Raw genomic sequence first — 115,343 nt, 5'->3', positions numbered from 1 at the left:
CCTCCCTGCCAAAGGAGAATCTGGCCGGTTGGTCATCGAGATGACCTTGATTCCTTTTTCCTTGGCCAAATCAGCCAGTTTTAACAAACCAGATGATTCACCAGAATTGGAAATCAGCCAAAGGCAGTCGCTGCTGTCCATATTCATGGTCTGGCCAATCACAGTTTCCATGGTCGGACTGGAAATCGCCAATATGCCTAATTGGTTCAGCTTGTAAACCGCGTCTTCAGCGACTGGATAGGTATCCCCTTCAGCCGCGACTTGGATCAGACGGCTTTTTTCCAAGAGATCCAAGACTTGCTTGAGGGTATCAACTGGCAGACGGCGGAGAGTCCGGTCAATTTCGTCTTCCTTGCTGGCCGCGATCTGGTCCAGGGCCTGAGAGACATTATCCTGGTTCAAGGATGCCAAGCTTGAGACGGGGGACTTGACCCGGGCCAGACTGACTTTCAACTGGTGGAAACCAGATAATTTTAGATTGTGGCAGAAGCGGGTCACTGAAGCCCCGCTGACACCCGCTGCTTGGGCTAGCTGGGAAATCGTGTAGTTAACCACTTCCTCTGGCTTGCTGATGACAATCTGGGCCACCTTTTGGTCGCTTGGGGACATATCATTTTTCTGGCGGAGGATCTGCTCGATGATGCTCTCTTCGTTTTCCATATTTACCAGTCTTTCTCCTGTTTCTTTATTTCTTCTAGTGCTATTATAGCATCTCTTGTAAATTAATTTCAGCAATATAAAAATACTGTAAATTAATTTATTGACTTTTTACCTGTTTTTACTTACTATAATCTTGTAAATAAATTACAGTTAAGCAAGCGGTATAGAAAATAATTTACAGTTTTTTTTTACAAGGAGAATGTGATGACTTTAATTTCAGATTTCGCGCTGAAGAAGATTCAGCCAGGGCAGAGGGTTTCCCTTGGCGGCGGAAGTAACGTGGCCGACCTGACCAGGGCAATCGCCGAGGACGACTTGTCCCTTGACCTCTACTCCCCTGCCCCGGCTACCCGGCAGTTAGGTGCCAGTTTGGGACTTTCAATCAAACCCGCTGAAGAAGCTGATCAGCTTGACCTGGCCTTTGATGGAGCAGACAGCGTTGATTATTCCTTACGGGCACTCAAGAGCAAGGGCGGCATCCACCTTTTTGAAAAAATCGCCGCGCAAGCGTCTCGCGAATACATTCTGCTTTTGCCAGCAGGCCGGCTGAGAGAAAAGCTCGACCCAGATATCCAGCTCTGCCTTGAAGTAGCTGCTCCAGCTGTTAAGTCCCTGCTTCGATTCGCTAAGAAATTTGGCTTAAAGGCCAGTGTCCGGGAAAATGAGTCACTTTTAGGCAACAAGCTAGTTGATCTATACGCGGAAAATTGGGACAGGATCGAAGATGTAAACCAAGAACTGGTCGCCTTTAATGGCGTTGTTGCATCTTCGCTTTTTGATAAAGAAGTTACTTCAGTCATCACTGTTCAAGATGGACAAGCCATTGAAATCAGTAAAGGAGAAAATCATGACTAAATACAATTGGGGAATTATCGGGACTGGCTGGATTGCCGGAGAAATGGCTGACGCATTAAAGCGGGTCAACGGCGAAGTCTACGCAGCTGCCAACCCGCATATGGAAGCTTTGGAAGCTTTTGGTCAGAAAAAAGGAATTGAACATCTCTATACTGACCCAGATGAAATGATCAAGGATCCTAAGGTAGATATCATTTATATCGCCACCCCACACAACTTCCACTACCAATATGCCAAGCAGGCACTTTTGGCTGGCAAGCATGTTTTTTGCGAAAAAGCGATTACGATTAATGAAAAGCAGCTGGAAGAACTGGTTAGCCTGGCTAAAGAAAAGAATTCGATTTTAACTGAAGGCTTTACTCTCTACCACATGCCGATTTACCGCAAGGTCAAGGAATTGATCGCATCTGGCAAGTTGGGCCAAATCCAGCTGGTCCAAGTCAACTTCGGGAGTTTGAAGGATTATGATCCGGCCAACCGTTTCTTCTCAAAGGACCTGGCTGGCGGCGGGCTCTTAGATATCGGCGGCTACGCTACGGCTTTTGCCCGGACCTTCCTAGATGAGATGCCCAACAATATTTTGACGACGGTGAAGTTTTTTGAAACAGGCGTTGACGAACAGTCCGGCATTATTTTGAAAAACGACCGCCAACAATTGGCCGTGATGGCACTGTCCATGCGGGCCAAGCAGCCAAAGCGGGGCGTTATTTCCGGTACTAAAGGCTATGTCGAGATCAGCAACTACCCGCGGGCCATGCAGGCAGATGTTACCTACACCGCGTCAGCCCATGAAGAAAGTAAAGAGACGATCACGGCTGGGGAAAGCGACCTGGCACTGGACTATGAAGTAGCTGACATGCAGCGGTACGTGGAGCAAGGGCATGATGACGGTGAACTGCAGACTTCCCGGGAAGTGATGCACATTTTGACGGCGGTTAGAGGTCAATGGGGGATGCGCTTTCCGGATGACCAGGACTAGTTTTATCTGATAAGTATCTCTATTCTCAAAAACTTGGATACAAGAAAAGAGTGAGTTCAGTGAACCCACTCTTTTTTGCTGCTTATTCAACGATGCCGAAGCCGCCAGTCCAGCCGATTTGTTCGCTGGCTGCCAGGGTCATTTGCAGGAAGCCAGTTGCTTCCAGTTCTCTAGCCCGCTTCAAGGCGCCTGCGTCAAAGACCCGCAAGGGACTGCCAGCTAGAGCTTCCTTGATGGCTGCCTTTGCTTCTTGGTCATCGCTGGCCAGGAGAACCGTGGTTGGCAGGTCGCCAATTTTTCCGCTTTGCAGAGTTGCGGCAAAAGTCGTGTTGAAGCCCTTGACTACCTTTGATTCCGGCAGCCAGGACTGAAGCAATTGCGCCGCGGATGAGTCAGCTGGCACGACCAACTCGTCCCAAGTATCGAAGTTGAGAGGGTTGCTGATGTCGATGACGATCTTGCCCTTCAGCTCGTCCTTATATTGACTGGCAATACTTTCCAAAGCGCCGAATGGGACGGCCATGATCACCAGGTCGCCAAGATTTTCTGCCTTGTCGCCATTGCCAAAGTATTCAACTTGATTGCCGGCCAGTTCAAAGTTCTTGCCGATTGCCTGCCCCATGTTGCCCTTGCCAAAAATTGTTACCTTCATTGTTTTTACCTCGCTTACTTTCTTTTTGCAAGTTGTTAATCATAAGAATACACGTTTAGCAAAAATAAGTCAAGACTTTTCTTACAAAAAGTTAGGAAATAAAAATCCAGTCCGAAAGTGGACTGGATTAGGTTATTCTGGATCTTTGTTCTTCTTCAATTTATTCAAGACCATGTCAAGCATTTCTTCCTTGTATGCCTGATAACCCATAGCATTAGGGTTCGCTTTCCATTCGTCACTTGTCCATCCCTTGAGCGTATAATAGTGCCGGTTTTGGTCATAGTTGCTAATCAAATCAACTATCTTATCTTCAACATCTGGGCTAACCTCCTTACCACCATTAGTCAGTAGTTGACTCCACTCTTCACTTGGAATCGGATCAACCGTTTGTAAGCCGCACTTGCAAGTCCAAATAATATTGTTAACGATCTTTTTGGCAAGTTCCTTGCTTTCGAGACTAACAATCTTTTCGTCCTTGCTGCCTAATTGAGTAAAGTAAGCCAGCAAATCTAATTCTTCTTGTACTTGCTGCTGGTCTGTAAAAGTCAAGATATCCTTTGGCAACCAGTAATATTTTGCATATTCACTATAGTAGATATTGTAGATTCCTTCTAGTGAATGCAAGCCTTTCGGGCCTAATACGTCGGCGTTGACGAGTACTCGGTCCAACGGCGAATTTTCCCTGTTGCGGAAAAGGTCGTGCTGTTCAAAAACGTAGTAAGGCACGTCCTCTCTCCGAACAAGTTCAGCAAACTTAGTAAGTTCTTCCTTTCTGATAGTTGGGTAAGAGTTTTTATCCTTTAGTTCTTGATAAATCTGCTTGATGCTGTCGATCGTAATTACACCATATAAATTGGCGGCTGACTGGAATAATTTATGTAGAAAATCCAGCTTTTCGCTATCAAAGCCAGCATCAGCATAGCGCTTCTTCATGGTTTTATCGAGCAAGCGCTTAGGATAGCTGACTTTTTTAACGGTCTTATCTACCGGCTGATCATTGCTAATTAGGTCCATTAGCAAATTGCTGAGTATGTATTCCTTATTATCAAGATCATGCACTTGATCTAAGAAGCTGAATGAATCGTCATCCAAATCATCCAAATCATCATCGTCTACGGAGAAATCAATTTTACTGATCTCTTCCTTTGGGATCCCCATCATCTGTCCATAAGTGTAACCGCCCATCCCCCAACAAGGAAGGTCATATAGTGCCCGATCCATCAAGGTGCAGATTTCTGCAAAAGTGTGCTTGCCATAGTCGAAATGATAAGTATTGGAGAGTTCATCTAATTCTTCAGCAGCAGCATTCAAATCTCCTTGACTTGTTTGGTAGGCGTATTGTATAAAGGCAATTATCTCATATAAAGCAGTGTCACCAAAACGAATTTGGCTAGGCGCCTTATTAAGGGTCATTCCTGAAGACTTCAATTCTGACAAAGCCTTTTTTAAAGCTTTCTCATCTTCAGTTTCTTCATGTTTGGCAAAGTCGCGGAGGTCGTTAGGAGTTAGGTAGAACTTGCTACTGAATTCGCAGAGATTCATGTAGACGTACCAGATACCCTGAAGGCTATTTTCTTTCCAAGCAATTTGTTCATGAACCAAAAGCGGGCTGGTTAAGGGGATGCCGGAATCATTGCAATACTTGTTAATAGCTTCTGCACTAAAAAGATAGAAATCAACATCCATGTTAGTTTCTGTGATTTCGCCGAAGCTGACGAATTGGTCAAATGTGATTTCTGGGTAGGCCTGGTTCTGCTTTTTGATGTCTTTGTACAAGCCGTACAAATCCTCAAGGGAGATGATCCCGTATGCATTAATTGCGCCAGCATAGAACTGGAGAAGGAAATCCATCAACTCCTCTGACAGGCCGGTTTTCTTGAGTTTATTGATTACTGATTTTCGCATGGTCAATCTTCCCCTTTTTGTAAAAAATCGTTGCTAGGTCTAAAGATATTCTACACGATTTGGCGTGGGAATGTGGCACGTTGGGATTTGTGGGACAAAAATAATCCAGTCCGGGAATGGACTGGATTAGGTTTATTCGTGATCTTTGTGCTTTTTGATCATGTCCAGAAGAATCTGCATGGCCTTAATTTTTTGGATTTGATCACCTTGGATGTCTGGATTGGAATTCCACTCATCAGTTGTCCAACCCTTGAGGACATAAAGATGCCGGTTCTTGTCATAGTTATGGATCAGGTCGAGGATCTTATTTTCAACCTCTTTGTTAAGTGGCTCGCCGCCATTAGCTAGCAGCTGGCGGAACTCCTCTTTAGGAATTGGGTCAGCATCTTCAAGTCCGCCCTTGCTCGTCCAGAGGAAGTGGTCAACGATCTTTCTGGCCAAATTTTTGCTTTCCAGGCTGACAATCTTGGCATCCCTACTCCCTAATTGGGTAAAGTAAGCCAGCATGTCCAGCTCTTCTTTCTCCTGCTGGTGACCGGAATAAGCCAACATATCTTCCGGTTCCCAGTATACATTCGCGTACTCGCTGAAGTAGACATTGTAGACGCCTTCTAGTGATTTTAGGCCATCTGGACCCAGCAGGTCTTCATTCACAAGTATCCGTTCAAATTCGGAGTCGATCCCGTTTTTAAAAAGCTCATGCTGTTCAAAAACATAGTAAGGCACTTTTTCCCGGCGAACCAGTTCAGCAAATGCGATAAATTCATCGTCGCTGATGTCAGGGTAATGATTTTTACCCTTAATATCTTCGTAGATTTGAGCAAGGTCAACGAGTTCGATTACACCGTAGAGGTTGACAGCAGCTTGGAAGAATTTGTGCAAGAAGTCCAGCTTTTCTTCGTCAAAGCCAGCATCCGCATACCGCTTCTTCATAGTCTTATCGAGCAGACGCTTAGGGTAGCTGGCTTTTTTGCGCATTTTGGCGTGTGGGTGGGTATCACTGGCTAGGTCCAACAGCAACTGGCCAAGTTGCTGACCGGAATCAGCTGAGTCGTCGTCTTCATCAAATTCAAAAAGGTTGTCATCATCTTTATAGAAAGAATCGTCGAAAAAATCATTCTCTGTGATGTCTTCCTTAGGGATCCCCATCATCTCCCCATAATTGTAACCGCCAAGTCCCCAGCAAGGGAGGTCATAAAGTGCCCTCTTCATCAGCGTGCAGATTTCCTGGAAAGTGTGCTTGCCATAGTCAAGCCGGTAGAATAAGGAGAGATTTTCAAATTCTTCAGAAGCTGCCTCCAAATTACCTGGGCTGGTTTGGTAGGCATAGGTTACTAACTTAGTGATTTCGTTTAGGCCAGTGTCGTTTGGATAGATCTGGCTTTCCACTTCATCAAGCGGTTTGCCAAAAGCCTTCAGCTCTGCCAGAACTTTTTGAAATGCCCGGTCGTCGGCTGTTTCCTTGTGCTCGGCAAAGTCGCGGAGGTCGTTAGGAGTCAAGTAGAACTTGCTGCTGAATTCGCAAAGGTTCATGTAGAGGTACCAGATTTCATGAATACTGTCTTCTTTCCAGGCGACATTTTCATGAACCAATAGTGGGCTGGTTAAAGGGATGCCAGAATCATTGCAGTACTTGTTTATGATTTCTGGACTAAAAATAGCGTAATGTTCAAGCAATTTACTGCCTGTGACTTCGCCGAAAGTGAGGAATTGGTCAAATGTGATTTCCGGGTAGTCATGGTTCTGCCTTTTGATGTCTTTGTACAAGCCGTACAGGTCTTCAAGGGAGATGATCCCGTATGCATTAACCGCGCCGGTATAGAACTGGAGAAGGAAATCTATCGACTCCTCTGACAGGCCGATTTTCTTGAGTTTAGTGATTGCTGATTTTTGCATGGTCAAGCTCCCCTTTTTGTAAAAAACGAAATTGTATCTAAGGCTATTTTACCCGATTTGGAGTAGGAATGTAGCACGCTGGGATTTGTGAGACAAAAATAATCCAGTCCGAAAGTGGACTGAATTATTGGGATTATTTCACGTTAACGATGAAGTTGTCGGTGTCGTAGCGACTACCGTCTGGGAAGTTGACAGTCAAAGAGGTTTCATACTTCCCTGGATCGAATGTATCTGTAGTTCCCAAAGAACCATGGAAGTATATACAGTACCCTTAGGTAATGCAGAAGCATTAGTTAAAAAGAAACTTGAAAACTGTATAATTTTGTTCTCTCACATATTATTAGATCATTACACACCTCACTTTTTGTCCTAAATGCTGTATTTGTCAAATTAGTTTTTTACAAAAAATCATCTATTGTATGCAGAGTGATTTTATTAGTCTTAATGCTTGTCCCAGCGCCAATTATAGCCAAATTAGCAAATATCTAGAAAAAGAAAAAAGTATGATCCCGAATAGATATCGGATCATACTTTAACAAGCTTAACTAATTTGCCAAACTCATTACACCACTATTATTTCTTCTTGTGTGCGGCTTTCAAAGACTTCTGGTAAGCCGTATAAGTCTTTTCCAATTGCTGATTGACTTTCTTGATTTCTTTCACCTTAGCGTTAGCTTCGTCATATGCTGCTTTACTGCTGTTCGCATTTTCTTGCGCAGCATTGATCTCAGACTTATCAGCTTGGGTTTGTTCATAAGATGCCTTTGCCGTATTCATAGGCGGCTCGTAAGACGCAACATAACCGTTAAGCGCAGTTTCAAACTCATCAACGCTCACTTGCGTCCCCGATTCGCTAGTTAAAATCTTTTCTCTGCCAAAATCTGCCGCGCTTGTCTCCGTACTTTGATCAAGAACCAAACCAACATACTCATAATCGCCCATGCAGTTCGTATAGTGGCCAGTCACACCACTGCCGTGAGCATCATAAATCGCCTTTTCTTCAGTATACCAGCCAGTTAATGGATCACTGTAGCCCCAAGCCAAATTCTCAGCACGGGAAGCATATACTTTCGTAGGAGCATTCCTAAAATATGTATGATTCTTCGTGCTATCTGAGATAAAACCAGAGATGCTTGCGTAGATCATGAGGTCATAGTCGATCCCTAAGGCATTATGATTAGAAAAATTATTATCTGATGCGCGGAGACTGTTAAGCTCCTTGATCAAAGTAACATCTTTCTTCAAATTGCTCGTGGACAGGAAGCTCTTGACTGAATCATCCAGTCCATTAACGTAGCCTGACAATGCAGCAACATTTGCCATGCCAGTTTTAGAATCTTGGTAAAAGTTAGGCGTTGCCTTGCTCATGACAAAGTCATAGCCGGCTGCTTCATAAACCCGTGAAGCTTCATCATAGCTGGCTTTAGCGGCTGCAACCTTGTAATTGTATCTATCTACAGCATCTGTGTAGGCCTGGTTTGCATTATCTAAACGCGCCTTCTTTTGGCTCAGATCGTTTTGCGCGGCTTCTAATGAACCCAGCTCTGCAGCTTGCTTCTTGTACTTTTCATAAGTAGCCTTAGCTGGATTATATGCCGCCTTCTTCGCGGTTATCTTAATCTTGACATTCTTGACCTTGTCTTTAGACTTGTCAGGATAAGTCACGATCACGCTAACCGTGTAAGTACCAGCCTTCTTCAAGTTAGGTGCTGGTGAAAAAGTATACTTGCTCTTAGCCGGCAGCTTGCTGGCATTAGTGATGACGCTCTTGGCTGACAGCTTGCTGCCTGCCTTGACAGTTACGCTCTTAGCCTTTGGCGCGTATTTTTGCGCGTTTGTCTTCTTTACTGCCTTCTTCTTAACTTTTTTTGCCTTTTTCTTTGTACTCTTCTTAGCCGCCTTCTTGGCCGCCAGAGCGGTTGGAGCGGTTCCAATAGCTGGTGCCGCGGCGCCTAAAAGAGCCAATGCAACTGAAACCTCGCTGATGGCTTTCAGCTTCTTGTCCATGGTTTTATCCTCCCACGTGTTATTAGATAATCAAACACTTTAATTTTTAACTTGAAAGCCCTTTTTGTCAAATAGCTTTTCCCTCACGATTACTAAAAGCAGGCCAGCAGCTTCTTAATCAATGAAAGCTTGTCACTATGCCGATTATAGATGACCTTGATCTTGTACCGGCTCCTCTCCTGCATCCCCGCCAATGGTAAATAACTTATATGCTCCCGATCCGTCAGCACATACTCAAACAATCCCTTAGGATAAAAAGCCACCGCCTTGTTCAAAGACACCAGCATCTGCATCTGTTCAATATTGGAAATGTGCGCGCAGCTGGCCTGATACTCCTCTGGCAGAGTCGACAAAAAAGCCTGCCGCAGATAATGCGAGTTCTCCTCCGGCATGTAGTACAGAACCGGCAGGCTGCCAATCTCCGTAAGGGGAAATTCCTCTAACTTGCTTAACGGGTTCAAATCGCTGACGCCCATGATCATCTCATTTTCATACACGTCCGCGCTGGCTAAATCTGGCTCAGTAATCACCAGGCCCGGATCCCCGTAATCAAGCACCGTCGCCAGATCCACCAGGCCATTGGCAATATCGCTCAGCAAGTGGTCGATACTTTCATGCACTATGCTCAGCTGCACTTTTTCATCTAAAAAGTCATATAGCTTTTCTCTCAGCAAAGCTCCGTCAAATGGCGAAAAATACCCGCAGATCAGCCGCTGCTTGGTCGTTGACTCATAGCGCAAAGCATTAACGTTCACGCTAAACTTCTGCAGCATGTTTCTGACATATATGTAAAAGTCCCTACCAACCGGAGTGACAAAAATCTTGTTCTTCTCCCGGTCAAAAAGCTTCAACCCCAGTTCATCTTCCAGCTTCTTCATCATCTGCGACACCGCTCTTTGCGAGACGAACTCGCTCTCCGCCGCCTTCTGGAAGCTGCCCGCTTCAACTACCTTGCAGAACATCTTCAGCTTTTCAAAATCCATCGTTTCACCCTTTAAAAAAATCCACCCGAACTATCCGCTTCGCCTGTGCAAGCGTTTGCTCTCTATTAATCTACCCCAAAAGCCTATATAGTTTCAAGTGTAAGCAATAGCAAGCAAGTTTTGTAAGGAGAAAATCATGACGATTGCAGCTAAAGACAAGTATGATGTAGTAGTAGTTGGTTCGGGCGCGGCAGGCCAAGCCGCTGCCTTGACTGCCCAGGAAAACGGCGCCAGCGTCCTCTTATTGGAAAAGGGCCGCACTACTGGTGGCAGCGCCAACTACAGCGAAGGGATCTTCGCCGTTGGCTCCTACCTGCAAAAGGAAAAAGGGATCGAAGTCTCTGGTACTGACGTTTTGAAGGAAGAAGTCGAATATTCCAAGTACAAGGCTGACTCCAGAATCTGGCGCAAGTACGTTGACGCTAGCGCGGAAAACGTCCAATGGCTGGCCAACGAAGGTGTTGTTTTTGAACGGGTTCAAGCCATGGGTGCCGGTGAAGCAACTTGGCACATCTACGAAGGCTTCGGCTACGGCGCCATCCACAAAGCCCTGGAACCGAAATTCCTCAAGCTGGGCGGGGAACTTTTAACCTCCACCGCGGCTGTTGCCTTGAAGCTGAACGAAGACGGCAGCAAGACCATCACCTTAAGAAACGAAGCTGATGGCACTACTGAAGACGTTACAGCCAAGGTTGTCGTTTTGGCAGCTGGCGGCTACCTCAACAACAAGGAAATGATGGCTGAGGAAACCGACTATGACTTGAGCCGGATGATCCCTGTTTCAAGCGGCAAGGGTACTGGTGACGGCCTTCGCCTGGGCTGGAGCGTTGGTGGCCGCAAGTACGGCACTGGCATGGCCATGCTTTTCGGCGGCTACCTGGACGACCCAGACCAGCCTTACTTCAAGATGATGTCCAGCCAGATGAACGTCGCTGCCGGCCAGCAGCCTCTTCTCTGGGTCAACGAAGATGGTGAACGTTTCGTCGACGAATCCGTCATCTACAACTTCAGTTACGCCGGCAATGCTCTCTACACCCAAAATGAAGTCTACAGCATTTTGGACACCGGCGTGATTGAAAAGCTGGCTAAGGACGGCAACTACATGGGTCTGGGCGTTTACGTTGAACGCGGACAAAAGATGGACAAGCTGGCTGACGAAATTGACCAAGCTGTAGCTGACAAGAAGCCATTCATCTTCAAGGCTGACACGATTGAAGAACTGGCTGAAAAGACCGGCCTGCCAAAGGGACAATTGACTGAAACTATCGCCCGCTACAACGGCTTTGCCGCTAAGGGTGAAGACGAGGACTTCGGCAAGGATGCTGACTACCTGGTTGCTGTCGAAAAAGGCCCATTCTACGCCTTCAAGCTGAACATCGGCGCCTTCTGCACCATGGGCGGTTTAAAGGTCAACGTCAACAACGAAGTTGAAGACGAAAAGGGCAAGATTATCCCTGGTCTTTACGCGGCCGGCAACGACGCCAGCGGTTTGACTGGTGACACTTACGGCCCGAACATGCCTGGTACCTGCGCCGGCTACGCCTTCTACTCCGGCAGAAACGCTGCCCTTGACGCACAAAAATATCTGTAAGCAAATAAAAAGACTGCCTTTGGCAGTCTTTTTTCGTGCAGTAATACTTGCATCCCTTCCCCTAAAAATCTGCAGAAGGGATGCTTTTATCTTGCTTAATGCAAATCCTCGTATCCTGGCTTGGTCAAGACCTTAGCCGCGTATGAGCAGGTTGCCCGCAGTCTGACGCCTTTTTCCCGGGCGGCAGCAACAACGGTATCAACCAGCTTCCGACCAAGGCCCTGTCCGCCATATGCCGGGTCAACCTTGGTGGTTGTGATGATCCAGTGATCACCCTTGTCTTCATAAACACATTGACCGATCAGCTTGCAGTCATCATATACCGCGGCCCGCTTTTGGTCTCTCTCAAACTTGATTTCCATTTTACTCACCTAAAATTGCTTCTTCCAGCTCTTCAGCAGTGTCGACGATCACAGTTGCCCCGTGTTTTTGCAAAAATGGCACGCTTCTAAAGCCCCAATTTACCGCGATTTCATCCATTTCAGAATTCTGTGCAGTCTGGATATCGATTTCAGAGTCGCCGATGTAGACGCACTTGTCTCTTAGCACGCCTAAGACCTTGACGCATTCCGCAGTCATGTCCGGAGCTGGTTTGCGGCGGATCCCGCTTCTTTCCCCCAAGGCAAAGTCAAAGCTGCCAGGGAAAAGTTCTTCGACCAGGACCTGAACGGCTTCATTTGGCTTGTTGGAAACGACAGCCAGCTTGACGCCTTTTTGGTGGAGATTTTTCATCAAATCCAAAATGCCTGGGAAGGGACCAGTCTTAATCTGGCAGTGGTCAGCGTAATATGGCTTGAAAACTTCCAAGACCCGGTCAACTTCTGCTTGGGTAACAACTTCCGGGATCTGTTCATCCTTGGTGCCAAAGGCCACCAGGCTTTCCCGGCTGCTGCCAGCTTCATAGGCCAGGGCCCGGGTGACCGCCACCACAACCCCGCTGCCAAAGAAGTTCTTGATGTCCTCAACCGTAAAGTCATGCCGGTGACCTGTCTTTTCAAACGCGTAATTCAATGAGGCTGTTAAGTCAGCGCTCGTGTCTAAGATAGTGCCGTCCATGTCAAAAATCGCGGCTTCATATTTCATCAGTTTCACCTCGCTTTCATTATACCATCTTGGCAAAAAAATAGGCCTGCTCAGATAGAGCAGACCTACTCCCTGTTATCGAGGGAAAAATCGCTTATTCGTCATCGCGCTTCTTGCGCCAAATTCCGCTTATGGCAGTGCCAACCGCGGTCAAGAGCAATCCGAGCCAGGAGAGCTGCTTGCCGCTGGCTTCGCCAGTTTGCGGCAACTCAGCTGACTGAGTCTTCGCCGTGTGCCCTGCTGGGTTTGCGGCTTGCAGACCCTTACCTGCAGTTTGGCCGGTTAAGCCAGTCTTTTGGCCTGCTTGACCAGTTGCAGGAACAGATGGCTTTGGGCCAGCTTTCTTGCTCTTTCCGCTTGTCTTTGGCTTAGTTGACTGTTTGCCAGGGGCAACGGAAGGATGCATGTCAAGCGATGGCACCAGGCGGATGACGAAGTTGTTTTCGCCATTGGTACTTGCAAAGACTGCCTTCCAGATGCTTTCAAGGTTGCCAGTTTCCTTGTACCCTTCCTTCAAAAGCGTTGCCAGCTGAGCTTTAGCTTGGGTAAAGTTGATGGCCTCATTTGGCTTGCCGCTGTCGAAGTCAGCCATAAGCTTGATCGTCTTGCCAGTCTTTGCGTCGACAAAGGAGATCGTGGCTTTTTGCTTGTTCGGGTAGTAGTAGACGTTTTCTTGGCTGTCAGCATCCCCGTGGGTAACCTCACGGCTTGTGATCAAGCTGGTGCTTGGCGTGTAGTTGCTAAGCTCTGGCGTCTTCTTACTGGTAAATTCGCTGCTGGTCCAGTCGCCATAGCTAGTCGCGCCGGTGACCAGGTCGGTCGTGACAGGCCGGGTCAGTTCAGCAGTTTGTTCAACCGCTTCAACGCCGGTTGGCATGTGGTAGTTGATCGTCCGGGTGATGGTCTTCTTTTCGTCTCTCTTAGCGTATGAGTGCACCAAGTGTGCTTCGAAGAGCTGGGTAGGTACATCAAGGAAGAGGGCGTAGGCAAACTTTTTGCCAGAGAGATCTCTATTGCCGCTTGCCGCGAAGAGATAGCCCATGCGCACGTAGTTCAATAAGGACGCGTTAGCAAAGTTGAAGTCGATTGCTTCACCGGTCTTGCCTGCAAGGGATGCAGTAGTGAGCAGCCGGCCAGTCGTGTCATCGTAGATCTCTACAAGAGCCTTTTGGCTTTCACCCGTGTAGTAGATATTAACTACTTGGTCTCGAGTTGAGCCATCTACAGAAATCTCAGCTACAGAACTTTGGCTTGCAGTGTAACCGGCGACTTCTGGAGTTGCATTTTCGCTCCACTCACCGCTAGTCCATGGGGCAAAAGTCTTGCTCTGGTCTACGTTGTCGGTCGTAACTACTCTAGTCAGCTGAACTGGTTGAGTTACAGTCTCAACACCATCCGGCTTGTGATAGTTGATCGTACGAGTAACCGTCTTGGTCTCGTTTGACTTAGCGTAAGTGTGAACCAGGTGAGCCACGAATTCTTGAGTAACTTCGTCCGTGTTATCAAAGTTGGCTGAAGTGAATTGGCCGTTGGTCAGATCACCATTACCAACTTCTGCCAATGCGTAGCCCTTGTTTAAAAGGCTCTTCAGCGATGCATTAGGCTGACTGAAGTCGATCGTTTCGCCCGTCTTGCCCGCAAGGGATGCGGTAGAGATAGGTTTCCCGGTCGTATCATCGTAGATATTCACAATTGCAGATTGGCCATTTGCACTGTAGAAGACGTCAACCACTTGGTCTTGAGTTGAACCATCTACAGGAGTCTCAGCTACAGAACTTTGACTTGCAGTGTAACCTGCAACTTCTGGAGTTGTCTGTTCACTCCATTGACCACTAGTCCACGGATCAAAAGTCTTGCTCTGTTCAACATTGTCAGTCGTTACAACTCTAGTCAGCTGAACTGGTTGAGATACTGTCTCAACGCCATATGGCTTGTGGTAGTTGATCGTACGAGTGACGGTCTTTGATTCAGAGCTCTTAGCGTAGGTGTGAACCAGGTGAGCGACGAATTCTTGAGTGGCTTCATCTGCATTGTCAAAGTTAGCTGAAGTAAATTGACCGTTGGTCAGATTACCGTTACCAACTTCTGCTAAGGCGTAACCACCATTCAAGTAACCAGTCAATTGCTGGTTAGCTTCGTTAAAGTCAATTGCTTGGCCAGTATTCCCAGTCAAACCAGTCTGACGAAGCAATTTCCCAGTCGTGTCGTCGTAGATCTTTACAACTGCGGATTGACCATTCGCACTGTAGAAGACATCAACCACTTGGTTTTGGGTTGCACCATCTACAGTAACTTCTGCTACGGAGCTTTGACTTGGAGTGTAGCCGGCAACTTCTGGAGTTGCCTTTTTACTCCATTGACCATTAGTCCATGGGTCAAATGCCTTGCTCTGGTCAACATTGTCGATCGTTACCACTCTAGTCAGTTCGACCGGTTGAGTTACAGTTTTACTTGATCATTTGGCTTGTGGTAGTTAATTGTCCGAATGATTACCTTCTTCTCACTGCCCTTGCTGTAGGTGTGAACCAGGTGAGCCACGAATTCTTGAGTGGCTTCATCTGCATTGTCAAAGTTAGCTGAAGTAAATTGACCGTTGGTCAGATTACCGTTACCAACTTCTGCCAATGCGTAGCCGCCTGCCAGATACCTAGTCAGTTGCTGGTTGGTTTCGGTAAAGTCGATTGCTTGACCCGTCTTACCAGTCAATCCAGCTTGACAAAGTAATTTGCCATTAGTGTCATCGTAGATCTTCACAACCGCTACTTGACCATTCGCACTGTAAAAGACGTCAACCACTTGGTTTTGGGTTGAGCCATCTACAGTAGTTTGACCAACTAAGTCTTGACTTGCAGTGTAACCGGCAATCTCTGGGGTTGTCTGTTCACTCCATTGACCGCTAATCCATGGGTCAAATGCCTTGCTCTGGTCAACGTTGTCAATCGTACCACTCTAGTCAGTTCGACCGGTTGAGTTACAGTTTCAACTTGATCATTTGGCTTGTGGTAGTTAATTGTCCGAATGATTACCTTCTTCTCACTGCCCTTGCTGTAGGTGTGAACCAGGTGAGCCACGAATTCTTGAGTGGCTTCATCTGCATTGTCAAAGTTAGCTGAAGTAAATTGACCGTTGGTCAGATTACCGTTACCAACTTCTGCCAATGCGTAGCCGCCTGCCAGATAACTAGTCAGTTGCTGGTTGGTTTCGGTAAAGTCAATCGCTTGGCCAGTCTTACCAATCAATCCAGCTTGGCGAAGCAACTTCCCAGTTGTGTCATCGTAGATCTTCACAACTGCGGATTGACCATTTGCACTGTAGAAGATGTCAACCACTTGGTTTTGAGTTGAGCCATCTACAAAAGTTTGACCAACTAAGTCTTGACTTGCAGTGTAACCGGCAATCTCTGGGGTTGTCTGTTCACTCCATTGACCGCTCGTCCACGGATCAAAAGTTTTGCTCTGGTCAACATTGTCGATCGTTACCTCTCTAGTCAGTTCAACAAACTGAGTGACCGTGTCAATCTTGCCGTCTGGCTTGTGGTAATTGATCGTACGTGGTGATCTTCTTCTCACTGTCCTTGCGTACGTGTGAACCAGGTGAGCCACGAAGTCTTGAGTAGCTTCATCCGCGTTGTCAAAGTTGGCTGAAGTGAATTGACCGTTGGTCAGATCACCATTACCAACTTCTGCCAATGCGTAGCCCTTGTTTAAAAGGCTCTTCAGCGATGCATTAGGCTGACTGAAGTCGACGTTTCGCCCGTCTTGCCCGCAAGGGTTTCTTGCGGTAGAGATAGGTTTCCCGGTCGTATCATCGTAGATATTCACAATTGCAGATTGGCCATTTGCACTGTAGAAGACGTCAACCACTTGGTTTTGAGTTGAACCATCTACAGGAGTCTCAGCTACAGAACTTTGACTTGCAGTGTAACCTGCAACTTCTGGTTGTCTGTTCACTCCATTGACCACTAGTCCACGGATCAAAAGTCTTGCTCTGTTCAACATTGTCAGTCGTTACAACTCTAGTCAGCTGAACTGGTTGAGATACTGTCTCAACGCCATATGGCTTGTGGTAGTTGATTGTGCGAGTGACGGTCTTTGATTCAGAGCTCTTAGCGTAGGTGTGAACCAGGTGAGCACGAATTCTTGAGTGGCTTCATCTGCATTGTCAAAGTTAGCTGAAGTAAATTGACCGTTGGTCAGATTACCGTTACCAACTTCTGCTAAGGCGTAACCACCATTCAAGTAACCAGTCAATTGCTGGTTAGCTTCGTTAAAGTCAATTGCTTGGCCAGTATTCCCAGTCAAACCAGTCTGACGAAGCAATTTCCCAGTCGTGTCGTCGTAGATCTTTACAACTGCGGATTGACCATTCGCACTGTAGAAGACATCAACCACTTGGTTTTGGGTTGCACCATCTACAGTAACTTCTGCTACGGAGCTTTGACTTGGAGTGTAGCCGGCAACTTCTGGAGTTGCCTTTTTACTCCATTGACCATTAGTCCATGGGTCAAATGCCTTGCTCTGGTCAACATTGTCGATCGTTACCACTCTAGTCAGTTCGACCGGTTGAGTTACAGTTTCAACTTGATCATTTGGCTTGTGGTAGTTAATTGTCCGAATGATTACCTTCTTCTCACTGCCCTTGCTGTAGGTGTGAACCAGGTGAGCCACGAATTCTTGAGTGGCTTCATCTGCATTGTCAAAGTTAGCTGAAGTAAATTGACCGTTGGTCAGATTACCGTTACCAACTTCTGCCAATGCGTAGCCGCCTGCCAGATACCTAGTCAGTTGCTGGTTGGTTTCGGTAAAGTCGATTGCTTGACCCGTCTTACCAGTCAATCCAGCTTGACAAAGTAATTTGCCATTAGTGTCATCGTAGATCTTCACAACCGCTACTTGACCATTCGCACTGTAAAAGACGTCAACCACTTGGTTTTGGGTTGAGCCATCTACAGTAGTTTGACCAACTAAGTCTTGACTTGCAGTGTAACCGGCAATCTCTGGGGTTGTCTGTTCACTCCATTGACCGCTAATCCATGGGTCAAATGCCTTGCTCTGGTCAACGTTGTCAATCGTTACCACTCTAGTCAGTTCGACCGGTTGAGTTACAGTTTCAACTTGATCATTTGGCTTGTGGTAGTTAATTGTCCGAATGATTACCTTCTTCTCACTGCCCTTGCTGTAGGTGTGAACCAGGTGAGCCACGAATTCTTGAGTGGCTTCATCTGCATTGTCAAAGTTAGCTGAAGTAAATTGACCGTTGGTCAGATTACCGTTACCAACTTCTGCCAATGCGTAGCCGCCTGCCAGATAACTAGTCAGTTGCTGGTTGGTTTCGGTAAAGTCAATCGCTTGGCCAGTCTTACCAATCAATCCAGCTTGGCGAAGCAACTTCCCAGTTGTGTCATCGTAGATCTTCACAACTGCGGATTGACCATTTGCACTGTAGAAGATGTCAACCACTTGGTTTTGAGTTGAGCCATCTACAAAAGTTTGACCAACTAAGTCTTGACTTGCAGTGTAACCGGCAATCTCTGGGGTTGTCTGTTCACTCCATTGACCGCTCGTCCACGGATCAAAAGTTTTGCTCTGGTCAACATTGTCGATCGTTACCTCTCTAGTCAGTTCAACAAACTGAGTGACCGTGTCAATCTTGCCGTCTGGCTTGTGGTAATTGATCGTACGAGTGGTGATCTTCTTCTCACTGTCCTTGCTGTACGTGTGAACCAGGTGAGCCACGAAGTCTTGAGTAGCTTCATCCGCGTTGTCGAAGTTGGCTGAAGTGAATCGACCGTTGGTCAGATCACTGTTGCCTACTTCAGCTAAGGCGTAGCCCTTAAGCAAGTAGTTTTGCAGGGACGCATCGGCTTGCTTGAAGTCGACGGCTTCGTCAGTCTTACCCGTTAAAGTTTCTTGACGAAGCAACTTCCCAGTTGTGTCATCGTAGATCTTCACAACTGCGGATTGACCATTTGCACTGTAGAAGATGTCAACCACTTGGTTTTGAGTTGAGCCATCTACAAAAGTTTGACCAACTAAGTCTTGACTTGCAGTGTAACCGGCAATCTCTGGGGTTGTCTGTTCACTCCATTGACCGCTCGTCCACGGATCAAAAGTTTTGTTCTGGTCAACATTGTCGGTCGAAACTACTCTTGTCAGCTGAACTGGTTGAGATACTGTCTCAACGCCATCTGGCTTGTGGTAGTTGATTGTGCGAGTGACCGTCTTTGATTCAGAGCTCTTAGCGTAAGTGTGGACCAGGTGAGCCACGAACTCTTGAGTAGCTTCATCCGCGTTGTCGAAGTTGGCTGAAGTGAATCGACCGTTGGTCAGATCACTGTTGCCTACTTCAGCTAAGGCGTAGCCCTTAAGCAAGTAGTTTTGCAGGGACGCATCGGCTTGCTTGAAGTCGACGGCTTCGTCAGTCTTACCCGTTAAAGTTTCTTGACGAAGCAACTTCCCAGTTGTGTCATCGTAGATCTTCACAACTGCGGATTGACCATTTGCACTGTAGAAGATGTCAACCACTTGGTTTTGGGTTGAGCCATCTACAAAAGTTTGACCAACTAAGTCTTGACTTGCAGTGTAACCGGCAGTCTCTGGAGTTGTCTGTTCACTCCATTGCCCGCTCGTCCACGGATCAAACTCCTCGCTCTGATCAACATTGTCGATCTTAACCACTCTAGTCAGTTCAACCGGTTGCGTTACCGTATCGATCTTGCCGTCTGGCTTGTGGTAATTGATCGTCCGGATGACCGTCTTGTTTTCACTTTCCTTACCGTAAGTGTGAACAAGAATTGCAGCAAATACTTGGTCGACATTGTCAACATTATCGAACTTGCTTGGCGTAAATTGCCCATCAGTCAGATCGCTATTGCCGTCTGCCAGAGCGTAGCCCTTAGTCAAGAAGACTGCCAGTTGGTCGTCGGCATTCTTGAAGTTGATCTTCCCATCAGTATTACCTAACAAGTTCTCCAGGTAAATGTCTTTGCCAGTCGTCTTGTCAAAAATCTTCACGACAGCCTTCTGACCATTAGCCGTGTAACTAATGTTAATCGTCGTGTCTTGGCTGTCTCCATTGACTAAGACTTGGCCAACAGAACTCTCACTTGGCGTGTAGCCAGCGATCTCAGGAGTGACCTTTGCATCCCATTGACCGTTAGTCCATTCACCATAGCTTGGCAGCTTGGTAACCTTGTCCGTCGTCACGTTTCTAGTCAGTTTAACCGGTTGAATTACCGTCACCACGCTGCCATCTGGCTGCTGGTAATTGATCGTCCGGGTAACCGTCTTTGCTTCGGTGCTCTTTGCGTAGGTATGTACCAAGTGAGCTACGAATTCCTGGGTAGCCGCATCATCATTGTCAAACTTGACTGGAATGAAGCTGCCGTTTGACAGATCGTCATTGCCGGTTTCCGCTAGAGCATAGCCTTGGCCAAGGTAAGCTGCCAGCTGGTCGTTGGCCGGCTTAAAGTTAATCATTTGATCCGACTTGCCGGTCAAATCCATTTGCCGGATCATCTCACCAGAATTATCGTCGAATATCTTAACCTTAGCAGTTTGACCATTAGCACTGTAGGTGATATCAATCGTTTGATCCTGGCTGTGTTCATCAACCGCAGCTTGACCAACACTAGTCTGGCTAGCCTTATAGCCTGGCACAAGTGGACTGATTGCTTCATTCCATTGCCCAGTCGTCCAAGTGCCAAAGGTCTTCGTCTGATCAACATTATCAGTCGTTACAACTCTGGTCAGTTCAACCGGCTGCTTTACAGTCTCAATACTGCCGTCTGGCTTATGGTAGTTGATCGTCCGGGTGATGGTCTTTGACTCAGTCTGTTCAGAATAAGTGTGAACAAGGTGAGCTTCAAAAGTCCGCTTGTCATCTGGCAAGTATTTAGTTGCCTTGCACTCGCTGTTTTCAAGAGCTTGGTTCTTGTCCTTAGCCAGCGCGTAGCCATTAGCCAGCTTGCCTGCCAATTCCTTGTTGACTAAGGCAAAGTCGACTGCTTGGTCAGTCTTGCCAGACAGACTGGTAGTGAACAAAGTATTCCCAGTCTTGTCATCGATGATATTAACCGTTACTTGTTGCGTATCAGCAAAGTAGTATACATCGACGGTTTGATCTGGAGTATTTACAGTAACCGCCACTTTATCAACCTTTGGTTGAACCGCCTTGTAGCCAGCGATTGCTGGTGTTATCTTTTCATCCCAATTTCCAGTTGTCCAAGAACCATAGTCCTTGGTTTGATCAACGTTATCAGTTGTAACCTTTCTGCACAATTTTACAGATTGAGTTATTGTGTCAACCTTGCCATCTGGCTGGTGGTAGTTGATCGTTCGTGTAATTTGAATATCTTCACTTGACTTAGTATAAGTATGCTGCAGGTAAACCGTGAAGACTTCATCTACTGTATCATCACTATCCATTTTGGCTGGAACAAAAGTAGTTCCTCTTACAATGGTCTGCCCATCTACTAAGGCATAACCAGCTTTAAGCAAACTTGCCAGTTCCTGGTTAGCCAAAGTGAAGTCGACATCCGAGCCTTGCTTCTTGGCCTCGTTGCTCTTTGCATCTACAAAAAGCAACTTATCCTTGGTCTGGTCAAAGACCTGAACGATTGCCTTCTGGTACTTCTTGTAAGCTAAAACGCCGGTCTGATCAATTGCCTGTCCTTGGTCATCCAGAAGCAGACTTGTCTGATCAATGTTCTGGTCATCTGTTTCATACCGGTACCAGCCAGTGAAGTTGCCGGCAGAAACAGCAGGGACCTGTTCATCTGGTACCCCACCAGTTTCGGTGCTGTTTTCCTTAACCGTCCAAACACCAAGATTAGTCGTGTATTCACCCGTCACAAGGTCAATTGTGTAGGTGATTCCGCGCTGATAGAGCACAGCTTGCACAATATCGCTAGCTACTGGAACTTGTTCATCAAGATTAGTAGTTTCAAACTTATGACTAATTGTCCGCTTGACGGTGACTTCATTTGTAAATACATCTGGGATCTTCACAGCCGTCGTAGTTGGATAGTCATACTTCGTGCCATTGATATCATTAAAGGACTTGCCGACTTCTGGCAGGCTGTTGACCGTCACCTTCTGGTGGATCAAGTGAGCTTGGAAGACTTGGTCCGTTGTGTCATCTTTATCAAATGTGCTCGAACCAAAATCAGTCTTTAAGAAGTAGCCGTGCTTAAGGTATGTCGCCATCTTTTGCTCAGCTTCGGTGAAATCGATTGGGTAATCTTGCTTGCCAGTGATTGAGTTTTCACTCAAGATCTTTCCAGTTGTGTCATCAATTATCTGAATCTTTGCATTCTGATAGTGCTTGTAGGTAAGATCAACCGTCAAATCGTCACTGGCTGCCAATGTCTTAGCATCAACGTTAGCAGAAGTCTGGTACCAACCAGCAAAACGGCCAGTTACGGCTGGAACTTCATCTGAATTGAGGTTGCCAGACCCACTACCATTTACCGGCTCCCCATCCTTTGAGCTGATAGCCGACGTGTTGCCAGTAGATCCAGATACAAAGGTCCATGCTCCATAGATTGTGTCATCTTTAATCTCGCCAGTTACCATGTCAACCTTGTAGCTCTTACTTCTATTGAAGTTGACTGTTTGGATGACGTCGTCTACCACCGGCTTAACTGTGCTGTTGCCTTCAAAGACATAGCACACTTTCCGTGTAGCAGTTGCGTTCTCACTGAAGTTAGAACTGTTTTGCAGTTCGCTGACAATCTGTTTTGGCGTGTAGATGACAGGCTGATTGTTTTCATCATGAACATTGTCGCTCTCGCCTGTAGTTGGCACACCAGAAACAATCACGATCCGGTGAATTAAGTGGGCAACAAAGCTTTGGTTGCTGTTATCCAACTTATCAAAGGTGGCAGGGGTGAAGGCGCCATCCGTAATATCGGACTTACCACTGACTAAAACATACCCACTAGCCAAGTAGCCTTTAAGCCAACCGTTCGCTTCGTCAAAGTCAATTGCCTTTCCTTGTTTACCGGTCAAGTCTTTACTGTTCAAAACAGTGTTAGTTGTATCGTCAATTACTTGAACAACTGCCTTCTGAATCTTTGAATAGTGCAGACTGCCAACGACATTTTGCCCCGGCACCAGAGTCATATCTCCGGCATCAGTTGAACTTGTCAGATACCATCCAGCAACATCAGTTGAAGCTGCTGAAATTTTGTCATCCTTTGAAGTCCATTGACCATAAGTCGGTCCAGCCAGAATATCACCAGTTGCCAAATCAACCTTGTAAGATACTGGTCTTTCAAAGTTGGAAGTTTGCACTAGGTCTGCCTTTTGCGGCTTATCTTTACTGTCACCATCAAAGACGTAGCTGACCTTTCGACTTGCAGTAGTCGTATCCGTAAAGGACTTGTCTGTCAAATTGTCAGTCTTTGGATTGTAGTAGACTTGCTTGCCATCTTCGTCAGTGACCTTTTCGCCAACCGTTGGCTGACTGGTAATCACTGCTATGTCGTGCTTCAAGTAGATCGTGAAGGTCTGGTCGCTGTCATCCTTGGAATCCATGGTTGCTTTAGTGAATCCGGACTGATCACCATCTGAAGTCTTATTAGTTGCAAAGATATAACCATGACTCAACAGATCTTGAAGTTTAGCATTAGCAGCATCAAAGTCAACGTTACTCCCCTGCTCTTTCTGAGCATTGGTCTGATCATCGTAGTAGATTGACTTGTTTGTATCCTTACTGTCTTCATCAATGATCTGAACGATTGCCTTCTGGTACTTCTTGTAAGCCAAAACGCCGGTCTGATCAATTGCCTGTCCTTGATTGTCCAAAAGCAGACTTGTCTGATCAATGTTCTGGTCATCTGTTTCATACCGGTACCAGCCAGTGAAGTTGCCGGCAGAAACAGCAGGGACCTGTTCATCTGGTACCCCACCAGTTTCGGTGCTGTTTTCCTTAACAGTCCATGCACCAAGATTGGTCGTGTAGTCACCTGTCACAAGGTCAATCGTGTAAGTGATTCCGCGCTGGTAGATAACAGTTTGCACAATATCGCTAGCTACTGGAACTTGTTCATCAAGATTAGTAGTTTCAAACTTATGACTAATTGTCCGCTTGACGGTGACTTCATTTGTAAATACATCTGGGATCTTCACAGCCGTCGTAGTTGGGTAGTTGTAGTCCGTACCATTTACATCCTTAAAGGATTTGCCGGCTTCCGGCAGGCTGTTTACCGTCACCTTCTGATGAATCAAGTGAGCAACAAAGCTTTGGTCACTGTCGTCCATCTCATCAAAATCAGCTGATGTAAAGGCATTGCCCGTAACTGTTGATTTGGCATTATCCAAGACATACCCACTTGCCAAGTATGATTTAAGCACCTTATTTGCGTTCTCAAAGTCAACTGAAGTATCTTGCTTGCCAGTTGCCGTGGTATTAAACAGCATCTTCTTGTCTGGATCAGATTCATCGTCGTCGATTATCTGAATCTTTGCATTCTGATAGTGCTTGTAGGTAAGATCAACCGTCAAATCGTCACCGGCTACCAATGCCTTAGCATCAACGTTATCAGAAGTCTGGTACCAACCAGCAAAACGACCAGTTACGGCTGGAACCTCAGCTGAGGTAAGACTATTTGTTGCCCCATTGACAATTACTGGGCCACTTTCTTTCAAAGTTTCGGCTGAAGTATTGCCAGTAGATCCAGATACAAAGGTCCATGCTCCGTAGATTGGATCGTCTTTAATCTCGCCAGTTACCATGTCAACCTTGTAGCTCTTACTTCTATTGAAGTTGACTGTTTGGGTGACGTCATCTACCACCGGCTTTGCCGTGCTGTTGCCTTCAAAGACATAGCGCACTTTTCGTGTAGCAGTTGCGTTCTCACTAAAGTTAGAACTGTTTTGCAGTTCGCTGACAATCTGTTTTGGCGTGTAGATGACAGGCTGATTGTTTTCATCATGAACATTGTCGCTCTCGCCTGTAGTTGGCACACCAGAAACAATCGCGATCCGGTGAATTAAGTGGGCAACAAAGCTTTGGTTGCTGTTATCCAACTTATCAAAGGTGGCAGGGGTGAAGGCGCCATCCGTAATATCGGACTTACCACTGACTAAAACATACCCACTAGCCAAGTAGCCTTTAAGCCAACCGTTAGCTTCGTCAAAGTCAATTGCCTTGCCTTGTTCACCGGTCAAGTCTTTACTGTTCAAAACAGTGTTAGTTGTATCGTCAATTACTTGAACAACTGCCTTTTGAATCTTTGAATAGTGCAGACTGCCAATGACATTTTGCCCCGGCACCAGAGTCATCTCTCCGGCATCAGTTGAACTTGTCAGATACCATCCAGCAACATCAGTTGAAGCTGCTAAAATTTTGTCATCCTTTGAAGTCCATTGACCATAAGTCGGTCCAGCCAGAATATCACCAGTTGCCAGATCAACCTTGTAAGATACTGGTCTTTCAAAGTTGGAAGTTTGCACTAGATCTGCCTTTTGCGGCTTATCTTTACTGTCACCATCAAAGACGTAGCTGACCTTTCGACTTGCAGTAGTCGTATCCGTAAAGGACTTGTCTGTCAAATTGTCAGTCTTTGGATTGTAGTAGACTTGCTTGCCATCTTCGTCAGTGACCTTTCCGCCAACCGTTGGCTGACTGGTAATCACTGCTATGTCGTGCTTCAAGTAGATCGTGAAGGTCTGGTCGCTGTCATCCTTGGAATCCATGGTTGCTTTAGTGAATCCGGACTGATCACCATCTGAAGTCTTATCAGTTGCAAGAATGTAACCATGACTCAACAGATATTGAAGTTTAGCATTAGCAGCATCAAAATCAACGTTACTCCCCTGCTCTTTCTGAGCATTGATCTGATCATCGTAGTAGATTGCTTTGTTTGTATCCTTGCTGTCTTCATCAATGATCTGGATAATTGCCTTCTGATATTTCAGATAGGTCAAGTTCACTTCTTGATCGTTGCTGCCTTGTTTCAATTCTGTAGCATTGGCTGTTGCAGATTTTGGATCAAGATACCAACCTATTGCAGTAAAGTCACCGCTAACAACTGGTACAATTGCATCCTTACCCAAGCCCTCTGGCTCAGAAACTATCGTCCCATCTGCTTGTGCAGTTCGCTTAGTCGTTGTTGATACATTGCTTGAGAAACTGTAGTCCCCATAGCTAACATTCGAAATTGTCCCCGTTACCAAGTCAATTGTATAAGTGACTGGCCGAGTGTAAGTGACTGTTTGCACAACGCCAGCGATGCTTGGCTTATTAGTGCTATCACCAGCAAAGACATAGTTGACTGTCCGCTTTACTGTGCTTGTATCAGTATAACTTGCTTCATTCTTAAGCATGTCAACGATCGGCGTTGTTGCTGGCACAAACTTATCTGCATTGGTATTGCTACCAGTAACTGGCACACCTGTCAATTTGGCGGTGTCATGCTTTAAATGAGCTTGGAAGTACTGAATTACCGCATCAGACTTTTGCGCGTTGTTAGTTACATCGAATTTCTGTTCAGCAAAGCTTTGCAAGTCGGTAGCCAGATCGGTGTTACCACTAGAAGACAGAATGTATCCTTGGCCAAGCATCTTCTTCAACTCAGCATTAGCATCTGTAAAGTTGATAGCTTTGCCTGTGTCGCCATCAATCGTGAAGGTAACTGTCTTGGTGTTGTCATCATCATCAATCAATTTGACGACTGCTTGCTGGAAGTCAGCTGTGTAAGTCACGGTCGTGTCCTTGCCAGCATCTTCAGGAGTGATGGTTTCTGTCGTCTTTTGATCTACTGGATCAAAAGTCATAGTTCCGGACTTCGTTTTGATCGTCGCCGTATAACCTGGATACAAGTTGACTTGGCCAGTCACCGTCTTGGCGTCAGTATTGGTCGTGTACTTAACCGAAGTATTGCCACCCGGTTCATTTTCACCAATTACAGAGCCATTTGGTTCGTAATGAACCGTGTAGACGATAGTCGGATCGGTTTCTGTTGGCGTGTAGCCTCCGGCAGTGGAAACCGTTTGACTGCTTTGGTCCGTCGTCTTCTTTACATCAACGTTCGTTACATGATAACCCGCTAAGACTGGGTAAGAGGACAGAGCAGTAAATGACTTGATTCTCCAAGCACCAGTTGACTTCAGCTTGCCAGTTACCTTGTCAAAAGCAGCAGTTCTGGTCAAAGTCTGAGTTTGTACGTCATCTGCTGGAGCTGTGCCACCAGGTACGTCAAACTTAATCGTTTGACTTGCTGCCTTGGTCAAGTAGTACGCCGTAGCTTCACTTGGATACGTTGCAGTAGCCGCATTACCAGTATTAATCGAACTGCCAGCAGTTTGCGGGCCATTTGCCCCAGTTGCTTGACCATCTAAAGTGATGGTGTCATGAACAAGGTAAATCGCGAATTCTTGAGTCGTATCATCATCACTGTCATATGAAGCTTTATTGAAGCCACTGGCAGTCCCGACGTCCGACTTTTCGAACTTAAAGCCGCTCTTCAGCAAGTCTGCCAAAAGTGTGTTAGCACTGCTGAAGTTGACAACATCCCCTTGCTTTTTCTGGTCAGCCAAGCCGATGTTTTGAACAAAAAGTTCTCCTTGCTTGCTGCTATCGCTAGTTAAGACGCCATTTTGCAACGTCATCTTATCACTTGGGTTGTCATCAACAATCTTGATAACTGCAGTCTGGTACTTCAGATAGTGAATTTCACCGGTTTGTGATTGATCAGTCAACTTACTGTTTTCATCTACTACAGCCGTAATTGTTGCAGAGTCTGCATTCCTACTGCTGCTCTGGTACCAGCCGGCTTTGATGAAGTCCCCGCTGGCTGCTGGCAAATTGGCATCCCTCAAACTGCTATTGCTCCCGCTGTAGCTGATTTGACTGCCATCGCTTACCGCGCTGGTGTCTGTCGACTCCGCAGACACAAAGCTTGGGGTTTGGTAAATGGTCTTCAGAACCTTCCCAGTAACCAGGTCAGTCTGGTAGTTGACCGCTTGCGTAAAGTTAACCTTCTGTACTACTGAGTTTACCTGCGGCTTGCTTTGGCTTGACTTGCTGTCAAAGACATAGCTGATCGTCCGCGTGACTGTAGCGTTTTGAACGTAGCTGTCGCTAGTAGTCAGAGTTGTATTCTTCTTGACTTCGTCAGGAAGATCTACTTCCTTGCCAGAATCATCCGTAACCTTGGTTAGGTCCGTAACTGATCCGGTCAAGGTAGCAGTGTTGTGAGCCAGAGTGATGACCACATTCTGAGTAGAAACACCATCGCTTGAGTCGTCTTGGTCGTCAAAAGCAGTTGGTAAACCGGAATTCTTGACGAACTTGTAGCCCAGCTTCTCATACTTATCCAGAATTGCCTGGTAAGCTGAAGTCAAATCGACCTTCTGGTTAGTTTTCCCAGTTGCCAAGGTTGCATAAGTCTTGTCACCATCTACGGCAAGGTTCTTTTTATCAGTCTCATCGTAGACTTGGTAGCTAATCGTCTGTGCCTTGGCTGAATAAGTTACCGTCCGGTCGCTGTCACCCGCGTAAGTAGTGTAGGTGAAGGTATTGTTGCGTGCATCAATTGCCGTTGATGTACTGCCATCAGTCAAGACTGCAGTATAACCTTGGATGATTGGCACCGTTACGGTTACCGTATCAGCCTTGGTAGTTGTGTAAGCAATGTCCTTCTTATCATCTTCTAGCAAAGTGCCATCTTCATCAACGATCTTGAGTGAGCCATTTGGATGGTAGGTCACAGTAAAGACTGTCTTCAGCTTGTCTTGATCGCTGCTAGTAGCCGCAACATTATTGACAACTGGGACAAATGCGGCGATTGATTCCGTATTCGTCAAAGCTGTTCCATCTTGATCAGCGCTGACCACATGGTAGCCAGCAACAACCGGATCATTGGTATCCGTAAAGGTCACGCTAGTAAAGTCTGTCAACGTATCGCTAACTGCTTGCCCCGTTACCTTGTCAATCGTAACTTGTCTGGTCAAAGTAGCACTTTGAGTTGCAGATGAACTTATCTCATTACCATTAGCATCAACGTATTTGATCGTCTGGCCAACCTGCCGCTGCAGGTAAGTAGCCGTAGCTTCGACTGGCCAAATGGCATCTGACAGACTGTCGGTGCTGCTGTTGATCTTATCCCCTTGCGTCTGCGGTCCAGTAGCAGCTTTGGTATCACCATCTACAGTAACCGTATCGTGCACAAGATAGAAGGCAAAGAGTTGGTCACTTTGACCATCATTGTCAAAAGTTGCTGCCGCAAAGTCAGTAGCACTATTGTCGCTGCTGGTCTCAGTAGTAGTCTTGCCATCAGTCTTGGAAACCGTGTATTTTTCGATCTTGTAGCCACTAGCCAGCAGTTTCTTCAGCAATGCACTGGCATTCTTAAAGTCAAGGTTTGCCCCCTGTTCTTTGCCAGCAATTGTTTCTGAGTAGAGGTTGCCTGTCCCAGAGACCAATTTACCGTCTTTCAGATCCTGCTTGTTAGTGCCATTGTCATCGATGATCTTGACAAAAGCATTCTGCTTCTTCAAGTAGTAGAGCGTAACTTCCGTACTTTGATTTGCAGCACTGCCTTCCTTAGCAGCGTCCGGCATAAGCAGACTGTTATCAGCACTAATCGTGCCAGCTACATTATTAGCTTTGGTTGGATCCAAGTACCAGCCATCAAAGTCACCGGTAACCGCTGGCATCTCTTCTATTGTCGAAACAGAGCTGTTGCTATAAGTAACTGTACTAGTCCCGTCGGTCTTGCTGATCGTGGTCGTCGTATTAGTATTGCCAGAACTACTCTCCTTGAACTGCCAGTCTTGGTGGTCCCGGGTAATTTTCCCAGTAACCAGGTCAATCGTCCATTCGACGGCCCGCGTGTAAGTTACAGTTTGCTCGATTGATTTATCATGAATTCCTTGTAACTGACTATCTAATTGTTCACCAGTTGGCACTTCAAATTGATAAGTAACCGTCCGTTTTGCAGTCGTTGAGTCGCTGTAATCATGTGCTGAGGCTAACTTGCCGTCACTTGGTTTGTTGCTCTCGCTCGTCCACTTGTAAGTGATGGTTTGCCCATTGTCCGTGACCTGACCAGCCTTTTCCATATTTGCTGCTGCTTCGGAAGAGGCAAAAGTCTGCTTCTCATGAGTCAGCTTGATCGTCACGACTTGGTCGGCAGTATCATCATGGTCAAAAACAGTTGGAGTCGTATCAACGCTGTCAATCCGGTAGCCTTGGCTCTGGTAGTAAGCCTTCAAAGCATCCAATTCATCGGCCACGCTAGTGTAGCTGCCGATGAATGTCCCAGCGCTAATTGCCTGGTCGCTGACACCGATAGCCAGAATATTGCCGTTGTTTTCTTTAAGTACGGAGCTTGATGCTGCTGTAACATCCTTGCTGCTTTCATCTAAGTCAAGAACCTTGTAGCGCAAAGTCTGAGCATCTGGAGAGTAAGTAACAGTTGAGTTTTCGCTAGCCCGGCTGGTATCAAATTGGTAAACCACACTTGCTGGCGTCTTTTCGGCACTGCCGTTCCAATCCCTGGTTTGGTCGATAGTGCCATCATTACCAATGTCTAGCTTGGCCGTGTAACCCTGGTGGGCAGGAATAGTAATTGTAACCTTACTTGGGTCTTCACTATCAGTTACGTAGGAAACTTCAGCACTAGTTCCTGTGTTGCTAGTTAAGCTGCCATCACTCCCATAAACTGGTTCATTAACTTTCTTCCATTGACCATCAGTTTCATAGTAAACCGTGTAAACCGGGGTCAACGTTGCCTGTAAGTCACCATCTTTATTGCTTGCGGTATAGCTATCAGCGCCATTAGCTACCGTATCACTAACCGTGTAGCCGGCAACTACGGCATCCTTGCTCATGACATAGTGGTAGTTGTTAACGACCGGCGACTTGACATCATCAAATTTAACTGAAGCAAAGTCACTGATTGCCAAAATCTTTCCAGTAACCCGGTCGACCGTAACCGTTCTAGTCAAAGTCTTTTGGCTGATACTGCTGTCGTATGCTTTTTGATTAGTATCTTTGTAAAGATAATTGATTGTTTGAACTGCTTGCCGGGTCAGACTTTGGTAAGCCGACTCATCACTTGCCATATCAATCAAATCCGAATTAGACTTCACTCCAGTCCACAGCAATTTGTTGCTTGTTGAATCTGGGTTAATCTGGCTGGTCATCGTCACCGTCTTGCCATCACTGGTAGCTACTGTGTTGCTGGTATTTCCAGCCTGCAAGGTTGCTGATGCGTGCTTGAGGTAAACCATGATAGTCTGATCACTAGTGTCATCAGAGTCAAACGTTGCATCCATGAACGTACTGCCAGTCAATGACTTCGTCTTTTCTGTATCAACGACATAACCGCTCTTTAGCAGTTCATCCAGTTTAGCTTGCGCGCTTGTAAAGTTGATCGCTAAGCCTTGCTTTTGGGCAACATTATTCTTGTTGGCGTCACTGCCACTTTCGTCATACAGGGTGCCTTGGTTGTCAGTAGCGTTGTTGTCAACAATCTTGATGTAGGCATTCTGCAGCTTCTTGAAGGTTAAAGTGACGCTTGTTTCAACGTTGTTCTCGGCAGCTGCCTTGTCAGTAGATGGAGTCTGTGCGGCTTTGCTTGATGCATCCCCGCTATCCAGATACCATCCGCTCACAGTCCCGGTTACCGCCGGGAAGACAGCATCAGTAAAGCTGCTTTCAGCACTTTGGCTGACATTGCCATCTTTATCAATCGTAGTCGTCGTGCCCGCGCCGCTAGTCCCATCGGTTGCAGAGTTCCATGCTTCGTAGTCTCTGCTTGCTTTACCAGTTACCAAGTCGACCGTGTAAACGATTGGCCGGGTGTAAGTAACGGTCTGGGTCACGGTCGTTCCATTGACATCTTTTACACCTGCTGGCAATGCCGCATTACTGCTAAAGGCAAAAGTTACCTTCCGGGTAGACGTTGCCTGCTCGCTGTATGAAGCATCGCTCGTCAGAGTTGTATTAGTCAAAGCGCTTCCTAAGTATGCCGTCCGGCCTGACTTAGCCGTGATTTGGCTGTCACTCGTCAGCTTTTTAGATACAGTCGCCGTGTCGTGAATCAAGTGAGCCACGAAGGTCTGCGTATCATTGTCCTTGCTGTCAAAAGCAGTAGCAGTAAAGACGTTACCGGTCAATTGACTATTGCCATCAGTTGCCAAAGCATAACCATGAGCTAAGTAGTCAGCCAGGTCTGTGTTGGCAGTACTAAAGTCAATCTGTTCTCCCTGCTTGCCATTTGGGCTGTAGCCAGTAACCTTATCATCCTTAAGCACGGTACCAGTCGTATCGTCAATGATCTGGATCGTCGCATTAGCATACTTGCGGTATTCCAAAACTACATTTTCATTGATGGCCGACCCGTTGCCCAAAGCCTTAAGCAGCTGCTGGCCAGCATTATCAGCAGAGCTGACCAAGTACCAGCCGGAGAATTCACCACTGACAGCACCAATGTAGCCCTGCTTTACTTCATCGTCAGTCAAAGCAAGCGACGTCAAAGTTACCTGGTTATCACTTGTGCTGGTAGCTTTCTGCCCAGCCTGGGCGTTTGAACCACTAGCAACATAAGTCCAATCAGTGTAAATCGGCGTTTCTTTCCCAGTTACCAAGTCGATATTGAAGCTGACATCTCTGGTCCAGGTAACTTTTTGCACAAAGTCTGCCACTTTCGGCTTGCTGGATGAGTCGCCGCTGAAGACGTACTTGACTGTCCGGACGGAAGTTACCGTCTGCTTGTAGCTGGCTGGGTTAGTAACCTTAGAGTTGTCAACGACTTGATCGACATAGGTAATCGTATTGCCGTTCTTGTCTGTAATAGTCGTTGCGTTCTTGTCAATTGCTTTATCAGTGGTAGCTGTATCGTGAACCAGGTGGACAACAAAGCTTTGATCCGTGTCATCTTCATTGTCAAAGTTGGCGGCGATAAAGCTAGTTACCCCATCAGTCGTAGCAACATCGCTGTTGTCAATGCCGTCTCCGGTTGCCAGCAAGTAGCCATGCTGTAAGTAATAGTTAAGACTGCTGTTGGCGGCAGTAAAGTCAATCTTGCCCGCGGTAACCCCACTTGGATTGAATTCACTTAAAACAGTCTTGGTTGTATCGTCAATGATCTGGATATCAGCTGCCTGGTGGTCTGCCTTGTAGCTGATGTCAACCACTGAATTTGGCGTGCTGGAAGTTACAGTTTGCGCGTCAACGCTAGCCCGCGTTGCCGTGTAGCCCTTAACCACGCTGCCGACAGTCGTATCAGCACTAATGACTTGGGTATTGCTCTCATCTGGACTTGCCTGCTGGCTCCAGTCTGATGAGCGAACCGTTTTTTCCTGGCTAGTGGACAAAAGCTTGCCATCCTTGTCAGTAAGGCTTTGAACGATCCATGAGTAATTGTTTTCACCAGTGGTCCAAGGAGTGTAGATGACACCGCCAGTTACCCGGTCAATGTCAGTCGTCCGGGTCATCCGCACGGTCTGCAGGAGGGTCAAAGTGCTGCCGTCTGGCAGGTGGTAATTGATCGTCCGGGTGGTGTCCTTGTAGGTTGAAGCGTTATTGCTACTCTTGTCAGGATCATAGCTGTAGTGAATCCGCCCATGCTTCAAGAAGAAGAGTAAGGTCTTGTCAGTCGCGGCAAAAGTAGCATCAGAAAGGCTGTAAACGGTCGTGCTAGTGCTATCAACAGTTGTGGTCGTCGCGGTGATTTCGCCAGACTTATCCCCTTGGACAAAAGCATACTTAACTACTTGCTTGGTCTGCCCGTTTTCCGTCGTGCTTGGGGAAGTCGTGATAATTTCCGTGATTGCTCCAGCGCTTGTTGCTTTCGGCGTGTAAATCCGGATTTCTTTCACCGTTCCATCATCTGCCGTAACAGTGCTTGATGAAGTCAACTGAGCCATGTAAGAGCCAGTATTTGGATTGACAAAGTCATCAACCCCAATCTCATAGCCCTGCTTCAAAAGGTCTTTAAGATACAGGTTGGCATTGCTGAAGTCGATGGCCTTCTTGTAGACTCCGGCAGTTTGACCATCATATGAGCTGGCGTAAGTAAATTCCGGCGTGATAGTCTGCCCATTTGCATCTTTGGTAGGTGCACTCGAGTTGCTGTCGAGGAAGACTATCCGGGCTTTTTGCACAATAGCTGGGAAGGAAACATTGATTACCTGACTGGTCGCGTCAGTTCTGATATCGCTGACTGCTTCGACACTGTCAAGACTTGCCTTGTAGCCAGTCGTGTCAATACCGGCATCCTTGGCCACAGTAGCCGTATCTAAGGCTGCCCAAATAGCAGTCACGTCACCTTCAGTTGTGGTAGCAGCAGCCCCGTTGACTGATACCGAAGTGGTGCTCTTAGCTAATATCCATTCCCCATAACTGGTCTTGTCAGTTACCTTGTCCAGGCTGACCGTCCGCGTGTAGTTGACCGCTTGGACAAAAGTCTTGGTCGTCCCGTCTGGAAAACTGTAGTTGACCGTCCGGGTAATTGACTTGGTCTGCGGATTTTGTTCATCAATTCCGTGCGTCAAGTAAACGATGAAGTTTTGACCATCAGTCGCAAATTTTTTCTCAGCAAAAGCCGTACCGGCTTCATTGATGGCTTGGTCAGCCAAAGTGCCGGTCGTATCAGCGACATAGCCCTTTGCCAAGTAGTCAGTCAAACGGCTGTTAGCAGCTGAGAAGTCAATATAGTTGCCAGACTTGCCGTTGATTTGGACTGAATACAAGTTGGTCTTTGTAGTTTCATCGTAAATTTGCACCGTGCCGCTGATCCCATCGCCTGGCTTGTTGTAGAGCACCAGGACTACCTGGTCACCAGTATTTTTAGAGATCCCGGTCTGCTCTGCTACAGTTGCCTTGTCTGGGTAGTAGCCATCTGGGACATCGGTCGAATCGGTCTCATGAGTTGGTGAAACTGCTTTTTCCCAAGTGCCAGTGGTCCAGTCAGTGTATGTTGTTTCGCCAGTTACCAGGTTGACCGTCTTGGTCCGAGTAACTGTTACTGGCTGAGTCAAAGTCTTAAATGGTGCACTTGACCCGCTGATAATGTATTGAATAGTTCTGGTGGGCGTTGCGGTTTCAGTAGTTTCCTTAGTGCCTTGCACCAGGTGGGCTTCCAGAGTCACGCTTTGAGTGCCGTACTTAACTGCATTAAAGACTACTGGAGAAGCTGTAATGTCTACAGCAGAATTTTTGTCAGCGGCCAAAACATAACCGTTAGCCAGGTAGGACTGCAGCTTGCCGTTAGGACTGACATTGCCCATGGACTTGGCCGGCTTGTCAAAGTCAACGCTGCTGTCGTAGTCCCCGGTCAAGTCAGCTTCTGCCAGAATCTTACCAGTCGTGTCATCGATAATGTTGACTTGCACGTGTTCAACATCTGGCGTGTAGACAACCGTAATTGCCTTGTCTGGCGTTTCAACATTGACGCTCTCAGCTTCAATACTCGTTTCACTTGGCGTGTAGCCTGTTACTTCTGGAACAGTTTCCGCGCTCCATGAGCCGGTCGCCTTCCAGGCACCATCGCTACGGTTGCCGGTTACTAAGTCAGTTACCGTGCTGGAAGTAAGGACTACTTTTTGGACCAAGGTCTGCGTCCCCGTCGGCAGTTGGTAGCTGATCGTCCGGTTGACAGAAGAGTAGATCGTCCCGGTCTTAGTCTTGTGCTTTAAATGAATCTCGTAGTTCTGACTGGCGTCACTGCCCTCGTAGATGTCTTCTGCCGTGATGCTGGACAAGTCGCCGTCCTTGTTGTAGGCGATGACGATCTTTGAGTTGTTGCTGGAGGCAAAAACGTAATTGCCATCCAAGTAGCTGGTCAGCTGCTTGATCGCGTTAGAGAAGTTGATCTGGCCGGCAGTAGTTCCGGAAACCAGGTATTCGTCTAATTCAGCCTTGTTTTCATCGTCATCGATGATCTTGATGGTGGCGCTGGCTGCCTTTGGCAGGTAGTTGACCACGATATCAGCGTCTGACGTGGTGTTTGAGACCGTCACTTCAGGGATGCTGGTGACACTGGCGTCATAACCAGTTTCGATTGGAACATCATATTTATCCCAGGTCCCAGTCGTCCAGGTATCGCTAGTTATCTTACCAGTAACGTTATCCGTAACGATCGTTTCGGTCAATTTTACAGATTGTGTAGTCGTGTAGCTGTTGCCCTTAACTGGATTTATGGTAATCTTCCGGGTAACCGTCTTATTTTTGGTCTGGGTAGTCGTGCCATGTAAAAGCTTAAGCTTGATAGTCTGGTCAGCCGTATCATTGCTATCAAAGCTGTTAGCCCATGAGTAAGTCTTATTGCCTTGATCATCGCTAACGACATCAATAATAGCTCCATCTGCCAGCTGGTAGCGGACAGTTTGGGCATCTACTTGACTCGTAGTTGCACCAGTCGTGTCCAAAACGTAACCAGCCTTGATGTAGGCGTTCAGCTGAGCATTAGCATCACTGACAGAATCAATCGTAACCGTGCTTTCATTACCGGAAGCATCTTTAGTAGTTAAAGTGGTTTGCTCATCGATCTGCTTAAAGTTGATGGCCGCCCCTTGCTGGCCAGTTTGGCTGTAATTGTCCAGGACCTTGTCATTGTCACTGCCATCGATAACTTGAATAGCAGCTTTTTGCAGGCACTTGTAGGTCAGAGTAACGGTCTGGCTGTCCCCAGGCATTAAAGTTTCTGCTGCCAGATATTCACCATTAGCCGTATCAGCCAGATACCAGCCGCTGATGGTCTGCGGGGTAACGGCAGAAATATCTGCCTGGCCATCAGTAACCGTCCAAGCACCTTCTGACTTAGTCACCGCGCCCGTTACTTGGTCAACGGTATACGTGATTGGACGTGAAAAAGTTGCACTGTCAGTTTGGTCAGCTACACTTGGCAGGTCAGTTGAATCAGTTGATGAGAAGACATACGTTACCGTCCGGCTGGCAGACTTGCTTTCTTTGTAAGAGTCTGATTTCTGCAGAGTCGTCAAGTTTTCGGTAGAAATCTTGGCCTTAGTTGCATCGCTAAGACTGCTGAGGTCGCTATTGCTGGTCAAGACAGTTTTGCCGTGCTTCAAGTGAACGGTATATGCTTGAGTAGCTTCAGTATCGTCATCGTAAACCGCGTCAGTTGGCAAAGCACTGCCATTAGCTACGTAGCCAGCTGCTTTATAGCTCGCAAGCTGAGTTTTGGCATCAGTAAAGTCGATCTCGGCATCGGTTTTACCATTTAATTCAACAGTAGTCAGAGTCTGCTTCGTTGAGTCACTTTCATCGTCATCGACAAAAGTTACTGTTGCTTTTTGCTCAAGTGGCGTGTAAGTAACTTTGATATCTGAGACAGAGTCTGTATCTGGCGTAACTGTAGCAGCTTTACCAGTTACACTCTTGCTGTAGCCAGTAATATCTGGGAAGATGAAACTGAATGTGCCGTTAGCTGGGCCAGAAGTTTGCGTCCAGCTGTCCCCATTTTTGACAAAAATAATGGTCTCGCTCTGCTCAGCTGGCGTCTTAGCCCCCGCACCAGTGAAGGTCACCTTCTGGGTGAAGACCTTAGTCTGAGTGCTTGGCACGTAGAGGAGGCTAGTATCCTTCGTTGGATCAGCAACCGTCACGCTAGTCTGCGTTGCTGTGTAGTCTGCGACAGTTGGCAGATTGACGATTACCTGGCTGGCATCAGCTGGGTTGTTAGCGTATGACAAAGAAGCAAGAACCTTGCCGTTCTTGTCAACTGCCTTTAGTTTTCCGACCGCTTGGTATACAACCGTCTGGCTGATATTGCCAGTAGCGTTTGAACTGATAGTTACCTTTGCAGCTGGGCTGACATAACCGGTAATGACTGGGTTTGCCAGTTCTGCATCCCCATCTTTTGCCGTCCAAGTAATTGTTACCGCATCACTGTCTTTGTCGTACTTGCCCAGGCCAGTAAAAGTAACCGACTTAGTCTGGTCATCAGCTAATTTATTGCCACTTGCGTCCTGGTAGCTGGCAGTTAAGCTGACAGTCTTTTCCGGGTGCGTCAAATAAGCGGTGAAGCTTTGCCCGCCGTTAGCCGCGTATGTTGCGGCAGTGAATTCGCTTTCCGTCAAGTTTGGGTTATTGCTGGAGACCTGGTAACCGGCAGCGATGAATTTTGCCAAAATATCATTAGCGCTGGTAAAGTCAACATTCCCGTCGGTTTGCCCAGTCAAGCTGCTAGTGTACAGAGTCTGCCCTTGGTCATCGACAAAAGCAACAGTAGCGCTTTGCTCGTTTGCTGTGTAGACCAGAGCTTGATCAACTGCAGCATCTGCCCCTATCAAAGTGATCGTGCTGCCTTGGCTGACAGCCTTCCCGTTTAAAGTAGCGGTATAGCCTGCTTCTACTGGAAGCTCAAAGCTGACAGAAGTAGCATCTTGGCTGTATGTCAGATCGTTTTGGCTAGTCCCCTTCTGGCTGGTGATTCGGCCAATCTTGACGTAGTTAACAGTAGCCGTGGCATCTTCGCTGTCTTTAGTCACGTCTTTTTCGCTGACGCTGGCTTGGTCAGCCACGTAGCCGGCAACTTCTGGAGTCGCCACTTCAGCCCAAGCAGCAGTGTCTGGCGTCCAGCTATCTGACAAGGTCTTGCCGGTAACGTCATCAGTAACTTTTTCTTCAGTAAAGGTCGCCATCTGAGTTTGGCTGCTTGGCGCCGTAAAATCACTGTCAGTAGACTGGTAGTTGATCATTCTGGTGACGTTCTTGCTCGTCGCCTTTGTCGTAATCTTGTGCTTAAGGTGGATGGTGAAGACCTGGCTGACCGAGCTCGCGTCATCGCTAGTATCGTAGCTGGTTACCTTGAACTTGCCAGTTGCCGGATCGATCACAGCGTCATTGGCTTGACTTAGTTCGTAGCCGGCAGCCAGCAGATTTTTAACCTGGTCTTCGGCCGTAGTAAAGTCGATGCTTTCGTCGGTCTTACCGGTCAAGCTGATGCTGTTGGCAGAAAGATCCTGGGGATCGTTGGTATCATCGTCCTTGAAGTTGACGGTCGCCTTGGCGTCATTAGCCGTGTAAGTTACCGGAACGTTGATGTCAGCAGAATCAGCCGTTACCGTCTGGCCTTTTACAGTAGTGACATCGGCAGTATAGCCTTCGATCGTTGGCACGGTTACATCCTCAAAAGTTGCGCTGCTCTTGTCCCAGTCACTGGTCGTTGTCTTGCCGTCGCTAGACCGGCTGGTAGTTTTTGAAAAAGTGACGGTCTGGCTATTCTCAGCTGGAGTCTTAATACCAGCACCGGTATAGGTTACGACTTGCTTGACGCCCTTAGTTGTCGTTACCAAAAGGTAGATAAGCTTGGTATCTTCCGTCGCGCTGGATGGAGTGACAGTTTCATTTGCGCTGTCGGCCAAGATGTAGCCGTCGATGGTTGGCGCGGCAGTTGCAACGACCTGGTCAGCTCTGGTAGTGCTGTTGCTATAAGCTACTGGAGCCACGTAGTTGCCCTTGATATCGGCCGTGATTTCATTGCCGTTTTCGTCAACCGGCACAATACGGCCTACGGCCTTGTAAATTACTTGGCTAGTGTAGGTATCATTGGAGACGGTACTGCTTTTTCCAGTAATATTGTCACTGCCAGTAAAGCTGCCGTCACTGTTTGCAGAAACAGTCTGCGTTACTTGATTGGTATTGGCAACGTAACCCGAAACAACTGGCACAGTGGTGGTCACGGTCGCCGACTTGTTAGTCCAGTCGTAGCTGTCTTCCGTCTTTTTGCCAGAAAAAATTGTCTTGGTCTCCTGGGTTGCCGGATTCTGGTCGGAACCGGTATAAGAGACCTGACTCTTGACTTCAGTTGAAACTGTTTCAGTCTGGCTGCTGGTGTCATTAGTAGTTGCTGCAGTATTTGTACTGGTATCGTTAGTAGTGGTAATAGCATTTGTGCTTGTACTTGCTTGACTGCCAGTAGGCGTACCTGTACTGTCAGTACTGCTTTGGCTGCTAGTTGCAGCGGTTGAATCAGAAGTTGAACTCGTGTTTTTCGTTTGTTCAGTAGTTGAACTCGTTGTAGTGCTTGTACTGCTCGTTTGCTGAGTTGCCGTCACTTCAGCAGTATTATCAGCCGCAGCTACTTTGCCAGGCGTAAATGTAATTGCCATCCCGCCTAATGAAAAGCCGAGCAAAACAGAGGCCAAACCTGTGTTGACCTTTCTGAAACTGTAGTGTTGTTCCTTTCGCTCCATCTTCTGAAGCTTGTTTCTCGCAGATTTTTTCGCTTCGATCATGTCAAACTTCTCCCCTTTTATTTACACGCAAAGATTTAGAACATTGTTCGCAAAAAATATTAATGATTACTAAATAGAAATAGTTACGTAAAATTAAAATTATTGCCATCTTCTCATTAAAACTATATGCGGTCAATTTTCTACCTCTAGAATAACGGTTACATACCTTATTTTCAATTTATTCAAGATGTATTTCTGAGAGTTTTTTAATTATTTTCTGATAAGTGTTTTTACATTTCGCAACTACTAGGCACAAATATAATAACTAATTCATTATATTGATAAAAAGCTGCATCCATCAAAATGATAGATACAGCTTGGGTAGCATTTATAGAACTGTTTGAATTAACTTATTAGATGTGGCTTGTTAGATGTGGCTTGCCCCACTAGCCGCGTCAACGTGGGTCTCTTGAACGACTGCCTTCTTTGCTTCATCTGACGTCAATCTAGCGGCATATTGACCAGCCAGGCGGCCAAAGGTGTGCGCGTGACTGGCAGCCAGGCCTGGAACCCGGTCATTGTAGCTGCCCCAGAAGAAGCCACCGGCATCGTTACCTGCCGCGTACAGGCCAGGAATCGGGTCATGGTTTTCATCCAAGACTTCCATCTTGGTATTGATTCTGAGCCCGTCAAAAGTACAGAGGATGCGGCCACCCAGGATGCAGCCGTAGTAAGGCTTCTTCTTGATTGGCGTAATCCGGTAAGCCTCCTTGCCAAATTCCTTGTCTTGGTGGTCAATCACGGCTTGGTTGTTGTTAGCAACAGCTTCTTTCAGCTTGTCAGCTGGCAGATTTAATTTCTCAGCTAATTCTTCCAAAGTATCAGCCTTTACGACCAGACCATCCTTGACATGTTGTTCAGTGTCAGCGATAAAAGCTTCCTTATCCTTCATATAGCCTGGGAAACCGTAGCGGGCGCAGCCTAGCATGTGGACTTTTTCCAGAGTTTCAGCGTAATCATCGTCCCAAATCATGGCGTACAGGTAACCAGGTTCCTTAGCGGCGGCGTTGACGATGAATTGATAAGGAACAGATTCGTTAGCGAAGCGTTCACCGCGCAGGTTAACCTTAAGGAATGGGTATGAACCGATCCAGAGCCAGTGGTCGTAAGTGGCGGTTTGGTAGTACATGTCTTCAGTCTTTTTGCCAACTGGAACCAGGCCGCGGTCAAAAATCGTTTCAGCTGGTTCTTCATCGCGGATGGCACCGACATTCAAGGCAGTCGTGATCCCGGCCCCGTTGGAGCGCGGTGAGTCGTTGTAGACGTTCTTCTTCAAGGCCAGAGGATTCCATGCTTTAAGCAGGTCGGTGTTAGCGGAATATCCGCCAGTAGTTAAAATTACCCCTTTTTCAGCCAGAATCTGGTAGTACTCATTTTTGACAAGATCCTTGACCAAAGCCCCGGTTACGCGACCGTCTTCCTTGAGCAGCTTGACCAGGCTGGTTTCAAAGCGCAGGTCGACTCCGTGCTCTTTTTGGTACTGCAGGAACCAGTCACCATATGAGGTAAAGGTTTGGTCGTCAAAAGTCGGATCGTTTTCTGTCGGGAAAGCTTGGTAGGCCTTATTGGTCACCATCGCGTCGGCTTCAGCTCTGAGGTGGGCACCGTGTGGCTTCAAGATCTTATCTTCCAGCCAGTCCAGGGTTGCCCCGCTGTTGTCTGCCCAAGTTTCCAAGAGGCGCTGGTCCACGTTGTGCTGGGCAAAAGCTGCCAGGCTTTCTACCAGTTCCTGCTTGTCGATCGTCACGCCGGCGGCTTTTTGCGCCCGGGAGCCGATGCTGGCCAAACCGACCCGCATGAGGTTGATGGTCTTTTCTTTTTCAATCAGGATGGGTTGTGCTCCAGCTTCTCTGGCAGCCGCAGCAGCTTCCATGCCCGCGTTGCCTGCGCCCACAACCAGGACGTCAGTTTTGACCGTATATGCAACAGATGCATTAACGTCTAATTGATCAACATTGTCATAGATCTTAGTCATTATTTTTCTCCTTTTTATCAAGTGTACCGCTTTCAACTATTAATTTATCATGCAATAATTGAGTTGAGAAATATCGAGTTGGTATCAGTTATACCGGAAATGCATAAGGAGACAAAGATGGACTTAAGGCAGCTGGAAGTTTTTATCAATTTGGCGGAGAGCTTGAACTACTCAAAGACCGCAGAAAACCTACACCTCTCTCAACCGGCTGTTAGCCGGATCATTCAGCGGATAGAAAACGAAGTTGGCGTCACGCTTTTTTACCGCAACCACCGGGAAGTCCAGCTGACCAAAAACGGAAAATTGTTTTATGAGGACAGTAAGAGCCTGGTCAACAGCTACAACAAGGCCCTGCAGCGGACGAGAAATTCTTTTAACCGCGAGCAGAGCAACTTGACTATCGGGATCACGGATACCCCGCTGGAACAGGCAATTCTGCCGGGGATGATCAAGGCTTTTCACCGGGAATGCCCAGACTGCAAGATCTTTCTGGAAGGATTTGATCATAACCTGCTAAAGCACCACTTGCTCAACCACGACAGTGATGTGATTTTTACGACTCACGACGATATCGCTGATCAGGTTGAGGTGAACTACTACCAGCTTTTTAGTGGACACTTTGTGGCACTCGTACCTGCAGACCATCATTTAAGTGACAGAGAGGAACTTAACCTTGATGATTTGTCAGGAGAAAAGATATTACTGATGGACAACAACTGGTGTCCGCCAGAGCAGCTCAAGCTGCAAGAGACGATTCGGAAAAATGTTGATGACCTGGACATAAGCTACGTTAACGACGTTGAGATCGTCAGCCTGATGGTCAAGGCTGGCTTAGGGATCACCGTGATGCCAAGTTTTGTGGCGATTGAAAAAGCCGATGAGATCAAGGCGGTAAAGTTGAACTTCCCTGCCCCGTTGGACTATGGCCTGGTTTGCCGGAAAGATGAAGCAGATCCCCTAGTCCTCGCCTTCTGCCAAGTGATGCAGGAGCAGGCGGAAGGGATGTAATTTTGCTTGGGAGCAGTGTAAGTTGGGGGATGTAGCAAAGATAAATTCCGGAAAGGATTATAAAGGGCTACAACCAGGCAAAATACCAGTTTATGGCACAGGTGGTTATATGTTGAGTGTTAATGACAAATTATCTGATGTTGATGCAATTGGTATAGGCCGCAAAGGGACGATTGACAAGCCGTATTATTTAAATGCGCCTTTTTGGACTGTTGATACACTGTTTTATGTAACATCTCGTGGAACCGTTGATATTAGCTTTATGTTTCCTCTATTCAAAAATATTAATTGGAAAAGATATGACGAATCAACCGGGGTACCAAGCCTTTCAAAAAATACCATTGAAAAGATAAGAGTTAGCTTCCCTCAAAATAATGAGCAAGTTAAGATTGGTGATCTCTTTCAAAAGATAACTCTAACCATCACTTTACATGAGGAAAAGAAACGCCAACTTGAGCGTCTTAAAAGCGTTTTATTACAGAAGATGTTCGCTGATAAGAGTGGGTATCCCGCTGTTCGGTTTAGAAGATATAATACTGCTTGGAAACAAACAGAGTTGGGTAATCTAATGGATGTTGGCTCAGTAAAAAGAATACATCAATCGGATTGGCAAAACTCGGGAGTTAGATTCTTAAGAGCACGCGATATTGTTGCAGAGTTTAAACACGAAAAAATTGATAAGAGACTTTATATAGATAAAAAAACCTATATTAAATATTCTATGCTCTCCGGAAAGGTTCATAGGGGAGACCTTCTTGTTACTGGAGTTGGAACTATTGGTATCCCAATGCTAATAAAAAATGAAATCCCTATATATTTTAAAGATGGTAATATAATTTGGTTTAAGAATAACAATACAATAAATGGCTATTTCTTATATTATTCTTTTTCCTCGAAAAATATACGAAACTTTATCAAAGCATCTGCGGGTACGGGGACTGTCGTGACATACACTATTGAAAGCGGAAAGAAAACCCCTATAATACTGCCATCTAATCAAGTGGAACAAAGAGAAATTGGATTGTGCATTCATCAGCTAGATTACTTGATTAGTCTCTATCAGAAAAAATAAACAGATTGAATTCAATCAAGCAATCTCTACTGCAAAACATGTTCATCTAATCTAAAATCTCCCTAGCAAGATATTTGCTAAGGAGTTTTTTATGCGTAGGAAACAAATTTTACTACATGATTATTTTGCCCAATGGATTGAGGTATACAAGGATGGAGCAGTTCGAGAAAGGACTCTAGATAAGTACTGGCTATCTCATCGCCATTTACAAGAAATTGCGCCTAATCTAAAATTAATCGATACTACAAGACTTGAATATCAGCAAATCTTAAATACTTTTGCTCAAACTCATGAGAAAGCAACAGTAATGGATTTTCACCATCAACTGAAGGCTATGTTGCTGGATGCGTATGACGAAGGCTATATTCAGAGAGATCCAACAAGAAAAATCGTGGTTAAAGGAAAGGAGCCTTCCGAAAAGAAGGCAAAGTATTTGAATGAATTCGAATTGAAGTTGTTACTTCGTCACTTAGATCTGTCAACTTTTCCAAATTTTGATTGGATGATCCTTTTGATTGCTAAAACAGGCTTGCGATTTAGCGAAGCTTTAGGGCTCACTAAAGAAGACATAGATTTAGAGCAGCAAACGATCAACGTAGATAAGACATGGGATTACAAGAGCTATACGGGGAGTTTCAAGCCGACGAAGAATTCGTCATCCGTTAGAAAAGTTCCCATCGATTGGAAGCTTGCTATGCAGCTGAACCAAGTTATTCAAGATTTTCCTAATGGTGAGCCAATATTTGCCCAAAAACGTGTCTTTAATTCAACTGTTAACAATTTACTGAAGAAGCACTGTGAGGAGTTAAATATCCCCGTTATCTCTGTACACGGGCTGCGCCACACCCATGCTTCCTTACTATTGTTTGCTGGGGTTTCCATTGCAAGTGTTGCAAAGCGTTTAGGGCATGCAGATATGACGACAACACAGCAAACTTACCTGCACATTATTCAAGAACTTGAGAACAAAGATAATACCAAAATTATGCAGCACTTGGCTGCGCTGTAAGGAAAAGGATAGCGGCTTGGTGTCGCTATCCTTTTAAATTATATGAACATTTTTTGGAGAAGTGAATTTTTAAGTGTTTTTAGATTATTTAACTTATTCTGATGCATAGTGATCAGTTTATTAAGACATTCAAGTAAGCGCCCAATGTGTTCTTGCTCTGAAATAGAAGGAATGCGCATAGATTCATTTAGAAAATCCTTTGCTACAAGGTTTGTCATCATTGTAGAAGCTTTTGTTACTCGTACCATAATTGGCCCCATGACATATTCACAATTTATATAATATTTCATGAATTGCAAGTCGTGTTTATCGATTGGCCTAAAGACATCAAAAACATGTGATACAATCCCATCTCCTATTGTATTTTCAACAAATCTTCCATGTGAAAATCTACTACTTTTATTTCCTTCAAATGCAATATCTCCAATTTTAAAAACGTTATATGTTTTTAAGTATTCTATACTCCTTATTGATGCATTTTTGTTGTAGTGCATATTTGCAACGGAAATAATGTCTTGTACACCATATTTAGTGTTCTTTTCATTTGACTTCGCATATACTTCTTTAAATTTTTTCAGTTGCCACTCACCACTAAATTCTCTAAACCTAACAGACGGATATCCATTCTCATCAGCGAATATCTTCTGCAGTAAAGCGCTTTTAAGACGCTCAAGTTGGCGTTTCTTTTCCTCATGTAAAGTGATAGTTTGATCTAAATATGAGAGTACGTTCCCAACCTCAATTTGCTCATGCTTCTTAGGGGAATGCATTACCGCATTATTTATTTCTGATGAATTAATGCTCTCAAATGTTGAGCCGGTGCTATATTTGGTCCAATAACCTATTGCTTTCATCCGTTTGAGTAGCTGAAAAATAAATTCATTGCCTTGGATGGCAGCTACTCCACGACCGATAACTACATCATAGACTGTTTTCCCTACATCACCTACAGGAGCTCTAACGGTTAAGATCAAATCGCCTTTGTTTGCAGTTTTTGTTATCTCTGTAGTCCAAATTCTAGGATATACCTGCCCATCCTTCATATCAGCATTTCCTTGAACAAGAATGTGATCCTTTGGATTATCTGTGTAATTATTAGAGTTTGGAGATTGACCCATCGTAATCACACACACATCCCCCAACTTACACTGCTCCCATTAAATAACTGACTACGCGTGGTGCTAGTTGAAATATAGTTTCAATTTCTTAACAAAAAAGGTCCAACATTGTAGACTCTAGTTGGAAAAAAGAAAGGAGTCCTTACAATGTTGAACCAACTACAGATTAAACGTTATAGTCACCGTTTGCAAGTGGAATTTCGAACTTTGTCGAAAATCTGCAAGAAACTTTATTACAAGTACGCTCCATCTCGGTTAACTCACCGTCGCAATGCCAGTCTGGTAAAGGTTCCAGACTACGAAATTATTGCATTACTTGTCTGGCAAGCTGAGGAAGGTATATCTTCTCAGCGCAGATTTGCTCGCTGTTGGGGACTTTGTGGGCTCTCCAGATCTCGTTTCAATCGCAGAGCTAGAGCGCTTCTTGGCATCACTGTTCAGATCGTCAACGAACTAAACTCAAGAGTCGATCTGTCTGATCAGTACATGATCATTGACAGTCTACCCATGCCTTTGTGTCAGCCAATCAGAAACCGCAGAGCTAAAGTGTTTGAAGGAATTGCCAACATTGGCTATAACTCAACCAAACAGTTTTACTATTACGGCTTTAAAGGCCACTTTGCCGTAGCTCAAGACGGTTATGTTCTTGGCTATGTAATCACACAAGCATCAATACACGATGCAAAAGAAGCAGAAGAGCTGATTCTCACTACCCATCCCGAAGGGCACTTTATTTTAGGCGATGAAGGCTATATAGGCAAGCAGCTGCACGATACTCTCAAGATAAACGGCTATATACTGTGGACACCTTACCGGAAAAATATGAAAGGTGCTAAGCAGCATAACAAAAGAGAGCTAATGGCAATTCGCCGAACGATCGAGAGTGTGTTCTCTGTACTAAAGTACTACGGAATTGAAAATATTCTTGCAAGAAGTACAGACGGTTTCCAACAAACCGTCGAGATAATCGTACTAACTTACAATATCAGCTACATCCTACAGAGATATGGACTCAACTTCTTCAACTAGCACCACGCGTAACTGACTAAATTTAGAATGAGTGACTTGTGGAAATCTGATATAATCTAAGAGGCAAGTTTTAAGGGCGGTGACTATCTGAATCCTGGAGGTGGTTCCATGGAGAATTATTGTAAAGGTAAGGTAGTCATGAGCGTATACGAAGCGCTGAGCTTGATGCTCACTTTTGGAATGTTCGTTATTGCTTTGTTGACTTATGTTGATAAGCATGGCAAGTAAAAAAGTCGTCCCTCTTAACTTTGCACAGTTAGGGACGACTAATTTGTTCTAATACTGTCACCGCCTTTGAAGCGGGCCATCTATGAGAGAGTCTTGCGCCAACAAGACTCTCTTTTCTTTTACTATTATAGCATATTTGGCTCAGATAAACATTTTTTGGAGTAAAGATTGTTTTATCATTTTCAGCAAATATAGTGCTCTATCATGTACATTAATGACTGAATCTAGTTTTGAGAGCAATTGACCAATTTTTTTCTGCTCATCTAAGGTGGGAAGTACTTCTTTTATCTCAGAAAATTTATCATAGTAGAAATATGATCGAACGCTACCCTCTTGAAGACGATATATCCACCGGTCAAAATTGTTGCTTTTAATCCAATACCACATATACTTTGAATCAAATCCCTCACGTAGTGTAAATACTTCGTATAGTGAACTGACGAGAATATCCTTATCGCCATTATAATATCCAATTGATCCAACGTTAATTCTTGCTGGATTATATGCAAATGAATTTGGCTTAACAATTATTGAATTTGTTTTATCCGCATTTAATGCATACCCACCATTTTCGAATTGCAGTTCTTGAGGAACGAATCCATTTGAATTAGATACAGAGAAGCTTTTTAATATTCGTCCTTGCTTATTTCGGATTTTATATTTTTTGGTTATCTCTCCAAATTTTGCTTGCTCCCATTCGTCACTAAATCCTTCAAACCGAATAGCGGGATACTCGCTCTTATTAGCGAACATCTTCTGCAATAAAGCGCTTTTAAGGTGCTCAAGTTGGCGTTTCTTTTCCTCATGTAAAGTGATGGTGCGATCTAGCTTTTGAAAGGCTAAAGCAAGTTTGTGTTGTTCTTCTAGCGTTGGCACCTTAATTGGCATAGACATGAATGTAGAATCTTTGATCGCAAATCTATCTGCTCTTGCGCCAGTATCACCATTTTGATACATAAATCTATGCCAAGTTGTAGTTTGGAATAGTGTTTCTAAGAAAGACTCATCAATATCGTGCACCGTAAAAACTAAGTATAACGGCGACATTATGCCGGTCTCATGCAATTTATTTCGATTTATTGGACCAAACTTTGCTTGATTAGAAATACGCGGATTATATACAAAATAATTCTTTCTAACTACATAGTAGCCTGAAATATTGCTTGAATTAGCAATATCTTTATCAAAAAAATCGCGTTGTTTAACGATGCCATATTCAGCAGAATTAGTTAAAACCGTGGAGTATTTGTTGTCCGTGTTCTTCTCATACGATTTTTTTGAAATATCGGATAACTTACACTGCTCCCAATCGTCAGTAAAGCCTTTAAACCGCAGTTTAGGAGCCTTTTTTTCGTCTTTCATTAGTGAATTTCCTCCTCAAAATCTTCGATGATGCTCTGCAATCCTGCCATGATATCATCGTCACTTGAAGTCAATTCCTTAAGCATCCCTACCAATTCTTTCTCGTTTTCATTGATCTGTTGGTCAATATCCCGCAACTCCTTAGCCACGTCTCGCAGATCAATTTCTGGTTCTGGCTCAAAAGTGTCAACGTAACGAGGAATGTTCAAGTTGAAGTCATTTTCTTTGATCTCATCAAAACTTGCTAAGTGAGCATACTTCTCAACATCTGCAGGCCGTTCTTCATAGGTCTTCAAGATCTTATCAATGTCTTCTTGCCGCAGCTTGTTCTGAGTCTTAACTTTCTCAAACTCCTTAGATGCGTCAATAAACAGCACGCTCCGATCCTGCTTGTCCTTCTTAAGAACGACAATAGTGGTCGGGATGCCAGTTGAGTAGAACAAGTTTGCGGGCAAACCGATTACTGCATCGATTGCGCCCTCTTCAAGCAACTTTTGCCGGATCTTTCCTTCCGCCGCACCACGGAAAAGAATCCCGTGCGGCAGAACAATAGCCATTGCCCCGCTATGCTTCAAGTGGTAGAAGCCGTGAAGCAAGAAAGCATAGTCAGCCTTTGACTTTGGCGGCAAAACACCATACTTAGAGAACCGTGGGTCATCCAAGAAGCCCTTGTCCGCGCTCCATTTAAGTGAATATGGCGGGTTCATGACAACTGAATCGAAATTGGTAGTTTCTTCAGCTGGCCAATCCTCGTCTAACGTATCCCCGTTTCTCAACTTCTGGTTTGCTAAATCAACGTGGTGCAGGATCATGTTCATTCTAGCCAAGTTAAAGGTTGACGTGTTGATTTCCTGCCCGTAGTAAGTAATTCTTGATGAGTTTGGAACGTACTTTCTAAAGTTCAGCAGCAATGAACCTGACCCCATTGCCGGGTCGTAAACGCTCATCCCGGAAGAGTAATCCTTACCTACCAAAGTCAAACGTGCCAAAAGTTCTGACACTTCTTGCGGAGTATAGAATTCGCCGGCCTTCTTACCTGATTCTGAAGCAAATTGACTGATCAAGTATTCGTAAGCATCTCCCAAGGTATCACCAGGTGTCTTAACCAGTTCTAATTTGCCGATCGCCTTAATCACTCCGGCAATTGTATCTGTCTGCTTTTGCAAGTTTTGTCCCAGCCGCTTTGAATACAGGTCATAGTCGTCAAACAAGCCTTCAAAACTGCTGCCTTGACTTTCCAGCTTGTTAAAGGCATCCCCTAACTGATTGAGTTGGAAGCTGCCATCGTTGGCATTATCTAAGATCTTGGTGTATGTGTACTCCGGTTCGATCAAATATCCAAGCTCGTCTTTAACCTCTTCTAGGAGGTCTTCTTCTTCAAGATTTTCCTCATAGATTTTCTGGGCTTCGTCTAAAGTAACATCGTCTTCACCAGCATCTTCTGCGAGCTTGTACAGTTGCTGGTCGGAAAGATATTTATAGAAAACAGTCCCCAAAAGATAGTTCTTATACTCATTGGCATCCATCTTTGAACGCAAGACGTCTGCAGCCGCAAATAAACCACTCTGCAAGCTAACTGTTGAATTTTCTTCTGCCATATTCTTCTTCCTTCTATGCTTCTCTGTTAATCAACGGGCCAATCTTATCTACATAGTATTGCTTGGCCTGTTCGCGAACTTCACTCTTCCAACGGTAGGGCTTATTTAAGTCAGAATCCGGATTGTCATTCAAGTAGTCGACGAAACGTTCCTTGTCCAAAAGGTCGTTCATCCCTTTTTGCTTGTTTCCCTTTAACTTAGGGTCATAGTTAGCCATAACGTACCGGAACTGGTCGTAGTCAACCTTGTACTTATCAGCAAACTCACGCATGATTGATTGCAATTCCTGGTCAATCAAGGACTCAAGGAGCTCATCGACCTGCTTGCCAGCATATTTAGCCGGATCCTGCAAGATCTGATTCCAGAGCTTTCGCATGATCTCTGCCAAGAGCTCGTTTGTCTTTGCCAATTCATCAATGTGACCATTGATTTCCTTGACTGTTTCTGGCGAAATTTCATTGCCGCTAGCTTCTTCTTGAGTGTCAGAGCTTTCTGGCAAGAATGCCTGGATCAAGTTCATGATATAGCGCTCATCGATTTCCTTTTGTCCGAATGATTCAAGTTCGTATTCATCATCGATGTCATCATTTTGATCAGGATCATTATCTGGGTCTTTCCGCAGATCATCCAGAATGTCCTCGTAAACTCCCCGCATGGCTTCCCAATCATCTGGTGTAATGTCGCTCACACCTAATTGCATCAAGCCTTCTTCGGTATCTAATTCATCATAGGTCTTGATTGCAGCCAAAGCCTTGTCAAATTCTTGGAAAGCTTTAACGAATTTCTTCTTTTGTTCCTTGGGAGCATCATAAATTGAGGGTCCATCTGCATCGAAGCTGTACATGTCAATTTTAGAACGGGCTGATACGTAGCTTTCCTTTGATTCTTCCCAGCTTGGAGCAACCGCGTACTTCTCCCCACCATTAGAATATAGGACAATCGCATCATCAATCTTCTCACTAAAGGTCTTTGGATACTGGTAAGTTACGATTTGCCCCCAAGTCTTGTCTTTATCAAAAATCCGGTTGGTTCTAGAAAAGGCCTGGATCATGTCCTGCGGACTCATCGGCGGCCGGTCAATGTACAAAGTCGACAAACTTGGTGAGTCAAAGCCGGTCAGCAAACGGTTAACAACTATCACTAGGTCTAAACGTTGGCTATCAGCTTGGTATTGAGCCTTCTTGCGTGCCAACCGGGCGTTAACGTTTTGATTGTACTGATCCAGCTCGGCCATCGAGAAGTTCGTACCATAAACGGCGTTGTAGTCCGCAAGTGACTGCTTCATCTCATCCTGCACGGATTCTGAATCATCTTCGTTTTCACTAACCGAATAAGTAATAGCGATCTTTGGGAAGTCTGGTGCCACCTTCTTGATTCGTTCTGGAATCTTAAATTCTTCGTCTTCCCCATCGATGATTTTCTTGAAGATACGGTAGTACTTCTGGGCTTGCTCAATTGACGAAGTCGTTAAAATAGCTGAGTATTTCTTGCCAGAAATAAGGCCCTGCTTGCGGTACGCCGCTTTAATTACTGCTGTCGCAACTGAATGCATATGGGCCTTGGACCGGTAAATCTGGTCCATCTTCTTGGTATCTTCTTCGTTCCCATCTTCGTTGCTTCCACCTTGATTATCGATGGAGAAGCCCAAAACCATCTTGTCTCTAATTGCATCCCCGATCGTATACTTGTGCAGGACTGGCCCATACAATTCTTCCGTCGTTCGCGCGTCTTGACCATTCTTTGCCCGGGCATTCTCGTTAAAAATCGGTGTGCCAGTAAAGCCGTACCACAATGGTTTGCGGTTAAAGAATTTATCAATCTCCCGCTTTTGGCTAGGAGTGATCGTCCGGTGGCATTCATCGACAATAAACGCCAGCCGCATGTTCTTCAAGCTCTCATATCGTTTAGGCAGTTGATCTAATTCCTCAATCCGCTTAAACATATTCTGCATCTTCTGCCGGGTTGTAACCACTACAGTCCGGTCCCCATCCGTCAACTGATCAGCCAAGTCATAACTGTTGCTGGTTTCATTGACACTGATCGTGTCGTTGTTGGCGTAGATCTTAAAAGCAGTCGTGGTCTGCGTATCCAGGTCTTTACGGTCGATCAAGAAGATGGACTTGTCAATTGATGGAATCTGCAATAAGTTCCGTGCCACCTTATAGGAAGTCAAAGTCTTACCAGAACCTGTTGTGTGCCAAACATAGCCTGACTGGCTTTCCCGGGATGCCTTAAAAATAGCTTGAATTGCATGTATCTGGTAAGGACGCAATAAAATAACGCTCTTATTTTCACTGTCTAAGACCACGTAGTCAGCAATCATGTGATGAGCAGCAGGAATCGACAAAACATCTTGCGCGAAGCTTAAGTAGTCGTCAACCCGCTGGTTATTTTCATCAACCCAGGCAGTCAAAAATTTCGAGTTCAAGTTCTGACCGGCAGAAATATATCTTGTTTGCGTGCCGTTAGTTACCACAAACATTTCAACAAAGCTGTAAATATCGGTAAACTGCCCCTCATCGATATACTTTTGAATCTGGTTAAATGCCTTCTTATATGAAACATTCGGTGCCTTTAATTCAATATGGATCACTGGCAACCCGTTGATCAACAAGCTTACGTCAAGGCGTCGGTCTTGGTTAAGGGCGGTTTTCTTTTGCAACTGCACTTGGTGGACAACCTCATATACGGAGTTCCCACCAGCAATGTTAGTATTGTCTAATATCAGCAGATCAGCGTCTGGAATAGAAGAATCTTCTCTCTTTAAGTGGTAACGGACCTGCCGGTTTGCCCCAACCATAAATTCCGTGGCCCGGTAAAAAGTCGGTTTTACGATCGCCGTTTTTACCGTCAGCTTTTCGTTAGCCGTCAACGGGTGATCATGCAACTGGTCTTTATTGTTTGACTCTAAGATGTTAAAAAAGTTCTCCCATAGTTGATCTACAGATCGTAAATCGTCACGGAACTTCCATTGATGAACATCTTGTGTTAATTGCGCAATTAATCTATCTTCCAGCTGTGCTTCAACAGTCATGTTTTCCTCTTCCCTCAGCAGCATCATTACTAAGATGCCTTTTTTATCTATAAATACTATTTTATCTTTTTCTTTAAGCAAGTGATAGTATTATCGAAAAATCAAGCTACTAAGCGCTTGCATAACGCACAAAATTACGCCAAAAAAGGCCTGACTCCTAGCAGGAATCAAGCCTTTTTCAGTAACTGTTTGATGTTCATGTATCTAGTCCAACAACTGAATTGTTTTTACAAAACCTGGGCAGTCGGGCGAAGCAGGATTTCGTTGATTGCCGTGTGCTCTGGCATGTTGACCGCAAAGGCAATTGAATCAGCAACCGATTTTGCGGGAATAGCCGTGCTTGCGTAAAAGGCATCCATCCCCTTGCGCTGCTCTGGATCGGTGACGTGCTGCGGCAATTCAGTGTCAACCGCGCCCGGAGCAATCAGCGTCACGCGGATGTTGCTGCCAGCGGCTGCTTCTTCCTGGCGCAGTGATTCCGACAAGGCTCTGACGCCGAACTTGGTTGCCGCGTACACGCCGCCTGCCGGAGTCGGAATGTGGGAGGAAACAGAGCCAATGTTGATAATCTGGCCTGACTGCTGCTTTCTCATAACTGGCAAGGCCGCGTGAATGCCGTACAGGGTCCCCTTAAGGTTGACGTCAATCATTGCCTCCCACTCGTCTGTCTTGCCCTTGGCCAGCTCAGACAGTGGCATCAAACCGGCACAGTTGATCCAGACGTCGATTCTGCCGTAAGTCGCGACCGTCTTGCTGCCCAAGGCAAGAACTTCGTCCATCTTTGCAACGTCAGTCAGCACGTAAATGGCTTCTCCGCCAGCTGCCTTGATCTCGTCTGCCAGCTTTTGCAGCCGGTCCTCCCGGCGGGCAGCAAGCACGACCTTGTTGCCTTGCTCAGCCAGTACCTTCGCGCTGGCTTCACCAATCCCGCTGGACGCGCCCGTAATTACGATAACTTTGCTCATCTGATTTGCCTCCTGAAAAAATTGATTATATCTCTTGCATTTCATCTGAATAGAATATAACATTGGAGTTAACTCTAAAGTCAAACTTTTTAGGAGATTTTTTTCTTATGGGATACACAATCAAAGAAGTTTCCAAAATGACCGGGATCCCGTCAACGACCCTGCGTTATTATGACAAAGAGGGCCTGCTCCCCTACCTGGAGAGGTGCGAATCCGGCTACCGTGTCTTCAACGAATCCGACCTAACCATGCTGCAGATCGTCGACTGCCTGAAAAGCACCGGCATGCCGATCAAGGACATCAAGCAGTTCTCTATGTGGGCTCAAGAGGGCGACTCTTCCCTGCAAGAGCGCTACGATCTCTTCCTCAAGCGCAAGGAGGTCGTTGAAGAGCAGATTGCCGACCTGCAGAAGACCCTGGACGTGATCAACCACAAGTGCGCCTACTACAAGAGCGCGGTGGAGGCCGGTACCGAAAAAGAGCTGATGAAGCACGACAAATTGCCGCATGCCGACGAGTTCCTGTGCCAAAACTATGAATCTGGCCAAGAGTAATTTTTTCAATCAAAAAGAGCCTGACTTCCATTAACGGAATGATGTGACCCCCAAAATTGGGACAATTTAGTATTACGCCGTTAAGGTTGTTAAAACATGATTCCGATATTCAATCGGGGTCATGTTTTTTCGTCCTGTCTTGATTCTTACGTTGTTGTAGTAATCGATGTATTTGTGAATAGCTTGTTCAAGCTCATTTAAGTCCTTGTATTTATGTTCTTGGCCGTAGAACATCTCCCGCTTAAGAATGCCGAAGAAGCCCTCCATTAAGCCGTCATCAAGAGAATTACCCAACCTGGACATGCTCTGATCGATCCCTCTGTTAGCCAGAGCCGCTTGATATGCTTGGTGCTGATATTGCCAGCCACGGTCTGAGTGGAAAATAAGCCCGTTAAGAGCCGGGTGCTTCTCAAATGCGTCATCTAGCATAGTCATCACTTGCTTAAGGTCTGGGTGCCTAGAAATGTTGTAGGAGATGATTTCTTGGGTACAACCATCGATAATTGGAGAAAGGTAGAGCTTTTGATCTTTAAGATGGAATTCAGTCACGTCGGTAAACCAATGTCTGTCCGGAATAATTGCGTAAAAATTGCGCTTGATTAAGTCTGGCTTGATCTTGCCTTGAACGCCGTAATAGCTGCTGTATTTACGTTTCTTGCGGATTGCGATGGCGAATAAGCCCATCTTTTGCATGAGCCTCTGCACCTTCTTATGGTTGATCTCATAGCCTTCCCGGCGAAGCTGTCCGTAAATTCGCCGGTACCCATAGCGTCGGCTGTGTTCAAGAAAGATCTCTTTGATTCTATCCATCAGCTTCTGGTTACCAGAATCCTTATCAGGCTTATGGATTTGGTAGTAGTAGTTACTTCTTGAGATATGAGGCAATCCAGGGTTGGCATTGATAACGTCGATAATGTACTTAACGCTAAGCCGCAATTCTTGCCTTAATTCAGTGATTGCACGAGCTAATTTTTCTTTTCTTGGCTCTTCCGTTCTTGAATTAAGGCCTCCAATTTTTTTATGTATGCAAGCTCGACTGTAAGCCTCTTTACCTGCTCTTCCAGCTCTTTGATCCGTTGTTTGTCCTTGCTTTTGGGCATTCTTGGGTGGTCTACCTTTCTTCTTGGTAATGACAGTATACCCGTTTTCTTTGAAAGAGCGAAGCCAATTTGCAAGAATTCCTGTATTTGTAAGCCCTAAGTCTAAGGAAACCTGCCTAAGAGCTTCACCACCTAGCAGAACTCTATCAATGGCAGCAAGCTTGAAATCAGCAGTATATTTCTGTTGTGGGCGATCCAAAATGTCTTCGCCATGCTTTTGGATCAAGTCTACCAAATATTGGATTCCTCCGCGCTCCATCCCATATTTTCGGCTGAGGTAGGTGCCTCTTCTATGATCGTCTACCCATTCGTGGTAAATAGCGAGTTTGATTTCTTTAGTGTATTTAGTCATGAAAATAACCCCCGAAATTAGTGTCCTAATTTCGGGGGTCATATCAAAAATCAAGCTCTTTTTAATACCATAAAGTCTGGTAGACTTTGGTTATCTACGTTGATAAATACGATCAAGTTCAACGATCTGTTATGTCAATTACCGGCATCCCACCTTCATAACCAGGTGCCTGGTGCCTAACGTCTGATGTATTACACCTTGACCGTCAAAAACAGCACTGAAAAAAGGTCATGGCCAAGTATCATCCGAAATATTAGCCTAAAAGTCGGTGCTTTCAGCCAAGTCCCGCCAATTGGCAATTTCTTCCGCCCGGTCGGCCAGCTTCCTCTGGGCAAGCTCAATCATGCCTTTGCCTAAGATCAAGACCTTCGGCTTTTCTGTCAATTGACTGGCTTGGTATATTGCTTTACCCGCCTTAGCCGGATCACCCGGCTGATCGTGCGGGTGCTCGCGCAAGAATTCCCGACTGGCCTCGGCGGTTTTGGTATAAGCTGGATTTTCTTCATCTGGGTCGCCGCTGGCGGCTACTCTGAACTCCGTTCTGAAGGCTCCCGGCTCGACGATCATCGCGTCAATGCCCAAAGGCTTAACTTGTTCTCTTGCTCACTGCTTCTTTCAACTGAGCCGAAATGACCTCTCCCAGCGTTATTGACTAAAACGTCAATTTTGTCAAAGCGCCGCAAAGCTGCTTCTATTGCAGCATCTCACTGGCTTTTGTCAGTTAATTCCAAACTGCAGGCCAAAACCTGACTTGGATAGCGGTCCGCAAAATCTGCCAGCCTTCTTCGCTTCTAGAGGTAAGAACCGCATTATTTCCTGCCTCTAGAACAGCCTCTGCGATTCCCCGGCCCAAGCCGGTCGATGCCCCAGTAATCAACCATGTTTTCATGTAATCACGCCTTTCTTTTTCTATTAGATTAATAGATTTGCCTCTGTAAGTACATTGCAATAACCGTATTGAACCATACGTCTGAAACATCCCAAAGCTATGTTTTACCCGCATACCATCTTGCACATTAGGTATTTTTCAAAAAGCTTGCGCCCCGCTATCATAAAAGCATCAAGAGAATCCGACAAGCAGAAAGGAAAAAATAAACATGAAATTACTGATTTTGGCAGCTAACGGGCAAATTGCCCGCATCGTTGAAGAAAGAATTTTGTCTGAAGACAAGTTCAAGGATGTCGACCTGGTCTTGTTACTGCGCCGGGCCAGCCGCTTGCAAAGCTTAAAAGACCGCTACCCAGACCGGGTAACTTTGGTCGATGGTGACATCAACAACAAACAAGACGTAGTTGACGCGGCTAAGGGCTGTGACATGATCTTCTCAGCTGTCGTTGACCATGACGATGCCGGTAACAATCGCCCAACCAAAAACATCATCGCGGCGGCTAAGGAAAACAAGATCAGCCGGGTGATCGAAACCAGCCTGTTGGGCTTGTACGATGAAGTTCCAGGTGAATTCGGCAAGTGGAACCGGGACTTCTGCTTCGGCGGCAACCCAGAAGGCAGCTCTCCAGTCAATGCTGACCAGCTTTTGGAAGAATCCGGCCTTGACTACACCACTCTACGCCTGCCATGGCTGAACGACCGGCCAGAAGTTAAGTACTCCATCACCCACCGCCACGACAAATTTATTGGCGTATCTGGGTCAAGACGAAGCATCGCTGACGTAGTCTTGAAGATCGTGGCTGATCCGACTTTCGGCAGCCGGGACAGCCTGGGGATCGCTGACCCAGATACTGACGGTTTAACCCGCCCTGTATATTAAGAAGAATAGGCCTGCTTAACCAGCAGACCTATTTTTTCGTCTTTCCTTTTGCTAAAATCTAAAAAAGGAGGCAGACAAGATGGAAATCAAGAAAAGCAGCAGGCAAGTCAACGAGAAAGTGCACCAGATGCTGCAAGAATACAATGCTCAGTTCATGGAGGATTCGGGTGACTACAGCTTTTACATCGAAGAGGATGGAAAAATTGCTGCGGGCATTGTTGCCAGTGCTGTTTTTGATACGGTTGAAATCGACTATCTTTGTGTGGCAGAGGCATACCGAGGCCATGGCTACGGCGAGCAGATGCTCAATAAGGTAGAAAAAGTGGCCGCGGCAAAGCAAATCAAACGCATCATCCTTAACACCTACAGCTTTCAAGCACCAAATTTTTACAAGAAGATGGGCTACAAAGAGCTGTTCAAAATCGCCCCAGCCTTCAACGAGTATGACCAATACTTCTTTATCAAGGAGCTTTAAGCAGAAAAATGGTGATCCATTCTGGACCACCATTTTCTTTTTGCATTGCTACATCCCATACCCAATCACTTTTTCTTCAACTTCCCTAATGACATCTTCCGGAATGTCAGCAACGGCAATACGGTAGACTTGATTTAGGCGGGGATTGTAAATGCCAAGATACTTGATGCTTTGAAATTCCGGATGAACCGAATGCAGACCCATCCGCCAGTACATGAGCAATTGCAGAGTGTGCTCTTTTTGCACTTTCCTCTTCGATACCTTAAAGTCCCAAAGGGTGTCAGCCGTAGTAAAGTCGCCATCACCCGTTCTTACCGTATTTGTATAGCCACCTTCAAAAGTAAATCCATCCAGAACTTTTGGGCCATAGAGCTCAAGAAAATGCAGTGAGCGTTCAACCATCGTCCTCACGTTCTGAATCGTTGCTTGATCCGGCTTGAACTCGCTAACCGGCTTATAACCAAAGCCAGCCCGGTAACCAACATCAAATCCGGTGAGCGTAATAGCATTCGCAATCGAGATATCATCCAGTCCTTTCACTTCTGCCAGCAATTTTGTGGCTAAAGCATCTTCTCCAAGATTATGTGCTCCTAGCAGCGAAATTTCGAAAGCTTCTGGCCCACTTGCTCCCGACATAAAGCGGGTCAGATAATCGACAGCTAAACCAACCAGGTTTGGACTGATGTTTTCGACCGGATTCAGCGCCTCAATACCTGGGCCCAAAGACTCTGCCTTAAGCTCTTTCGGGTTGATATACCCTCCCCTTGGCTGCTTCACATTTTTTGTTCGCTGAGTTACGGAATATCCCCCGTTCATGGTCCCTCCCCCTTTTCTAATATCTTATCATTATCAAAAAATGGTGGAGTCCGAATCAGATCGAACTTCACCATTTTCGTTCAGAGCCTGTCTGTCAGGCTCTTTCTTTTTGCCTAAAAATTAATCTTTCTTGCGCTTCTTGCCAGTGACAAAGCTGGTTGCGGCGGACAGAGCCAGCAGGATTGCACCCATCAGGGTCATTTCGCTGCTTTGCTTGTTATCGCTGCCAGTTTGTGGCAATTCAGCGGCAGTCATCTTCTTGCTTGGACTGGTCTTTTGGCTAGTCTGAGAAGCAGTTGCGACTGGAGAAGCCGGAGTATTCGTCTTCTCGGTAGTCTTAGGTTCTGCCGGAGTTGCTGGCTTAGAAGGAACGCTAGGCTGCTCAGGCTGAGCTGGTTCTTTTGGAGTCACCGGTTTAGACGGTACAGTTGGCTGGTCTGGAGTTGACGGCTCAACTGGGGTCTCTGGAGTAGTCGGCTCAGTTGGCTGGTCTGGAGTCGTTGGTTCTACTGGAGTCACCGGTTTAGACGGTACAGTCGGCTGATCCGGTGTCGTCGGTTCAACCGGAGTTTCCGGCTTAGTCGGCTCAGTTGGAGTCGTTGGCTTAGATGGCTCGACTGGCTGAGTAGGAACATCGTAGACAATGTAAGTGTCGCCAGATGGGTCACTCGGAGTCAGCTTCTGCCCTACTTGAACAGTTTGCGGCTGGTAGCCCTTCACTTCCGGAACAACAACGTCGAGTACCTTGGTTGGGTCTTCTGGATCAGTCGTGTACTGGTCTGAGCTAGTTCCAGGCAGTTGCTGCCCATTTTTATCAACCAGGATGACGTGGCCATTTGGAACGTAAGTGACAGTTTCTTCAACTTCTGGCTGGTCTGGTGTCGCGGTCAAACCACCGGCGATCTTCTTATCGGAGTGGTAGCCGTTAATTACCGATACAGTTTCCGTGCCAAAAGTCTTCTGGCCAGTCCATGGACCTTCTTCCACCAACTTGCCAGTTACCAGGTCAACTACAACAACTTGCTTAAAGGCATCCTTTTCAGTCTGAACCTTGTCAGGCAGCTGCTGGTCAGTGCCAACGTAGTGGATCGTCTGCTTAGCATCCTTAGTGTTGACTCTTTCTTGAGTCTGGTGCTTAAGAACAACCGTGTATACTTGGTTAGTGTTGTTGTCAGTGTCGTAAGCTGCGTCAGTTGGGTAATCGCTTGAGACGAATACGTAACCTGCTGCTTCCAACTTCTTGATCGTGTCTTCAGTGCTGTAAGCGATTGCGTCCTTAGATGAGCCGGTCAAGTCGCCAGAAGTTTCGATCACTGCATTGTTGCCATCTTGGTCAACGTAGTTTACCAAGGCCTTCTGCTTGTTAGCAGTGTAGACAACCTTGACAGTGGTTTCCTTGTCACCATCGAAGGTTGGAACGACTTCCTGTGAAGCTACTTCGTCCTTGTCTGGAGTCAAACCGGAGATGGTTGGAGTAGTTACAGTCTTCAAGCTTTGTGAATCAACCGGAGTCCAAGTGATTTCCTTGGTTACCAAGTCTTGAACACCGCTTTGAGTGAAGGATACAGTTTCAGTTACTGATTCTGGTGCTTCAAAACCGGCTGGCACTTCGTAGACAACGTTTTGAGTAACCTTTTGGTCACGACTTACAGTTGCCTGGCCGTGCTTCAGAACAACAGTGTAGATTTGGTCAGTTGAACCATCAGTGTCGTAAGCGGCGTCGTCTGGGTAGTCACTTGAGACGAATACGTAGCCCGCTGCTTCCAGCTTCTTGATCGTGTCTTCAGTGCTGTAAGCAATTGCGTCCTTAGATGAACCGGTCAAGTCACCGGAGTCTTCGATCAATTCGTTGTTCTTGTCTGCATCAACGTAGTTTAACAGAGCCTTCTGCTTATTAGCAGTGTAGACAACCTTGACAGTGGTTTCCTTGTCACCGTCGAACGTCGGAACTACGACTTCAGAAGCAACTTCATCCTTGTCAGCGGTCAAACCAGCAATCTTTGGACTAGTTACAGTCTTCAAACTTTGCGAATCAACCGGGTTCCAAGTAATTTCCTTGGTTACCAGATCTTGATCACCAGTCTGAGTGAAGGAAAGAGTTTCTTCAACTGATTCTGGAGTATCAAAGCCTGCTGGAACTTCGTAAACCACAGTCCGCTTTACATTCTGGTCACGGTCAACTGTCTTGTGGCCGTGCTTCAGAACTACAGTGTAGGTTTGGTCAGTTGAATCATCAGTGTCGTAAGCTGCATCAGTTGGGTAGTCACTTGAGACAAATACATAACCTGCTGCTTCCAACTTCTTGATCGTGTCTTCAGTGCTGTAAGCAATTGCGTCCTTAGATGAGCCAGTCAAGTCGCCAGAAGTTTCGATCACTGCATTGTTACTATCTTGGTCAACGTAGTTTACCAAGGCCTTCTGTTTATTAGCAGTGTAGACAACCTTCACAGTGGTTTCCTTGTCACCGTCGAAAGTTGGTACAACCTCTTGTGAAGCTACTTCGTCCTTGTCTGGAGTCAAACCAGAGATGGTTGGAGTAGTTACACTCTTCAAGCTCTTAGGATCAACTGGGTTCCAAGTGATTTCCTTAGTAACCAAGTCTTGAGTACCAGTCTGAGTGAAGCTTACAGTTTCAGTTACTGAGCTTGGTGCTTCGAAACCGGCCGGCACTTCGTAAACAACGTTTTGAGTAACCTTTTGGTCACGGCTAACAGTTGCTTGCCCGTGCTTCAGAACAACAGTGTAAATCTGGTCAGTGTTGTCGTCCGTGTCGTAAGTTGCGTCATCTGGATAGTCACTTGAGACGAATACGTAACCAGCATCAACGAGTTTTTGAATCGTGTCCGCAGTGCTGTAGCCAATCAAGTCCTTTGAAAGGCCAGTAAGATCACCGGAGTTTTCAATTACTTCGTTGTTTTTGTCTTGGTCAACGTAGTTTACCAAAGCCTTCTGCTTGTTGGCAGTGTAGACAACTTTCACAGTAGTTTCTTTATCACCATCGAAAGTTGGTACAACCTCTTGTGAAGCTACTTCGTCCTTGTCTGGAGTCAAACCAGAAATAGTTGGAGTAGTTACAGTCTTCAAGCTCTTAGGATCAACTGGGTTCCAAGTGATTTCCTTGGTTACCAAGTCTTGAGTACCGCTTTGAGTGAAGGATACAGTTTCAGTTACTGATTCTGGTGCTTCAAAACCGGCTGGCACTTCGTAGACAACGTTTTGAGTAACCTTTTGGTCACGACTTACAGTTGCCTGGCCGTGCTTCAGAACAACAGTGTAGATTTGGTCAGTATTGTCATCAGTGTCGTAAGCTGCGTCAGTTGGGTAATCGCTTGAGACGAATACGTAACCTGCGTCAACGAGTTTCTGGATCGTTTCGGCAGTGCTGTAGCCAATCAAGTCCTTTGACAAACCACTCAAGTCACCGGAATTCTCGATTACTTCGTTGTTCTTATCTTGGTCAACGTAGTTTACCAGGGCCTTCTGCTTGTTAGCAGTGTAGACAACCTTCACAGTGGTTTCCTTGTCACCGTCGAAAGTTGGTACAACCTCTTGTGAAGCTACTTCGTCCTTGTCTGGAGTCAAACCGGAGATGGTTGGAGTAGTTACAGTCTTCAAGCTTTGTGAATCAACCGGAGTCCAAGTAATTTCCTTGGTTACCAAGTCTTGAACACCGCTTTGAGTGAAGGATACAGTTTCAGTTACTGATTCTGGTGCTTCAAAACCGGCTGGCACTTCGTAAACAACGTTTTGCGTAACCTTTTGGTCACGGCTAACAGTTGCCTGGCCGTGCTTCAGAACAACAGTGTAGATTTGGTCAGTATTGTCATCAGTGTCGTAAGCTGCGTCAGTTGGGTAATCGCTTGAGACGAATACGTAACCTGCGTCAACGAGTTTCTGGATCGTTTCGGCAGTGCTGTAGCCAATCAAGTCCTTTGACAAACCACTCAAGTCACCGGAGTTTTCGATTACTTCGTTGTTTTTGTCTTGGTCAACGTAGTTTACCAAGGCCTTCTGCTTGTTGGCAGTGTAGACAACCTTGACAGTGGTTTCCTTGTCACCATCGAAGGTTGGAACGACTTCCTGTGAAGCTACTTCGTCCTTGTCTGGAGTCAAACCGGAGATGGTTGGAGTAGTTACAGTCTTCAAGCTTTGTGAATCAACCGGAGTCCAAGTGATTTCCTTGGTTACCAAGTCTTGAACACCGCTTTGAGTGAAGGATACAGTTTCAGTTACTGATTCTGGTGCTTCAAAACCGGCTGGCACTTCGTAGACAACAGTCCGGGTCACATTCTGGTCGCGGTCAACGCTCTGGTGGCCGTGCTTCAATACAACGGTGAAGATTTGGTCAGTATTGTCATCAGTGTCGTAAGCGGCGTCTGATGGATAGTCGCTTGAGACGAATACGTAACCAGCATCAACGAGTTTTTGAATCGTGTCCGCAGTACTGTAAGCAATAGTGTCCTTGGACAGACCGCTTAAGTTACCAGAGTCTTCAATCAACTCGTTGTTCTTGTCTTCGTCCACGTAGTTGACCAAAGCGTTTTGAACGTTCGGTGTGTAAACAACTACGACAGTTGATGACTTATCTCCATCGAAGGTCGGGACTACGATTTCAGAAGCAACTTCATCCTTGTCAGCGGTCAAACCAGCAATCTTCGGACTAGTCACAGTCTTCAAGCTCTTAGGATCAACTGGGTTCCAAGTGATTTCCTTCGTTACTAGGTCCTGGTCACCAGTTTGAGTGAAGGACAAAGTCTCTTCTACTGATGCCGGAGCGTCAAAGCCTGCTGGCACTTCGTAGACAACAGTCCGGGTCACATTCTGGTCGCGGTCAACGCTCTGGTGGCCGTGCTTCAATACAACGGTGAAGATTTGGTCAGTATTGTCATCAGTGTCGTAAGCGGCGTCTGATGGATAGTCGCTTGAGACGAATACGTAACCAGCATCAACGAGTTTTTGAATCGTGTCCGCAGTACTGTAAGCAATAGTGTCCTTGGACAGACCGCTTAAGTTACCAGAGTCTTCAATCAACTCGTTGTTCTTGTCTTCGTCCACGTAGTTGACCAAAGCGTTTTGAACGTTCGGTGTGTAAACAACTACGACAGTTGATGACTTATCTCCATCGAAGGTCGGGACTACGATTTCAGAAGCAACTTCATCCTTGTCAGCGGTCAAACCAGCAATCTTCGGACTAGTTACAGTCTTCAAGTTCTTAGGATCAACTGGGTTCCAAGTGATTTCCTTTGTTACCAGGTCCTGGTCACCAGTCTGAGTGAAGGACAAAGTCTCTTCGACGGATTCTGGCGTGTCAAAGCCTGCTGGTACTTCGTAAACTACAGTCCGCTTTACATTCTGGTCACGGTCAACGCTCTGGTGGCCGTGCTTCAGAACAACAGTGTAAACTTGGTCAGTTGAATCATCAGTGTCGTAAGCTGCATCAGTTGGGTAATCGCTTGAAACGAATACATAACCTGCTGCTTCCAACTTCTTGATGGTATCTTCAGTGCTGTAGCCAATCAAGTCCTTTGACAAACCAGTAAGATCACCAGAGTCTTCAATCAACTCGTTGTTCTTGTCTTCGTCCACGTAGTTGACCAAGGCCTTCTGCTTGTTAGCAGTGTAGACAACCTTGACAGTGGTTTCCTTGTCGCCGTCGAAAGTTGGCGTTACTTCCTCAGAAGCAACTTCCTTCTTGTCAGCAGTCAAACCTACAATCTTTGGACTAGTTACAGTCTTCAAAGATTGTGAGTCAACTGGGTTCCAAGTAATTTCCTTGGTTACCAAGTCTTGGTCACCAGTCTGATTGAAGGACAAAGTCTCTTCGACGGATTCTGGAGCGTCAAAGCCTGCTGGAACTTCGTAAACTACAGTCCGCTTTACATTCTGGTCACGGTCAACAGTCGTATGACCGTGCTTCAGAACTACAGTGTAAACTTGGTCAGTGTTGTCGTCAGTATCGTAAACTGCGTCATCTGGGTAGTCGCTTGATACAAATACGTAGCCAGCGTCCACCAACTTCTTGATCGTGTCGGCAGTACTGTAAGCAATCACGTCCTTGGACAAGCCGCTTAAAGTACCGGAATCTTCGATCAGCTCGTAGTTCTTGTCTTCGTCCACGTAGTTGATCAAAGCATTTTGAACGTTTGGCGTGTAGACAACTACGACCGTTGATGACTTATCTCCATCGAAAGTTGGCGTTACTTCCTCAGAAGCAACTTCATCCTTATCAGCCGTCAAACCCGCAATTTTTGGACTAATTACAGTCTTCAAAGATTGTGAGTCAACTGGGTTCCAAGTAATTTCCTTGGTTACCAGGTCTTGCGTGCCAGTTTGAGTGAAGGACAGGGTTTCTTCTACTGATGCCGGAGTATCAAAGCCTGCTGGCACTTCGTAAACAACCGTCCGGGTTACCTTTTGGTCACGGTCAACAGACTTGTGGCCGTGCTTCAGAACTACAGTGTAAACTTGGTCAGTGTTGTCGTCAGTATCGTAAGCTGCGTCAGTTGGGTAGTCACTTGAGACGAATACGTAGCCAGCATCAACGAGTTTTTTGATCGTATCAGCAGTGCTGTAGCCGATCATATCTTTTGAAAAGCCGCTCAAGTTGCCTGAATCTTCGATAAGTTCGTTATTCTTATCTTCATCTACGTAGTTGACTAAAGCATTTTGCAGGTTTGGCGTGTAGACAACTTTCACAGTAGTTGACTTGTCACCATCAAAAGTTGGCGTTACTTCTTCAGAAGCAACTTCTTTCTTGTCAGCAGTCAAGCCAGCAATCTTTGGACTGGTTACTGTCTGCAAACTCTGTGAGTCAACTGGGTTCCAAGTGATTTCCTTGGTTACCAGGTCTTGCGTGCCAGTTTGAGTGAAGGACAGGGTTTCTTCTACTGATGCTGGAGTATCAAAGCCAGCTGGTACTTCGTAAACAACCGTCCGGGTTACCTTCTGGTCACGGCTAGTAGCTGCTTGGCCGTGCTTAAGTACAACCGTGTAGACTTGATCAACATTGTCGTCAGTGTCGTACGTTGCATCTGACGGGTAGTCGCTTGATACAAAGACATAGCCAGCTTCTTCCAATTTCTTGATCGTATCAGCAGTGCTGTAGCCGATTGCAGTCGTTGAAGCGCCAGTTAAGTCACCAGAGTTTTCAATCACCGCATTGTTTTTGTCTTGATCGACATAGTTAACCAGGGCTTTTTGGGTATTGCCAGTGTAGGTAATATCGATCGTGACATCGCTAGTAGTTGAATCAACCGTTGCTTCCTCAACCACTTTTTGACTTGGGGTAAAACCAGCAACTTCTGGGACATTGCTAAATTCATCCCATGAAGACGTGGTCCAGTCTGAGTAAGTCGTGTTGCCAGTCTTATCAACAACCCCTGTTCTGGTAATTGTTGCTTCCTGCTTAGTGGTCTGCACTTCACCAGATGGCAGATGGACATTGATGGTTCTAGTAACCGTTCTGCTTTCTACCGTCGGCCCTAAAACCAGAATGCTGGTCGCAATGGACTTTTTAATTGGGGTAACAAACTGGTCAGCATATGCCTTGTAGCCCAAATTCAAGTACTTGCCCACATCGCCTGTTAAGCTGGTATCTTTGGCTGGAATAACGATTGAAAACAGGTTGGACGGCGTTGACTGAGCCAGCGTATCTTCTTGGACCTTGATACTCTTGATTGTTGACCAATCAGTCACTTCATCCTCGCTCAGCCAAGTAACATTGTCTTCTTCATTGCTGCTGAGGTCGACTAGACTAGTTGAATAGTAAGTTTTGGCATTAGTATCGGTGGTCGTTACCGGTCCAGTCAGCTGTACATCCCCTTCAGTCGGCAAGTTGGAGTAGATGCGGACATTGGTCAGATCACCCTTGGTCAAGTTCTTCGGCGTGATCTTGAACTGCATGTCCTCAAAATCAGTCGAGAAGGATTTACCAGTATTCTGGAAAGTTGTATCCAGGTTACCTTGACTCATGGCACCCATGGTGAATTCTTCAGTTGGAGTGAGGACGGTCAAGCTAAACTTGTTGGTTGAAATCCCATTTGTCCAGACATTCGTTGAATCACCTTCAGTGTATTCTGGCTTGTAGAGCTGATTGTAGTTGACGGACGTCATATACATCATCTTTGTCGTAGTTCTGACAAAGAAGTGACTGGTATATGTTCCTGGCAAAGCATCGTCACTGATGTCCGCGACAATCTTGTAATTATTGTTACGGATATTGTATTGATACTCTGATTGGCTGTAGTCCAGTTTAACTACTTGATTTGCCCCATCATTGACGTAGAAAGTTGAGACAGTCGGGTCACCGTAGAAGCTTGACGCATTTTCATTGTAAATAGCGTATTGTGGTAAAACTACGTAAATAACCGGCTTGTCCAGATTGACATTTTTAACAAAGCTCAAGTCCGTGTTGCTGAGAATAGTCAGCTTCTGGCTTTCGCCTGCCAAGCCGATCCCCCCATCTTCATAGATGCGGAAGCTGCTCATGTACTCTGGGATAATATTCTGCGTTACTTTCTGCGTCGCGCCCTTCAAGTAGTCAGAAGAAACCGTCATGGAATTAGTCAGACTGTCGCCGGTCTTCACCGCGCTGCCATCGTCATAAGTATCAGACAAATTCCCAGTAATCGTAAAGCGCTGCAGCTGGGTATTCGGATCCATTGCCACGCCAGCACCATCGGTTTTAGCTCCTGCCTTCCAATAGTCTGCAGTCAAAACGGCTTCCCGGATCGGACTGTTGCCCGTAGCCTTGATTGCTTCACCCGCGGTCACTGTGCCGCTGCTGGTAGTGCCATCGGCGTAGGTCAAAACATAGCTGTAACTGTTAGTGCCATCTACTTTAGGCGTAGTAATACCAGTGGCGTTAAAACCATCTGCTACCTTGATATCAAATGATACGTCGGTCAAGTCATAACTGGACAGGTTGCCAAATGCAAAAGTAGTCAGTCTGTCAGCCGTGTCCTTTAAGACCAGTTCGTTGCCAGTCCAGGCACCGTAGCCCCCAAGGCTGGCGTTTCCTTTTGTAATTTCTGAATTAACGTTTTCGCTCCAGGTAATGTCAAGGTTTCCGGTCAAGGTCTTGGTTTGTGCATCATCAAGATACTGGGTGATTGTAATAGGTTTGTCTGCAGTAACTGTTTGGTTGACGCTGCCGTCAAAAACATACTTGCCGACAATATAGTATGGCGTCTGCCGAGCATCGTATGTATCAACATTGTTACCTGAACCCTTAGGCACAGTGATCACAACATCTGCCCCAATCCCATCTTGGGTAATCGTGGTTTGATCGCTAAAAGCATTTTTGGTTGCAGTTTCTGAAGCGTTCAGCTCAAACTGTGCCGGTACAGGGATTCGGATTTCAGTGCCATAGTTAATGCTCTTGATTACCCGGTTGCTAGAGAATGATCCAACGTCACTGGCATTGTTGATACCGAGCAGCTCATTCAGACTCAAGGAGTAAGTGTAGTCCTTGTTTGGCTGGATAGTTGCCTGATATTTTTTGTCTGGGGTACGGGTCAGCTGCGGATCAACCGTTGGCTTCATGATTTGGGTAAAAGTCTCACTGACTGAGCCCAAACTATTGCCATCGGCATCTTCAGCCGACAGAACCATCTGCATCTCTCGGCTGCCAATTGAATCAGAGTCCACCATCTTATCGCCGATAGCGGTCATTTGGCTTTTTATCGATGTAAAGACAACGTTCTGAGTCAGACTGCCGGCTTCCTTTAAGACACTGGTAATGTAGAAGTAACCTGCTGCGTTGTCTTGCGTTACAGTGGTATCCGCGATACTGGACTTGGTGTAAGAATTGATGCCATACAAAATTGACATATCCTCACCAGTAACGTTTGCTGGGACCGTTAACGTAAACTTGTCTCCTACTTCCCCAGTGAAGGAAATAGTAGCTGTAATTGAGCTTCTATTACCAGTAGTTTCTCCATTTTCAGAAGTATAGCCGATTTTGTCGCTGGACAAGGTCAAAGACTTGCCTTGTACCAGGCGGTCTTCTGAATTATTGCTTACAGTAGCCGCTTGCTTGGCTTGTGCCGCATTTTCGTCTTCCGTCTTTTCTGCAGTAGTAGATGCGGTGTCAGTGGTAGATGCTTTATTCTCTTCTTCAGTACTTTGGCTGGCAGTAGTTGCCGCTGCCTGGCCAGTGCTTTCCGTACTTGCCTCAGTTGCACTTGAATCAGTAGTTTCCTTTGCCTCAGTTGTATTGCTGTCAGAACTGGTGCTGTCTGTGCTGCTCTTTTCTGCGGTCTGGGAAGCAGCTTCATTTGTGCTTTCAGTAGCAGAAGCAGTTTGTGTAGTCGCTGCAGAGTTTTCCGTACTGGTAGTTGCAGCAGTCGTGCTTGCCGCGTCAGTCTTCGTGCTGTCTTCAGTTGATTCACTCGTTGTCTGCTGGGATCCGCTGTTTGCCGCGGCGTCAGCAACCAGTTCTGTACTGGTTTCTGCTGGAGTGGTCGTGTCGGCGGAAACGCTGCCCGCCCCCATCAGCATGAAGGAGAAGCCCAGCAATACTGAGGTAGCACCAAAACTGTACTTTCTGATACTAAACCGTTGCTTGGCATCTTCTGTTTGCCGAGCATTGAATTTTTTTGCCTTAGGCACCAACATATTCATTCCCTCTTTTATTGCTAATTTATAATACTTATTTATTCGTATATCTATCTTTAGCATAAAGCAAGAATGTTTGGATTGTCAATAATATTATTATTAGATTTTAGTTATTCTACTAACGGAAAATAAGCACTTTTAGGGAACTAGAATAGATTATAAATTATCAAATTGTTAGTCAAAGTCGATATAAAGCGAAAATACACCTTTCACCAGTTTTTACCTATAGAAAAATTGCTCTAATCTTTAGGAGAAAAAAGTGATAACAATATAATTCCTTGCGTATCTCCAGGCAAAAAGAAAACCGGAAAGAGAATACCGACTCTTTCCGGTGCTATATATTATTTCACTTAAATTTCTTCGCCCAGGTAGGCAGCAACTTGGTTAACGTCCTTGTCCCCTCTGCCTGACAGGTTGACCATGACAATCTGGTCAGGATCCATTTCTGGCACCATCTTGATAGCTTGAGCCAAGGCGTGGGAGCTTTCCAAAGCGGGGATGATCCCTTCCGTTTCAGACAGCAGCTTGAAGGCAGCGACTGCTTCATCATCAGTTACTGGGTAGTACTCTGCCCGGCCGCTGTCCTTAAGGAAGGAATGAACTGGCCCGATGCCCGGGTAATCCAGGCCGGCTGAGATTGAGTAAGCCGGCAAGATTTTTCCCTCATCATCTTGCAAAACGTAGCTCTTCATCCCGTCGTTGATACCGACCTTGCCGTTGGTCAAGGTTGCGGCGTTTTCCGGGGTGTCAGCCCCCTTGCCGGCCCCTTCTGCTCCGATCAAGCGGACTTCCTTGTCAGGGATGAATTCACCGAAGGCCCCAATAGCGTTGGAACCGCCGCCCACACAGGCAATGACGGCATCCGGCAGGCGGCCGACCTGGTCCAGAAATTGTTGTCTTGCTTCCTTGCTGATTACTCTTTGGAAACGTTCGACCATTTGCGGGTATGGGTATGGACCAACGGCTGAACCGACTAGATAGAAGGTGGTGTCCAGGTTTTGGGCCAAGTCTTGGAAGGCTGCGGCAACTGCATCTTCCAGGACTTGGGTCCCGGCGGTGACTGGAGTTACTTCAGCCCCCATAAGGCGCATCCGGAAGACGTTTAATCTTTGCCGTTCACAGTCTTTTGCCCCCATGTAGATGGTGCATTTCATTCCGAAGCGGGCAGCGACAGCGGCAGTAGCGACACCGTGCTGGCCAGCCCCAGTTTCAGCGATGATCCGCTTTTTGCCAAGACGCTTGGCGATCAGGACTTGGCCTAAGGCATTGTTGATCTTGTGGGCACCCAGGTGGTTAAGGTCTTCGCGCTTAAGGTAAACTTTTGCCCCGCCCAGGCGCTTGGTCAATGATTCAGCGAAGTAAAGCGGAGTTGCCCGGCCTGAGTAATCGCGAAGCAGCTGGTTCAATTCGGCGTTAAAGTCCAGGTCATCCTTCACCTTTTCAAATTCATCCGCGATTTCATCAAGTGCTGCCTGGATTTCAGCTGGCACGTACTGGCCACCAAATTCGCCGTAAAACATTTCCTTCTTTTCTGCAGTTGCTTCAGTCATGATAGTTCTCCTTGTTTGATAGTTTGCTATTTTTAATTTATTTCTAACTATGTTTTGCTGGAGCCTATACATGTATATCTAATTTTGAGTACAAAAAAAGACTGTCTGACCAACTATGCCAAACAGTCCTTTGATTTCTTCAGAAACGATTGTCCTGGCATAGACTCCCTAGATTATTGCAATCAGTGAGTCTACACCATATAACATGCAGCCTCACTTAGTCACGCCAGTCTTGCCAAAGTTTACGTACAGTCATTTTAATCGTTCCTTTCTAAATTTGTCTTTTCTTTTGAAGTTGATTACATTTTAAGACGATTTTCAGAAACGTGCAAGAGCTTTTTGCAAAAAAATTTTGTTTTCGGCAAAATTCTTGCTGATGACTATAATTACGATTATAATAATTACGATTAGACTAAACACGATTATATTAATCATGATTAGAGGTAAACATAATGAGTCAAACTTTTATTGCCCGGGAAGCAGAGCTTGCGAGCCTGGCTGACATGTATCAGAGTCCTCGCTTTGAAATGGCGGTTATCTATGGCCGGCGCAGAGTTGGAAAGACATCTCTGATCAAAGAATTAATTAAAGACAAGCCAGCAATTTATGCAAAAGGAATTGAAGCAACAAAAGAACTCAACTTAAACTATCTGACCAATGCGGTTCTGGACTTCGAAAATCCTAACCGTTTAGATCGCAGTTTTAGCTATAGCAATTTCCGGGATATTTTTAGCAAGGTACAGGACCTGGCGAACATGCAAGATCGCAAATTGATTTTTGTCCTGGATGAATTCCCCTACTTCGCCCAATCAGCATCAGAAATCAGCTCAGTTCTCCAGTTTGCCATTGACCACATTTTTAAAGAGTATGACAACATCATGCTGATTCTGTGCGGATCATCAATGTCCTTTATGCAGCACCAAGTATTAGGCCATCAAAGTCCACTTTACGGCAGAAAAACTGGCCAGTTTAAAATACGGCCGTTTGATATTTTTGACACTAAGAAAATGCTCCCCCTTGCCAAAAATGAGGACCTTCTAGCCTACTACGGCATCACCGGAGGGATTCCACAGTATCTCAGCTTTATCGATCAAGACAAAAGCATTGAAGAGAATATCAACCGGCTTTTTTTGCGGAATAATGCCATTTTACAAGACGAGCCGAATGTCCTGCTGCAAGAAGAACTCCGAAAGCCAGCAACCTACTATTCGATCCTGGTTGCTTTAGCACAAGGGAAAACAAAGCCAAATGAAATTTACCAAGCGATCGGGTTGAACAGTGCATCTAGCTTGAGCCCCTACTTCAGCCGCTTGCAAGAACTGGAAATGGTTGAAAGGAAGTTGCCTATCCTTGAGAAAAATACCAAGAATGCCATCTACCACATCTCAGACACAATGTTTCAATTCTGGTTCCAATATATTTCAGGCCAACAGGATAAGATTTCACTTGGCCGGACAAATGGTCTCTTAACAAGGATCATGGCGGATCTGCCAAACTTTTTAGGACCAGTTTTTGAGAAAGCCTGCAGGGAATGGACCTGGAGACAAGATGACCTCCCCTTCGACCCGCAGGAAATTAGCAGCTGGTGGGGCTACAATCCTGCCCTTAAACGACAAGAAGAAGTCGATTTGGTTGCCGTGAGTTATGACAAAAAAGAAGCGATTATTGGTGAATGCAAGTGGCGCAAGGCAGAGAAGCTGAGCCCGCAAATGCTAGATACCTTGCGCAGCCGGGCGGCACTGCTTAGTTCGAAATTCGGCATCACGAAAACTCATCTCTACTTCTTTGTCAAAGAGAGCAGCCCTTCTTTTAAAGAGCTGGCTGAAATGCAAAAAGTTAGACTAATTCTCTTTGATGATTTTTGAAAAAGTTGATAAAACAAGTTTCGTCAGACTTCTCATGTGAGGTCTGACGTTTTTTCGTAAGTTAGATTTTTTAAGTTCAGTTTCAGTAGTACAATATGAAGTGGTAATATTTGTTTCAAACATACGAGGAGTGAGTTTATGAAGAAAAGTGTGATAACTGGTGCACTTGTCGCAGCTGTAACTCTTGGTTTGGTGGCTGCTCCTAAGGCAGAAGCCAACTCAGCTAAGTACACGATCAAGCAATACCGGTCGGTTAGGAAGTATAGGCATGGGATGAGGGCGACTTTTTCCTACCAACTGCCGCAACTGAAAGGCAACTCCGCCGCGGTAAAGAAGATCAACAAGGACATGAAGAAGAGCTATAGTACCGAGAAGAAAAATTCGAAGACTGTCTTCCACTTTGCTAAACAAGACGCGGCTGAATTCTCTAACCAAAGCTATTTCGATACGACGACTACAAAGGCAATCTATAACAAGAGCAAAGTTATATCATTTCGGACTTATAAGAAATGGTGGGCTGGCGGTGTTCGACGGGACACCTTAGATAGCTTGACCTACTCACTTAAAACTGGCAAGAAGTTGAACGTTTATGATGTGGCTAAGGGCAGCCGTGCGAGTGTGAAGAAGAAGTTGGTTAAAGGCGCCAAAAAGTTTGGGGCTGAAAGCTACTATTTCAAGTCAATGGATTTGAAGGATTTAAGCTTTGTCTTGAAGAGCGGCAAAGTATATGTGTACCCGCAAGTTAATGGCCCAACCATGCTTAAGTCTTTCACCCTGCCTGCTCGGTACAAGTAATAGCTAATTGGAGAAATAACATGAAAAAGAAATATGTTGTCGCTAGTGCCCTTGCATTGGCTCTGTCTGTAGGATTAGTTACCAGTTCCAAAGCAGAAGCTAGCAGCTCTGCGAAGTACTACTTTAAGCAATATAAAACAGTTAGAAAATACAAGCATGGGATTAAAGCTATTTTTGCCTACAAACTACCACAATTGAAAGGCAATTCAGCTGCCATCAAGAAAATCAATGAGTCTTTACGAAAAAGCTATACGGCTGAACTTAAGCACAAGAAGGAATTATTTGAGTTCGCAAAATGGGATTCCAAGCATGTAGGTACTCATACAACCTACGATGATATTGTAAAGCCACGTGCAACCTACAATAAAAATGGCGTTATCTCCTTTAGATACGGTCAAGATTATAATATTGGCGGAAGCGCTACTTACTTTACAGGTAGTTGGACCTACTCCCTTAAGACTGGAAAAAAGCTTACTGTTTTCGATGTTGCGGAAGGCGATAAAAGTAGTATAGGCACACAACTCTATTATGGCGCTGTAGACCTTGGGGCTGACGATGAGTACTTACGCACCACGCATGCTTCTAAGATGAATTACACTCTTAAGGGCGGAAAAGTATATGTATATCCACGGATTGCCGCGGCATACAACAGTAAGTACTTCGTCATCCCTTCCCGCTACAAGTAATCAGCAAAAACAAAGATCGTCATTCCACCCATGTGGTCTGACGATCTTTTTTGCATATTCTGGTTTAGTCTCCGTAAACTTCTTCAATCAAAGGGAAAGTACTCCACGCCTTAGGCCAGCCGCAGTAGAAAGCCAGCTGAGTGACAATCTCCACTGCCTCTTCCTTGGTGATTCCATGCTTTTTGCCCAATTCCAAGTGGCTCTTCAGTTGCGGGTACAAGCCTGCGGAAAACAGTGCGGCAATGGTAATCATGCTCCGGTCTCTAGCCGACAATTTGTCTTCTCTTGACCAAACTTCCCCAAACAAAACGTCATCGTTCAGCTCCGCGAACTTTGGTGCTAACTTGCCCAAACGATCGCGGCCTGCAGTTTGTTTTTCTGCCATTTTTATCACCCATAAAAAAATTACTTGTCTGCCACAACCAGCAATGACTTAATTGCTTGCCGCTGGTCCATTGCATCGTATGCGTCTTGCACATGATCAAGGTCAAAACTCTTAGTGAAGACCTTGCCTGGGTGGATTTCACCCTTTAAAACAGCGTCCAGCAATACTTCATGGTCGTAAGTAGTGACGTTAGCGATCCCGCCACGCCAGCCGACATTCTTCCAGAAGAACTTGTTGGTTTCCGGTTCCTTTTGCGGAACCCCTACCCGGCCGACAACCGCACCAGCACGGGCAATCTGACCAGCCTGGTCAATAGAGCTGCTTGCCCCAACGCATTCCAAAACAGCGTCAGCGCCGTAGCCGCCAGTCAGTTCCAAAACCTTCTTGACCGCGTCTTCACCGCGTTCACTGACGATGTCAGTTGCGCCGAATTCCTTGCCCAAGGCTGCCCGGTCTTCGTGGTGACTGAGCAAAATGATCTTTTCAGCACCGCGCAGCTTAGCCGCGATAACCCCGCACAAACCAACGGCGCCGTCACCGATAACTGCTACCGCATCCCCCGGCTTAACTTCCGCGCTAGCCGCAGCATGGTAGCCAGTTGCCATAACGTCTGACAAAGTCAAAAAGTCTTTCAATTGTTCTTCAGTATAGTCGCTTGGCTGGCCAGGGATTTTCACCAAGGCGCTGGCGTTCTTAAAACGCAGCTTTTCTGCCTGGTAGCCCTTGTTGCCGCCGGCTTCTACGTTAGGACAGTTGCCATCAAAACCAGCCTTGCAGATCTTGCACTTCATGCAGCCGTGAGTAAAGGGAGCGATAACAAAGTCACCGACCTTGACATTGTCGACCTTGTCACCGACTGCTTCCACGATCCCGATGGCTTCGTGGCCAACCGTGCCTTCAGGCCGGTCAGAGATGCCTCTGAACCACCACAGGTCTGAACCGCAGACGCAGGCTCTAATTACGCGAACCACCGCGTCGGTGTCTTGTTCAAGTGTCGCGTCTTCAACTTCCCGGGCTTCAACCAGGCCCTTTTTAACGAAATATGCTGCTTTCATTTTTTCTCGCTTTCTCTTGTAAAAATTCGCTAATATTCTTTATGATTATTGTAGCCTTTAGCTATAATTTTGGCGATTACTTAGCTTGTATATTGGTATTCATGAAAGGTATAGTCCCTTAGATTACAAAACCGCACCCCATGCGTGGGATGCGGTTTGTTAGTGTATGGTTTGATTAGTTCCTTCTCTGTAGATTAGTTGCTTTCCTTGGTTCCAATGACAACGACCTTATCAACCGGGTTCTTAACTTCGAGTTCAGCACCTGCTTGGACATATCCCGAATCATAAAACTTACTAAATCTTGATAATCACATCAGTATTGGTAAGTTTTTCTGATATTCCTTTCTAGTGAAATCTATGGGTAGATTCAACTTGGCAAAAGAAATCAGATTTTTAACCTTTTGAAGTTAAGGTCAGTGAGTACGGTTGGCTGTCAAACAACGCCGGATGGCGTCATCCAATAGCTTTTTATCTGCCCCACTGAAAACTTTTAGCATGGCAGTCTTGAAGGCATCTTGCCCGCAAAAAAGCAGGCAAGCATATCGTGATGCCTTCTCGAAGCAGTCAAGCCGCGATTTTAATACCCCGAACTGAGTTCGTTAAAGCTGACTGCTCTTACATGCTAGAGCCTTCAACTTTGTGGTATTACTAGGCTTATGCTTCTTTTATCCGACTGTCAAGAATTTCCTTAACTCGCTTGTAAGGCGTGTAAAGCGTGATTTCTTCGTCAGTTAATCTACTCAATATATTTTTTGCTGCGGCAATGTTCGCATTCATCTCGCCGCATTTCTTGCATTTAGTCAGTTCATGATGACTGCCGTATCTTTCCTCAAAATGCTGCCCGCAGATCGGACAGTACTGAGAAGTATATGCCGGATTGACATTATGAGTTTCAATCGAATTCTTGCTTGAAAGATATTCAATGCGTTCATCCAGTTGGCCCTTAGTCCATGAATTCAAGCGCTTGCGCATCTTTCTTGCGAATCTGCTGTTATCTGATTTGATGCCTTTTTCTTTTACGAATGTCAAGTCTTCCTTGGCAATGACCGCCGGATGCTCTGTCTCGATCATTCTGTTTATCGCACAGTTGATAAAGCTTCGGACGGTTTCTTGAGCTGAGCGGTAGCTCTTGTCATACGACTTTCTTCCGATATTGTTTTGCTCCAGATTCTTAAGCTTGCCAAGCAGTTTTCTTTTCTTCCTCAAAGCAGTCTTAGACAAAGGTTTGTTTGCCTTTTCCAGTTGCTCAAGCTGCTGATTGAGCAGCCAGCGCAAACTCATATATGGCTGCCGATTTGCGTTTCGCTTGCCGTACTTGTCAACGATGGCATTGGCAAGATTGCTGAAATTTTCACCATATTCATTGCCGCTGCTGCAGGAAAGCAAGGTGGCAAGCCCCTTGTCAATGCCGATCGCCTTCTTTGAATCGTTGCTGTAGCGTTTGCTAGTGATCAGCTTATGAACTTCGAGGCGCTGCTTGATGCGGTCTAGCACTACTGTGATATCGCCGGTGCGTGGATAACTCCACGGGCTGGTCATCTCCACAGAAAACTGCTTTCTAGGCACGTCTGAACTGAATGAAAAAATATTTCCTTCAAATGCCCAATTCAAGTCACACTTCATGCTAGAGCCAAGCTTGCCCGACTTGCGTGCTCGGTAGTGATAGCGATACGTAATCCGGCGTAAGTAGCTGTATGCTTGCTTGATTTGCTTATCCGTCAGCTTAGCTTCTATTTCAGTTAAAGCTTCGGCATATTCTTCCGGCAAATCGATTGGCTTGTGAAGAAGAACGGCTTGCCATGCACTTTTAAATTTCAAGATAAAGAACAAAAGGTGGCGCTGATCTGCAGAAAGATTTTCATTTCCTTGAATCACTTTCTTCAAGCGGTTAGCCAGATTCGACCACATACTTTTTATGTTGGCACATGCCTCGCGGAGAGCACCTACCCAGTGCTTGGTCTGAAAGTTGTAGACTGTTTCCAGCTTTCCTTTTGCGCCTTTAACCGGTTTGTCCCACTTGCGAACTTGGTTGCGCAGGGCCTGCCAGCTATTAACCGCAAGCATCGACTTGATGCCGCAGTAGCGGTTCAAAAAGAAATGCCGACATCTGCCGTATCTTTCAAAGAAGTCGGACATTCTGGCAAATTCTTCATCGCTTAACTTTTTGGAGTAGACTCTAACTGTCTTGGGCTGAGTCTTTGTCACTGTCTGCTTGATTGAAGAGCTTTTGGCTTTCTTGGATGACTCTTGCATTCTGACGCGACCTCTTTCCATACAGCTTAGCTGAGAAAACAGTGATTATAGATAAAACATCTTCTACAAGTTCTGAATTAGGATCAACGTTGTCTGTCTGATTGATGACAACTAGCTCTACGTCGTTTGCCTGGCAGATCGTCTCAATCATTTCAAAGCCAAAACGAACAAGTCGGTCTTGGTAATTTACCACGACTCGTTCACACTGTTTCTTACAGATCATGTTGATCAACTCGGTTAGGCCCTTTTTCTTATAGTTGAGACCTGATCCAACGTCTTGAATGATCTTAAACTGATAGCCATTGACTTCGCAATATCTAGACACTACATCCTTCTGCCTTTGGAGGCCTTCTTTTTGATGACCAGAAGAAACCCGGCAATAGCCGATGGTCAGTAGCTTCTTAGGCTTAGATGCCGTCACATTTCCTTGCAGAACTTCATCTAGCATTTCTTTAGTGTAGCGACGTTGATTGGAGGCGGTTCTAAGCGGTGTAATCAATCCCTCAGCTTCCCAATTGCGGAGAGTTGACTTGGCAACGTTAAGGTACTCAGCTGCTTTTGATATGGACATGTATTCGCTCATCGTTTCTTCCTTCCAATCTTTCGATATAGATATTATATCAAGAATTGGTAAGAAACGTTGCTATTTAGCATTGGATAAAATGAATACTTTTCAGCAGTCAAAACCGTTTTTTCATCTAAATAGTATGGCGTGATACTCTTAGTTGAGCCATTTTCCCCGCCTGTAACTATCGTAGTCCCCTTTGGCAGATTAGGATCATACTTCTGAATCGTTTTATAAGGAGTAACTTTGTATTCAACTTCCGACTTAGTACCAACAGAAACCACTTGATCAATCTTTCTTTGGATCTCATCTACCGTGAGACCATAGGTAGGTCTGATAGTGGAATTCGAGAATATGCACCACTTTTCTTATCTTCCGGGTGAGGTTCAATTGTTATGGACTTCTTGTTCGGCACCATAGACCCAATACATTCGCATTGCTCCACTAGTTTCTAGTTCTATACAAATCATCAAAGAAACTAAAGAAAGTTTGATGATCCATGGGTATAATTTATCTACTGTGTAGCTGACTTGATATAATATTGATAACGTCAAAAGAATACCGAAAGGAACACATCATGAAGATCGCAGTAATGGGTTACAGTGGCTCTGGCAAGTCAACTCTATCCCGCAAGTTAGGTGAATTGTACCAAGTTCCCATTCTTCACTTGGATAGCGTCCAATTTTTGCCAAACTGGAAAACGAGATCAACGGAAGAACAAGGCAAGATCGTCCAAACTTTTCTTAACGATAATCCTAGCGGCTGGGTCATTGATGGAAACTACAACAAACTCAGCTATGAACGCAGAATCATTGAAGCGGACATCATTATCCAACTCTTATTCAGTAGAAAAGATTGCCTGCTTCGCTGCATCAACCGCTATCGTAACTACAAAGGAAAGACCCGGCCTGATATGACAGTAGGCTGCGATGAAAAATTGGATTTTGAGTTTATCAAGTGGATTCTTTGGGACGGCCGGTCAAAAAATATCCAAGACCGCTATGTCCGAGTCCAGAAAAAGTATCCCAGCAAAGTAGTTGTCCTCCGGGATCAGCAGCAACTTAACGAGTATCTGCAAAATATAAAAGACTAGCAGCAAATCAGCTTATTCAGCATCCAGTCCCAATGCTGTTTCTGCTTGATACTTGTCGAGATTCATAGACTGCATCAGATACTCAACTGCATGCTTATTTTGCGCTGCCTTTGCTTTGGCAATTCTCTTTGCTGTATGTTGGGTAAATACTTCATTCATGCTTGTGCTGCCATTTGGATCTTCATTAGTGAGTTCTTCAATGGCTTCTTGCAAGTCATCCCCTCCGCCCATGGTCATGATTGAATTCAAAACAGAAACCATGTCTTCGTTGCTCAACTTCTTATCGCTAAATTTATCATCCGTTTCCTTTAACTGCCCTAAATCAGCAACTGCCTGTTTGCATCTTTCTACCGAAGCTGGCGCGTATCCCAATGCCTTCATCGCCTCTTCTTCAGACAAATTCCTCGATTCCATCAAAGCGTGGAGCAAATGCAGCTTATTCCTCGCTTGAGCAACGTCAACCCGTACTCTAGTGAAGTCGTTGACCAGCTCATCCTCTTTAGTTGTCTTGTCAACAATCTCATACAGTTCATCCAGACTGTCCATCAATATCATTGTTTTTCCTTCTTCCTATCCAAGCAGTTGTTCGATTACTTCCAACGTCTCTTGATACAGATCGTTGTAACTCAAAATCCCGCTCTGCAGCATATCTGCCAAAACAGTAATCTGTACCGAGGCCATGTGTGCATAATCGTCATCTTCAAAGCTCGGAAACTCTTCTTCCATGAGCTTCTTCATTCTGGCAAAAGCATACGTTGCCAAAATCACTGGATCCATGTCACGAGGAAACTTGCTTATTTCCATTTCAAATTCTCTTGCCGCAAACTCTTCTTCACTCATATTATTCGCGGCTAAAAGTTCCTGCAATTGCCCTGGTGCAAGCCGGCCATCGCCTTCTGCCATGATTCTCCTGTTCTTCTGCAGCAAAATGTTCTTGCATTCTTGGACAAGTTGATCTTGCGTGAGGCGGCCATGCTCCGTCATGTCCATCATGATCGTAGTCAAAACCATCCCTAACTGCGTCCCCTCTTGCTCAGTAAGGCTCAGATTGTTCTTCTCCATCAATTCCAGGCGAAAGATGAACGCAAGCTTGGCCAAGGCTTCATTCTTGTCACCGTCATCAACTTCCTTAAGCCCCGCGTCCAATTCGACTTTGGCGATTTCTTCTTCTGACTTCATCATTTTACCCCCTAAAATTTTCTAGCTTCATCTATTGCTTGTACTATAAAAAGTACCAACTTCAATAACACCTTAACTTAATTTTTCCCAGCTACAACAGTTGGGAGACTTTTCTCTTTGTTTCTGTTAACCAGTTTAACCCAGCAGCTTTGCTTGGAAGCGGCCTGCGCATTGCCAAATACATCATTCCGTCCTCTTCTTTGAAAAGGTCGGAAAAAGACTTGCTTACTTCTTGCGTTCTGACAACATACACCCGGCGTTCAGTCTGAATTTTAACGACCCGTTTCACATACTGTCGCATTCTCTCTTCTGTTGTCGTCACCGCCCCTTTAGGATAAAGCAGCTCAAGCAGATTCATGGCATCCTTGTACTTACGCCGATCAAGTCTTTGATTTCGCTCGAACTTTACCAGTTTCGCGCTTAAGTCTTGACTGTACGGCGTCAGCTCGATGACGTGAAGCAAATCGATGGTGACATCCGTGTCATGCTTGATCTTTTCCAGCAGCAGATTTCTCAAAGGCTCAATAAACAAGGGATTCTTGCAAAAATCACTAATCTTGTCATATGCCGTGCCCCGGCCGATCTCTTGCATGAATGCTTGAAGTTCTTCTTCCTGCTCCCTTGACAGCAGCTCCTCTGGTGTCTTTTCTTTCAGGCCTTTGAGATTACAGAGCTGTAAGGTCAGATTCTCAGGTTTTGCGGTTTTATAGGCAGCCGGACTCTTTTTTATCATGTCCAGCATTCTCTTGGCATATTTTTCTTCTTGGTACTTAGACGCCAGCCAAATGCGGACAGTATACCTTTCAGAACAGTTTCTTGCGAAATACAAACCTGTATCTTTGTCGACGATTACGTACCCTTGCTCATCCATTTTCTTCACCCCCATTTCGAAAACATAAGGACTTTAACCCATTCAGATTTTCTACATCAACTTGCTTGTTTTGCCCAAAATTATAGCACACCCCATATTTCTTGTACCATAAATAGTACATTTTTTACAAAAAACTAAATTTTTTCTCTATCCAATCTCCCAAGCAGTTAACACTTACCTCCGGCATCTCATCCCTAAGCCGTACTCACGTTCTGTTTCTGTCCTTATTCTACCACCATATTTTCCCGAACGCCAGTTTCTTTTCCAAAAAAATAAAAACTCTAGACAGAAAACTGTCTAGAGTTACGTTCACTAAAACTTTCTTTGCCCGTGTTGGTATACCTGCTTATCGCTTTGACCAACCGCTGCCACATCTTGCAGTGGATTATCCTTAAACACAAGGAAGTCAGCATACTTGCCCACCTCAAGGAAGCCGTATTCCTGGTCGATCTTCAGCACTGCCCAGGCCAGCGGCCCGCAAAGCTTGATAATTGCTTGCCCCTGCTCTGGTAAGTTCAACCAGTTCTTTCCAGGTCTGAATAATTTAAATTTTACGGGACATTATCCCAAGTTATTGACAGTTAGAATTACATCTTCATCTCATTTCTGCCAAAAACTTTTTTCTTTAAGTCTAACTAAAATGATTCCTTTTTCAGCAGAAAAAAGACTGACAAAATTAATTGCCAGTCTCTTTCGTCTATTCCGGGAACTCTTCCCGCTGCATTTTTTCGGTGATCTTGTTCAACATTTCATTGATTCCCATTACTTTATCAGCAAAGCCCCGGCCAAAGTCATCTGCCAGTCTGTCTTTGAGCAGCTTTACTGAATCCGGGTCCTGCTCATTAATATCTAAACCGTAGTAGTAGTTGGCCACCTTGTTTAAAAAGGGAATCATCCTCAGCGTCTTGATAACTGCTGGTCTGCCATTGTTATACTTTTCAGCATCTGCTTGTGACGCTTCTTCGATTGACACGCTAGCGGACCATTCAAAATAAGCTTCATCGATTCCGATAGTCACCACGCTGTAGCTGTTGCTTAAATCTTCCTCATACCAGAACTTATGCCGTTCTGTATTACCATCTTCTTGCTCATTATAGCCAGGTATGCCTTGTCTGAACATCCCTTGGACAATTACCAGCTTATTAGTCAGCAGATCATCGTAGAGCTGAGCCAAGGTTTCCACCCTGGGCCATGAAGCCCTTTCCAAGAGTTCAGGTTTATGACGCATGTTCCGGATAGTCTGATATGGTATGCCTGTTATATTAGCTAATTCACCGACATTTACGTCTTCCAGAAGCAGGGCCTTTTTTGCATCTTCCAGTTCATTCATCCTTGAAGCACTGATCCTTATATGTGAGTAATGTCTTTGCCGCATGCTTTCCCGCCTCAAAAATAGTATCTAAGCCATATTTTACCATCTTAGATTACATTGAGCGGTGCAATTAAGCGCATATTTTTAAAAAAAATACCTATTTCACCAAATTCAGCTTTTTGTTAGCTGCGATGATCATCTCCTTCAAGAATACGGCAAGAGGCTCATCCAGACTGTAGTCACCGCAAATCACATGAGTAAGAGACTTCATGTCACTTGTTTCACCTTCCTCTTCTCCCTTTCCGTTAATGATGATCACAGGGCATTGGCCAGGCAAAATAAGATCAGGGTATTTAGTGCTACGGAATTGGTGAACAACCTTTACCGCGTTGCTGCCATATGGATTAAAGCCGCACAAGATTACCGCTCCGCAGTCTTCATCGAAGTAATCTTCACCGATCAGTCTGAACATCGTCATGTCCATCTTAGACGTGCAATAACGGCCAAGGAGGCCAAGATTGTCGCTTTCTTTTGCCATCCGCAACGAGTAGAAGTGCTTCTTCTCATCTTCATCCAGCACAACAACTTGGGCAAGCGGGCCATTAACCTGATCTTGCTTACATCCTGCCGTGTTCAGCAGCACCTGAGACATTTTCACGTCTGGGAAAAGAGCCTGGAGCACCCGCATAGCAGTTTCATCATTCTTCAGGACAGTGCAAAACACTTCGTTATCGCTCAGCCCTTGGTAATTAGTATTTTCCATATTATATTTTTCCTTTGCTCATATAGCAACCACAAGATTTTTTCTCAGCAAGTTAATTTAAGCACTTTCAAGAAGTCCCGCAAAGTCCTGCTTTTTCGGAAAGGAAAAGCCCGCGCAAACGCGCAGGCTAAGCAATCACAGTAAAAAGCAATTTACTTTCTCCATCAGAATCTATCAAAAATGGTATTCGTCTTCCCGCTCAAAAATTCAGTCGTACACAAGCGTTCACGCAACTTTATCTTTGCAATCCGTAAAGTACAAAAAAATTGCCCTGCTGCCACCAGGCTCTCATCCAGCGACTGCAGAGCAATTTGTATTATGGAAGTTTTGTAACTCGTTTTACTATTTTGAGGAGTTGAGTAATTGAGAGTTGGAAATAGTGGTACTAGTGTCTACCATGACTGACCTGCTTTTGCAGGTAATCAACCTTCTGCTCATAATCATCGATCAGAGCTTGAAGATTCCGCTGGCCTTTCCAGCCAGCATAACCAAATAGCAACATCCCTGCCGCCCCCAAAACTAGCAAGGCGATCCCTAAAACATCGAGAAAAATGTTTTTGGAATGGAAGAAGTAGACCAAGACAATTCCGCTTCCGCTAAGAATACTGCCGAGCTGGAACCAGTAGCCCAGATTTTTTAACATATGCTTTTGATAAGCTACTTCGTCTTGATATCCCTTACGCATTTCTTCAAAAGTCATGATTAGGTTCCTTTCTAGTCTAAGAACGGCAAGGACTAATATTAGTAGGACAGACCTGGGTTGAAGAAGCCGAGCAGGACGCCGACAAATGAAATTACAACCAAAATCAGCATAGTCCAGATTGCTGAAACGTGCTTCTTAGACATCAGCCACCAGCAGAAGATGGTGATCAAAACTGTCAAGAGGCCTGGGAAGATTGAGTCAAGCTGCTTTTGCAGGTCCAGGAAGACCTTGCCGTTTGAGTTGTACAGCTTCAAAGAGGTAGTTACGTTAACCCATGATGCCAGCACCCCGCCGACAACCATGGCACCAACCGTACCAATTGCCCGGCGGACAGCCGCGCCTTGCTCACCGACGAGGAATTCTACCGCCTTATCTCCCAACTGGTAGCCGCGGAAGTAAAGGAAGCGCTGGCCAAAGTAGGCTAAAAGTACCCAAACGACAATGTAGAAGATAGCACCGACTGGTGAACCGCCGCTAGACATCCCTAAAGCAATACCCAACAGAATTGGGATCAAGGTCCCGTCGATCAAAGAGTCACCGATCCCGGCAATTGGCCCCATCAAACCGGCCCGCATGTCGTTGATCGTTTCGCCATCAATCCCGCGGTCATTTGCCCGGGCTTCTTCCATACTTGCCGTAATACCAACAATTACTGAACCCAGCATTGGGTTGGTGTTGAAGAAGGCAGTGTAAGCGTGGATAGCGTTGACCTGGTCTTCATGTTTTGGATAAAGCTTTTTCAGAATTGGCAGCATGGAGGCCATGTAGCCAAAAGTCTGCATGTGTTCTTGGGAGAAGCAGGTCAATGCACCCCAGAACCATAAATTAAATGACTTGCTTAAAGTCTTTTTGTCCAGTTTCTTAGCGTTGTCCATGATTAGATGTCCTCCTCTTCCTCATCGTCATCATCAATTGAGCCGGCTGATACAGTTACCCGCTTGCTTTCGACCATTTGAACTTCGTACATGATTGCAGCGAAGAGCAGGGAAACGATCGTTACTGAAACCAAGTTCAAGTGCAGGGATGCGCAGAAAGTGAAACCAACCAGGAATGGCACGAAGTCCATTGGCTTGTTGACAATCTGCCGCAGTAAGATAGCGATCCCGACACATGGCAGCATCCCGCCGACCGTAAACAGGGTCTTCATTGGAATCCCGTCCATTGGCAAAGCGTTACGCAAAGCAGTAACGGCTGCTGCCCCAAAGTGGGTCAAAAGCATGGTTGGGATAAAGGAGAACAAAGCGTGAGATACCCATGGCCAGCCAAAGTTGACCGCATACAGCTTATCCAGCTTGCCATTTTCAACATCCTTCCAGCCAAATGACTGCCAAACCAAGTTCATCGTCGCAACGGCGTAGTAGAGAACAGTCCCGACCGTACCGACCAGGGTACCGACTGACTTGGCCAAGTTAGCGGCTGAAGTGCTCAAAGGATTCAAGTTTTGTGCGGAAATTGCCACCATAGCCAGGGGAATCCCGATGTAAGAAATTGCCCGGACGTCGGCTGAAACAGTACCACCAGGAGTAACCAAGGCGATGTAGACCAGCTGCATGGCCACCCCGCAGGCAATCCCAAGCTTCAAGTCGCCTAAGATAATCCCGCAGACTAAACCGCCGACCAAAGGACGACCAATCGTGTAGTTACCAACTGCTTGACCTGCCATACATGAGTTGGAACACAAACATGCGAACAAGCCCAAGATGGCAGCCTGGAACCAATTAATTGTCATTTTAAAAATCTCCCTCTTTTTAAAAAGAACTTTTTAGTAACCAAACTTTGACTTAAACTTTGACCATTCACCAATTCTTTGATCTGGCAGCAAGGCGAAGTCAACCTTGTAACCGGCCTTTTCGATTGCTTCAAAGGCATCCCCTTCTTCTTGCGTGAAGGACTGGTTGTCACCGAGCTTGATTGCACCCGGCCGGTCATTGCCTGGGCCAACGTTGACCACCTTAACGTCGCTTGGCTTGAAGCCTTCGTCAACCAGGATCTTCTTCATATCCAATGGACTCTTGGTAATCAAGAAGTAGCGGGTATCTGAGTTCAAGACCTTGTCTTGTACCTTTAAAAAGTGCTCCATCGTCCAGACAAAAGTTTTCTTTCCTTCGGCCGCTGCTTGATATGCTTCTTTCAAAATCTTGTTCTTAGCTGCCTTGTCATTAACGGCAATGATCCCGTCACATGGACGTTCCTTACCCCAACGGGTGGTAATCAACCCGTGGATCATCCGGTCATCAACTCTTACAAATGAAACTGACATCTTTCTTCCTCCTCGTTAAATCTCATCATCATCTTCATCAGCGCTGTCTGCTGACAATTTGTATTCCTTCAAGGCTTCCTTGGCTTCACTCAAGGCTGTGCTTGCCAAAGTCTCCCGATCCATTCCGTCTAAGGAAACTGCGACAGTCAAAGCCATGGTGAAGTTCATGCCGCCCAAGATCGTTGCTCGGTCGAGCAAACCGTAATCTGCTGCCACGCTCAAGAAACTGGTCAAGGGACTGCCGCCAATCAAGTCTGCCAAGATCACAAATTCATCGTCAGCGGAAAACTTATGCTGATCCAGCAGGTCCTTGACTTCTTGTCTAAAATCATCAGCTGATTTTCCATTATGCAGGCCAATTGCAAATATACGCTCCGTGTTACCGGTAAACATTTCCAGAGAAGTCTTCAAGCCCTCTGCAAATTTGCCGTGTGAGACCAAAAATACATATTTCACTTTCTTACCTCCTTGCTTAGCTTTCGAGATAAGTCTATCATCCCAGCAATCGCTTACATAGTGTAATTTGTCACTTGTTTAGAAACCGGGCTTTGGATTTTTGTCATCATTTGCAGGTAGAAATATGACATTTGTCACATGACTAACATGACATTTTTCCATATAATCTATAGTAACGAGTACAAATTAAAGCGGTTCATTACTAAGGAGGAGAGTATATGACCTATCGTGACAAGCGGAAGTTCAGCAAGCAGCTACTCAGCAGTACTTTCGCCACTGTCGGCCTAATTTTACTTACATATTTCCTGCTCAATCTGCATCCCTGGGTCAAACGGCAATACACCATCGGCAGCAGCTACATGACCATGAACAACAATTTTTATGTGATTTTGAATGAGCAGATTGCCAATTCGGTCAACCAACATGGCGACCGGCTGATCACCCGGGACCCTGCATTGAAAGTTGACAAGCAGGTCCAGCAGATTAATGATTTCATCAAAGAAAAAGTCGACTTAATCGTCATTGCCCCAGTAGATGGCAATTCTGCTAAGATCCACCAAGCATTAAAAAAAGCGCGGACAGCCGGCATCAAAATCATTAATGTTGACACTGAAACTAAGTGGCCTGACGCTGACTGCACGATTACTACTGATAATTATCAAGCTGGTAACTTGGTTGCTCACTATCTTCTGAAAAAGGAAAGCAAAGCGAAAATCTTACTGCTGACCCAGGCCAGTGCATATTCTGCTAAAGAGCGAATCCAGGGTTTCTGCGATACGATTGCCCATAGTCCACGGAGGAAGAACTATCAAATAGTTGGTCGGCTGGAAACCTTTGGTCAGTCCGAAATCGCCCTGCCCAAAGTTGAACATTATCTAAAAAACGGATCAAGCTTTGATACGGTTATGTCCTTGAATGACCAGGCAGCCATCGGTGCCTTGTCAGCCATTGATGCACAAAAATTGAGTAAAAAGATACACGTTTACAGTGTTGACGGCTCACCAAACATGAAATTGCTAATTGGCAAGAACTCTAACACTATTGCTACCGCCGCTCAGTCTCCTGTTAAAATGGGCAAAAGCAGTGCCAAAGCCATCTATGACTTGTTAAAGGGCAAGCACACCAAAAAGAAGATCACCATCCCAGCTAAGATAATTGACCAAGGCAATCTTAATCATTACGGAACGACGGGGTGGCAATAATGGATCAAAAAATATTAATGGCCCAGAAACTTAACCGTCTCTTTCTTTTAAGAAAAATGATGATGTGGCTGAACACTGTAATTGTGCTATACATCTCAGCTATTTTTTACGAAGCATCAATTTATATCGTGAATCAAAATGTCAGCTACCAATTCTTGACTAAATTGAGCCGGGTTCCTTTTTCGCCAGTAGGTATTTTCTGGACGGCAAACCTGACCATGCTGCTCTTGGCAACCATTATGACTATCCGCCATCACAGCAGCCATTCGGTCAATTCCAGCGCGACATTCTTCGTCATTGAAATAATCTTGACAATTATCATATATATTGCCCTGCAGACCAGTTACAATGGTCTCTTTCTCTTAATCCTGGTCGATTACTTCCTGTTCAGCCGGAATATGGCCCACATTCGTCACCTGCCCTTTTGGGCCAGCATTTCCCTGCTCTTTCTCTTGCTCTATTCCGTCTCTGATTACGCGATTTTAGGCAGCTTCCTGGATATGCCAAATCTGGCCACTTATATCAGCTTTCTGCCGATTAAGATCCAGGCCAAGCTGGTCATTATCAAAAATTTCTTAACGACGCTCAACCTGCTCTGTTTCATCGGTATTATCGTTGCTTACGGTCTTTACTTGCTCAACCAAGAACGCAATATCCAAGAAGAACTTTCCCAGGCGGCCCGGGCAAATATTGAATTAAAGAATTATGCTGCCTTGTCAGAAAAAATTGCCCAGAACCGGGAAAGAAAAAGAATCGCCCGGGATATTCACGACACTGTTGGCCATGCCTTGACCGGTATTTCAGCCGGGGTTGACGCTACAAAAATGCTGATTGATATCAATCCGCAAGCAGCAAAAGAGCAGTTAGATAAAATTTCGATTGCTACTAAGCAAGGAATCAAGGATGTCCGCAAAACACTCAACCAAATGCGGCCTGGAGCTCTCAACGGCTATACCCTGGAGGCATCTCTTAAGAAAATGCTGCAGGAATACAGTGATATTTCCCACTTGCAGATCAATTTTGACTACGAATGGCAGCATCCTGATTTTGAAAAGACAACTGAGAATGTTATCTTCAGAGTCATTGAGGAAGCCATTACTAACTCATTAAGGCACGGTCATGCCAGCAAAGTTAATATTTACTGTTTGGAGACTCCGGCGGCTTACCTGCTCAATATCCAGGACAACGGAACCGGAGTTAAAATGATCCGGCCAGGTTTTGGGATCACCCAAATGAAAGAGCGGGTCGCGATTATCAACGGCAAGGTTACTTTTGATGGCAGCCAGGGATTTTTAATCAGCGTAATGATTCCAAAAAGCAGTAAAAATCAGGAGGAGAAAATATGATTAAGGTTTTAGTTGCAGATGACCAGGCCCTCATCCGTGATTCATTAAAAATCGTGCTTGAAGCTTCTGGTAAGTTTACCGTTACCGATACAGCAGGTAACGGCAAAGAAGTACTGGAAAAATTGGCTGTCAGACAGCCAGACGTCATTTTAATGGACATCCGTATGCCGGAGATGGACGGGACAGTTTGCACCAAGTACGTCAAGGAAAAGTATCCCAACATTAAGGTAATTATCTTGACGACTTTTGATGACGATGACTTTATTTTCAGTGCCTTAAAATATGGTGCTTCAGGCTATCTGCTTAAAGGGGTTGAACCAGCCGAGCTTTACCAAGCTATCGAGACGGTCTACCGGGGCGGGGCAATGATCAACCCTGATATTGCCCAAAAAGTCTTTACCCTCTTTTCCAGAATGGCACAAAACAATTACGCGATCAGCGTCAATGACCAAGCGGCCCATGACTTCACTCCACATGAACTCCGGGTAATCCAACAAGTTGGCTTTGGCCTGTCAAACAAAGAAATCGCGGCTAAGTTATTCTTGAGCGAAGGCACTGTCCGCAACTATATTTCGAAAATTCTGGATAAGCTCGACCTACGAGACCGGACTCAGCTGGCAATTTGGGCCATACAAAGCGGCGTCACCAGCGAGGTAATCAAGGATGACCAAGAAGACAAGCAGTAACCGCATCAATTCCATTTGGCTGGTCTTATTACTGATCGTGCTTCTTTGCGCGGCCTCTGCTGCTATAGGCGATTATTACACGAAAAAATCAAAAACACTGACGGTTGCTTTTTATACTGGTAGCAGCTGGGATGCACCAAGCGGCAAGCCTTATAAGATGATCGACTACGCGATTAAAAAGTTTCACCGCAAGTACCCTAACGTTAAAATCCGATACGAAACCGGGATTACCAAGAAAGACTATATCAACTGGCTTAGCGGTAAGATCGTTTCTGGACAAACGCCAGACGTCATTTTGGTGCCAGACGAGAACTTTGCCACAATGGCATCTGAAGGAGTTTTAACCAGCCTGGACCGTTTTATTGACAGCGATAAACTTGATACTAGTAACTTTTACCAATCGTTATTCACTAGTTACCGTTATCACGGCGTTCAGTATGCCCTGCCTTATGAAGCTAATCCCCAATTGATGATCTACAATCAAAGCCTGCTGGAAAACTATGACCTGCCAAGCAAGTTTTCCAAGCCAGCACCAGATGAGTTATTAAACATCAGCACCCAGCTTAGCAAGGTAAAAAGGAAAAAACTTTATGGCACAACCAGTGACTTTAACTGGTACAATGCGGCAGCCGCATATCAAGATGAGCCTTTTAATCTCAGCGATCACCGGATTAACTTGACCAGCAACCGCTTTGGCAAGGCGATCAAGTTAATGCAACAATTATACGTAAACGCGGGTAACATGAACGTAACCAGTGATTTGTTTGACGAAGGAAAGGTTGCTTTTGAACCCGTCTATCTTGCTCAGTACCGGACTTATACCTCCTATCCCTACCATGTAACCCGGTCATACGATTTCCGGGTCGACTGCTGCCAGATGCCAAGTATAGTGGGCAGCAGCAGTACAAATGTTGAAAGTAGTTCTTGGGGAATTGCCAATAGCAGTTCTAATAAGCAAATGGCCTGGAAATTTATTGAAATGCTCTGCTCTGACCAGCAACTGCAACAAAAGTTGATGGCCAATTCAACAGGTAGCTCAGTACTTAAGTCAGTCGTGCAGAGCAAGGATACCGCAAAAGTCTTGCACCAATACGGTTCCGATTCTCAAAATTTGACTAATTGGCAGTTAGATTCCATGTTGGAGGACGGCAAAGTTGCCCCCCGTTTTAAAGAATATACAGAAGTGATCAACTTGCTTAATTCGCGCTTAAATGCCGCTTTAGAAAATGGAGACGTCGATACCGAACTCTATGATATTCAAACAGATGCCAACAACCTTTTAAAATAACCAAAGAAAAGCAGCCATGGATCAGCAATTTTTGCAATCCATGGCTGCTTCAGTTTTTTAGAAATAAAAGTTCCCCTACATCACGCTAATCAGCAGCAAACTAATCAGCAGGGCCAAAGTAAAGCAGATGCCGATCAGCCAGCCCAGGATCTTAAAAGATACCTTGAGCAAAAAAGCGGCGATCGCCACCGGCACGGCCACAATAGTTAAAAATATCAGTAAGATCAAAAAAGATATCGTAAACATGATAATTCCCCCAACTTGTCCTCTATCCCCTGAATACAAGTTAAAGGTAACCCAAGCCGGCGCGGCCTGTCAACCTTCTTGCTTTCTTTTACCGGCTGCTTCTGCCCGGCTTTCCCCAGGCAGCTGCCTCAAAAAAATTAAGAAAACATCTCTTCTACTATCTCATCATGCAGCTTGTTGATCCGCTGGCTGGTCTTTTGCCAGTTGTACTCGCCATGCTGCTTGTTCCGGTAGGCGTAAAGCTGGGCCTCATTGATATACTTCAATGCCAGGTCCCAGCGTTGCTCTGTCCCCCAGCCTCTGGCATAGCACAGGGCCAGGCGGTAGTCAATCTCAGCAATCAAGTCTTCGTCGCCTTCCTGCAAGACGCTTTCCGCCATGCTGTAATACTGAAAGGCAATCTGGTCGTTTCTCTTTACAAAATTGCCAAAACGGAAGGCATCCCCAAGCTTATAGAAGGCATTTGGATTGCCAGCCAAAGATGCTTGCGTAAAATAGTAAAAAGCCTGCTCCTGGTCGGCTTCACCAACCCGGCCAAAGGCATAGATGTAGCCTAAATTGCACATGGCCTGGGAGTTGCCGTAGTCAGCTGCCTTTTTATAGCACTCAAGGGCCAATTCATAGTCCCCCTGCCGGTAGGCTTCTGCCCCCCGGTCCAGCCAGGTCGCGCCAATTTTATCCATTTCAACGAATTTGTCTTTATCCGAAAATGCCATCTTAACCGCCAACCTTTCTAAAAATTAACTAAGCGCCAGCTCCTTGACCGGATACGCGATCGGCTGAGTGGAAGTCTCATAAGCCGGCAAGCCGTGCATGGCCCGGTAGATCGCCCGCTCAATTGAGGACAGGCCCGCCGAATCCGCGATTGCCAGCCGCTTGGCATACTTGCGCAGGGCCTTGCTGGTCGAGTGCTTGTTCAAGTTCTGCACCATGACCGTTACGTCAGCCCGCTTCAGCGCGTGCTTGTAAAAAGATTCCGTATCAGAAAACTTAAAGGCATCAATCACCTTACAGCGGCCGTGGTGCTCACCAACCATCTTCTGAATCTCCTGGCTGCGGAGCTCATTACCGATGACCACCACCACGCTGCGGCCATGCAGGTCAAAATTCAAGGTCGTTACGCTCTCATCTTTGTCCTTGTCTTCCTTTTCGCTCTTGGCCTTCTTTTCAGCCGGTTTTTCCTTCTTTGAAGCTTCTTTTCCCTTAGTCTGGCTGACCCAACGGACGATCATGTTGCTGGGGCTGTTCTTATACCAGGCTAAATCGACAATGTCGCCTTCATGGACAAATCCAGTCTCGGTTTGCCCGGCATCAATGATCGCCGGCACCTCATAGCGGTCAATGCCCGCGCACTCGCTTAATCTCTCGCCCATGGCGCTGTGGCTGACGTACAAACCGCCCGCGGCATCCCTTTCCACGACCCCATATGACAAAGTCGCGATATTAGACGGCAAATTGCCCGCTTCCACGATCCGGACCACCCGGGGCGGCTGGCTGCTCGGGTCCAGCTCAACCAAATCGCCATTTTCAACGTTCAGATTTTTGACAGCCAGCTCATTGATCTCGCTGACCAGGTCCCCTTGTTCGGTGTAAAAACTCCCGCCTTTCAGCGCCCGGGAAAAGCGGCAGAGCTTGTGGCCAACACTGATTTGGTAAGGGATGCTGGCTGCCGGCTCTTCATGGCGGATAATCTTGACTTGCTTTCTGTCCTCTGTTTCTTCTAAGTCCCCGCCGCTGTCCGCCTCTTCGATGGCGTCTGAATCATCAGAATCTTCTTCCTCATCGCTTGCTTCGTCTTCCTCATTATCATCATCAAGATCGACTCTGGCCAGGGCCAGGAGGTTTTCAATCGCGACTGCTCCCAGGCGCAGGGAAGTACTGCTGTCATCCAAAGCATCCAGGATGTTCTGTACTTGCTCACGATAGTCTAAATAGTATTCTTTCATCTTTTTTACCCTTTCATTTTTGAATTCGCTTTCCACGTCTATTCTTATTATCGCAATCTTTTGAAAAAATGACAGGGCATATGCGAAAAAAATTGGGGAAAAGGGTAAAAAATGCTCTTTTCCCTTAACAGTAAGCCTTTACTGTAAATTTGCTCTTGCGGCCTTGATCACCCGGGCTACATTTTCACTGGTCCGGGCTAAATTTTTCCCTCCGCCGGCCAGAGCTTCCGGCAAGCTGCAGACACCAGGCAGGATGCCAAAAATTGCCGTAAAGCCAGCATCATACAAGCTGTCAATTCCGTCTCCCACTTGGCCCGCCAAAGCAAAGACGGGCACGCCAAACTTTTTGGCAACTTGGGCTACGGCATATGGAGTCTTGCCAAACTTGGTCTGGAAATCAATTCCGCCTTCACCGGTAAAGACGTAGTCAGCATCCCGCATCTTTTCAGCTAAATGACTCTCCTCGATCACGATCTGGGCGCCGGCTTTTATCTGGCACTTGCTGAAGGCCAAAAAGCCTGCGCCAAGGCCGCCGGCTGCCCCGCTGCCTGGCAGCTGCTCAATATCTTTCCCAACTTGCTCCTTGATCACAGCCGCGTAATGATGGAGATTAGCATCAAGCTTTTGGACCATCTCCTTGTCAGCTCCTTTTTGCGGGCCAAATACCGCCGAAGCTCCGTTTGGTCCAGTCAAAGGATTGGTCACGTCACTGGCCAGGATGATTTCTGCTTCTTTTAAGCGGGGATCCAAGCCGCTGGCATCAATTTTGGCTAGCTCCCCTAAACTTCCTCCGCCAAAGGGCAGGTCTTGGCCATTTTTATCTAAAAACTTGACCCCCAGAGCCTGGGCCAGACCGGCTCCGCCGTCATTAGTCGCGCTGCCGCCCAGGCCCACGATAATCTTTTTGACACCCCGCTTTAACGCGTCAAGCACCAGCTCCCCGGTCCCAAAAGTGGTCGCCGTCATTGGATTCCGGTCCTTTTTCTCAACCAGGCCCAGGCCACTGGCCGCGGCTGTCTCGATCACCGCGCATTTTCCGTCATTGATCAGTCCGTAGCTGGCCAAGACCCTTTTGCCGTCTGGGCCGGTAACCTCCTTTGCAACTTTTTCACCAGGTACACAGGACAATATTGCATCTACCGTTCCTTCCCCGCCATCCGCCATGGGAACCTGGACTACTTCGGCATCTGGAAAGACCCGCTTGATCCCCTCGGCCATAGCCTGGCAGGCCGCTTTGGCTGACAGGCTTTCCTTGAAACTGTCGCTGGCTGTAATAATCTTGAGCATTTTTCTGCCTCTTTCATTTTTTCAATATTCAGCTCTATTTTAGCGCTTCTCGCTGAATTATCAGTATAATTAAATGAAAAGAGTTTTGGATAAAGAATAAGGAGCCCTATGGAAACCAAGAAATACCTCTCCCTCATCGACCGGGAAATGGCCCAGATGCCGGACTTCGTCAAGGAATACCAGCTGGAAACCCGCCACTCTCTGACCACCAGCTACCAGTACCTGACCGAAATCCGCCGCTTTTTCTCCTGGCTGATCTCTGAAAATTTAACCCAGGCCGAAAGTCCCAGCCAAGTTAAGCCGAGCGACCTGGAAAAATTGAGCCGCAGCGACGTCATGCTCTACCTGGACAAGCTGGAGCACAGCAAGAACAAGCAGGGCCACCTCAACTCCCCAACAACCGTCAACCGGTCCCTCAACGCCCTCAGATCCTTGTACAAGTACCTGACGATCACCGCTGACAGCAACAATGGCGAGCCTTATTTTGACCGCAATGTCATGCTCAAGATCAACTCGCTTCCTTATACAAGCACCTTGAACTACCGGGCCCATGCCTTAGAAGCCCATATGTATACTGGCGACTTAAAATACCAGTTCATGGACTTTTTAGACCAAAAATTTGCCGGTCTCTGCAGTGGGCGCGCTCTTTCCTCTTTTAAGCAAAACAAGGAACGGGACATGGCCGTTATTGCCTTGATCTTAGGCACCGGGATCCGGGTTTCTGAATGCGCCGGCGTTGACATGAAAGACCTCAACTTAAAAGAGGCAACTTTAGACGTCACCCGGAAAGGCGGGCAAAGAGACTCAGTGCCAGTCGCTGACTGGACCCTGCCCTACCTGGAAAAGTACCTGGCAATCCGGGCTGACCGCTACCAGGCCCCAAACAATAACAAGGCCTTTTTCTTGACCAGCTACCACCAGGAATGCCGGCGGATGACGACCAATGCCATTGAGAAAATGGTTGGCAAGTATTCTGCCGCCTTTGGCCACCCCCTCACCCCCCACAAGCTCCGCCACACGGTCGCTTCTGAACTCTACCAGGCGACCAAAGACCAGGTCATGGTGGCCCAGCAGCTGGGGCAAAAAGGTACCTCAGCCACTGACCTCTACACCCACGTTGACCAAAGAGAACAGCGGGCCGCCCTCAATGCCAGCGCCAAACAAAACAAGTCCTCCTCTGATTAGAGAAGGACTTATTTTCGTCTTTTGCTAGTTATTTTCTTCTGTGGTAAAAATTTTATTTTTAGTCAGCCAGGTGCTTGTTCTTGTAAACCAGCTTGCCGCTGACAAAAGTCAAGGCAGTCATGCCGTAGACTTCCTGGCCGGTGAAAGGAGTGTTGACCCCCTTGGACAGGTAGTCTTCCTCGGCAATCTTTTCGGCGTGATCCAGGTCAAAGACGGCCAGGTCAGCTTCCTTGCCCGGAGCCAGGACACCAGCGTCAAGACCAAAGAGCTTGGCTGGCTGGTAGCTCATCAGATCTAGAAGCAGACTCAGATCCATCTGTCCGCTCTTGACGAACTTGGTGTACAGGCAGGCAAAAGCCGTTTCGTTGCCGATGATCCCGAAGGCGGCCTTCCGCATGTCGCCGGCCTTTTCTTCCCGGCTGTGCGGGGCATGGTCGGTCGCGATCAAGTCGATCGTCCCGTCCAGCATCCCTTCAATCAAGGCAAACTGGTCTTCCTTTGATCTAAGAGGCGGGTTCATCTTGTAGTAGCCGTTATTGCCGTCGATCTCCTCTTCGCTCAAAAGCAGGTGGTGAGGAGCAGCTTCAGCGGTGACGTTGATCCCGTATTCCTTGGCGATCCGGATCAGTTCCACGCTCTCCTTGGTGGAAACGTGGCAGGCGTGGTAGTGAACGCCGGTAGCTTGGGCCAAAACCAGGTCTCTGGCCAGCTGGGCTGATTCACTGACCCCCAGGATGCCTGGCAGTCCGAGTTCTTCAGCCTTCTTGCCGGCATTCATCACCCCGTGATGGTAAAGGGAGTCATCTTGGATGTGCTCGCAGATGGCCAGGCCAACCTTGGCTGCTTCTTGCATGGCTTCGTACATGGTGCCGGCTTGCTGGATGCCGTGCCCATCATTGCTGAAGGCAAAAGCTCCTGCTTCTTTCAAGGCAGCCATGTCAACGACTTCGTCACTGGTCAGATTTTTGGTAATAGCCCCGTATTGCTTCAAGTGCACGCAGCTGTTGGCTTCGTTTAAAGCAACTTGCTTTTCAAAAGTTTCCAGGTTATCTGGGACCGGGTCAACATTAGGCATGGTGCAGACCGTGGTAAAACCGCCCCGGGCTGCTGCTTCAGACCCGGTTTTGATGGTTTCCTTGTAGGTAAAGCCAGGTTCTCTGTAATGTTCGTGGATGTCCACCAAACCAGCTGTCAAAAGCTTGCCCTTTAAGTCGTAGACTTCAGCACCCTCTTCCGGCAAGTCCAGACCGACCGCCTGGATCTTGCTGCCGGAAAGCAAGACGTCTTCTTTAATGAATTCGCCTTCTTGGTAAACCAGTCCGTTTTTCAGCAAAATGGCCATTATTCAAGGCCTCCCAACTTGCGGCCGCGCAGAACGGCTTCGATCATGGCCATTCTGACAAAGACCCCGTTGTGCATTTGCACAGCGTAGCGTGACTTAGGTGCTTCAACCAGGTCGCCGTCCCATTCAACCCCGCGGTTGATTGGACCCGGGTGCATGATGATGGCGTCATCTTTAAGCATGTCGTAGCGGCGTTGGTTTAAGCCGTAAGCAGCGTTGTAGTCCTTGGCATCAAAGAGCTGTTCAGTCTTGGCTTCTTCCCCGTTGTGGCGTTCGTGCTGAACTCTGAGCAGCATCAAGACGTCAAGTTCTGGAATTTCATCGTCAATGTTCTTGACATAAGTGCCGTACTTGCTGAATTCTTCAGCGTCGTACCAGTATTCTGGACCTGAGAAGTAGACTTCAGCGCCAAGAGTGTTCAAGATTTCCATGTTTGACCGGGCTACCCGGGAGTTGGTCAAGTCACCCATGATCATGATCTTCAAGCCGTCGAAGTGGCCGAATTCGTTGTAGATGGTCATCATGTCCAGCATGCTTTGGGATGGGTGCTGGCCGGAGCCGTCACCAGCGTTGACCAGGCCCATTTGCAGGTGCTGGCCTTCCTTTGGGTGGATGATTTCGTTGTAGTAGGCGTTTTCCGGGTGTCTGATGACGCTGAGTTCGATGCCCAGGGAAGCCATGGTCAGTTCAGTGTCGTAGAGGTTTTCCCCCTTGTTGACTGAAGAGTGGGATGGGTCAAATGGGATAACCGTAAGGCCCAGCCGCCTTTCAGCAACTTCAAAGCTGGTGTGAGTCCGGGTTGAGTTTTCAAAGAACATGTTGGTGCAGAAGATTGGCCGGCTCAAGGCTGGTACTTCCCCGCCGTTCTTGAAGTATTGCGCTCTTTGCAGCAGGTGCAATACGTCGTCGGCGCTCAATTGTTCAACACTGACAAAGTATGGCAGGCGAAGCAAGTTGTCTTGCTTGTCTTCAGTTGCGACAACGACTTGGTTTTCGGTAACAGTGGTCATGATAATTTGGCATCCTTTCGAAAATAACTTAAGCAAAAAGACCATTTTAAACACTCAGTCTCCGTGTCTAAAATGGTCTCTCAAAGTCTGCTTAAACTGCCCGGGAAGCTTTCTCCCCGGTTTCCTTGCCAATCCGAATGTTTGCCAAGAAATCTTTGTTTATGTCTGAAATTTGAGTTGCCTTCTTAGCCTCACGGGACTAAATTTAAAGGTCATTCATATGTTTCCTTAACTATAAAGACTTTTGCCAGGCAAGTCAAGCTTTTTTAGCGAAAAAGCAGGTAATTTTTTAAAAGGCAAAGTTTAAAACTATTTTCAACCGCTTTCGCACGTGTTTGCGGTATAATCTACCTAAGGAATCGACAGACATGTGTTTTGTTAGACTGACAGGAGGAATTCATCCATGAAGTTTACGAAATTGTTGAAAACACGCAAATCCGTCCGGACTTATACGGGCAAGCCTGCTGGCAAGAAGCAGGTCAAGAAGATCATTGAAGCAGCTGAACTGGCGCCAGTTGCCCGCGGCTTATACGAAAATTACCAGCTGACGGTCATTTCTGACCCGAAGATTTTGAAGGAGATCGACCAGGAAGCCGCCATGATGTTCGGCGACTTGGAATCCCATCCCTTGTACGGGGTACCAACCTTGATCCTTGTTTCCGCAAAAGAGCGGGATGAAATGGCCTATGCCAGTGCCGGCATTATTGCCCACAACATGGTTCTGGCCGCTGAAAACAAGGGCCTGGGGGCCTGCTACCTCTTTGGCGCGGCAGCTGCTCTGGCTGCTCACCCGGAAACAGTCGTCAAGCTTGACCTGCCAACTGGCTTTTTGCCGATCTGCGGGGTCGGCGTCGGGGAAACTGAAGAAGAATTGACCATCCGCGACCAGAAGATGGACCGGATCGGGATCAACGAAATTTAACCGGCGAAAGCTGAACTAACAAAGCGCGAGAGGGCAAACCGCCTGCTCGCGCTTTTTATTTGATGATTTCTTCTGGTGAAAGGCGCCGGTAGCGGTCCAGAATCTGGCTGATTTCTTCCGGGCTCTCCTGCATCCCCCGCTGCACCCACAAGGTAAAGATCGTGGCCAGGCCACCAAAAACCAAGCGGCTGGCATAGGGCTGCTTGATGGCCGGGTGGGCCAGGTTGGCCCGGCGTTTAGCGAAAACATCAGCCATGACTTCCTGCAGCCGGTACTCTGTCCGCTGGACCAGATCACTTTTAAAAAAGACCGTGACCAGGTCTTCATTCTCTTTAATATAATCCAGCAGGCGCAGGATGCTCTCTGTTGAAAAAAGCTCTGTGCCTTCCCCGCTATCGCTTTCTTTCAGCAGCTCTTGAATGCCGGCAAAAAAGTCAGCCTCCGTCTGCCGGAGCAGGTCTTCCTTATCCAGATAGTTCAAGTAGAAAGTCCCACGGTTGATCCCGGCTTTTTGGCAGAGCTGGCTGATGGTCAGCTGCTGAAAACCGCTGACTGGCACCAAGTCAATCAAGGCCTGGCGGATCTTGGCCTTGCTGGCCGTTTTTCTGCTCTTTTTTGGCAATTGAAACCTCCAAAAGAAAAAATCCTTAAATCAACAGATTGTTTATTTTTGCTCATTAATTTTAGCTGATTTTTGTGTAAACTGCTAGTCAGATACATCAGAAAAAGGAGGACATTATGGCACTCATTGAAGTGAAGCATAACACGAAAACCTATCAGTCCGGTGACACGACGGTTTACGCCAACCGGGACATCAATTTTGCAATCGAAAAAGGCGAGCTGGTCATCATCCTGGGCAGCTCCGGGGCCGGCAAGTCGACCTTGCTCAACATCCTTGGCGGGATGGACACCAACACCAGCGGTGACGTCATCGTCAACGGGCAAAATATCGCCAATTACAATGCCAAGCAGCTGACTGCCTACCGGCGGACCAACATCGGCTTTGTCTTCCAGTTCTACAACCTGATTCCAAATTTAACGGCCAAGGAAAATGTCGAACTGGCTTCTGAAATCGTCAAGGACGCCATGGATCCGGTCGAAGCCTTGACTGCTGTTGGCCTGGAAAAGAGAGTCAACAACTTCCCGGCCCAACTCTCCGGCGGTGAGCAGCAGCGGGTGGCCATTGCCCGGGCAGTTGCCAAAAAGCCGGCGCTCTTGCTCTGCGATGAGCCAACCGGTGCCCTTGACTACCACACCGGCAAGCAGGTCCTTAAGATCCTGCAGGAAATGAGCACGGTCCACGGGTCAACGGTCGTGATCGTCACCCACAACTCTGCCCTGGCCCCGATCGGCAACCAGGTCCTGCACATCCACGACGGCCAGATCGTCAAACAGGAAAGAAATGACCACCCGGCCGATATTTCCTCGATTGAGTGGTGATCATCATGAAAAAGAAAATGCTTTGGAAAGATGCCGGCCAGGCCATTACCCACTCTTTTGGCCGCTGGATCGCGATCCTGCTCTTAATGGCCGTCAGTGCCTTTGCCCTCATTGGCCTGAAAATGACGGGCCCCGACATGCGGCAGACCGCGACCAGCTTTTTTGACAAATATGAATTAGCCGACCTTACTGTCATGTCAAATTATGGACTGGACAAGACCGACCGGAAAATTATCAAAAATCAGTCCGGAGTCAAAGAGGCAGCTTTTGGCTACCTGCAAGACAGCCGGGTTTCCGGTAAAAATACTGACCTCAGAATCTATTCAATCAATTCTAAAGTCTCAGCCAGCCAGTTAGTCAGCGGCCGGCATCCCAAAAAGAACAATGAAATTGCCCTCAGCTACCTGCTGAAAGGCAAATACAAGCTGGGCCAGACGATCAGCTTGAAAACGCCGGGCAATTTGAAAGAAAAGAAATTCAAAATCACCGCTTTTATCAGATCCAGTGAAAGCATCGACCGGACTAATGTCGGCCAAACTACAGTAGGCGACGGGCAGCTGGATGGGGTGGCTGAAGTTGCCAAAAGTGCTTTTAAGAAAAATACCCCTTATGCCATTGCCCGCATTCGCTACAAGAAAACGGCAAGCATGTATGCCTACTCCAGCAAGTACCGCAATTACATTGCGGATAAGCAGGAGCAGCTGAAAAAGGAGCTGAAGAAGCATGGCAAGAAGCGCTACAGCAGCTCCAAAAACAAATTACAAGAACAGGAAGACAAATTATCTTCTGCCAAGAAGAAACTTCTGGCAGCCCAGAAGCAGCTGAAAACGCAAGCTGCCGCCCTTCCTGCCGCCGGCCAAGCCTTGGTCAAGCAGCAAGAAAAGAAACTGACCAAACAAGCAAGTCAACTGGCTAAGCAGGAAAAGCAGTTAACAGAAGCCAAGCAAAGCTTAAAGCAAACTGGCAAGGTTGTTTACACGGTAAGTGACCGGTCCAGCAACCCTGGCTACGCGGTCTTTCAATCCAACTCTGAAAGAGTTGACATCTTGGCCAATGTCTTCCCGGTCCTCCTCTTTGCCATCGCGGCTCTGGTTTCTTTAACCACCATGACCCGCTTTGTCGAAGAAGAAAGAATCAGCATCGGGACTTTCAAGGCCCTGGGCTACTCCAACCGGGACGCGGCACTCAAGTTCGTCCTCTTCTCAGCTTCAGCCAGCCTGCTTGGCGTTGGCATCGGGGCAGCGGGCGGCTACACCTTCTTGCCGAAGATGATCTTTGAGGCCTACGCCGCCAACTCCACCATCAGCAATTGCCAGCTCCTCTTCAACTGGCAGATCTTGCTTGTAACAATTGTCATCGCCCTGGCCTGCACCACTGGCGCCGCCTTAATCGTCTTAAGACGGGACCTGGCTGAAAAACCCGCCTCTCTTCTTTTGCCAAAGCCACCGAAAAACGGGTCGCGGATCCTTTTGGAACGCTTCACCCCCCTTTGGAAACGAATGAGCTTCAACTACAAGGTTACCATGCGTAACCTCTTCCGCTACAAGAGCCGGGCCTTCATGACCATCTTCGGTGTGGCGGGCTGCTGCGGGCTCTTGGTCATGGGCTTTGGGATCCAGGACTCCTTAAACGGGATCAGCGAGATTGAATACAGCCGGATCATCACTTACGACCTGATCGCGGTTAAAAAGAATGCTTTGACTAACAAGCAAAAAGATAAGCTGGATTCTGCTTTGGCCAGCTCTTCTGTAAAAAAGCACACTTCCGTTCACTTTGAGGAATTGACCAAAAAGGCCGGAAGCGACGATACAGACCAGTCTATCTCTTTAGTCGTGCCTACTTCCGGGCAATCTTTGTCCGGCTACATCAGCTTAAATAACCGGGCAAGCGGACAAAAGCTGACTTTAAAGGGCAGCGGCGCGGTTATTTCTGAAAAACTGGCCAAGCTGCTTAATGCCAAAGTCGGCAGCTACATCAAGCTCAAAGACGAGGGTGGCGACTACCATAAGATCAAAGTGACCGGGATCTGCGAGATGTACATCGGCCACTATGTCTTCATGAGCAAATCTGCCTACAAGCAGGCTTTTGGCGAAAAAGCCACGGCTAATGCCCAGCTGATTACTTTGAAAAAAGGCCAGTCTCTTTCCAAGTACTCCAGAAAGCTGATGAAGACTGGAGCAATCAAGGGGATCAACCAAAACACGAGCAACAAGGAAACCATTGATAACATCATGGGCAGCTTGAACAAGGTCATGATCATCTTGATCGGCATGGCCACCCTCCTGGCTCTGGTCGTTATTTACAACCTGTCTAACATCAATGTTGAAGAAAGAATCAGAGAACTGTCGACCATCAAGGTGCTCGGCTTCTTTGACAAGGAAACCACCCTCTACATCTACCGGGAAACGATCATTCTCTCCATTATCGGCATCCTCTGCGGCTACCTGGTTGGGATTGGCCTGCACAGCTTCATTATCAACAGCCTGCCGCCAGACAACGCCATGTTTGACCCGACTATGCTGGCAAGCAACTTCATCTATTCAGCCTTAATTCCAGCCGTGATCACGGCTTTAGTCGCCCTGGTCATGCACAAGAAGATCAAGTCCGTCAACATGCTGGACGCCTTAAAATCCGTCGATTAAGACAAAAACGGAACCAAGTGGTTCCGTTTTTTATATCTCTCAATCTCTATATCTGAAAAATATTGCTAAAAGCCAGTTACTGTCCGGTTGTAGTAGACCAGGTGCTGCTTTTGACTGAGTGGATCAACCAGAATTTTAGTCACGGAGCAGTTGTCTGGTTCCAGAATCTGCAGACCCTGGCCGCCAGTAGCGTTAATGGCAAAAGATCTGACCGTGAAGCCGTGGGTCACCACCACGATCTTGTCTTCTGCATACTTCTTGCTGATCTCCTCCACGAATTCTGCCGTCCGCATCTCCACGTGGGCAAAGCTTTCTGCCTTTGGAGCAACTTGCACGTAGTCTTCCGTCACGTCATTAACCAAGGGAGAAAAATAATTCGGGTATTCAGCCATCAATTCGCTGTTCTTTTGCCCGTCCCAGTCCCCGTAAGAAATCTCCAGCAAGCGGTCGTCTGTTTCAACCGGCAGGCCAGCCTTTTGGTTCAGAATTTCCGCTGTTTGCTTGGTTCTGACCAGGGGTGAGACGAAAAGGCGGTCAAAATTGCTGATATCAAACTGGTCAGCCAGCTTTTGCGCCTGCTCCTTGCCCAGGTCGGTCAAGTAGGTGTTGGGGGTATTGATGGTCCCCTGCTTGAGGCCTGCCTTATTGGCAAAGGTCTGTCCGTGCCGGATAAAGTAGAATGTGGTCATGCGCTTCCTCCATTGTTTGTAGACTTTTTCTTTGTTAAAAAGCATTATACCAAAATTAAAATTTTGTTGACATTTCTAATTTTCGCCTTATAATAAAATTAATCACACGAAAGGAGCGAAAAAATGTTTACTTTACAAAGCAATCAAATGCAAAACAGACTTTTTTCCTCCTCCCAGTCTTCTTCCACTTAAGAAGGCTGCAATTTGTGATGGCCTTCAGCACAGTTTAAAACAGTGAGGCCGAAACAACAACTCCAACATAACATCTCATGGCAAAGGGCACTCACGCAAAGCGGGTGCCCTTTGTTTTTTCAGAAAGGAATTCTTAACTTATGACATGCTACAACTTCGCGGCTGGTCCAGCCATGCTGCCGGTCGAAGTCATTGCCCAAATCAAACGCGACTTGCCAGATTATGCCCACAGTGGCATGAGCGTCATGGAAATCTCCCACCGGTCAGCTCTTTATAAGGACCTCTACGCGGAAACCAAGGCCAACCTTCTGGAACTCATGAAGCTGGACCCGGCAGAATACGATGTCCTTTTCTTGACCGGCGGGGCAACCCAGCAGTTCACCACAATTCCTTTGAACCTGGCCCGCAAGTACCACCGGATCGCGGTCGTAGACAGCGGCCACTGGGCCCAAAGAGCGGCAGAAGACGCGGCTAAGGTGCCAGGCCTCACTGTTGATATCGTAGCTAGTGCTAAGGACAACAATTACACGGCTGTTCTTGAAATTCCGACTGAATTTGCCAAAGACTACGACTACCTCCACATTACCACCAACAACACCATCATGGGGACGGCCTACAGAGACGACCAAATTCCTAAGACCGACATCCCCCTGGTAGCCGACGCTTCATCCAATTTCCTGGGCCAAGAATACGACTTCAGCAAGTTCGCTGTCATCTATGCCGGAGCGCAAAAGAACCTGGCTCCTGCCGGCTTGACCGTTTTAGTCATCAGAAAGGATCTTTTGCTTAAGCACGATGACCTGCCAGGGTTCTTCGACTTCGCTACTGAAGCCAAGAAAGAATCAGCCTTGAACACCCCGCCAGTCTTCCAGATTTACGTGGCTGGCCTGGCCCTGAAGTGGCTCAAGGAGAAAGGCGGCGTGGCCGGCATTGAAGCCATCAACCAGGAAAAAGCCAAGCTACTTTATGACTGCCTGGCTGAGTCCAAGAATTTTAAGAGCAAGGTTGATCCAGACAGCCGGTCAATCATGAACGTGCCTTTTGTCAGCGGTGACCCTGACCTGGACGCTGAATTTGTCAAAGAGGCTACCGCCCACCAGCTCCTTAATTTGAAGGGCCACCGCCTGGTTGGCGGGATGCGGGCAAGCATCTACAACGCCATGCCGCTGGAAGGGGTAAAGGCCCTCTGCGACTTTATTAAGGATTTTGACGCCAAGCACTAATTTTTTGAAAGGATTCCCCATGTACCAGATTAAAACTTACAATGCCATTGCAAAAGAAGGCTTAGCCGAATTCGGCGACAACTACCGGATCAACCAAACTGACAATCCAGATGCCTACTTGATCAGATCAGTTGACCTCCATGACCACGAATTCCCGAAGAATTTGAAGGCAATCGCCCGCTGCGGGGCCGGCTACAACAACGTGCCTTTAGACAAGGCCCTGGAAAACGGGACTGTGGTCTTCAACACTCCAGGCGGCAATGCCAATGCCGTTAAGGAACTGGTTCTGGCATCTATGATCATCGCCAGCCGGAACATCGTGGCTGCCGCCAACTGGTCAGCTAACGCCAAGCCGGGCGCGGACATCACCCTGCGGACGGAAAAGGAAAAGACCAGCTTTAACGGGACTGAGCTGTTAGGCAAGACGGTTGCCGTAATCGGTTTGGGCCACATCGGCTCACTGGTAGCTAATGCCTGCCTTAACTTGGGGATGAAGGTTGTCGGCTACGACCCATACTTGACTGTTGAAGCCGCATGGCGTTTGTCAGACCATATCAAGCGGGCCACCAGCATCGCTGACGCTGTTAAGGACGCGGACTTTGTCACCGTTCACGTGCCAAAGAACGAAGAGACGACTGGCTTGATCGCTGACGCCAAGATCGCGCAGATGAAGTCAAACACTATCTTGCTCAACTTCGCCCGCCTGGGGATTGTCGACAACAAGGCTGTCGTTGAAGCCTTGGCGGAACACCGCTTGGGCAAGTACTACACCGACTTCAGCGATGCCACGATTTTGCACAACGACGACATCGTGATCATGCCCCACATCGGCGGGTCAACGATTGAAGCGGAAATCAACTGTGCCCGGATGGCGGCCAAGGAAACCATTGACTTTTTGGAAACCGGGAACATCACTAATTCAGTCAATCTGCCAACCGTGTCAGCTCCGTTTGAAAGCGACCACCGGATTACTTTGATCCACAAGAACATTCCAAACATGATCGGGCAAATTTCTACTTACCTGGCTGGCCAGGGCATCAACATTGAAAACCTGGTCAACAAGGCCAAGGACAAGTACGCCTACACCATGATCGACATTGATGAGATCGACCAGGCTACCCAAGACGAAGTGGTAGCCAACCTGGAAAAGATCCCTGCTGTCACCCGTGTCAGATTCTTGACCCACAAGAAATAAGCAGGTAAGAAATAACTGAATTTTTGCTTTTGACTCTCTGAATTTGCCTTTAACAGAAACCCTGGAAGTTGATTATTGCAATTTCCAGGGTATTTTTTTGACTTTGTTAAAAGATCCTGCCAGCAGTGTGTTAAAATGGACAAGGTTGTTTTCTGAAAAATAAGAAAATAGTAATGGCAGCTATGAAGTAGAGAGAAAGTAAGAAAGTAAAAAATGAAATCAAATAGCAAGTGGGCAGGCCTGGCAGCCGCGGCCTGCATTCTATGGGGCATTTCCGGTCTTTTTGCCAAGGGCCTCTTCAATTTTGACCCCCGCATCACGCCAATTTGGGTAACGCAAATGCGGCAGGTCTGCTCAGGCGTAATTCTTTTGACTGTAGCCCAGCTGACCGGCAAGCATCCCTGGCAGGTTTGGAAAGACAAAAAGAGCGCGGTCCAGCTCCTGGCTTATGCAGTTATCGGCGTTTTGCCCTTCCAGTACTGCTTCTTTTTGGTAGTGGCTCAAGCTAACGCGGCTATCGCGACAGTTATTCAGTTTATCGGTCCCTTCTTCGTCTTGGCCTATCTGACTTTGACCAAGCAGGAAACTTTGCGGCCGATTGACGTCGCGGCCAGCTTGCTGGCTTTTGGCGGTGTCTTTCTCTTATCAACGCATGGCAACATTCACGACCTTAGGATCGCGCCTCTCACCCTGCTTTTTGGTATCATGTCAGCAATTGGGGCAGCGGCCAACAGCTTGCTTCCACAAGCCCTGGTGACCAGGCAGTCGACTATTTCGGTTACTGGCTGGGGCCTGCTTATCTCAGGTTTGATTTTGACGGCGATTCATCCAGTCTGGCCTAGCCTACCGAGTTCACCGACTGTCTATATCAACTTGTCAGTCGTCATCATTATGGGAACTATTATCCCGACCCTTTGGCAAAACCATGCTTTAGGCCATATTTCGGGGATGACGGTCGCATTTATGGATGCCTTTGAACCGATGGCCTCCATGATTGGCTCCATCATTGTCTTTCACTTTCAGCCGCAGATGATGGATTACGCGGCATCTGTGATGATCATTTTTGCCGTCATTGCCCTTAATTGGACCCCGCGCAGCAAAATCAAGGCCCGGGTTGAAAAATAGTCAGATGAAAATAACAGCGTCAGCAGATTTCCCTGCTGGCGCTGTTTTGCTTTAATTTTCGGTTATGTTTAATTGTCCGAATCAGAGTAATTCAAATCATCAAATCGTTGATCCTGCATCTTTTCAGCCATGGCCTGGCTGCGGTAAGCAATTCTATCGACCCAGATGCCAGCACCGCCTGCACATATCAAAACTTGGACATCATTTCCGTCAATATTTTCAGTGTGCACTGCGAAATATTCACCATCACCGGCGCCTTGATACCAGCCCATTACGTTTAGATAGTTAATTCCCTTATACTGAATTATTTTCGGCAAGCCCCAGCCTTCTGCCTTTTTTATTTGTTCTTCGGATGGATAATCTGGTGCTTTATAATTAGCTGCCCGAGTGTACAGGGTAGTAGTGTGCCCCTTATTGTTATACTTGTCGTCTTGAGTAAAAATTGTACTCTGGCCAAAAACGTATTTTTCATGTGTTGTCTCATCGTCATCACTGCTTACAGAATACCAGGTCCCCCTGCATTTCTGCAGGGATGGTAAAGTAGCCACTCCGGCCATCAGACAAGCGCTGAGTTTGACCAGACTTGTCGACGATTTGGACCTTCTTTGCCAGCTGCTTAAATTCAGCCAGCTGATCCTTTTTACCGATATAGTCAGCCATTTCCTGCTTAGTGGCCTGGCCCAAAAAGCTGCCGCTGCCCGCTACTTTTACTCCTTGATAGAAGTAAAAAGTGCTTCCACTGAGAGTATAGTAGGTCGTCCCTGTTTGCCCAGATACCGCGGCTTCATAAGCATAGCCGCTGCCCGGCTGCTTAAATTCATAGTCGCTGGTCTTGTGCAGGGTAATGGTCAAAGAGCTATTCTGCCCTGCTTGAAGCAAATTAGTCCATTCCCCGCCAAAGCGGTCAGCACAGTAAAGCGTAATCAAGCTGCCACTTTCCTGCGGAGTCAGTTTTGCCGCGTCCAGTTTTACTGCTTTAGCTGAACTTGACGAAGCCTTGCTGGCCTTTTTAGCGCTAGGCTTGCTTACTTTACTGGTCTTGCTTGAACTACTGCTAGTTTCTTTTGACGCGGTCTGCTTGCTGCAGCCCGTCAAAAATACGCCGCAAAAAAGGGCCACAACGGCCCATTTTTTGATTCTCATTTACCAAATTTCCTTTTTCTTTCACTGAACACAGCAAATTTTGAGTTCTAAAAACTAAAATTCCATCTGTTCAACGTCAATCATCCAAGTGATGCCGATTGACTTTTCGCCCAGGTAAGTCGCGATAACCGGGCTGAATTCGTCCATTTCAAAGACGGCATTTGGCACTTCAGCTTTGAAGTAGTTCATGACTTCTTCAGCTTGGGCAGCATCGTTTGACTGGATGATCAAGATCCGCAGCTTGTCTTCTGGGATGTCCAAAGATCTGATCTTTTCCAGGGATTCTTGCTCGATCTTCTTAACCGCCCGCTTCATTGACCGTACCTTGTCATAAGCCACGATCTTGGCCTCATCATTAAAAGTCAGCAAAGGCTTGATGTTTAAGAGTGACCCAATAAAAGCGCTGGCGTTGCTCAACCGGCCGCCCCGGCTCAAGTTGTTCAAGTCATCAACAATAAAAAGTTCGTCGATGGTTGATCGGATTTCAGCCAGCTTGGCGATGATTTCTTCTGGACTGTAGCTGCCCTTTTCGATCATCTTGCCTGCTGCCAGAACTTGGTAGCCCTGCAGGCGGACAGTAATTTGTGAGTCAAACGGGTACAGGTGGTAGTCCGGGTTGCTTTGCGCGATTCCCATCAAGGTGCTGTAGGAACCTGAAATCCCGCTGGAGAGGCAAAGGTAGATGATCGCCTCGTAACCCTCATCCTTTAACTTGTCAAAAGTAGTGATGAGGTCCCCCATCTTCGGCTGGGAAGTGGTCGGGAAGCCGGAGCCATTCCGCTGCGATTCAAAAAGCTCTTCAGAAGTGATGTTGATGCCTTCCAGGTATTCCTTGTCATCGATGTAAATCGGAATCGGAATGACCTTGATATTATACTTTTCAATTTCGGCCGCGGACAAATTGGCCGTACTGTCGGTAACTAATGCGATCTTCATATTTAACCTTCCGTATTTAACGTTTTAACATGAAAATTATAGCATACTTGCCCCAGCTAAACTAGAAAAATCTTGATCATGCCTGTTTGCGTATAGAATAACTGTTTAACTAGCAATCATGATATCCGATAACCCCACCACTTTATGTTAAAATAATAAACTGAACAATTTTCAATTTACGAATGAGGTGTGCTCAATGGCTTTTGACGGCTTATTTATTCATAGCCTGCTTAATGAATTACGAGATGAGATTACTGCTGGCCGCTTACACAAGATCTACCAGCCTTTTAACAACGACTTGGTCCTGGTCTTCAGAAAGGACCGCAAGAACAAGCAGCTTTTAATTTCTGCTAATCCTGAATATCCCCGCCTCTACCTGAGCAAGGAGTCCTTCTCCAACCCTAACGTGGCTCCTCTCTTCGTCATGGTCCTGCGTAAATACCTGGAAGGGTCAGTCCTCCAGGAAATCAGCCAGGTTGGCCTCAGCCGGATCGTCAACTTTTCCTTCAGCAACCGCAACGAACTCGGTGATGAAATGCAGCTGGTCCTCTCCGTTGAACTGATGGGCCGGCACAGCAACGTCATCCTCTACGACAAGCAAAGCGGCAAGATCATCGACTTGCTCAAGCGGATCAACCCCGACGAAAACCGGGCCCGCCTGCTCTTGCCTAAGGCCAAGTATGAACTGCCCCCGCTGACTCCCGGCATCAACGGATTTACTTTAACTGAATCTGAATTTTCTTCTTTGAAAAAAGACTACCCAAATCCAGCTGACCTGGCCAAGCAAATGGATGGTTTAGACGGCGATGACCGGCAAGAACTTACCGGCTACCTGGAAGACGACTACACCTTCTCTTCTCTTAAGACTTTCTACAACCAGTTTTCCTCCCCTAAGGCCTACGTCCTCTTGACGCCAAAGCACAAGCGCCGGATCTACCCTTACCTGCCATATCATTTGGATATGACCAAGGAAAGCTCCTCCAGCAACCTTAATGAAGCCTTAGACGAATTTTACGCCTACCAGGCCAACCGGGACTGGGTCAAGCAGCGGTCCCAGCAAGTGACCAAGGTCGTTACTAATGAGACCAAAAAGCTCCAAAAGAAGCTTAAGAAGCTGGAAAAGCAACTGGACAACGCTGAAAACTCCGAAAACCTCAGAGTCTCCGGGGAACTCTTGACGGCCTACTTAAGCCAAGTCAAACCCGGCATGGAAAAAATCGACCTGCCAAACTACTATGAAGGCAACCAGCCCATGACCATCAAGCTTGATCCTGCCCTCTCCCCTCAGCGCAATGCCCAGAAGTACTTCAAACGCTACAAGAAGATGCGGGATTCCATCAAGCACGTGACCGAGCAGATCGAGATTACGGAAGAAAACCTCCGCTATCTTGACTCCGTCCAAACGGAAATCGACAACGCTGACCCAGAAGACGTCGAAGCCATCAAGGAAGAGCTGATCAACCAAGGTTATCTTAGAGCTGAACAGAAGAAACGCCGCAAGCCTAAGTTGACTGAAAAGAGCTTGAACAAGTTCAAGCTCAGCTCCGGCAAAACTGTTTTAGTCGGCAAGAATAACCTGCAAAACGACTGGCTGACCTTGAAGAAGGCTGACAAGAACCATTACTGGTTCCACGTTAAGAACATCCCTGGCTCCCACGTCATCTTAACCGACAGCCAGCCAAGTGACAGCGACATCCAGGAAAGCGCCGAGATCGCTGCCTACTTCTCTAAGGCCAAAAATTCCGCCCACGTGCCGGTTGACTATATCCAAGTCAAGCGGATCAAGAAACCTAACGGGGCCAAGCCTGGCTTCGTTATCTACACCGGGCAGAAGTCCATTGAAGTTACCCCGGAAGCTGATGAAATTTTAGCTAAGCGGATTGACTAAGATGCAAAAAAGAACCGTATTATCAATTTTGGTAGTACGGTTCTTTTTTATATTTTTCTGCTAAAAAATGATTAGTTCTTGAAGCTGTGCACTGGGGCTGGAATCCGTCCGCCGCGGTTGATCATCGCCGCGCTGGATTCCTTGTGAACAGGCATAATTGGGGCATAGCCGAAGAGGCCGCCAAATTCAATTGAATCACCGACATCCTTGCCCGGTACTGGAATTACCCGGACAGCCGTGGTCTTGTTGTTGATCATCCCAATGGCTGCTTCGTCAGCAATCATGGCACTGATCGTTTCAGCTGGCGTATCGCCAGGCACGGCAATCATGTCCAGACCGACTGAGCAGACAGCGGTCATGGCTTCCAATTTGTCGACCGTCAAAATCCCCTTTTCAGCCGCCGCGATCATCCCCGCGTCTTCTGATTCCGGAATGAAGGCACCTGACAGACCGCCGACGTGGCTGCAGGCCATGATACCGCCCTTCTTGACGGCGTCGTTCAACATGGCTAAAGCTGCCGTGGTCCCGTGGGTCCCCACGCTTTCCAGACCGATTTCTTCCAAAATGTTGGCTACTGAGTCGCCTTGGGCTGGAGTTGGCGCCAAAGACAGGTCCACGATCCCGAAGTCAACGCCTAAACGCTTGGAAGCTTCCTGGCCGACCAATTGGCCCATTCTGGTAACCTTGAAGGCCGTCTGCTTGATCGTTTCAGCTACCACGTCCATGGATTCGCCCTTGACCTTTTCCAGGGCCGTCTTAACCACGCCAGGGCCAGAAACGCCGACATTCAAAGCCACGTCGCTTTCGCCGACCCCATGGAAGCCCCCGGCCATAAACGGGTTGTCTTCGACCGCGTTGCAGAAGATGACCAGGTTGCCATTGTTCAGCGGGTCGATCTTTTCGTTTTCAATTACGATCTGGCCCATTTCCTTGACGGCATCCATGTTGATCCCGCTTCTGGTTGAGCCGACATTGACACTGGAGCAGACTCTTTCAGTTTCCTTCAAAGCTTGGGGAATTGACTTGATCAAAACCCGGTCGCCATTTTGGTAGCCCTTGTGCACCAAAGCTGAGAAGCCACCGATCAAGTCAACGCCGACTGCCTTAGCTGCCTTGTCCAGAGTAACCGCGTACTTAACGTAGTCGCTGTCACCAGAAGCTGCCGCGATCAAAGAAATTGGCGTAACCGTGATCCGCTTGTTGGCAATCGGAATCCCGTATTCAGTTTCCAGTTCTTTGGCTACCTTGACCAAATTTTCTGCCTTAGTCGTGATCTTATCGTAGATCTTCTGGCAAGCACGGTCACTGTCTGAGTCAATACAATCCAAAAGCGAGATCCCCATAGTCGTTGTCCGCAGGTCCAGGTTCTCGTTGTCGATCATATTGACCGTTTCCATAATCCGCCGCAAGTCCATTATTCAAGACCTCCGCTCAGTTCGTGCATGGCCGCGTACATCTTTTCGTTCCGGATGTTGATTTCCACGCCCAGTTTCTTGCCCAGTTCCTTGAGTTCCGCGCTCAAGGCGGAGAAGTCAGCCTCATCGCTGACGTCAACGACCATCATCATGGTGAAGTAGCCGTTCATGATCGTCTGGGACAGGTCCAGAATGTTGATGTCTTTTTCTGCCAAAAAGCTGCTTACGCCGGCAATAATCCCGGTCTTGTCCTGGCCGACGGTTGTCAAAATTGCTCTCATCGCTTGCCCTCCTGCTTGCGATTATATCCTCGTTAGGATAAAAATATAAAATAAATTTGATTTAGATTAAAAACTTATGGTTTGAGTATAGCATCTTTTAAATTGGCTGGGTAGTCAAAGCCAGCGATTCCAGCACATCCAGAATCAGCTGGACTGTCTCCAGGCTGGAGAAAACCGGAATATGGGTATTCAGAGCCTGGTCCTTGATCTTGATTGAGTCTTCCACTGCCGAGTCTGACAAATTGACGACATTGACCACCATTACGATCCGGTGGGTCCGGATTCTTTCCAAAAGGTTTCTCGACCCTTCCTGGATCTTGGCGATAACCCCAGTGGTAATCCCCGCTTCAGCCAGAATGTTAGCCGTCCCTTCCGTTGCCGTGATCTTAAAGCCCAGGCGGGCAAAGCGCTTGGCCAGGTTGGCCACTTCCTGCTTTTCTTCATCACTGACTGAGAAGAAGATCGTCCCATAGCTCGGTATATGCAGGTCGCTGGCTTCATAGCCCTTGTAAAGGGCTTTGGACAAAAGGCTGTCTCTGCCCATCACAGCGTCAGAAGACTTCATCCTGGAGTCAAAAGTATTGTCTGAGCTGTAATTTAGGTAGGAGAAGACCGGCATCTTCACGTGGATGAATTCGTCAACTGGCCAGACTTCATTCGGATAGCCTAAATCAGCGATCTTTCTGCCTGCTAAGACCTTGACCGCGTATTCGACCAGGTCCTTGTTCATGGACTTGGACAAAAAGGCCAGGTTGTGACCAGCATAGGTCTTGATCTGGAGCAGGTAGATCTCGCTGCCCTTGATCAAAAAGTGGAGGTTGAAGATCCCCCGGATCTTGAAGCTGCGGATCAGCTTGACCGTTTCCTCTTTCAGCTTTTCGGCATGTTTCTTGCTTAAATACTGGGGGCCAAAAACAGCGATTGAGTCTGAAGCGTGCGACCCCGACTGTTCCAGGTGCTCGACGATTCCTGGAATAGTCACGTCTTCCCCGTCCGTGATGGCTGTAATCTCATAC

General features: G+C 46.5%; 80 protein-coding genes and 2 pseudogenes (2 of these 82 cut by a window edge). 28 read left to right on the top strand and 54 right to left on the bottom strand.

Going from position 1 to position 115,343, the window contains the following annotated elements:
• A protein-coding gene (locus ACYVUU_RS05350) for a MurR/RpiR family transcriptional regulator (protein ID WP_484500190.1) crosses the window boundary here: on the bottom strand, positions 1–660 show its 5' portion. Its footprint begins 180 nt before the window's first position; only the first 660 of its 840 coding nucleotides appear in the window; its start codon is at positions 658–660; the stop codon falls past the left edge of the window.
• 204 nt (positions 661–864) lie between these two features.
• On the opposite strand from ACYVUU_RS05350, the gene ACYVUU_RS05345 reads away from it, so the two are divergent.
• Positions 865–1,515 carry a ribose-5-phosphate isomerase A gene (locus ACYVUU_RS05345; protein WP_484500189.1) on the top strand — a complete coding sequence of 217 codons (651 nt, stop codon included), beginning with the start codon at positions 865–867 and terminating at the stop codon, positions 1,513–1,515.
• Positions 1,508–2,494 (top strand): Gfo/Idh/MocA family protein, encoded by a 987-nt coding sequence (locus tag ACYVUU_RS05340; protein WP_484500188.1) that lies wholly within the window; start codon positions 1,508–1,510, stop codon positions 2,492–2,494. Before ACYVUU_RS05345 ends, ACYVUU_RS05340 begins: the two co-directional genes overlap by 8 nt.
• An 82-nt stretch (positions 2,495–2,576) precedes the next feature.
• Here ACYVUU_RS05340 and ACYVUU_RS05335 read toward each other — a convergent pair whose 3' ends face one another.
• The 5 genes from ACYVUU_RS05335 to ACYVUU_RS05315 form a co-directional block, all read right to left on the bottom strand.
• On the bottom strand, positions 2,577–3,146 hold the full coding sequence (locus ACYVUU_RS05335; RefSeq protein WP_484500187.1) for an NADPH-dependent F420 reductase: 570 nt from the start codon (positions 3,144–3,146) through the stop codon (positions 2,577–2,579).
• 132 nt (positions 3,147–3,278) lie between these two features.
• Positions 3,279–5,051: a hypothetical protein gene (locus ACYVUU_RS05330; protein WP_484500186.1), complete on the bottom strand. Its 1,773-nt coding sequence runs from the start codon at positions 5,049–5,051 to the stop codon at positions 3,279–3,281.
• Between the two features lie 132 nt (positions 5,052–5,183).
• Positions 5,184–6,947 carry a hypothetical protein gene (locus ACYVUU_RS05325; RefSeq protein ID WP_484500185.1) on the bottom strand — a complete coding sequence of 588 codons (1,764 nt, stop codon included), beginning with the start codon at positions 6,945–6,947 and terminating at the stop codon, positions 5,184–5,186.
• 573 nt (positions 6,948–7,520) lie between these two features.
• Positions 7,521–8,954, bottom strand: a complete 1,434-nt coding sequence (locus ACYVUU_RS05320; protein ID WP_484500184.1) for a Rib/alpha-like domain-containing protein — start codon at positions 8,952–8,954, stop codon at positions 7,521–7,523.
• A gap of 92 nt (positions 8,955–9,046) precedes the next feature.
• Complete coding sequence (locus ACYVUU_RS05315) at positions 9,047–9,937, bottom strand: LysR family transcriptional regulator (protein WP_484500183.1); 891 nt, start codon at positions 9,935–9,937, stop codon at positions 9,047–9,049.
• A 136-nt stretch (positions 9,938–10,073) separates the two neighbouring features.
• Here ACYVUU_RS05315 and vprA point away from each other — a divergent pair, with 136 nt between their 5' ends.
• The gene (gene vprA, locus ACYVUU_RS05310) at positions 10,074–11,528 is read left to right on the top strand and encodes a vinyl phenol reductase (RefSeq protein ID WP_484500182.1); all 1,455 of its coding nucleotides are present in this window, start codon (positions 10,074–10,076) and stop codon (positions 11,526–11,528) included.
• 95 nt (positions 11,529–11,623) lie between these two features.
• On the opposite strand, the gene ACYVUU_RS05305 is transcribed toward vprA, so the two are convergent.
• The 8 genes from ACYVUU_RS05305 to ACYVUU_RS05270 all read right to left on the bottom strand — a co-directional run bounded on the left by ACYVUU_RS05305 (position 11,624) and on the right by ACYVUU_RS05270 (position 41,801).
• Positions 11,624–11,890, bottom strand: a complete 267-nt coding sequence (locus ACYVUU_RS05305) for a GNAT family N-acetyltransferase (RefSeq protein ID WP_484500181.1) — start codon at positions 11,888–11,890, stop codon at positions 11,624–11,626.
• Position 11,891: 1 nt separating this feature from the next.
• Complete coding sequence (locus ACYVUU_RS05300; protein WP_484500180.1) at positions 11,892–12,611, bottom strand: HAD family hydrolase; 720 nt, start codon at positions 12,609–12,611, stop codon at positions 11,892–11,894.
• 94 nt (positions 12,612–12,705) lie between these two features.
• Positions 12,706–15,027, bottom strand: coding sequence for a mucin-binding protein (locus ACYVUU_RS05295; protein WP_484500179.1), 2,322 nt, complete (start codon positions 15,025–15,027; stop codon positions 12,706–12,708).
• Positions 15,028–15,050: 23 nt separating this feature from the next.
• The gene (locus ACYVUU_RS05290) at positions 15,051–15,512 is read right to left on the bottom strand and encodes a mucin-binding protein (RefSeq protein ID WP_484500888.1); all 462 of its coding nucleotides are present in this window, start codon (positions 15,510–15,512) and stop codon (positions 15,051–15,053) included.
• Complete coding sequence (locus ACYVUU_RS05285; RefSeq protein ID WP_484500178.1) at positions 15,446–16,561, bottom strand: mucin-binding protein; 1,116 nt, start codon at positions 16,559–16,561, stop codon at positions 15,446–15,448. The genes ACYVUU_RS05290 and ACYVUU_RS05285 overlap by 67 nt, the downstream gene beginning before the upstream one ends.
• Positions 16,506–16,685, bottom strand: a complete 180-nt coding sequence (locus ACYVUU_RS05280) for a hypothetical protein (protein ID WP_484500887.1) — start codon at positions 16,683–16,685, stop codon at positions 16,506–16,508. Before ACYVUU_RS05280 ends, ACYVUU_RS05285 begins: the two co-directional genes overlap by 56 nt.
• The gene (locus ACYVUU_RS05275; protein WP_484500177.1) at positions 16,631–39,826 is read right to left on the bottom strand and encodes a mucin-binding protein; all 23,196 of its coding nucleotides are present in this window, start codon (positions 39,824–39,826) and stop codon (positions 16,631–16,633) included. Before ACYVUU_RS05275 ends, ACYVUU_RS05280 begins: the two co-directional genes overlap by 55 nt.
• Before the next feature lie 367 nt (positions 39,827–40,193).
• Entirely contained in the window at positions 40,194–41,801 is a 1,608-nt protein-coding gene (locus ACYVUU_RS05270) for an FAD-dependent oxidoreductase (RefSeq protein WP_484500176.1), read from the bottom strand.
• Positions 41,802–41,918: 117 nt separating this feature from the next.
• Between ACYVUU_RS05270 and ACYVUU_RS05265 the strand changes: the two genes are divergently transcribed.
• The 4 genes and pseudogenes from ACYVUU_RS05265 (at position 41,919) to ACYVUU_RS05250 (ending at position 44,890) form a co-directional block, all read left to right on the top strand.
• Entirely contained in the window at positions 41,919–42,809 is an 891-nt protein-coding gene (locus ACYVUU_RS05265; protein ID WP_484500175.1) for a LysR family transcriptional regulator, read from the top strand.
• A gap of 19 nt (positions 42,810–42,828) precedes the next feature.
• A pseudogene (locus tag ACYVUU_RS05260) lies at positions 42,829–43,257 on the top strand (restriction endonuclease subunit S); the annotation flags it as partial.
• Between the two features lie 36 nt (positions 43,258–43,293).
• Complete coding sequence (locus tag ACYVUU_RS05255) at positions 43,294–43,881, top strand: restriction endonuclease subunit S (protein WP_484500886.1); 588 nt, start codon at positions 43,294–43,296, stop codon at positions 43,879–43,881.
• Positions 43,882–43,972: 91 nt separating this feature from the next.
• Positions 43,973–44,890 (top strand): tyrosine-type recombinase/integrase, encoded by a 918-nt coding sequence (locus ACYVUU_RS05250; protein WP_484500174.1) that lies wholly within the window; start codon positions 43,973–43,975, stop codon positions 44,888–44,890.
• Positions 44,891–44,928: 38 nt separating this feature from the next.
• Here ACYVUU_RS05250 and ACYVUU_RS05245 read toward each other — a convergent pair whose 3' ends face one another.
• The gene (locus ACYVUU_RS05245) at positions 44,929–46,008 is read right to left on the bottom strand and encodes a restriction endonuclease subunit S (RefSeq protein WP_484500885.1); all 1,080 of its coding nucleotides are present in this window, start codon (positions 46,006–46,008) and stop codon (positions 44,929–44,931) included.
• Positions 46,009–46,158: 150 nt separating this feature from the next.
• On the opposite strand from ACYVUU_RS05245, the gene ACYVUU_RS05240 reads away from it, so the two are divergent.
• Together ACYVUU_RS05240 and ACYVUU_RS05235 are read left to right on the top strand one after the other, a co-directional pair.
• Entirely contained in the window at positions 46,159–47,037 is an 879-nt protein-coding gene (locus tag ACYVUU_RS05240; protein ID WP_484499368.1) for an IS982 family transposase, read from the top strand.
• A 108-nt stretch (positions 47,038–47,145) separates the two neighbouring features.
• Positions 47,146–47,265 (top strand): putative holin-like toxin, encoded by a 120-nt coding sequence (locus ACYVUU_RS05235; protein WP_231523588.1) that lies wholly within the window; start codon positions 47,146–47,148, stop codon positions 47,263–47,265.
• A 141-nt stretch (positions 47,266–47,406) separates the two neighbouring features.
• On the opposite strand, the gene ACYVUU_RS05230 is transcribed toward ACYVUU_RS05235, so the two are convergent.
• The 4 genes from ACYVUU_RS05230 to ACYVUU_RS05215 all read right to left on the bottom strand — a co-directional run bounded on the left by ACYVUU_RS05230 (position 47,407) and on the right by ACYVUU_RS05215 (position 54,224).
• Positions 47,407–48,627 (bottom strand): restriction endonuclease subunit S, encoded by a 1,221-nt coding sequence (locus ACYVUU_RS05230; RefSeq protein ID WP_484500173.1) that lies wholly within the window; start codon positions 48,625–48,627, stop codon positions 47,407–47,409.
• Entirely contained in the window at positions 48,627–50,225 is a 1,599-nt protein-coding gene (locus ACYVUU_RS05225; RefSeq protein WP_484500172.1) for a type I restriction-modification system subunit M, read from the bottom strand. The genes ACYVUU_RS05230 and ACYVUU_RS05225 overlap by 1 nt, the downstream gene beginning before the upstream one ends.
• A 13-nt stretch (positions 50,226–50,238) precedes the next feature.
• On the bottom strand, positions 50,239–53,259 hold the full coding sequence (locus ACYVUU_RS05220; RefSeq protein WP_484500171.1) for a type I restriction endonuclease subunit R, EcoR124 family: 3,021 nt from the start codon (positions 53,257–53,259) through the stop codon (positions 50,239–50,241).
• Between the two features lie 227 nt (positions 53,260–53,486).
• Positions 53,487–54,224, bottom strand: coding sequence for an SDR family oxidoreductase (locus ACYVUU_RS05215; RefSeq protein WP_484500170.1), 738 nt, complete (start codon positions 54,222–54,224; stop codon positions 53,487–53,489).
• Positions 54,225–54,331: 107 nt separating this feature from the next.
• Between ACYVUU_RS05215 and ACYVUU_RS05210 the strand changes: the two genes are divergently transcribed.
• Positions 54,332–54,778, top strand: coding sequence for a MerR family transcriptional regulator (locus ACYVUU_RS05210; protein WP_484500169.1), 447 nt, complete (start codon positions 54,332–54,334; stop codon positions 54,776–54,778).
• 72 nt (positions 54,779–54,850) lie between these two features.
• On the opposite strand, the gene ACYVUU_RS05205 is transcribed toward ACYVUU_RS05210, so the two are convergent.
• Both ACYVUU_RS05205 and ACYVUU_RS05200 read right to left on the bottom strand, forming a co-directional pair.
• On the bottom strand, positions 54,851–56,230 hold the full coding sequence (locus ACYVUU_RS05205; RefSeq protein ID WP_484499678.1) for an IS3 family transposase: 1,380 nt from the start codon (positions 56,228–56,230) through the stop codon (positions 54,851–54,853).
• A gap of 258 nt (positions 56,231–56,488) precedes the next feature.
• Positions 56,489–56,812, bottom strand: a complete 324-nt coding sequence (locus ACYVUU_RS05200) for a Rossmann-fold NAD(P)-binding domain-containing protein (RefSeq protein ID WP_484500168.1) — start codon at positions 56,810–56,812, stop codon at positions 56,489–56,491.
• A gap of 515 nt (positions 56,813–57,327) precedes the next feature.
• Here ACYVUU_RS05200 and ACYVUU_RS05195 point away from each other — a divergent pair.
• Together ACYVUU_RS05195 and ACYVUU_RS05190 are read left to right on the top strand one after the other, a co-directional pair.
• Entirely contained in the window at positions 57,328–57,999 is a 672-nt protein-coding gene (locus tag ACYVUU_RS05195; protein ID WP_484500167.1) for an NAD(P)H-binding protein, read from the top strand.
• Positions 58,000–58,078: 79 nt separating this feature from the next.
• Positions 58,079–58,474 carry a GNAT family N-acetyltransferase gene (locus ACYVUU_RS05190; RefSeq protein WP_484500166.1) on the top strand — a complete coding sequence of 132 codons (396 nt, stop codon included), beginning with the start codon at positions 58,079–58,081 and terminating at the stop codon, positions 58,472–58,474.
• A 48-nt stretch (positions 58,475–58,522) separates the two neighbouring features.
• Here ACYVUU_RS05190 and ACYVUU_RS05185 read toward each other — a convergent pair whose 3' ends face one another.
• The 3 genes from ACYVUU_RS05185 to trpB form a co-directional block, all read right to left on the bottom strand.
• Positions 58,523–59,290, bottom strand: a complete 768-nt coding sequence (locus ACYVUU_RS05185; protein WP_484500165.1) for a hypothetical protein — start codon at positions 59,288–59,290, stop codon at positions 58,523–58,525.
• A gap of 120 nt (positions 59,291–59,410) precedes the next feature.
• The gene (locus ACYVUU_RS05180; protein WP_484500164.1) at positions 59,411–69,901 is read right to left on the bottom strand and encodes a mucin-binding protein; all 10,491 of its coding nucleotides are present in this window, start codon (positions 69,899–69,901) and stop codon (positions 59,411–59,413) included.
• Positions 69,902–70,257: 356 nt separating this feature from the next.
• Positions 70,258–71,457: a tryptophan synthase subunit beta gene (trpB, locus tag ACYVUU_RS05175; RefSeq protein ID WP_484500163.1), complete on the bottom strand. Its 1,200-nt coding sequence runs from the start codon at positions 71,455–71,457 to the stop codon at positions 70,258–70,260.
• A gap of 452 nt (positions 71,458–71,909) precedes the next feature.
• Here trpB and ACYVUU_RS05170 point away from each other — a divergent pair, with 452 nt between their 5' ends.
• From ACYVUU_RS05170 to ACYVUU_RS05160, 3 genes are all read left to right on the top strand, one after another.
• Positions 71,910–73,322 carry an ATP-binding protein gene (locus tag ACYVUU_RS05170; protein ID WP_484500162.1) on the top strand — a complete coding sequence of 471 codons (1,413 nt, stop codon included), beginning with the start codon at positions 71,910–71,912 and terminating at the stop codon, positions 73,320–73,322.
• A gap of 138 nt (positions 73,323–73,460) precedes the next feature.
• Positions 73,461–74,117: a PdaC/SigV domain-containing protein gene (locus ACYVUU_RS05165; RefSeq protein WP_484500161.1), complete on the top strand. Its 657-nt coding sequence runs from the start codon at positions 73,461–73,463 to the stop codon at positions 74,115–74,117.
• A 20-nt stretch (positions 74,118–74,137) separates the two neighbouring features.
• Positions 74,138–74,803 (top strand): hypothetical protein, encoded by a 666-nt coding sequence (locus tag ACYVUU_RS05160; RefSeq protein ID WP_439774992.1) that lies wholly within the window; start codon positions 74,138–74,140, stop codon positions 74,801–74,803.
• 64 nt (positions 74,804–74,867) lie between these two features.
• Here the strand turns inward: ACYVUU_RS05160 and ACYVUU_RS05155 are convergent, their stop codons facing one another.
• From ACYVUU_RS05155 to ACYVUU_RS05135, 5 genes are all read right to left on the bottom strand, one after another.
• Entirely contained in the window at positions 74,868–75,188 is a 321-nt protein-coding gene (locus ACYVUU_RS05155; protein WP_439774991.1) for a carboxymuconolactone decarboxylase family protein, read from the bottom strand.
• 20 nt (positions 75,189–75,208) lie between these two features.
• The gene (locus tag ACYVUU_RS05150; RefSeq protein WP_484500160.1) at positions 75,209–76,243 is read right to left on the bottom strand and encodes a zinc-binding dehydrogenase; all 1,035 of its coding nucleotides are present in this window, start codon (positions 76,241–76,243) and stop codon (positions 75,209–75,211) included.
• A gap of 654 nt (positions 76,244–76,897) precedes the next feature.
• A complete protein-coding gene (locus ACYVUU_RS05145; protein ID WP_484500159.1) occupies positions 76,898–78,496 on the bottom strand; it encodes an RNA-guided endonuclease TnpB family protein in 1,599 nt (532 codons plus the stop codon).
• Positions 78,420–79,079, bottom strand: a complete 660-nt coding sequence (locus ACYVUU_RS05140) for an IS607 family transposase (RefSeq protein WP_484499171.1) — start codon at positions 79,077–79,079, stop codon at positions 78,420–78,422. Before ACYVUU_RS05140 ends, ACYVUU_RS05145 begins: the two co-directional genes overlap by 77 nt.
• A gap of 32 nt (positions 79,080–79,111) precedes the next feature.
• On the bottom strand, positions 79,112–79,345 hold the full coding sequence (locus ACYVUU_RS05135) for a G5 domain-containing protein (protein WP_484499172.1): 234 nt from the start codon (positions 79,343–79,345) through the stop codon (positions 79,112–79,114).
• A 293-nt stretch (positions 79,346–79,638) separates the two neighbouring features.
• On the opposite strand from ACYVUU_RS05135, the gene ACYVUU_RS05130 reads away from it, so the two are divergent.
• A complete protein-coding gene (locus ACYVUU_RS05130) occupies positions 79,639–80,154 on the top strand; it encodes a DNA topology modulation protein (RefSeq protein WP_484499173.1) in 516 nt (171 codons plus the stop codon).
• A 12-nt stretch (positions 80,155–80,166) separates the two neighbouring features.
• Here the strand turns inward: ACYVUU_RS05130 and ACYVUU_RS05125 are convergent, their stop codons facing one another.
• The 11 genes and pseudogenes from ACYVUU_RS05125 to ACYVUU_RS05075 form a co-directional block, all read right to left on the bottom strand.
• A complete protein-coding gene (locus ACYVUU_RS05125; RefSeq protein WP_484499174.1) occupies positions 80,167–80,709 on the bottom strand; it encodes a hypothetical protein in 543 nt (180 codons plus the stop codon).
• Between the two features lie 15 nt (positions 80,710–80,724).
• The gene (locus tag ACYVUU_RS05120; protein WP_484500158.1) at positions 80,725–81,336 is read right to left on the bottom strand and encodes a hypothetical protein; all 612 of its coding nucleotides are present in this window, start codon (positions 81,334–81,336) and stop codon (positions 80,725–80,727) included.
• Positions 81,337–81,424: 88 nt separating this feature from the next.
• Positions 81,425–82,204, bottom strand: coding sequence for a hypothetical protein (locus ACYVUU_RS05115; RefSeq protein ID WP_484500157.1), 780 nt, complete (start codon positions 82,202–82,204; stop codon positions 81,425–81,427).
• Between the two features lie 312 nt (positions 82,205–82,516).
• Positions 82,517–82,739 (bottom strand): annotated as a pseudogene (locus ACYVUU_RS05110) (amidohydrolase family protein); the annotation flags it as partial.
• A 162-nt stretch (positions 82,740–82,901) separates the two neighbouring features.
• A complete protein-coding gene (locus tag ACYVUU_RS05105) occupies positions 82,902–83,534 on the bottom strand; it encodes a hypothetical protein (protein WP_484500156.1) in 633 nt (210 codons plus the stop codon).
• Between the two features lie 139 nt (positions 83,535–83,673).
• Complete coding sequence (locus ACYVUU_RS05100) at positions 83,674–84,279, bottom strand: BRCT domain-containing protein (RefSeq protein WP_484500155.1); 606 nt, start codon at positions 84,277–84,279, stop codon at positions 83,674–83,676.
• Between the two features lie 385 nt (positions 84,280–84,664).
• Positions 84,665–84,979, bottom strand: a complete 315-nt coding sequence (locus ACYVUU_RS05095; RefSeq protein ID WP_484500154.1) for a DUF202 domain-containing protein — start codon at positions 84,977–84,979, stop codon at positions 84,665–84,667.
• Positions 84,980–85,020: 41 nt separating this feature from the next.
• Positions 85,021–85,857 (bottom strand): PTS system mannose/fructose/sorbose family transporter subunit IID, encoded by an 837-nt coding sequence (locus ACYVUU_RS05090; RefSeq protein WP_484500153.1) that lies wholly within the window; start codon positions 85,855–85,857, stop codon positions 85,021–85,023.
• A 2-nt stretch (positions 85,858–85,859) separates the two neighbouring features.
• Positions 85,860–86,711, bottom strand: coding sequence for a PTS mannose/fructose/sorbose/N-acetylgalactosamine transporter subunit IIC (locus tag ACYVUU_RS05085; protein ID WP_484500152.1), 852 nt, complete (start codon positions 86,709–86,711; stop codon positions 85,860–85,862).
• 33 nt (positions 86,712–86,744) lie between these two features.
• Positions 86,745–87,242 carry a PTS sugar transporter subunit IIB gene (locus ACYVUU_RS05080; protein WP_484500151.1) on the bottom strand — a complete coding sequence of 166 codons (498 nt, stop codon included), beginning with the start codon at positions 87,240–87,242 and terminating at the stop codon, positions 86,745–86,747.
• Positions 87,243–87,257: 15 nt separating this feature from the next.
• Positions 87,258–87,698: a PTS sugar transporter subunit IIA gene (locus tag ACYVUU_RS05075; RefSeq protein ID WP_484500150.1), complete on the bottom strand. Its 441-nt coding sequence runs from the start codon at positions 87,696–87,698 to the stop codon at positions 87,258–87,260.
• 218 nt (positions 87,699–87,916) lie between these two features.
• On the opposite strand from ACYVUU_RS05075, the gene ACYVUU_RS05070 reads away from it, so the two are divergent.
• Genes ACYVUU_RS05070 through ACYVUU_RS05055 form a run of 4 tightly spaced genes read left to right on the top strand, consistent with a single transcriptional unit; the run spans position 87,917 to position 92,220 of the window.
• Complete coding sequence (locus ACYVUU_RS05070) at positions 87,917–88,900, top strand: substrate-binding domain-containing protein (RefSeq protein WP_484500149.1); 984 nt, start codon at positions 87,917–87,919, stop codon at positions 88,898–88,900.
• Entirely contained in the window at positions 88,900–90,246 is a 1,347-nt protein-coding gene (locus ACYVUU_RS05065; protein ID WP_484500148.1) for a sensor histidine kinase, read from the top strand. The genes ACYVUU_RS05070 and ACYVUU_RS05065 overlap by 1 nt, the downstream gene beginning before the upstream one ends.
• The gene (locus tag ACYVUU_RS05060) at positions 90,243–90,932 is read left to right on the top strand and encodes a response regulator transcription factor (protein ID WP_484500147.1); all 690 of its coding nucleotides are present in this window, start codon (positions 90,243–90,245) and stop codon (positions 90,930–90,932) included. The genes ACYVUU_RS05065 and ACYVUU_RS05060 overlap by 4 nt, the downstream gene beginning before the upstream one ends.
• Positions 90,910–92,220 (top strand): ABC transporter substrate-binding protein, encoded by a 1,311-nt coding sequence (locus tag ACYVUU_RS05055; RefSeq protein ID WP_484500146.1) that lies wholly within the window; start codon positions 90,910–90,912, stop codon positions 92,218–92,220. Before ACYVUU_RS05060 ends, ACYVUU_RS05055 begins: the two co-directional genes overlap by 23 nt.
• Positions 92,221–92,295: 75 nt before the next feature.
• On the opposite strand, the gene ACYVUU_RS05050 is transcribed toward ACYVUU_RS05055, so the two are convergent.
• The 4 genes from ACYVUU_RS05050 to ACYVUU_RS05035 all read right to left on the bottom strand — a co-directional run bounded on the left by ACYVUU_RS05050 (position 92,296) and on the right by ACYVUU_RS05035 (position 95,699).
• A complete protein-coding gene (locus tag ACYVUU_RS05050) occupies positions 92,296–92,466 on the bottom strand; it encodes a hypothetical protein (protein ID WP_171031056.1) in 171 nt (56 codons plus the stop codon).
• Between the two features lie 137 nt (positions 92,467–92,603).
• Positions 92,604–93,182 carry a tetratricopeptide repeat protein gene (locus ACYVUU_RS05045; protein ID WP_484500145.1) on the bottom strand — a complete coding sequence of 193 codons (579 nt, stop codon included), beginning with the start codon at positions 93,180–93,182 and terminating at the stop codon, positions 92,604–92,606.
• Positions 93,183–93,206: 24 nt separating this feature from the next.
• Positions 93,207–94,412 (bottom strand): DUF2325 domain-containing protein, encoded by a 1,206-nt coding sequence (locus ACYVUU_RS05040; protein ID WP_484500144.1) that lies wholly within the window; start codon positions 94,410–94,412, stop codon positions 93,207–93,209.
• A 138-nt stretch (positions 94,413–94,550) separates the two neighbouring features.
• On the bottom strand, positions 94,551–95,699 hold the full coding sequence (locus ACYVUU_RS05035) for a glycerate kinase family protein (protein WP_484500143.1): 1,149 nt from the start codon (positions 95,697–95,699) through the stop codon (positions 94,551–94,553).
• A gap of 108 nt (positions 95,700–95,807) precedes the next feature.
• Between ACYVUU_RS05035 and xerS the strand changes: the two genes are divergently transcribed.
• Entirely contained in the window at positions 95,808–96,884 is a 1,077-nt protein-coding gene (gene xerS / locus ACYVUU_RS05030) for a tyrosine recombinase XerS (RefSeq protein ID WP_484500142.1), read from the top strand.
• A 58-nt stretch (positions 96,885–96,942) separates the two neighbouring features.
• Here xerS and ACYVUU_RS05025 read toward each other — a convergent pair whose 3' ends face one another.
• On the bottom strand, positions 96,943–98,226 hold the full coding sequence (locus ACYVUU_RS05025) for a dihydroorotase (protein ID WP_484500141.1): 1,284 nt from the start codon (positions 98,224–98,226) through the stop codon (positions 96,943–96,945).
• Positions 98,226–99,236, bottom strand: a complete 1,011-nt coding sequence (locus ACYVUU_RS05020; RefSeq protein ID WP_484500140.1) for an aspartate carbamoyltransferase catalytic subunit — start codon at positions 99,234–99,236, stop codon at positions 98,226–98,228. The genes ACYVUU_RS05025 and ACYVUU_RS05020 overlap by 1 nt, the downstream gene beginning before the upstream one ends.
• A gap of 403 nt (positions 99,237–99,639) precedes the next feature.
• On the opposite strand from ACYVUU_RS05020, the gene ACYVUU_RS05015 reads away from it, so the two are divergent.
• Positions 99,640–100,158 carry a nitroreductase family protein gene (locus tag ACYVUU_RS05015; RefSeq protein ID WP_484500139.1) on the top strand — a complete coding sequence of 173 codons (519 nt, stop codon included), beginning with the start codon at positions 99,640–99,642 and terminating at the stop codon, positions 100,156–100,158.
• Positions 100,159–100,213: 55 nt separating this feature from the next.
• On the opposite strand, the gene ACYVUU_RS05010 is transcribed toward ACYVUU_RS05015, so the two are convergent.
• Positions 100,214–100,780 carry a TetR/AcrR family transcriptional regulator gene (locus tag ACYVUU_RS05010; protein WP_484500138.1) on the bottom strand — a complete coding sequence of 189 codons (567 nt, stop codon included), beginning with the start codon at positions 100,778–100,780 and terminating at the stop codon, positions 100,214–100,216.
• Between the two features lie 116 nt (positions 100,781–100,896).
• On the opposite strand from ACYVUU_RS05010, the gene ACYVUU_RS05005 reads away from it, so the two are divergent.
• Together ACYVUU_RS05005 and ACYVUU_RS05000 are read left to right on the top strand one after the other, a co-directional pair.
• A complete protein-coding gene (locus ACYVUU_RS05005) occupies positions 100,897–101,598 on the top strand; it encodes an ABC transporter ATP-binding protein (RefSeq protein WP_439776171.1) in 702 nt (233 codons plus the stop codon).
• 5 nt (positions 101,599–101,603) lie between these two features.
• Entirely contained in the window at positions 101,604–104,240 is a 2,637-nt protein-coding gene (locus tag ACYVUU_RS05000) for an ABC transporter permease (protein ID WP_484500137.1), read from the top strand.
• A 65-nt stretch (positions 104,241–104,305) separates the two neighbouring features.
• On the opposite strand, the gene ACYVUU_RS04995 is transcribed toward ACYVUU_RS05000, so the two are convergent.
• Positions 104,306–104,929 (bottom strand): histidine phosphatase family protein, encoded by a 624-nt coding sequence (locus ACYVUU_RS04995; protein ID WP_484500136.1) that lies wholly within the window; start codon positions 104,927–104,929, stop codon positions 104,306–104,308.
• 332 nt (positions 104,930–105,261) lie between these two features.
• Between ACYVUU_RS04995 and serC the strand changes: the two genes are divergently transcribed.
• From serC to ACYVUU_RS04980, 3 genes are all read left to right on the top strand, one after another.
• Positions 105,262–106,344, top strand: a complete 1,083-nt coding sequence (gene serC / locus ACYVUU_RS04990) for a 3-phosphoserine/phosphohydroxythreonine transaminase (RefSeq protein ID WP_484500135.1) — start codon at positions 105,262–105,264, stop codon at positions 106,342–106,344.
• Between the two features lie 19 nt (positions 106,345–106,363).
• Positions 106,364–107,539, top strand: coding sequence for a phosphoglycerate dehydrogenase (locus ACYVUU_RS04985; RefSeq protein ID WP_484500134.1), 1,176 nt, complete (start codon positions 106,364–106,366; stop codon positions 107,537–107,539).
• 213 nt (positions 107,540–107,752) lie between these two features.
• Positions 107,753–108,664, top strand: coding sequence for an EamA family transporter (locus tag ACYVUU_RS04980; RefSeq protein WP_484500133.1), 912 nt, complete (start codon positions 107,753–107,755; stop codon positions 108,662–108,664).
• 68 nt (positions 108,665–108,732) lie between these two features.
• Here the strand turns inward: ACYVUU_RS04980 and ACYVUU_RS04975 are convergent, their stop codons facing one another.
• The 3 genes from ACYVUU_RS04975 to ACYVUU_RS04965 are packed head-to-tail and all read right to left on the bottom strand — an operon-like array spanning position 108,733 to position 110,743.
• Entirely contained in the window at positions 108,733–109,212 is a 480-nt protein-coding gene (locus ACYVUU_RS04975; protein WP_484500132.1) for a hypothetical protein, read from the bottom strand.
• Positions 109,154–109,807, bottom strand: a complete 654-nt coding sequence (locus tag ACYVUU_RS04970; RefSeq protein WP_484500131.1) for a hypothetical protein — start codon at positions 109,805–109,807, stop codon at positions 109,154–109,156. Before ACYVUU_RS04970 ends, ACYVUU_RS04975 begins: the two co-directional genes overlap by 59 nt.
• A gap of 54 nt (positions 109,808–109,861) precedes the next feature.
• The gene (locus ACYVUU_RS04965; protein WP_484500130.1) at positions 109,862–110,743 is read right to left on the bottom strand and encodes a DegV family protein; all 882 of its coding nucleotides are present in this window, start codon (positions 110,741–110,743) and stop codon (positions 109,862–109,864) included.
• Positions 110,744–110,939: 196 nt separating this feature from the next.
• On the opposite strand from ACYVUU_RS04965, the gene ACYVUU_RS04960 reads away from it, so the two are divergent.
• Positions 110,940–112,631: an Rqc2 family fibronectin-binding protein gene (locus tag ACYVUU_RS04960; protein WP_484500129.1), complete on the top strand. Its 1,692-nt coding sequence runs from the start codon at positions 110,940–110,942 to the stop codon at positions 112,629–112,631.
• A gap of 71 nt (positions 112,632–112,702) precedes the next feature.
• Here ACYVUU_RS04960 and ACYVUU_RS04955 read toward each other — a convergent pair whose 3' ends face one another.
• From ACYVUU_RS04955 to carB, 3 genes are all read right to left on the bottom strand, one after another.
• On the bottom strand, positions 112,703–114,046 hold the full coding sequence (locus tag ACYVUU_RS04955; RefSeq protein WP_484499184.1) for a DUF711 family protein: 1,344 nt from the start codon (positions 114,044–114,046) through the stop codon (positions 112,703–112,705).
• Positions 114,046–114,327: an ACT domain-containing protein gene (locus ACYVUU_RS04950; protein ID WP_439775061.1), complete on the bottom strand. Its 282-nt coding sequence runs from the start codon at positions 114,325–114,327 to the stop codon at positions 114,046–114,048. Before ACYVUU_RS04950 ends, ACYVUU_RS04955 begins: the two co-directional genes overlap by 1 nt.
• Before the next feature lie 97 nt (positions 114,328–114,424).
• Positions 114,425–115,343, bottom strand: the 3' end of a protein-coding gene (gene carB / locus ACYVUU_RS04945) for a carbamoyl-phosphate synthase large subunit (RefSeq protein ID WP_484500128.1). It continues 2,273 nt past the right edge of the window; only the last 919 of its 3,192 coding nucleotides appear in the window; its start codon lies off the right edge, out of view; it ends in the stop codon at positions 114,425–114,427.

The organism is Lactobacillus sp. WILCCON 0058 (assembly GCF_057198005.1).
Note: the sequence above shows the minus strand (reverse complement) of the source record. Positions and strands in the feature narration are given on the sequence as shown.

Excerpts from the sequence above, each read along its gene's own strand:
- ACYVUU_RS05345 (WP_484500189.1), top strand. The coding sequence starts at position 865 with ATGACTTTAATTTCAGATTTCGCGCTGAAGAAGATTCAGCCAGGGCAG.
- ACYVUU_RS05340 (WP_484500188.1), top strand. The coding sequence starts at position 1,508 with ATGACTAAATACAATTGGGGAATTATCGGGACTGGCTGGATTGCCGGA.
- ACYVUU_RS05335 (WP_484500187.1), bottom strand. The coding sequence starts at position 3,146 with ATGAAGGTAACAATTTTTGGCAAGGGCAACATGGGGCAGGCAATCGGC.
- ACYVUU_RS05330 (WP_484500186.1), bottom strand. The coding sequence starts at position 5,051 with ATGCGAAAATCAGTAATCAATAAACTCAAGAAAACCGGCCTGTCAGAG.
- ACYVUU_RS05325 (WP_484500185.1), bottom strand. The coding sequence starts at position 6,947 with ATGCAAAAATCAGCAATCACTAAACTCAAGAAAATCGGCCTGTCAGAG.
- ACYVUU_RS05320 (WP_484500184.1), bottom strand. The coding sequence starts at position 8,954 with ATGGACAAGAAGCTGAAAGCCATCAGCGAGGTTTCAGTTGCATTGGCT.
- ACYVUU_RS05315 (WP_484500183.1), bottom strand. The coding sequence starts at position 9,937 with ATGGATTTTGAAAAGCTGAAGATGTTCTGCAAGGTAGTTGAAGCGGGC.
- vprA (WP_484500182.1), top strand. The coding sequence starts at position 10,074 with ATGACGATTGCAGCTAAAGACAAGTATGATGTAGTAGTAGTTGGTTCG.
- ACYVUU_RS05305 (WP_484500181.1), bottom strand. The coding sequence starts at position 11,890 with ATGGAAATCAAGTTTGAGAGAGACCAAAAGCGGGCCGCGGTATATGAT.
- ACYVUU_RS05300 (WP_484500180.1), bottom strand. The coding sequence starts at position 12,611 with ATGAAATATGAAGCCGCGATTTTTGACATGGACGGCACTATCTTAGAC.
- ACYVUU_RS05275 (WP_484500177.1), bottom strand. The coding sequence starts at position 39,826 with ATGATCGAAGCGAAAAAATCTGCGAGAAACAAGCTTCAGAAGATGGAG.
- ACYVUU_RS05270 (WP_484500176.1), bottom strand. The coding sequence starts at position 41,801 with ATGACTAAGATCTATGACAATGTTGATCAATTAGACGTTAATGCATCT.
- ACYVUU_RS05265 (WP_484500175.1), top strand. The coding sequence starts at position 41,919 with ATGGACTTAAGGCAGCTGGAAGTTTTTATCAATTTGGCGGAGAGCTTG.
- ACYVUU_RS05255 (WP_484500886.1), top strand. The coding sequence starts at position 43,294 with ATGTTCGCTGATAAGAGTGGGTATCCCGCTGTTCGGTTTAGAAGATAT.
- ACYVUU_RS05250 (WP_484500174.1), top strand. The coding sequence starts at position 43,973 with ATGCGTAGGAAACAAATTTTACTACATGATTATTTTGCCCAATGGATT.
- ACYVUU_RS05245 (WP_484500885.1), bottom strand. The coding sequence starts at position 46,008 with ATGGGTCAATCTCCAAACTCTAATAATTACACAGATAATCCAAAGGAT.
- ACYVUU_RS05235 (WP_231523588.1), top strand. The coding sequence starts at position 47,146 with ATGGAGAATTATTGTAAAGGTAAGGTAGTCATGAGCGTATACGAAGCG.
- ACYVUU_RS05230 (WP_484500173.1), bottom strand. The coding sequence starts at position 48,627 with ATGAAAGACGAAAAAAAGGCTCCTAAACTGCGGTTTAAAGGCTTTACT.
- ACYVUU_RS05225 (WP_484500172.1), bottom strand. The coding sequence starts at position 50,225 with ATGGCAGAAGAAAATTCAACAGTTAGCTTGCAGAGTGGTTTATTTGCG.
- ACYVUU_RS05220 (WP_484500171.1), bottom strand. The coding sequence starts at position 53,259 with ATGACTGTTGAAGCACAGCTGGAAGATAGATTAATTGCGCAATTAACA.
- ACYVUU_RS05215 (WP_484500170.1), bottom strand. The coding sequence starts at position 54,224 with ATGAGCAAAGTTATCGTAATTACGGGCGCGTCCAGCGGGATTGGTGAA.
- ACYVUU_RS05210 (WP_484500169.1), top strand. The coding sequence starts at position 54,332 with ATGGGATACACAATCAAAGAAGTTTCCAAAATGACCGGGATCCCGTCA.
- ACYVUU_RS05205 (WP_484499678.1), bottom strand. The coding sequence starts at position 56,230 with ATGACTAAATACACTAAAGAAATCAAACTCGCTATTTACCACGAATGG.
- ACYVUU_RS05195 (WP_484500167.1), top strand. The coding sequence starts at position 57,328 with ATGAAATTACTGATTTTGGCAGCTAACGGGCAAATTGCCCGCATCGTT.
- ACYVUU_RS05190 (WP_484500166.1), top strand. The coding sequence starts at position 58,079 with ATGGAAATCAAGAAAAGCAGCAGGCAAGTCAACGAGAAAGTGCACCAG.
- ACYVUU_RS05185 (WP_484500165.1), bottom strand. The coding sequence starts at position 59,290 with ATGAACGGGGGATATTCCGTAACTCAGCGAACAAAAAATGTGAAGCAG.
- trpB (WP_484500163.1), bottom strand. The coding sequence starts at position 71,457 with ATGACTGAAGCAACTGCAGAAAAGAAGGAAATGTTTTACGGCGAATTT.
- ACYVUU_RS05170 (WP_484500162.1), top strand. The coding sequence starts at position 71,910 with ATGAGTCAAACTTTTATTGCCCGGGAAGCAGAGCTTGCGAGCCTGGCT.
- ACYVUU_RS05165 (WP_484500161.1), top strand. The coding sequence starts at position 73,461 with ATGAAGAAAAGTGTGATAACTGGTGCACTTGTCGCAGCTGTAACTCTT.
- ACYVUU_RS05160 (WP_439774992.1), top strand. The coding sequence starts at position 74,138 with ATGAAAAAGAAATATGTTGTCGCTAGTGCCCTTGCATTGGCTCTGTCT.
- ACYVUU_RS05155 (WP_439774991.1), bottom strand. The coding sequence starts at position 75,188 with ATGGCAGAAAAACAAACTGCAGGCCGCGATCGTTTGGGCAAGTTAGCA.
- ACYVUU_RS05150 (WP_484500160.1), bottom strand. The coding sequence starts at position 76,243 with ATGAAAGCAGCATATTTCGTTAAAAAGGGCCTGGTTGAAGCCCGGGAA.
- ACYVUU_RS05145 (WP_484500159.1), bottom strand. The coding sequence starts at position 78,496 with ATGCAAGAGTCATCCAAGAAAGCCAAAAGCTCTTCAATCAAGCAGACA.
- ACYVUU_RS05140 (WP_484499171.1), bottom strand. The coding sequence starts at position 79,079 with ATGAGCGAATACATGTCCATATCAAAAGCAGCTGAGTACCTTAACGTT.
- ACYVUU_RS05130 (WP_484499173.1), top strand. The coding sequence starts at position 79,639 with ATGAAGATCGCAGTAATGGGTTACAGTGGCTCTGGCAAGTCAACTCTA.
- ACYVUU_RS05125 (WP_484499174.1), bottom strand. The coding sequence starts at position 80,709 with ATGATATTGATGGACAGTCTGGATGAACTGTATGAGATTGTTGACAAG.
- ACYVUU_RS05120 (WP_484500158.1), bottom strand. The coding sequence starts at position 81,336 with ATGATGAAGTCAGAAGAAGAAATCGCCAAAGTCGAATTGGACGCGGGG.
- ACYVUU_RS05115 (WP_484500157.1), bottom strand. The coding sequence starts at position 82,204 with ATGGATGAGCAAGGGTACGTAATCGTCGACAAAGATACAGGTTTGTAT.
- ACYVUU_RS05105 (WP_484500156.1), bottom strand. The coding sequence starts at position 83,534 with ATGAATGAACTGGAAGATGCAAAAAAGGCCCTGCTTCTGGAAGACGTA.
- ACYVUU_RS05100 (WP_484500155.1), bottom strand. The coding sequence starts at position 84,279 with ATGGAAAATACTAATTACCAAGGGCTGAGCGATAACGAAGTGTTTTGC.
- ACYVUU_RS05095 (WP_484500154.1), bottom strand. The coding sequence starts at position 84,979 with ATGACTTTTGAAGAAATGCGTAAGGGATATCAAGACGAAGTAGCTTAT.
- ACYVUU_RS05090 (WP_484500153.1), bottom strand. The coding sequence starts at position 85,857 with ATGGACAACGCTAAGAAACTGGACAAAAAGACTTTAAGCAAGTCATTT.
- ACYVUU_RS05085 (WP_484500152.1), bottom strand. The coding sequence starts at position 86,711 with ATGACAATTAATTGGTTCCAGGCTGCCATCTTGGGCTTGTTCGCATGT.
- ACYVUU_RS05080 (WP_484500151.1), bottom strand. The coding sequence starts at position 87,242 with ATGTCAGTTTCATTTGTAAGAGTTGATGACCGGATGATCCACGGGTTG.
- ACYVUU_RS05070 (WP_484500149.1), top strand. The coding sequence starts at position 87,917 with ATGACCTATCGTGACAAGCGGAAGTTCAGCAAGCAGCTACTCAGCAGT.
- ACYVUU_RS05065 (WP_484500148.1), top strand. The coding sequence starts at position 88,900 with ATGGATCAAAAAATATTAATGGCCCAGAAACTTAACCGTCTCTTTCTT.
- ACYVUU_RS05060 (WP_484500147.1), top strand. The coding sequence starts at position 90,243 with ATGATTAAGGTTTTAGTTGCAGATGACCAGGCCCTCATCCGTGATTCA.
- ACYVUU_RS05055 (WP_484500146.1), top strand. The coding sequence starts at position 90,910 with ATGACCAAGAAGACAAGCAGTAACCGCATCAATTCCATTTGGCTGGTC.
- ACYVUU_RS05050 (WP_171031056.1), bottom strand. The coding sequence starts at position 92,466 with ATGTTTACGATATCTTTTTTGATCTTACTGATATTTTTAACTATTGTG.
- ACYVUU_RS05045 (WP_484500145.1), bottom strand. The coding sequence starts at position 93,182 with ATGGCATTTTCGGATAAAGACAAATTCGTTGAAATGGATAAAATTGGC.
- ACYVUU_RS05040 (WP_484500144.1), bottom strand. The coding sequence starts at position 94,412 with ATGAAAGAATACTATTTAGACTATCGTGAGCAAGTACAGAACATCCTG.
- ACYVUU_RS05035 (WP_484500143.1), bottom strand. The coding sequence starts at position 95,699 with ATGCTCAAGATTATTACAGCCAGCGACAGTTTCAAGGAAAGCCTGTCA.
- xerS (WP_484500142.1), top strand. The coding sequence starts at position 95,808 with ATGGAAACCAAGAAATACCTCTCCCTCATCGACCGGGAAATGGCCCAG.
- ACYVUU_RS05025 (WP_484500141.1), bottom strand. The coding sequence starts at position 98,226 with ATGGCCATTTTGCTGAAAAACGGACTGGTTTACCAAGAAGGCGAATTC.
- ACYVUU_RS05020 (WP_484500140.1), bottom strand. The coding sequence starts at position 99,236 with ATGACCACTGTTACCGAAAACCAAGTCGTTGTCGCAACTGAAGACAAG.
- ACYVUU_RS05015 (WP_484500139.1), top strand. The coding sequence starts at position 99,640 with ATGAAGTTTACGAAATTGTTGAAAACACGCAAATCCGTCCGGACTTAT.
- ACYVUU_RS05005 (WP_439776171.1), top strand. The coding sequence starts at position 100,897 with ATGGCACTCATTGAAGTGAAGCATAACACGAAAACCTATCAGTCCGGT.
- ACYVUU_RS05000 (WP_484500137.1), top strand. The coding sequence starts at position 101,604 with ATGAAAAAGAAAATGCTTTGGAAAGATGCCGGCCAGGCCATTACCCAC.
- ACYVUU_RS04995 (WP_484500136.1), bottom strand. The coding sequence starts at position 104,929 with ATGACCACATTCTACTTTATCCGGCACGGACAGACCTTTGCCAATAAG.
- serC (WP_484500135.1), top strand. The coding sequence starts at position 105,262 with ATGACATGCTACAACTTCGCGGCTGGTCCAGCCATGCTGCCGGTCGAA.
- ACYVUU_RS04985 (WP_484500134.1), top strand. The coding sequence starts at position 106,364 with ATGTACCAGATTAAAACTTACAATGCCATTGCAAAAGAAGGCTTAGCC.
- ACYVUU_RS04980 (WP_484500133.1), top strand. The coding sequence starts at position 107,753 with ATGAAATCAAATAGCAAGTGGGCAGGCCTGGCAGCCGCGGCCTGCATT.
- ACYVUU_RS04970 (WP_484500131.1), bottom strand. The coding sequence starts at position 109,807 with ATGAGAATCAAAAAATGGGCCGTTGTGGCCCTTTTTTGCGGCGTATTT.
- ACYVUU_RS04965 (WP_484500130.1), bottom strand. The coding sequence starts at position 110,743 with ATGAAGATCGCATTAGTTACCGACAGTACGGCCAATTTGTCCGCGGCC.
- ACYVUU_RS04960 (WP_484500129.1), top strand. The coding sequence starts at position 110,940 with ATGGCTTTTGACGGCTTATTTATTCATAGCCTGCTTAATGAATTACGA.
- ACYVUU_RS04955 (WP_484499184.1), bottom strand. The coding sequence starts at position 114,046 with ATGGACTTGCGGCGGATTATGGAAACGGTCAATATGATCGACAACGAG.
- ACYVUU_RS04950 (WP_439775061.1), bottom strand. The coding sequence starts at position 114,327 with ATGAGAGCAATTTTGACAACCGTCGGCCAGGACAAGACCGGGATTATT.